The sequence below is a fragment of the Arenimonas terrae genome, assembly GCF_006265115.1.
Lineage (GTDB): Bacteria > Pseudomonadota > Gammaproteobacteria > Xanthomonadales > Xanthomonadaceae > Arenimonas > Arenimonas terrae.
This window is the reverse complement of record NZ_SMDR01000002.1, coordinates 340,883-453,449: the sequence shown is the minus strand read 5'-3', so window position 1 is coordinate 453,449 and position 112,567 is coordinate 340,883. Positions and strand designations below refer to the sequence as shown.

The 112,567-nt window shown below is 68.8% G+C and carries 100 protein-coding genes, 1 tRNA gene and 2 riboswitches (2 of these 103 cut by a window edge); of the genes, 53 read left to right on the top strand and 48 right to left on the bottom strand.

All coding sequences use genetic code 11. From position 1 onward, the window contains the following. Both E1B00_RS10860 and E1B00_RS10855 read left to right on the top strand, forming a co-directional pair. A protein-coding gene (locus E1B00_RS10860) for an amidase (protein WP_139448613.1) crosses the window boundary here: on the top strand, positions 1 to 34 show its end. The gene continues 1,313 nt to the left of window position 1, outside the view; the window shows 34 of its 1,347 coding nt (coding positions 1,314–1,347); its start codon lies off the left edge, out of view; its stop codon occupies positions 32 to 34. A 48-nt stretch (positions 35 to 82) separates the two neighbouring features. After that, positions 83 to 661, top strand: a complete 579-nt coding sequence (locus tag E1B00_RS10855) for an alpha-ketoglutarate-dependent dioxygenase AlkB family protein (RefSeq protein ID WP_139448611.1) — start codon at positions 83 to 85, stop codon at positions 659 to 661. A gap of 75 nt (positions 662 to 736) precedes the next feature. Here E1B00_RS10855 and E1B00_RS10850 read toward each other — a convergent pair whose 3' ends face one another. The 5 genes from E1B00_RS10850 to E1B00_RS10830 are packed head-to-tail and all read right to left on the bottom strand — an operon-like array spanning position 737 to position 5,101. Next, the gene (locus tag E1B00_RS10850; protein ID WP_139448609.1) at positions 737 to 1,375 is read right to left on the bottom strand and encodes an ABC-type transport auxiliary lipoprotein family protein; all 639 of its coding nucleotides are present in this window, start codon (positions 1,373 to 1,375) and stop codon (positions 737 to 739) included. Continuing rightward, positions 1,372 to 2,295 carry an MlaD family protein gene (locus E1B00_RS10845; RefSeq protein WP_139448607.1) on the bottom strand — a complete coding sequence of 308 codons (924 nt, stop codon included), beginning with the start codon at positions 2,293 to 2,295 and terminating at the stop codon, positions 1,372 to 1,374. Before E1B00_RS10845 ends, E1B00_RS10850 begins: the two co-directional genes overlap by 4 nt. A 2-nt stretch (positions 2,296 to 2,297) precedes the next feature. After that, positions 2,298 to 3,095, bottom strand: a complete 798-nt coding sequence (locus E1B00_RS10840) for an ABC transporter ATP-binding protein (RefSeq protein ID WP_246048674.1) — start codon at positions 3,093 to 3,095, stop codon at positions 2,298 to 2,300. Next, the gene (locus E1B00_RS10835) at positions 3,092 to 4,201 is read right to left on the bottom strand and encodes an MlaE family ABC transporter permease (protein WP_139448603.1); all 1,110 of its coding nucleotides are present in this window, start codon (positions 4,199 to 4,201) and stop codon (positions 3,092 to 3,094) included. Before E1B00_RS10835 ends, E1B00_RS10840 begins: the two co-directional genes overlap by 4 nt. A gap of 15 nt (positions 4,202 to 4,216) precedes the next feature. Continuing rightward, positions 4,217 to 5,101, bottom strand: a complete 885-nt coding sequence (locus tag E1B00_RS10830) for a DMT family transporter (RefSeq protein ID WP_139448601.1) — start codon at positions 5,099 to 5,101, stop codon at positions 4,217 to 4,219. 174 nt (positions 5,102 to 5,275) lie between these two features. Here E1B00_RS10830 and E1B00_RS10825 point away from each other — a divergent pair, with 174 nt between their 5' ends. Next, entirely contained in the window at positions 5,276 to 6,535 is a 1,260-nt protein-coding gene (locus E1B00_RS10825) for a threonine/serine exporter family protein (RefSeq protein WP_246048672.1), read from the top strand. A gap of 55 nt (positions 6,536 to 6,590) precedes the next feature. Here the strand turns inward: E1B00_RS10825 and E1B00_RS10820 are convergent, their stop codons facing one another. The 5 genes from E1B00_RS10820 to E1B00_RS10800 form a co-directional block, all read right to left on the bottom strand. Further along, positions 6,591 to 6,827, bottom strand: coding sequence for a galactosyldiacylglycerol synthase (locus tag E1B00_RS10820; RefSeq protein ID WP_139448597.1), 237 nt, complete (start codon positions 6,825 to 6,827; stop codon positions 6,591 to 6,593). A gap of 53 nt (positions 6,828 to 6,880) precedes the next feature. Further along, the gene (locus E1B00_RS10815) at positions 6,881 to 7,255 is read right to left on the bottom strand and encodes an H-NS histone family protein (protein WP_139448595.1); all 375 of its coding nucleotides are present in this window, start codon (positions 7,253 to 7,255) and stop codon (positions 6,881 to 6,883) included. Positions 7,256 to 7,388: 133 nt separating this feature from the next. Continuing rightward, positions 7,389 to 9,089 (bottom strand): proline--tRNA ligase, encoded by a 1,701-nt coding sequence (locus E1B00_RS10810; protein ID WP_139448593.1) that lies wholly within the window; start codon positions 9,087 to 9,089, stop codon positions 7,389 to 7,391. A 60-nt stretch (positions 9,090 to 9,149) separates the two neighbouring features. Beyond that, positions 9,150 to 9,461 carry a DUF4124 domain-containing protein gene (locus tag E1B00_RS10805; protein WP_139448591.1) on the bottom strand — a complete coding sequence of 104 codons (312 nt, stop codon included), beginning with the start codon at positions 9,459 to 9,461 and terminating at the stop codon, positions 9,150 to 9,152. A gap of 7 nt (positions 9,462 to 9,468) precedes the next feature. Beyond that, positions 9,469 to 9,864: a DUF4124 domain-containing protein gene (locus E1B00_RS10800; RefSeq protein WP_139448589.1), complete on the bottom strand. Its 396-nt coding sequence runs from the start codon at positions 9,862 to 9,864 to the stop codon at positions 9,469 to 9,471. A 100-nt stretch (positions 9,865 to 9,964) separates the two neighbouring features. On the opposite strand from E1B00_RS10800, the gene pssA reads away from it, so the two are divergent. The 3 genes from pssA to rimI are packed head-to-tail and all read left to right on the top strand — an operon-like array spanning position 9,965 to position 11,496. Further along, complete coding sequence (gene pssA, locus E1B00_RS10795; protein ID WP_139448586.1) at positions 9,965 to 10,726, top strand: CDP-diacylglycerol--serine O-phosphatidyltransferase; 762 nt, start codon at positions 9,965 to 9,967, stop codon at positions 10,724 to 10,726. Beyond that, a complete protein-coding gene (locus tag E1B00_RS10790; RefSeq protein ID WP_139448584.1) occupies positions 10,723 to 11,016 on the top strand; it encodes a hypothetical protein in 294 nt (97 codons plus the stop codon). The genes pssA and E1B00_RS10790 overlap by 4 nt, the downstream gene beginning before the upstream one ends. Before the next feature lie 3 nt (positions 11,017 to 11,019). Then, positions 11,020 to 11,496 carry a ribosomal protein S18-alanine N-acetyltransferase gene (rimI, locus tag E1B00_RS10785; protein ID WP_139448582.1) on the top strand — a complete coding sequence of 159 codons (477 nt, stop codon included), beginning with the start codon at positions 11,020 to 11,022 and terminating at the stop codon, positions 11,494 to 11,496. Between the two features lie 89 nt (positions 11,497 to 11,585). Here rimI and E1B00_RS10780 read toward each other — a convergent pair whose 3' ends face one another. Next, complete coding sequence (locus E1B00_RS10780) at positions 11,586 to 14,411, bottom strand: valine--tRNA ligase (RefSeq protein ID WP_139448581.1); 2,826 nt, start codon at positions 14,409 to 14,411, stop codon at positions 11,586 to 11,588. 593 nt (positions 14,412 to 15,004) lie between these two features. Then, positions 15,005 to 16,324, bottom strand: coding sequence for a Xaa-Pro dipeptidase (gene pepQ, locus E1B00_RS10775; protein ID WP_139448579.1), 1,320 nt, complete (start codon positions 16,322 to 16,324; stop codon positions 15,005 to 15,007). 66 nt (positions 16,325 to 16,390) lie between these two features. Here pepQ and E1B00_RS10770 point away from each other — a divergent pair, with 66 nt between their 5' ends. Next, the gene (locus E1B00_RS10770) at positions 16,391 to 19,084 is read left to right on the top strand and encodes a bifunctional diguanylate cyclase/phosphodiesterase (RefSeq protein ID WP_246048670.1); all 2,694 of its coding nucleotides are present in this window, start codon (positions 16,391 to 16,393) and stop codon (positions 19,082 to 19,084) included. Positions 19,085 to 19,148: 64 nt separating this feature from the next. Here E1B00_RS10770 and E1B00_RS10765 read toward each other — a convergent pair whose 3' ends face one another. The 8 genes from E1B00_RS10765 to rph form a co-directional block, all read right to left on the bottom strand. Next, positions 19,149 to 20,246, bottom strand: coding sequence for an FAD:protein FMN transferase (locus E1B00_RS10765; RefSeq protein WP_139448577.1), 1,098 nt, complete (start codon positions 20,244 to 20,246; stop codon positions 19,149 to 19,151). Next, the gene (locus E1B00_RS10760; protein WP_139448575.1) at positions 20,221 to 20,568 is read right to left on the bottom strand and encodes a PilZ domain-containing protein; all 348 of its coding nucleotides are present in this window, start codon (positions 20,566 to 20,568) and stop codon (positions 20,221 to 20,223) included. The genes E1B00_RS10765 and E1B00_RS10760 overlap by 26 nt, the downstream gene beginning before the upstream one ends. Beyond that, complete coding sequence (locus tag E1B00_RS10755) at positions 20,565 to 23,045, bottom strand: DUF1631 domain-containing protein (protein ID WP_176693206.1); 2,481 nt, start codon at positions 23,043 to 23,045, stop codon at positions 20,565 to 20,567. Before E1B00_RS10755 ends, E1B00_RS10760 begins: the two co-directional genes overlap by 4 nt. 103 nt (positions 23,046 to 23,148) lie before the next feature. Continuing rightward, positions 23,149 to 24,966, bottom strand: coding sequence for a TonB-dependent receptor domain-containing protein (locus E1B00_RS10750; protein ID WP_139448571.1), 1,818 nt, complete (start codon positions 24,964 to 24,966; stop codon positions 23,149 to 23,151). 150 nt (positions 24,967 to 25,116) lie between these two features. Then, a riboswitch (cobalamin riboswitch) is annotated at positions 25,117 to 25,298 on the bottom strand. 14 nt (positions 25,299 to 25,312) lie between these two features. After that, positions 25,313 to 25,498, bottom strand: a complete 186-nt coding sequence (locus tag E1B00_RS10745) for a CPXCG motif-containing cysteine-rich protein (RefSeq protein WP_139448569.1) — start codon at positions 25,496 to 25,498, stop codon at positions 25,313 to 25,315. Between the two features lie 48 nt (positions 25,499 to 25,546). Next, positions 25,547 to 26,704: a radical SAM family heme chaperone HemW gene (hemW, locus tag E1B00_RS10740; RefSeq protein WP_139448567.1), complete on the bottom strand. Its 1,158-nt coding sequence runs from the start codon at positions 26,702 to 26,704 to the stop codon at positions 25,547 to 25,549. Continuing rightward, positions 26,701 to 27,294, bottom strand: a complete 594-nt coding sequence (gene rdgB / locus E1B00_RS10735; RefSeq protein WP_139448565.1) for an RdgB/HAM1 family non-canonical purine NTP pyrophosphatase — start codon at positions 27,292 to 27,294, stop codon at positions 26,701 to 26,703. Before rdgB ends, hemW begins: the two co-directional genes overlap by 4 nt. Before the next feature lie 3 nt (positions 27,295 to 27,297). Next, positions 27,298 to 28,026: a ribonuclease PH gene (gene rph, locus E1B00_RS10730; protein WP_139448563.1), complete on the bottom strand. Its 729-nt coding sequence runs from the start codon at positions 28,024 to 28,026 to the stop codon at positions 27,298 to 27,300. 65 nt (positions 28,027 to 28,091) lie between these two features. Between rph and E1B00_RS10725 the strand changes: the two genes are divergently transcribed. The 5 genes from E1B00_RS10725 to E1B00_RS10705 all read left to right on the top strand — a co-directional run bounded on the left by E1B00_RS10725 (position 28,092) and on the right by E1B00_RS10705 (position 32,791). Beyond that, positions 28,092 to 28,955 carry a YicC/YloC family endoribonuclease gene (locus tag E1B00_RS10725; protein ID WP_139448561.1) on the top strand — a complete coding sequence of 288 codons (864 nt, stop codon included), beginning with the start codon at positions 28,092 to 28,094 and terminating at the stop codon, positions 28,953 to 28,955. 5 nt (positions 28,956 to 28,960) lie between these two features. Further along, complete coding sequence (gene gmk, locus E1B00_RS10720) at positions 28,961 to 29,572, top strand: guanylate kinase (RefSeq protein WP_139448986.1); 612 nt, start codon at positions 28,961 to 28,963, stop codon at positions 29,570 to 29,572. A 142-nt stretch (positions 29,573 to 29,714) separates the two neighbouring features. Next, complete coding sequence (gene rpoZ / locus E1B00_RS10715; protein ID WP_139448559.1) at positions 29,715 to 30,017, top strand: DNA-directed RNA polymerase subunit omega; 303 nt, start codon at positions 29,715 to 29,717, stop codon at positions 30,015 to 30,017. A 157-nt stretch (positions 30,018 to 30,174) separates the two neighbouring features. Next, the gene (locus tag E1B00_RS10710) at positions 30,175 to 32,340 is read left to right on the top strand and encodes a RelA/SpoT family protein (protein ID WP_139448557.1); all 2,166 of its coding nucleotides are present in this window, start codon (positions 30,175 to 30,177) and stop codon (positions 32,338 to 32,340) included. Between the two features lie 67 nt (positions 32,341 to 32,407). Continuing rightward, positions 32,408 to 32,791, top strand: a complete 384-nt coding sequence (locus tag E1B00_RS10705; RefSeq protein WP_139448555.1) for a RidA family protein — start codon at positions 32,408 to 32,410, stop codon at positions 32,789 to 32,791. Positions 32,792 to 32,797: 6 nt separating this feature from the next. Here the strand turns inward: E1B00_RS10705 and E1B00_RS10700 are convergent, their stop codons facing one another. Further along, entirely contained in the window at positions 32,798 to 33,841 is a 1,044-nt protein-coding gene (locus tag E1B00_RS10700; RefSeq protein ID WP_176693205.1) for an AraC family transcriptional regulator, read from the bottom strand. Positions 33,842 to 33,965: 124 nt separating this feature from the next. On the opposite strand from E1B00_RS10700, the gene E1B00_RS10695 reads away from it, so the two are divergent. The 7 genes from E1B00_RS10695 to E1B00_RS10665 all read left to right on the top strand — a co-directional run bounded on the left by E1B00_RS10695 (position 33,966) and on the right by E1B00_RS10665 (position 43,922). Beyond that, positions 33,966 to 35,210, top strand: a complete 1,245-nt coding sequence (locus E1B00_RS10695; protein ID WP_246048668.1) for a parallel beta-helix domain-containing protein — start codon at positions 33,966 to 33,968, stop codon at positions 35,208 to 35,210. Further along, on the top strand, positions 35,203 to 36,453 hold the full coding sequence (locus E1B00_RS10690) for an SO2930 family diheme c-type cytochrome (RefSeq protein ID WP_246048660.1): 1,251 nt from the start codon (positions 35,203 to 35,205) through the stop codon (positions 36,451 to 36,453). The genes E1B00_RS10695 and E1B00_RS10690 overlap by 8 nt, the downstream gene beginning before the upstream one ends. Further along, on the top strand, positions 36,450 to 38,873 hold the full coding sequence (locus E1B00_RS10685; protein ID WP_176693204.1) for a TonB-dependent receptor: 2,424 nt from the start codon (positions 36,450 to 36,452) through the stop codon (positions 38,871 to 38,873). Before E1B00_RS10690 ends, E1B00_RS10685 begins: the two co-directional genes overlap by 4 nt. A 124-nt stretch (positions 38,874 to 38,997) precedes the next feature. Then, on the top strand, positions 38,998 to 41,103 hold the full coding sequence (gene recG / locus E1B00_RS10680) for an ATP-dependent DNA helicase RecG (RefSeq protein WP_139448550.1): 2,106 nt from the start codon (positions 38,998 to 39,000) through the stop codon (positions 41,101 to 41,103). A 30-nt stretch (positions 41,104 to 41,133) separates the two neighbouring features. Then, positions 41,134 to 42,069: a nucleoside hydrolase gene (locus E1B00_RS10675; RefSeq protein ID WP_139448548.1), complete on the top strand. Its 936-nt coding sequence runs from the start codon at positions 41,134 to 41,136 to the stop codon at positions 42,067 to 42,069. Positions 42,070 to 42,152: 83 nt separating this feature from the next. Then, positions 42,153 to 42,395, top strand: coding sequence for a type B 50S ribosomal protein L31 (locus E1B00_RS10670; protein WP_139448546.1), 243 nt, complete (start codon positions 42,153 to 42,155; stop codon positions 42,393 to 42,395). A 237-nt stretch (positions 42,396 to 42,632) separates the two neighbouring features. Beyond that, complete coding sequence (locus E1B00_RS10665) at positions 42,633 to 43,922, top strand: citrate synthase (protein ID WP_139448544.1); 1,290 nt, start codon at positions 42,633 to 42,635, stop codon at positions 43,920 to 43,922. Between the two features lie 67 nt (positions 43,923 to 43,989). Here the strand turns inward: E1B00_RS10665 and E1B00_RS10660 are convergent, their stop codons facing one another. Continuing rightward, positions 43,990 to 44,610 (bottom strand): hypothetical protein, encoded by a 621-nt coding sequence (locus E1B00_RS10660; RefSeq protein WP_139448542.1) that lies wholly within the window; start codon positions 44,608 to 44,610, stop codon positions 43,990 to 43,992. Between the two features lie 19 nt (positions 44,611 to 44,629). Continuing rightward, the gene (locus E1B00_RS10655; protein WP_139448540.1) at positions 44,630 to 47,077 is read right to left on the bottom strand and encodes a penicillin-binding protein 1A; all 2,448 of its coding nucleotides are present in this window, start codon (positions 47,075 to 47,077) and stop codon (positions 44,630 to 44,632) included. A gap of 245 nt (positions 47,078 to 47,322) precedes the next feature. On the opposite strand from E1B00_RS10655, the gene E1B00_RS10650 reads away from it, so the two are divergent. From E1B00_RS10650 to tkt, 9 genes are all read left to right on the top strand, one after another. Continuing rightward, complete coding sequence (locus E1B00_RS10650) at positions 47,323 to 48,384, top strand: pilus assembly protein PilM (protein WP_139448538.1); 1,062 nt, start codon at positions 47,323 to 47,325, stop codon at positions 48,382 to 48,384. Next, positions 48,384 to 49,007 (top strand): PilN domain-containing protein, encoded by a 624-nt coding sequence (locus E1B00_RS10645; protein WP_139448536.1) that lies wholly within the window; start codon positions 48,384 to 48,386, stop codon positions 49,005 to 49,007. The genes E1B00_RS10650 and E1B00_RS10645 overlap by 1 nt, the downstream gene beginning before the upstream one ends. Then, positions 49,004 to 49,645: a type IV pilus inner membrane component PilO gene (locus E1B00_RS10640; protein ID WP_139448534.1), complete on the top strand. Its 642-nt coding sequence runs from the start codon at positions 49,004 to 49,006 to the stop codon at positions 49,643 to 49,645. Before E1B00_RS10645 ends, E1B00_RS10640 begins: the two co-directional genes overlap by 4 nt. Before the next feature lie 11 nt (positions 49,646 to 49,656). Further along, positions 49,657 to 50,169, top strand: a complete 513-nt coding sequence (locus E1B00_RS10635; RefSeq protein WP_139448532.1) for a pilus assembly protein PilP — start codon at positions 49,657 to 49,659, stop codon at positions 50,167 to 50,169. A gap of 15 nt (positions 50,170 to 50,184) precedes the next feature. Next, positions 50,185 to 52,347 carry a type IV pilus secretin PilQ gene (locus E1B00_RS10630; protein WP_246048658.1) on the top strand — a complete coding sequence of 721 codons (2,163 nt, stop codon included), beginning with the start codon at positions 50,185 to 50,187 and terminating at the stop codon, positions 52,345 to 52,347. A gap of 91 nt (positions 52,348 to 52,438) precedes the next feature. After that, positions 52,439 to 53,593 (top strand): EAL domain-containing protein, encoded by a 1,155-nt coding sequence (locus E1B00_RS10625; RefSeq protein ID WP_176693203.1) that lies wholly within the window; start codon positions 52,439 to 52,441, stop codon positions 53,591 to 53,593. Between the two features lie 52 nt (positions 53,594 to 53,645). Continuing rightward, a complete protein-coding gene (locus E1B00_RS10620) occupies positions 53,646 to 55,193 on the top strand; it encodes an alanine/glycine:cation symporter family protein (protein WP_220396273.1) in 1,548 nt (515 codons plus the stop codon). Then, the gene (locus E1B00_RS10615; RefSeq protein WP_139448528.1) at positions 55,190 to 56,503 is read left to right on the top strand and encodes a dicarboxylate/amino acid:cation symporter; all 1,314 of its coding nucleotides are present in this window, start codon (positions 55,190 to 55,192) and stop codon (positions 56,501 to 56,503) included. The genes E1B00_RS10620 and E1B00_RS10615 overlap by 4 nt, the downstream gene beginning before the upstream one ends. 108 nt (positions 56,504 to 56,611) lie before the next feature. Next, on the top strand, positions 56,612 to 58,615 hold the full coding sequence (gene tkt / locus E1B00_RS10610; protein WP_139448526.1) for a transketolase: 2,004 nt from the start codon (positions 56,612 to 56,614) through the stop codon (positions 58,613 to 58,615). Between the two features lies 1 nt (position 58,616). Here the strand turns inward: tkt and E1B00_RS10605 are convergent, their stop codons facing one another. From E1B00_RS10605 to E1B00_RS10595, 3 genes are read right to left on the bottom strand one after another with little or no spacing between them, the layout of a single operon-like run. Continuing rightward, positions 58,617 to 59,033, bottom strand: a complete 417-nt coding sequence (locus E1B00_RS10605; RefSeq protein WP_139448524.1) for a DUF6691 family protein — start codon at positions 59,031 to 59,033, stop codon at positions 58,617 to 58,619. Further along, positions 59,020 to 59,445 carry a YeeE/YedE family protein gene (locus tag E1B00_RS10600; protein ID WP_139448522.1) on the bottom strand — a complete coding sequence of 142 codons (426 nt, stop codon included), beginning with the start codon at positions 59,443 to 59,445 and terminating at the stop codon, positions 59,020 to 59,022. The genes E1B00_RS10605 and E1B00_RS10600 overlap by 14 nt, the downstream gene beginning before the upstream one ends. Then, entirely contained in the window at positions 59,445 to 60,308 is an 864-nt protein-coding gene (locus E1B00_RS10595) for an MBL fold metallo-hydrolase (RefSeq protein ID WP_139448520.1), read from the bottom strand. Before E1B00_RS10595 ends, E1B00_RS10600 begins: the two co-directional genes overlap by 1 nt. Positions 60,309 to 60,420: 112 nt before the next feature. On the opposite strand from E1B00_RS10595, the gene E1B00_RS10590 reads away from it, so the two are divergent. Further along, positions 60,421 to 60,702 (top strand): ArsR/SmtB family transcription factor, encoded by a 282-nt coding sequence (locus E1B00_RS10590; RefSeq protein ID WP_139448976.1) that lies wholly within the window; start codon positions 60,421 to 60,423, stop codon positions 60,700 to 60,702. Positions 60,703 to 60,706: 4 nt separating this feature from the next. After that, on the top strand, positions 60,707 to 61,165 hold the full coding sequence (locus tag E1B00_RS10585; protein ID WP_139448518.1) for a protein tyrosine phosphatase family protein: 459 nt from the start codon (positions 60,707 to 60,709) through the stop codon (positions 61,163 to 61,165). Here E1B00_RS10585 and E1B00_RS10580 read toward each other — a convergent pair. Next, the gene (locus E1B00_RS10580; protein ID WP_139448517.1) at positions 61,162 to 63,114 is read right to left on the bottom strand and encodes an acetyl-CoA hydrolase/transferase C-terminal domain-containing protein; all 1,953 of its coding nucleotides are present in this window, start codon (positions 63,112 to 63,114) and stop codon (positions 61,162 to 61,164) included. The two genes, E1B00_RS10585 and E1B00_RS10580, sit on opposite strands and share 4 nt — an antisense overlap. Before the next feature lie 106 nt (positions 63,115 to 63,220). Here E1B00_RS10580 and E1B00_RS10575 point away from each other — a divergent pair, with 106 nt between their 5' ends. Both E1B00_RS10575 and E1B00_RS10570 read left to right on the top strand, forming a co-directional pair. Further along, the gene (locus tag E1B00_RS10575; RefSeq protein WP_139448515.1) at positions 63,221 to 63,589 is read left to right on the top strand and encodes a BlaI/MecI/CopY family transcriptional regulator; all 369 of its coding nucleotides are present in this window, start codon (positions 63,221 to 63,223) and stop codon (positions 63,587 to 63,589) included. After that, the gene (locus E1B00_RS10570; protein WP_139448512.1) at positions 63,579 to 65,102 is read left to right on the top strand and encodes a TonB family protein; all 1,524 of its coding nucleotides are present in this window, start codon (positions 63,579 to 63,581) and stop codon (positions 65,100 to 65,102) included. Before E1B00_RS10575 ends, E1B00_RS10570 begins: the two co-directional genes overlap by 11 nt. 6 nt (positions 65,103 to 65,108) lie before the next feature. Here the strand turns inward: E1B00_RS10570 and E1B00_RS10565 are convergent, their stop codons facing one another. After that, the gene (locus E1B00_RS10565) at positions 65,109 to 65,948 is read right to left on the bottom strand and encodes a S1/P1 nuclease (RefSeq protein ID WP_139448510.1); all 840 of its coding nucleotides are present in this window, start codon (positions 65,946 to 65,948) and stop codon (positions 65,109 to 65,111) included. A gap of 46 nt (positions 65,949 to 65,994) precedes the next feature. Next, positions 65,995 to 66,615, bottom strand: coding sequence for an OmpW/AlkL family protein (locus E1B00_RS10560; protein WP_139448508.1), 621 nt, complete (start codon positions 66,613 to 66,615; stop codon positions 65,995 to 65,997). A 163-nt stretch (positions 66,616 to 66,778) separates the two neighbouring features. On the opposite strand from E1B00_RS10560, the gene gap reads away from it, so the two are divergent. Then, complete coding sequence (gene gap, locus E1B00_RS10555; protein ID WP_139448506.1) at positions 66,779 to 67,792, top strand: type I glyceraldehyde-3-phosphate dehydrogenase; 1,014 nt, start codon at positions 66,779 to 66,781, stop codon at positions 67,790 to 67,792. A 52-nt stretch (positions 67,793 to 67,844) separates the two neighbouring features. Here the strand turns inward: gap and E1B00_RS10550 are convergent, their stop codons facing one another. The 3 genes from E1B00_RS10550 to E1B00_RS10540 are packed head-to-tail and all read right to left on the bottom strand — an operon-like array spanning position 67,845 to position 70,014. Beyond that, positions 67,845 to 68,492, bottom strand: coding sequence for a hypothetical protein (locus tag E1B00_RS10550; protein WP_139448504.1), 648 nt, complete (start codon positions 68,490 to 68,492; stop codon positions 67,845 to 67,847). Further along, positions 68,489 to 69,457 carry an L-threonylcarbamoyladenylate synthase gene (locus E1B00_RS10545; protein ID WP_139448502.1) on the bottom strand — a complete coding sequence of 323 codons (969 nt, stop codon included), beginning with the start codon at positions 69,455 to 69,457 and terminating at the stop codon, positions 68,489 to 68,491. Before E1B00_RS10545 ends, E1B00_RS10550 begins: the two co-directional genes overlap by 4 nt. Beyond that, positions 69,454 to 70,014, bottom strand: coding sequence for a GNAT family N-acetyltransferase (locus E1B00_RS10540; RefSeq protein ID WP_176693202.1), 561 nt, complete (start codon positions 70,012 to 70,014; stop codon positions 69,454 to 69,456). Before E1B00_RS10540 ends, E1B00_RS10545 begins: the two co-directional genes overlap by 4 nt. A 95-nt stretch (positions 70,015 to 70,109) precedes the next feature. Here E1B00_RS10540 and E1B00_RS10535 point away from each other — a divergent pair, with 95 nt between their 5' ends. The 11 genes from E1B00_RS10535 to E1B00_RS10485 all read left to right on the top strand — a co-directional run bounded on the left by E1B00_RS10535 (position 70,110) and on the right by E1B00_RS10485 (position 87,351). Beyond that, on the top strand, positions 70,110 to 71,282 hold the full coding sequence (locus tag E1B00_RS10535; RefSeq protein WP_139448498.1) for a phosphoglycerate kinase: 1,173 nt from the start codon (positions 70,110 to 70,112) through the stop codon (positions 71,280 to 71,282). A 22-nt stretch (positions 71,283 to 71,304) separates the two neighbouring features. Further along, entirely contained in the window at positions 71,305 to 73,332 is a 2,028-nt protein-coding gene (locus tag E1B00_RS10530) for a DUF3857 domain-containing transglutaminase family protein (RefSeq protein WP_139448496.1), read from the top strand. Further along, the gene (locus E1B00_RS10525) at positions 73,319 to 75,577 is read left to right on the top strand and encodes a tetratricopeptide repeat protein (RefSeq protein ID WP_139448494.1); all 2,259 of its coding nucleotides are present in this window, start codon (positions 73,319 to 73,321) and stop codon (positions 75,575 to 75,577) included. Before E1B00_RS10530 ends, E1B00_RS10525 begins: the two co-directional genes overlap by 14 nt. A gap of 3 nt (positions 75,578 to 75,580) precedes the next feature. Next, positions 75,581 to 76,219, top strand: coding sequence for an HAD hydrolase-like protein (locus E1B00_RS10520; RefSeq protein WP_139448492.1), 639 nt, complete (start codon positions 75,581 to 75,583; stop codon positions 76,217 to 76,219). 96 nt (positions 76,220 to 76,315) lie between these two features. Then, positions 76,316 to 77,782 (top strand): pyruvate kinase, encoded by a 1,467-nt coding sequence (gene pyk, locus E1B00_RS10515; RefSeq protein WP_139448490.1) that lies wholly within the window; start codon positions 76,316 to 76,318, stop codon positions 77,780 to 77,782. 629 nt (positions 77,783 to 78,411) lie between these two features. Continuing rightward, positions 78,412 to 79,413 carry a class I fructose-bisphosphate aldolase gene (locus tag E1B00_RS10510; RefSeq protein ID WP_139448488.1) on the top strand — a complete coding sequence of 334 codons (1,002 nt, stop codon included), beginning with the start codon at positions 78,412 to 78,414 and terminating at the stop codon, positions 79,411 to 79,413. Positions 79,414 to 79,727: 314 nt separating this feature from the next. Beyond that, positions 79,728 to 80,792: an efflux RND transporter periplasmic adaptor subunit gene (locus E1B00_RS10505; RefSeq protein ID WP_139448486.1), complete on the top strand. Its 1,065-nt coding sequence runs from the start codon at positions 79,728 to 79,730 to the stop codon at positions 80,790 to 80,792. 21 nt (positions 80,793 to 80,813) lie between these two features. Then, positions 80,814 to 83,936, top strand: coding sequence for an efflux RND transporter permease subunit (locus tag E1B00_RS10500; RefSeq protein ID WP_139448484.1), 3,123 nt, complete (start codon positions 80,814 to 80,816; stop codon positions 83,934 to 83,936). A gap of 277 nt (positions 83,937 to 84,213) precedes the next feature. Continuing rightward, positions 84,214 to 85,149: a TrmH family RNA methyltransferase gene (locus tag E1B00_RS10495; protein WP_139448482.1), complete on the top strand. Its 936-nt coding sequence runs from the start codon at positions 84,214 to 84,216 to the stop codon at positions 85,147 to 85,149. Positions 85,150 to 85,198: 49 nt separating this feature from the next. Continuing rightward, the gene (locus tag E1B00_RS10490; protein WP_220396272.1) at positions 85,199 to 86,446 is read left to right on the top strand and encodes a M61 metallopeptidase family protein; all 1,248 of its coding nucleotides are present in this window, start codon (positions 85,199 to 85,201) and stop codon (positions 86,444 to 86,446) included. After that, complete coding sequence (locus tag E1B00_RS10485) at positions 86,446 to 87,351, top strand: class I SAM-dependent methyltransferase (RefSeq protein WP_139448480.1); 906 nt, start codon at positions 86,446 to 86,448, stop codon at positions 87,349 to 87,351. Before E1B00_RS10490 ends, E1B00_RS10485 begins: the two co-directional genes overlap by 1 nt. Positions 87,352 to 87,360: 9 nt before the next feature. Here E1B00_RS10485 and E1B00_RS10480 read toward each other — a convergent pair whose 3' ends face one another. From E1B00_RS10480 to E1B00_RS10465, 4 genes are all read right to left on the bottom strand, one after another. After that, complete coding sequence (locus E1B00_RS10480) at positions 87,361 to 88,782, bottom strand: M28 family peptidase (RefSeq protein WP_139448478.1); 1,422 nt, start codon at positions 88,780 to 88,782, stop codon at positions 87,361 to 87,363. Between the two features lie 59 nt (positions 88,783 to 88,841). Continuing rightward, on the bottom strand, positions 88,842 to 89,255 hold the full coding sequence (gene mscL / locus E1B00_RS10475) for a large-conductance mechanosensitive channel protein MscL (protein WP_139448476.1): 414 nt from the start codon (positions 89,253 to 89,255) through the stop codon (positions 88,842 to 88,844). 49 nt (positions 89,256 to 89,304) lie between these two features. Beyond that, on the bottom strand, positions 89,305 to 89,997 hold the full coding sequence (locus E1B00_RS10470; RefSeq protein ID WP_139448474.1) for a fumarylacetoacetate hydrolase family protein: 693 nt from the start codon (positions 89,995 to 89,997) through the stop codon (positions 89,305 to 89,307). 90 nt (positions 89,998 to 90,087) lie between these two features. Continuing rightward, complete coding sequence (locus tag E1B00_RS10465; protein WP_139448472.1) at positions 90,088 to 90,354, bottom strand: hypothetical protein; 267 nt, start codon at positions 90,352 to 90,354, stop codon at positions 90,088 to 90,090. 32 nt (positions 90,355 to 90,386) lie between these two features. On the opposite strand from E1B00_RS10465, the gene E1B00_RS10460 reads away from it, so the two are divergent. After that, positions 90,387 to 90,716, top strand: coding sequence for a Rieske (2Fe-2S) protein (locus tag E1B00_RS10460; RefSeq protein ID WP_139448470.1), 330 nt, complete (start codon positions 90,387 to 90,389; stop codon positions 90,714 to 90,716). Here E1B00_RS10460 and E1B00_RS10455 read toward each other — a convergent pair. The 4 genes from E1B00_RS10455 to thiS all read right to left on the bottom strand — a co-directional run bounded on the left by E1B00_RS10455 (position 90,713) and on the right by thiS (position 94,971). After that, positions 90,713 to 92,551, bottom strand: a complete 1,839-nt coding sequence (locus E1B00_RS10455; protein WP_139448468.1) for an SLC13 family permease — start codon at positions 92,549 to 92,551, stop codon at positions 90,713 to 90,715. The two genes, E1B00_RS10460 and E1B00_RS10455, sit on opposite strands and share 4 nt — an antisense overlap. Before the next feature lie 8 nt (positions 92,552 to 92,559). Then, on the bottom strand, positions 92,560 to 93,282 hold the full coding sequence (trmB, locus tag E1B00_RS10450; RefSeq protein WP_139448466.1) for a tRNA (guanosine(46)-N7)-methyltransferase TrmB: 723 nt from the start codon (positions 93,280 to 93,282) through the stop codon (positions 92,560 to 92,562). A 14-nt stretch (positions 93,283 to 93,296) separates the two neighbouring features. Further along, positions 93,297 to 94,100 carry a thiazole synthase gene (locus E1B00_RS10445; protein ID WP_139448464.1) on the bottom strand — a complete coding sequence of 268 codons (804 nt, stop codon included), beginning with the start codon at positions 94,098 to 94,100 and terminating at the stop codon, positions 93,297 to 93,299. Positions 94,101 to 94,770: 670 nt separating this feature from the next. Then, a complete protein-coding gene (gene thiS / locus E1B00_RS10440; RefSeq protein ID WP_139448463.1) occupies positions 94,771 to 94,971 on the bottom strand; it encodes a sulfur carrier protein ThiS in 201 nt (66 codons plus the stop codon). Positions 94,972 to 95,029: 58 nt separating this feature from the next. Between thiS and E1B00_RS10435 the strand changes: the two genes are divergently transcribed. From E1B00_RS10435 to E1B00_RS10410, 6 genes are all read left to right on the top strand, one after another. After that, a tRNA-Gly gene (locus E1B00_RS10435) sits at positions 95,030 to 95,103 on the top strand. Positions 95,104 to 95,168: 65 nt separating this feature from the next. After that, positions 95,169 to 95,618, top strand: coding sequence for an ATP-dependent zinc protease family protein (locus E1B00_RS10430; protein ID WP_139448461.1), 450 nt, complete (start codon positions 95,169 to 95,171; stop codon positions 95,616 to 95,618). After that, positions 95,615 to 96,547 carry a 30S ribosomal protein S6--L-glutamate ligase gene (gene rimK / locus E1B00_RS10425; RefSeq protein WP_139448459.1) on the top strand — a complete coding sequence of 311 codons (933 nt, stop codon included), beginning with the start codon at positions 95,615 to 95,617 and terminating at the stop codon, positions 96,545 to 96,547. The genes E1B00_RS10430 and rimK overlap by 4 nt, the downstream gene beginning before the upstream one ends. A 337-nt stretch (positions 96,548 to 96,884) precedes the next feature. Further along, positions 96,885 to 97,349 (top strand): hypothetical protein, encoded by a 465-nt coding sequence (locus E1B00_RS10420; RefSeq protein WP_139448457.1) that lies wholly within the window; start codon positions 96,885 to 96,887, stop codon positions 97,347 to 97,349. A 2-nt stretch (positions 97,350 to 97,351) separates the two neighbouring features. Further along, entirely contained in the window at positions 97,352 to 98,032 is a 681-nt protein-coding gene (locus tag E1B00_RS10415) for a response regulator transcription factor (protein WP_139448456.1), read from the top strand. Between the two features lie 4 nt (positions 98,033 to 98,036). Further along, a complete protein-coding gene (locus tag E1B00_RS10410) occupies positions 98,037 to 99,314 on the top strand; it encodes a sensor histidine kinase (protein WP_139448454.1) in 1,278 nt (425 codons plus the stop codon). Positions 99,315 to 99,317: 3 nt separating this feature from the next. Here E1B00_RS10410 and E1B00_RS10405 read toward each other — a convergent pair whose 3' ends face one another. The 3 genes from E1B00_RS10405 to metF form a co-directional block, all read right to left on the bottom strand. Continuing rightward, a complete protein-coding gene (locus tag E1B00_RS10405; protein ID WP_139448452.1) occupies positions 99,318 to 100,235 on the bottom strand; it encodes a branched-chain amino acid transaminase in 918 nt (305 codons plus the stop codon). A gap of 63 nt (positions 100,236 to 100,298) precedes the next feature. Next, on the bottom strand, positions 100,299 to 101,078 hold the full coding sequence (locus E1B00_RS10400; protein ID WP_139448450.1) for a DUF4124 domain-containing protein: 780 nt from the start codon (positions 101,076 to 101,078) through the stop codon (positions 100,299 to 100,301). Positions 101,079 to 101,101: 23 nt separating this feature from the next. Continuing rightward, entirely contained in the window at positions 101,102 to 101,926 is an 825-nt protein-coding gene (gene metF, locus E1B00_RS10395) for a methylenetetrahydrofolate reductase [NAD(P)H] (RefSeq protein ID WP_139448449.1), read from the bottom strand. Between the two features lie 375 nt (positions 101,927 to 102,301). On the opposite strand from metF, the gene E1B00_RS10390 reads away from it, so the two are divergent. Further along, complete coding sequence (locus tag E1B00_RS10390; RefSeq protein ID WP_139448447.1) at positions 102,302 to 103,393, top strand: GGDEF domain-containing protein; 1,092 nt, start codon at positions 102,302 to 102,304, stop codon at positions 103,391 to 103,393. A gap of 108 nt (positions 103,394 to 103,501) precedes the next feature. Continuing rightward, complete coding sequence (locus E1B00_RS10385; RefSeq protein WP_139448445.1) at positions 103,502 to 104,056, top strand: DUF3228 family protein; 555 nt, start codon at positions 103,502 to 103,504, stop codon at positions 104,054 to 104,056. Positions 104,057 to 104,217: 161 nt separating this feature from the next. Here the strand turns inward: E1B00_RS10385 and ahcY are convergent, their stop codons facing one another. The 5 genes from ahcY to E1B00_RS10360 form a co-directional block, all read right to left on the bottom strand. Next, a complete protein-coding gene (gene ahcY, locus E1B00_RS10380; RefSeq protein WP_139448443.1) occupies positions 104,218 to 105,642 on the bottom strand; it encodes an adenosylhomocysteinase in 1,425 nt (474 codons plus the stop codon). Between the two features lie 57 nt (positions 105,643 to 105,699). Next, a riboswitch (S-adenosyl-L-homocysteine riboswitch) is annotated at positions 105,700 to 105,791 on the bottom strand. A gap of 114 nt (positions 105,792 to 105,905) precedes the next feature. Then, positions 105,906 to 107,408: a hypothetical protein gene (locus E1B00_RS10375; protein WP_139448441.1), complete on the bottom strand. Its 1,503-nt coding sequence runs from the start codon at positions 107,406 to 107,408 to the stop codon at positions 105,906 to 105,908. Continuing rightward, positions 107,405 to 108,811, bottom strand: a complete 1,407-nt coding sequence (locus E1B00_RS10370) for a restriction endonuclease subunit S (RefSeq protein ID WP_139448439.1) — start codon at positions 108,809 to 108,811, stop codon at positions 107,405 to 107,407. The genes E1B00_RS10375 and E1B00_RS10370 overlap by 4 nt, the downstream gene beginning before the upstream one ends. Next, complete coding sequence (locus E1B00_RS10365) at positions 108,808 to 110,919, bottom strand: type I restriction-modification system subunit M (RefSeq protein ID WP_139448437.1); 2,112 nt, start codon at positions 110,917 to 110,919, stop codon at positions 108,808 to 108,810. The genes E1B00_RS10370 and E1B00_RS10365 overlap by 4 nt, the downstream gene beginning before the upstream one ends. Positions 110,920 to 111,954: 1,035 nt before the next feature. Beyond that, positions 111,955 to 112,567, bottom strand: partial view of a DUF4268 domain-containing protein gene (locus tag E1B00_RS10360; protein WP_281280700.1) — the 3' portion only. The gene runs 1,943 nt beyond the window's last position; 613 of the gene's 2,556 nt are visible here — the last part of the coding sequence; the start codon falls outside the window, past its right edge; the stop codon is at positions 111,955 to 111,957.

The following is a 112,567-nucleotide window of genomic DNA, read 5'->3' as shown; positions in this document are numbered from 1 at the left end:
GATCCTCGCGTCGGTCGCCGATACCGGCGAATGAGGCGCGGTCGAACGAGGAACTAGTTCCTTTTCACTAGTTCCCCACCGAATGCACCCCTACACCATCCCCGACGCCGACCTGCGCTTCGACCCGCAGTGGCTGCCGCGCGCGGAAGCCGATGCGCTGCTCGATCGGCTGATGGACGAGATCCGCTGGGAGACGCACCGCATCCGCATGTTCGGGCGCGAGGTGGATTCGCCGCGGCGCAGCTGCTGGATCGGCGATCCGGGCGCGAGCTACGTGTATTCGCGCACGCGTTTCGAGCCGCGGCCGTGGCCGCCGGGTCTGGCGGCGATCCGCGCGCGCATCGATGAAGCCGCCGGCGTGGCGATGAACAGCGTGCTCGCCAACCTCTACCGCGATGGCCGGGACGCGATGGGCTGGCACAGCGACGACGAGCCCGAGCTCGGGCCGCGGCCGGTGATCGCGTCGCTGAGCCTCGGCGGCACGCGGCGCTTCGCCTTCAAGCACCGGCACGACGCGACCCGGAAGTTCGCGCTCGACCTGCCGCACGGCAGCCTGCTGGTGATGGCCGGCGACACCCAGGCGAACTGGCGGCACGCCTTGCCGCGCACGGCGCGGGCGGTGGCGCCGCGGCTGAATCTCACCTTCCGGCGAATCGTCTGAGAGCAGGAAATAGGAAGTAGTGAATAGGAAGTAGAGAAAGCAGTGCGCGCACCCGCCCTTGCTTTCCTCTACTTCCTACTTCCTCCCCTCTACTTCCTCGCTCTTCGCTGCGCGCTCGCCTTCGACCAAGGTCCAACCCACCACCTCGGTGCCCAAGCCCGACATTGCCTGGCCGAAGGCCGAGACCATGCTGTCGAGGTCGGTGGCGGCGCCAGGCACGGCCTGGCGGAAACGTTTGGTCGCCACCACGCCGCGGCCGCCGCGCAGGCGGTATAGGCTGGCCTGGGCTTCGATCACCGCTGCGGGTTTGTCGCCGGTGTAGACCGTCTCGAAGGCGCGCACTTCCAGCAGCAGGCCGAAGTCGCCGCGGTTGCCGCCGCCGAAGCGGCCGACCGCAGGAATCTTGCCGGAGTCCTCGAAGCCCTCGATCAGCGCGGTCTGCAGCATGTCGGGCGCGTTGTCGGCCCACATCGCGCCCTTGTAGGCCTGGAAGCGGTCGGGCGTGGGGCGCACGGCGATGCGCGGCGAGTCGAGCATCTGGTTGGCGGCCTGCACACCGACGGCCAGCGACCAGTCCACCGCGGGCCAGGCCGGATCGGCGGTGATCGCCGTCGCCGGCGCATACACTTTCACTTCGGTCTTGGGGCCGCCGATCGCGGCGCAGCCGCCGATCAGCAGCATCGCGCCGGCCACCAGCAGGGACACTCGGCTCATGGTTCGAACTCCTCGGGTTGTTCGCGGCCCAGCAGCACGCCGGCGGGGTTGCCTTCCACGCGTTCGACCAGGCCGTTGAGGTCGCGGATCAGCGAGCGCAGCTGGCGCAGGGTCGGGCCTACCTGGGCCAGGCCATCCTGGCTGAAGTCGGCGAAGGCCTCGCGGTTGTCGGTCAGGATCGCGTCCGCGGAGCTGCTGGCGGTCTCGAGCTTGGACAGGGTGCGGTCGAGCTTGGCGACCAGCTCGGGCAGCTCCTGCACCAGGCCCTGGTCGAGGTTGTTGATGGTGCGGTCGGCGCTGGCCAGGGTCTGGTCGAGTTTTTCGCTGGCGGCGCGGGCGTTGCGGATCAGCGCGGCGATCTCCTCGCGCTCGCCCGAGATCGAGCCGGTGATCTGGTCGAGCTGGTCGAGCGTGCGGGTGACGCGCGCCACGTTGTCGTCGCTGAGCAGCTGGTTGACACGGTCGACGATCTCGCTGGCGGTGGCGGCGATGTTCTGCAGCGCCGAGGGCTCGCTCGGGATCAGGGCCACGCGTTGGCCCTCGCGCGGCTCCAGCGCCGGGCTGCCGGGGCTGCCGCCGGTGAGCTGGATGATCGCCACGCCGGTCAGGCCGGTGAGCGCGAGCTTGGCGCGGGTGTCGGTCTTCACCGGCGTGTCGGCCGACAGGCGGATGCGCGCGACGACCTTGCGCGGGTCATCCTTCATCAGCGACAGCTTGCGCACGGCGCCGACGCTGATGCCCGAATACAGCACCTGGCTGCCGACGCTCAGGCCGGTCACCGCCTCCTGGAAGACCACGTCGTATTCCTGAAAGCTCTTTTCGGTCGTGTACTTGGCCGCCCACAGGGCGAACAGCACGGCGCAGACGAAGATGGCCAGGGTGAAGGCGCCGATCAGCACATGGTTGGCACGGGTTTCCATGCTCAAGCCTCCTTTGGTTTTGCGGCCTGCGCGGCGCGTCCGCGCGGGCCGTGGAAATACTCCTGCACCCAGGGATGGTCGAAACGCTCGACCTCCGGCAGCGGCGCCGCGACCAGCACGCGGCGGTCGGCGAGCACGGCGACGCGGTCGCAGATGCTGTACAGGGTGTCGAGGTCGTGGGTGATCAGGAAGACGGTCAGGCCGAGCGCCCGCTGCAGCGTGCGGATCAGCTCGTCGAAGGCGGCGGCGCCGATCGGGTCGAGGCCGGCCGTGGGTTCGTCCAGGAACAGCAGGGCCGGGTCGAGCGCCAGCGCGCGGGCGATGCCGGCGCGCTTGCGCATGCCGCCCGAGAGCTGCGAGGGCAGTTTGCCGCCGGCGTCCTCGCCCAGGCCGGACATGCGGATCTTGAGCATGGCCAGGTCGTGCACCATGTCCGGCGGCAGCCCGGGGTAGTGTTCCTTCAGCGGCACCGAGACGTTTTCCGCGACGGTGAGTGAAGAAAACAGCGCGCCGCCCTGGAACAGCACGCCGGTGTTGCGCTGGATCAGGCCGGTGTCGCGCGCGGCGTCCGACAGCGCGTCCACGCCCAGCACCTCGATCTCGCCGCCCTGCGGCGTGCGCAGGCCCAGGATCGCCCGCATCAGCACCGACTTGCCGGTGCCCGAACCGCCGACCACGCCGATGATCTCGCCGCGGCGCACCTCCAGGTCCAGGTCCTGGTGCACGACCTGGTCGCCGAAGGCGTTGACCAGGCTGCGGACGCGGATCGCCGGCGCCTGCTCGTCGATGGCGGCGCTCACCAGTCCATCTCCAGGAAGAACAGCGCCGCGAAGGCGTCGATCAGGATCACCAGCGAGATCGTCTGCACCACCGCCGAGGTCGTGCGTTCGCCGACCGACTGCGCCGTGCCCTGGGTCTGGAAACCTTCCAGGCAGCCGATGAGGGCGATCACCGCCGCGAAGATCGGCGCCTTCGAGATGCCGACCCAGAAGTGCCGCACCGACAGGGTGTCGTGCAGGCGGGTGATGAACATCTCCGGCGTCATGTCCAGGCTGCCGATGCTCACCGCCATGCCGCCGACGATGCCCGAGACCATGGCCAGGAAGGTCAGCAGCGGCAGCATCACCAGCAGGGCGAACAGCCGCGGCAGCACCAGCAGCTCGATCGGGTCCAGGCCCAGGGTGCGGATGGCGTCGATTTCCTCGCCGCTCTGCATCGCGCCGATCTGGGCGGTGAAGGCGCTGGCGGTGCGGCCGGCCAGCAGGATGGCGGTGAGCAGCACGGCGAACTCGCGCAGGAAGGCGATGCCGACCAGTTCGACCACGAAGATCTCGGCGCCGAAGTCGCGCAGCACGGTCGCGCCAAGGAAGGCGATCACCGCGCCGACCATGAAGCTAAGCAGCATCACCAGCGGCACCGCGTCCAGGCCGACCTGCTCCATGTGGTGCACGGTGGGCGTCAGGCGCAGGCGCGAGGGCTGGGCGATCGCCTTCAACACGGTGGTCAGGGTCAGGCCCAGGAAGCCGACCAGGGCCAGCACCTCGCGGGTCACGTCCTCGGTGGCGTAACCCATGCGCGCCAGCATGTCGCGGAAGCCGAAGCCCTTGCGGCGCACGCGGCGGGGGTTCTCGCAGATCGCCTGCACGGTCCGGGTCAGCGGTTCGTACTGCGGCTGCACTTCGACCGTGGACAGGCCCAGGCCGACCTTCACCGCATAGCGAGACAGCATCATCGCGCCGGCCGAATCGAGCCGGGTGATGTCGCGGCCGTCGATGTCGACCGCCGAGTCCGGCGCGCGCTCGAGCAGGGCCAGCATCGCGTCAGCGTTCGCCAGGGTCCAGTCGCCGCTGGCGACCAGGATGCCCGGGTGGGTGCGGCTGTCTTCGATGCTGGGGCGTTCGCTCATCGTGCAGGTGAGGTCCTAGGGAAGCAGCATGACCACCACGCCCGTCAGGGTCAGGGCCACGCCGGCCAGGCCGCGCCGGGTCAGCGGTTCCTTCAGCCAGAACGCGGCCAGGACCAGGATGAAGACCGAGGCGGTTTCGTTGAGGATAGCCGCGACCGAGGCCTGGGTGTACTTGTAGCCGGCCAGCCACAGGATCATCGCCAGGAACTGGCCCACGAACGCCGCCAGGACCAGCCGCCGCCAGGGCATGGCTTCGGTGGGCGGGTGCAGCAGGGCCAGCTGCCGGGTCAGGGCTGCGACCAGGACCATGCCGGCCAGCGCGCCGACCATGCGCACGCCGGTCACCCACAGCAGCGGCTGGGCTTCGAGCACGCGCTTGACCATCACGATCGCGATGGCCATCAGGCCCACCGACAGCAGGCCCAGGGCCAGGCCACGGAACAGGTGCGCGGGCTTCGCGCCGGGTGCGGCCTTGGGCCAGGCCGCCACCAGCACACCGATGCTGACCAGCACGAAGCCGCCCAGCTGGGTCGCGCTCAGCCGCTCGTCCAGGACCAGGTAACCGAGCACGATCACGAAGGGGCTGTAGAAGTTTCCCAGCACGCCCATGCGGCCCGCGCCGAGCTCGTTGAGCGCGCGGAAATACAGGGTGTCGGCGATGCCGATGCCGATCGCGCCGCTGGCCAGGGCCAGGCCGATCTGCAGCGCGCTGAACGAGGGCAGGGTGGTGCCGTGCAGCAGCACGATGGCCGGCAGCAGCATCAGCAGCACCAGGCCGTTTTTCAGGAAGTTGAGCTGCAGCGGCGGCAGCCGCGCGCCGAGCTGGCGGTAGAGGATCACACCGACCGCCCAGGCCAGGGCGCTCAGCAGGGAGCACAGTTCGCCGAGGCCCAGGTGCATGGGAAGGAGGTCCGAGGGGCAGGATCGCCCGACATGATACCGGCACCGAGCCCCCGGCCTTCGCGGCACGGGCCTTGCCGCCGGCTGCGGGCAAGCCCGTCATCGCGCGCGCGATCAAGATCGGCGCGGCGGCGCGTTTTTGATTGCCTACCGCGTATGCCATCCTTCCCGCCCATGACCGCCCCCACGCCTGCGTCCCCGTCCACCTATGAAGCGCGCACCAACTTCGTGGTCGAGCTGTCGACCCGGCTGCACGCCTACGGCACGACGGCGCAGCGCCTGGAGGGCGCGATCAAGGGCGTCGCGCACCGCATGGGCCTGGACTGCGAGGTCTGGTCCAACCCGACCGGCCTGATCCTGAGCTTTGCCGATCCTGTGCGCGGCGCGCACAACGGCATCACCCGCGTGCTGCGGCTCGAGCCCGGCGAGCAGAACCTGGGCCGGCTCGCCGCCACCGACGCCATCGCCGAGGACGTGCTGGCGGGGAGGCTGGATCCGGCCGACGGCCTGATCGCGCTCAAGGCGCTCGACCGTCCGGCCAGCCGCCGCAATCAGGCGCTGGCGGCGCTGAGTTTTGGCCTCTCGGCCGGTTCGGTGGCGGCACTGCTGGGCGCGGGCTGGGCCGATGTCGCAACCGCCGCGGTGATCGGCCTGGTCACCGGCGTGCTGTACGTGCTGGCCGCGGGCCGTCCGCGCCTCGCCGAGGCGCTGGAGGCGATCGCGGCCCTGGTGGCGACCCTGCTCGCCGCCGCGGTCGCCACCTTCATCGAGCCACTGTCGCTCAAGACGGTGATCGTCGCCTCGCTGATCGTGCTGATGCCGGGCCTGATGCTGACCAATGCGGTCAGCGAACTGTCGAGCCAGCAGCTGGTGTCGGGCACCACGCGTTTCGCCGGTGCGCTGATGATCCTGATGAAGCTCACCTTCGGCACCGTCGCGGCGATGCAGCTGGTGACCATCCTGGGCTGGCAGCCGCAGGAGGCGGTGCCGCAGCCCCTGGCGCCGCTGGCCGAACTGGCCGCGCTGGCGGTGGCGGCGTTCGCGTTCGCGGTGCTGTTCCAGGCGGCGCGGCGCGACTACCCGTTGGTGATGGCTTCGGTGCTGCTCGGTTACGCGCTCACGCGCCTGGGCGGGGAATGGCTGGGGCTGGGCTCGGGCAATTTCGCCGGCGGCGCCTTCTTCGCCGGCGTGGGCGTGGCGGCGATCAGCAATGCCTACGGCCGCTGGGCCAACCGCCCCGGCGCGCTGATCCGGGTGCCGGGCATCATCCTGCTGGTGCCCGGCAGCGTCGGTTTCCGCAGCCTGAACTTCGTGATGGAGCGCGACGTCTTCCTGGGCCTGGACACGGCCTTCGCCCTGCTGTCGGCCCTGATCGCCCTGGTGGCGGGCCTGCTGTTCGGCAACCTGCTGGTGCCCTCCCGCCGCAACCTTTGAAATCCGGGGTCAGAGTGCATTTATCCAGATAAATGCACTCTGACCCCGGATTTTTTCAGGGGCGGGACCAGACGATGTCGATGCCGTCGGTGCCGGCGATGGCCTTGCGAAGCAGCGCGCAGAGGTCGGGCGAGGCGCCGGCCTCCTCGATGATCTGCACCGTCTGTTCGTCGATGAAGTAGTCGCGGTCGGTCGAGGACTCTTCCTCGAACTGGTCCAGCAGCACCTGCAGGTCGGCCTCGCTGATGCTGCCGAGGGTGGCGCCGCTGTCCTTGAGTCGAAGCGTGATCATGCGTGGCTCCTGCGGGCGGGGGGGAACGGCGCGCGGGGCGCCGCCGGGGCGGACTACTTGATCAGGAAGTCTTCGAGCTTCTTGCCCTTGGCCAGTTCGGCCGAAAGCCACTTGGGCGCCATGCCGCGGCCGGCCCAGGTCTTGGAGGCGTCGCCCGGATGGCGGTATTTCGGCGCGACCTTGACGCCCTTCTGCGTGGATTTCTTGGCCGGGGCCTTCTTCGCCGCGACGCCGGCCTTCTCGCGCACCAGACGCGCGGTGCCGAACAGCTCGTCCACGGTGTAACCCTCGGCGCGCGCCATCGACACCAGCTTCTGCCGCACGGCGGCCACCGGCTTGCGCTTGGCGAGCGTCTTCTTGCGCTGGCTGGCCTTGGCGATCAGGGCCTGGAGTTCCTTGGCCGAGAGGCCGTCGAGATTGATCGTCATGGGAAGGACCTCGGTTCGGTGGGCAGCGCCGGCGCGCCGGTTGCGGCCGATGTTAGCCGCATCGGCGGGCGCCGACAAAACGAAGCCCGGCAGGGGCCGGGCTTCGGGGGTCGGAACCTGGCGGGATGGCGGGTCAGCCGATGCCCAGGCGCTTCCAGAGTGCGGCCTTGTCCAGGTTCTCGCTGTCGGCGGCACGGCGGGCGCGGTACTCGAAGGTGCCCGACTCCAGGCCGCGGCCCGACACCACCACGCGGTGCGGGATGCCGACCAGCTCGATGTCGCCGAACATCACCCCCGGGCGCAGGCCGCGGTCGTCGATGACCACGTCCAGGCCGGCCTGCTGCAGCTCGCCGTAGAGGGCGTCGGCGGCTTCGACCACGGCCGGGTCGTTCTTGGGATTGATGATGCAGACGGCGACCTGCCAAGGCGCCATCGGCGCCGGCCAGCAGATGCCGTTGGCGTCGAAGTTCTGCTCGATCGCGGCGGCGACGATGCGCGAGACGCCGATGCCGTAGCAGCCCATGTGCATCACCTGGGCCTTGCCCTCGGCGTCGAGCACGGTGGCCTTGAGCGCCTCGGCGTACTTCTGGCCGAGCTGGAACACGTGGCCCACCTCGATGCCGCGGGCGATGCGCAGCGTGCCGCGGCCGTCGGGCGACGGATCGCCCTCGACCGCATTGCGGATGTCGGCCACCACGGCCGGCTCGGGCAGGTCGCGGCCCCAGTTCACGCCCGTGAGGTGGTAACCCTTGCGGTTGGCGCCGACCACGAAGTCGGCCATCGCGGCCACGCTGCGGTCGGCGATCACGGTGATGGGCCTGGCCGGCAGCACCGGGCCCAGGAAACCGGGCTCGCTGCCCAGGTAGGCCTGGATCTCGGCCTCGGTGGCCAGGCGGTAGTCGGCCAGGCCGGCGAGCTTGGCCAGCTTGATCTCGTTGACCACGTGGTCGCCGCGCACCAGGGCCAGCACGAAGCCGGCCTCGGCCATGATCGCCACCGACTTCACGGTGCGCTGCAGCGGGATGTCGAGCAGCTTGGCCACCTCCTCGCAGGTGCGCTGCCAGGGCGTCTCGACTTCGCGCATGGCCTCGCTGCCGGCCAGGCGCGGGCCAGGCGACACGGCCTCGGCCATCTCGACGTTGGCGGCGTAGTCGCTGCCGTCGGAGAACGCGATCGCGTCCTCGCCCGAATCGGCCAGCACGTGGAATTCGTGCGAGGCGCTGCCGCCGATGGCGCCGGTGTCGGCGTTGACCGCGCGGAACTTCAGGCCCAGGCGGGTGAAGATGCGCGCATAGGCGTCGTACATCGCCTGGTAGGTCTGGCGCAGGCTCTCGGCGCCGAGGTGGAAGGAGTAGGCGTCCTTCATCAGGAATTCGCGCGCGCGCATCACTCCGAAGCGCGGGCGGATCTCGTCGCGGAACTTGGTCTGGATCTGGTAGAAGTTCACCGGCAGCTGCTTGTAGCTGCGCAGCTCGTTGCGCGCGAAGTCGGTGACCACTTCCTCGTGGGTGGGGCCGTAGCAGAACTCGCCGTCCTTGCGGTCCTTGATCTTGAGCAGCTGGCCGCCGAACTTCTGCCAGCGGCCGGTCTCTTCCCACAGCTCGCGCGGCTGGATCGACGGCATCAGCATCTCGATGGCGCCGGCGCGGTTCATCTCCTCGCGCACCACGCCCTCGACCTTGCGCAGCACGCGCAGGCCCAGCGGGCTCCAGGTGTAGAGACCGGCGGCCAGCTTGCGGATCATGCCGGCGCGCAGCATCAGCTGGTGGCTGACCACCTCGGCGTCGGCGGGGGTTTCCTTGCTGGTGTTGAGGTGGAACTGGGAAAGGCGCATCGAGGGGACCGGCCGCGGAAAGGGTCGGCCATTGTAGCGGCTGCGTTCCCGAGCGGCGGCTCAGTCGGCCGGCGCGGCCTCGGGCTCCGGCTCGGGGGCCGGGCCGCTCATCGAAACCACGTTCTGGTCGTCGCGCAGCGTGACCACCTCATAGGGCCGGCCCGCGGGCGGGCGGTCGGTGATGTGCAGGGTGCCGGCGTCGTCGCGCCAGCGGTACAGCGTGGGCGCGGGTGCTGCCGGGTCGGCTGCGGCGGGCGGGGTGCGGGTGCCCGTCGCGCCGGGCGGCCCGGCGGCCCGGTCGCGCCACATGGACCAGCCGCCTATCGCGGCCCCGACGGCCAGGCCGGCGACGATGGCCCAGGCCAGGCGCATCGTGGGATCAGCCCTCCGGGGCGGGGGCGCAGAACGCGGTCATCTGGCGCTGGGCCAGATCCTTCTCGCTGGCGATTTCCTCGGGGGTGAGGTCCTCGGGCTTGCCGTCGCCGTCCTTGTCGCGCTGCAGGCGCTTGCCCGAGTTGAGCACGCCGAGGTGGGCGGTGGCGTTCGCGCAGGCGGTTTCGGTGTCGGATTTGGGTTTTTCCTCGGCCGTCGCGGCGACCGGGGCATCGGGGCTCCGGCCGTCCACCTGCTGGGTTTCGGAGCCGGTGGTTTCGACCTGGGAATAGACGGTGTTGCCGTTGGCGTCCGTGGTCTTGTAGACCGTGGTCTTGTCGGCGGACGCGAGGCCCGGCAGCAGGACGGCAGCCAGGGCGATCAACAGGGTCGGGCGGTTCATGGCGGGCTCCGGGAAAGCGGTGGGCCCGTGATACCACCACCGTCCCCGACCCGCAAGGCGCAGGCTATGGGCAGCTACGGCGAGCCGCTACACTGCGCCCATGGAACCCCACGACGACACGCCCACCGCCCGCAGCCGCGGCATTTACCTGCTGCCTAACCTGCTGACGACGGGCGGCCTGTTCGCGGGCTTCTACGCGATCCTGGCCGCCGCGAGCGGCAACTTCGAGAACGCCTGCATCGCGGTGTTCGTCGCCGGCCTGTTCGACGGCGTCGACGGCCGGGTCGCGCGCATGACCGGCACCACCAGCGACTTCGGCGTGCAATACGACTCGCTGGCCGACCTGGTCAGCTTCGGCATGGCGCCGTCCCTGGTGATGTACCACTGGGCCCTGGTCGGCTTCCGCGCCGACGGCCCGGTGCTGGCCAAGGTCGGTTGGGCCGCCGCCTTCCTGTACGCCGCCTGCGCGGCGCTGCGGCTGGCTCGCTTCAACACCCAGGTGGGCTCGGTGGACAAACGCTGGTTCATCGGCCTGGCGAGCCCGGCGGCGGCTGCCCTGGTGGTGTCCTTCGTCTGGGCGATGACCACCTTCGGTTACAGCGGCCAGGGCCTGCGCTGGCTGGCCCTGGTGGTCACCGTCACCGCCGGCCTGCTGATGGTGAGCCGGATCAAGTACTACAGCTTCAAGGGCTTCCCCAAGGGCGAGCGCGTGCCGTTCTTCGTGCTGGCGCTGATCGTGCTGGTCATCGCCGGGCTGTTCATCGCACAGGCCAAGGGGCTGTTCGCGATCGCGCTGCTCTATGCGCTGTCGGGGCCGGTGTACTGGGTATGGACGCGGGTGCACCGCAAGCCGGCCGCATGAGCTGGAGTCCGCAGCAGCAGGCGATGCTGTCGGCGATGGGCTATACGCTCTATCGCGAAGCCGGCGCGCTGCCGGTGGCGTCCGCCGCGCTGCCTGCGAACGTTCCCCAGGGGCCGCTTCCTGCGCCCGGCAACGCCGGCGCGGGGGAGCGCCTGATGCAGGCATTGCGCCGCGCCGCCGGCGGCCGCGACCTGTCCGGTCTGGCGTTGCCGCCGCTGGAAACCCTGCGTTCGGACGCCACGGCCAAGCGCCGCCTCTGGCCGGTGCTGCGGGCGCTGCGCCGCCGCTGAGGCATGAACGCCCGGCCTTCCGACGCCACGCAGCTGCGGCCGATGCGCCAGGCCGACATCGAGCTCGTGTCGGAGATCGAAAAGCGCGCCTATCCCTTCCCGTGGACACCCGGCATCTTCCGCGACTGCCTGCGCGCCGGGCATCAGTGCTGGGTGCTGGAGGCGGGCAGCAAAGTGCTGGGTTACGGCGTACTCAGCGCCGCCGCGGGTGAAGCGCACATCCTCAACATCTGCATCGCGCCCGAATACCAGGGCCGCGGGCACGGCCGCCGGCTGCTGCGGCGCATGCTCGACCTGGCGCGCTGGCACCAGGCGCTGCAGGTGTTCCTGGAGGTGCGGCCGTCGAACCCCAAGGCCATCCAGCTCTATCGCGACGAAGGTTTCAACGAGATCGGCCACCGGCCGAACTACTATCCCGCCGAGAAGGGGCGGGAGGATGCGATCGTGATGGCGATCGAGCTGTTGCCGCCGGAAAGATAGGAAGTAGAGAGGAGGAAGTAGGAAGTAGAGGAAGCAGGGCGCGGTGGCTCCACGCTCTCTCTACTTCCTATTCACTACTTTCTCCACTCCTAGCCGAGCTTGCCGCGCTGCGCCTGCAGCGCCGCCTGCTGCGCGGTCCAGTCCGCCAGGCGCGCACGCTCCTGCTCCACCACGGCGGCCGGCGCGTTCTGCACGAAGGTTTCGCTGGAGAGCTTGCCCTGGCATTTGCCGATTTCGCCGGCGATGCGCTTGAGCTCCTTGTCCAGGCGCGACTTCTCGGCGGCGAGGTCGATCAGGCCCTCGAGCGGGATCAGCAGCTTCAGGCTGCCGAGCACGGCGGCGGCGGAGGCCGGGGCGTCGCCGGCGATCCACTCGATCGAATCCAGGCGCGCCAGGAACTTCAGCGCCGCGTCGTAACGCTGCGCGCGCTCCCGGTCGCTGGCGTCGCCGTCCTGCAGGCGCAGCGGCACGGCCTTGGCGGGCGAGATGCTCATCTGGCTGCGGATCGAGCGCAGGGCGGTGACGGCCGACTTCAGCCACTCGATGTCGTCGGCCGCCTGGGCCGATTCGAACGAGGCGTCTGCTTCCGGCCAGGGCTGGGTGCTGATGCTGTCGCCGGCGATGCCGAGCTGCGGCGCCACCGCATGCCAGATCTCTTCGGTGACGAAAGGGATCAGCGGATGCAGGGCGCGCAGCAGGTTTTCCAGCACGTAGAGCAGCGTGTGGCGGGTGCTGTCGGCGGTGGCCTTGTCGTCGCCGGTCAAGGCCGGCTTCGCGAGTTCGAGGAACCAGTCGCAGAACTCGTTCCAGGCGAATTCATACAGCGCCTGCGAGGCCAGGTCGAAACGGTAGTCGGCGTAACCGGCCTCGACCTCGCGCAGCGTGTGCTGCAGGCGGTCGAGGATCCAGCGCTCGGCGTCCGTCTTGGGCTGCGGCTTGCCGGAGGCGGTGAAGCCCTCGCAGTTCATCAGCGCGAAACGCGCGGCGTTCCACAGCTTGTTGCAGAAGTTCTTGTAGCCCTCGCAGCGCTGCAGGTCGAACTTGATGTCGCGGCCGTGGGTGGCGAGCGAGGCGAAGGTGAAACGCAGCGCGTCGGCGCCGAAGGCCGGGATGCCGTCGGGGAACTCCTTGCGCGTGGCCTTCTCGATCTTGGGCGCGTCGGTCGGCTTCATCAGGCCGGCGGTGCGCTTGGCGACCAGCGCGTCGGCGCTGATGCCATCAATAAGATCGATGGGGTCGAGTACGTTGCCCTTGGACTTGGACATCTTCTGCCCGTCCTTGTCGCGCACCAGGCCGGTGATGTAGACGTCCTTGAACGGCACCTCGCCCGTGAAATGGTCGGTCATCATGATCATCCGGGCGACCCAGAAGAAGATGATGTCGAAGCCGGTCACCAGCACCGAGGTCGGCAGGCGCTTGGCGAAGTCGTACTTCGCCATGTCGCCGGCGTCGGGCCAGCCGAGGGTACTGTGGGACCAAAGCGCCGACGAGAACCAGGTTTCGAGGACGTCACTGTCGCGCGTCAGGGACGTCCCGGCATCAAGGCTGTTCGCCTTGCGAACTTCTTCCTCGCTGCGCCCCACATAGATCTTGCCACCGGCGTCGTACCACGCCGGAATGCGATGCCCCCACCACAGCTGCCGGCTGATGCACCAGTCCTGGATGTTGCCCATCCAGTGCCGGTAGGTGTTGATCCAGTTCTCCGGCACGAAGCGCACGGAACCGTTCTCGACCAGTTCGAGACCGCGTGCCGCGAGTTTTTCCATGCGCACGAACCACTGGTCGGTGAGGTAGGGCTCGATCACCTGGCCGGTGCGGTCGCCGCGCGGCACCTGCAGCTTGTGCTTCTTCTCTTCGACCAGCAGGCCGGCGGCCTCCAGGTCGGCGAGCACCACCTTGCGGGCGGCGTAACGGTCGAGGCCGCGGTACTTCTCCGGCGCGTTGCCGTTGATTGCCGCCTCGGGCGTCAGGATGTTGATCATCGGCAGGCCGTGGCGCTGGCCGACCGCGTAGTCGTTGAAGTCGTGCGCGGGCGTGACCTTCACCACGCCGGTACCGAAGGCGCGGTCGACGTAGTCGTCGGCGATGATCGGGATCTCGCGCTCGCTCAGCGGCAGCCGCACCGACTTGCCGATCAGCGCGGCGTAACGGGCGTCTTCCGGATGCACCATCGCCGCGGTGTCGCCCAGCATGGTTTCCGGGCGGGTGGTGGCGACCACGAGGTAGTCGCGGGTCTCGCGCAGGGTCTCGTTGCCGTCCGCGTCGTGTTCGACGTGTTCATAGCTCGCGCCGCCCGCCAGCGGGTAGCGGATCGACCACAGCTTGCCGTCCTCTTCCTCGCTGACCACTTCCAGGTCGGAAATCGCGGTCTTGAGCACCGGGTCCCAGTTGACCAGGCGCTGGCCGCGGTAGATCAGGCCTTCCTCGTGCAGGCGCACGAAGGTTTCGACCACGGCCTGGCTCAGGCCCTCGTCCATGGTGAAGCGCTCGCGGCTCCAGTCACCCGATGCGCCCATGCGGCGCATCTGGCGGGTGATGGTGTCGCCCGATTCCTGCTTCCACGCCCAGACCTTTTCGATGAACTTGTCGCGGCCCAGCGAATCTCGGGTCTCGCCCTGGCCGGCGATGGCGAGGTTGCGCGAGACGACCATTTCGGTCGCGATGCCGGCGTGGTCGGTGCCGACCTGCCAGAGGGTGTCGTAGCCCTTCATGCGGTGGTAGCGCACCAGCGCATCCATCAGGGTGTGCTGGAACGCGTGGCCCATGTGCAGGGTGCCGGTGACGTTCGGCGGGGGCAGCATGATGGTGTAGGGCTGGCCCTTGCCGCTGGGCTTGAAGCAGCCGCTGTTCTCCCAGTGGGCATACCACTTGGTTTCGAAGGTCTGGGGTTCGAAGCTCTTTTCCATGGGGCTCAATGGGTTGCGCCCGACGTCGGGTCGGGCTGGCGGAGGCGCGGGAGGCCGAAATCCTACCAAATCAGGGCTTTGCGTGCCTGCTACGGTGTGGTGCCGGGCCCGTCCTTGGCGATAGGCCGCCGTACGTGAGGTCTCTCCGGGGACGCCGTGAATCCATCCATGGAGGCTCTTCGAAAACGTCCATGTTTTCGAAGCCCCGGAGAGACCTCACGCACGACGGCCTGCGGACCACCCGGGCCGGGGTATCGAATCTGAGAGGCCGCTTCGGCGACCCATCCGGCATTTCTGCCTTGACCTGCGGCTCGCCCGCGTCTGCCCCTGAAGCCATATCCGTCCAGGCAGCGAGCGTCCGTGCCTTCTGGGGGCACGCGCTCATCCCATCGGCTTGCCTCGACGATTCGTGGCGACGACGTAGACAAGAGGGGGTGCCTGAAGTGGAGGGCAGGATGCCCGCAACGGCCGCGAGTGAGTTGGTCAGGATGACGCTTACGCCCGAGCGGGCAGGCACCCCCTCTTGTCTGCGGCGGCGCACGCCAGATCACCCGAACACGAGCAAGGGACCTACTTGGCCCCGAAGGGCCAAGCGCATTCGGTCAGGGTAGGGAAGCGAAGGCGTCGCGGGTGAGGTTTTCGGGGGCGGCGTCGGTGCAGTGGACTTCGTCTTCGATGCGCACGCCGCCGTAGGGCAGCAGGGCGTCGACCTTGTCCCAGTTCACGGCCTTGGCCTGCGGCGTGGCCTTGAGTTTCGAGAGCAGGGTCGGGATGAAGTAGAGGCCGGGTTCGATCGTCACCACCATGCCGGGGGCGAGCGTGCGGGTCATGCGCAGGTAGGGGTGGCCGTCCGGGCGCGGGATCAGCTGGCCGTTTTCGTCGCTGAAGCCGGCGACGTCGTGCACCTGCAGGCCGATCGGGTGGCCCAGGCCGTGCGGGAAGAAGGTCGAGGTCACGCCCTGCGCGAGCATGTCGCCCGGATCCATGTCGACGATGCCCAGGTTGCGCAGCACGCCGCCCAGGCGCAGGTGGCATTCCAGGTGCAGGTCGCGGTAGTCGGTGCCGGCGCGGACCCTGGCGCACAGCGCCTGCTGTTCGTCGTCCACCGCGGCCACCAGCTCGGCAAAGCCGCTGTCGCCGTTACTCCAGGTGCGCGTGATGTCCGAGGCGTAGCCGTCCACTTCGGCGCCGGCGTCGATCAGCAGGGTGCGATGCCGGTCCGGCGCGGCGGCGTCCTTGTACTGGTAGTGCAGCACGGCGGCGTGCGCGTTGAGGCAGACGATGTTGGTGTAGGGCAGGTCCAGGTCGGTATGGCCGGTGGCGGCGAGATAGGCCGCGTGCACCTGCATCTCCGAGGCGCCGGCCTGGAAGGCGGCGTGCGCAGCCAGATGGCCCGGGACAGCGCGGCGCTGCGCGGCGCGCATGCGGTCGAGCTCGTAGCCGGTCTTGAAGGCACGGTGGAAGTGCAGGAAGTCGATCACCGCCTTCGGGTTGTTGGGTTCGAAACCGGGCAGCGCAGCGTCGGTTTCGCCGAGGATCGCCGCCTTGCCGGAGGCGGGTAGGTGCTTCACCGCTTCGGCCGGGTCGCTGATCACGCGGATGTCGAACTCGTCCACCCAGACGCCTTCCGGCGCGCTCGGCGGCACGTGCCAGTAGTCGTCGGGCTGGAAGTACACCAGCACCGGCCGGCGGCCGGGCGTGTAGGCGATCCAGCAGTGCGGGTGGCGGGTCAGGGGCAGCCAGGCCTTGAACTGGGCGTTGGGCTTGAAGGGGTACGGGCGATCGTCGAGGAACTCGTATTTTTCGACGCCGGAGGCGACCAGAAGGTGATCGAAACCGCCCTTTTCGAGAGCCAGGTCCACGCGCGCCTTGATTGTGGACAGGTGCGCGCGATATAGAGTCGGGAGGTCGGAAACGGTCATTGGCGGCATTCCGGAGGGCAGACCCGGATTTTGCCGCAATCGGGGCCATTACGCAGGGAGCGGCAGGTGGACACGGCGCGGAAGGACGGCGGTTTCCTGGGGCAGCCGACCTGGCTCTGGAGCCTGGGGGCGCTGGTCTTGGGCCTGCTGCTCAGCGCGGCGGCCGCCTTCCTGCACCACCAGTCGCTGCAGCGCGCCGAGCACACCCGCCTGGAACGTCTGGCCGAACGCAGCTTCGACGCGGTCGAGAACCAGCTCGAGACCTGCGGCCTGCTGGTGCGTTCGGTGCAGGCCTTGTTCCTGTCGTCCGATGTCGTCACGGCGGTCGAATTCGAGGCCATGTACGCCAACCTGCGCCCGGGCGAGCTGTTCCCCAGCCTGCAGGCGATCGGTTTCGCCGAACGCACCGACCGGCCCGCGATCGGCGCCGAACCCGACGGCCGCGAGCACTACCTCACCGTGCTGGTCGCGCCGCGTTCGGGCAATTCGCGCCTGGTCGGCCTCGACATCGCCACCCAGCCGGAGAACTTGGCGGCGGCGAGGTTCTCCCGCGACGCCGACCGGCCGGTGATGTCGGCCGCCTTCCAGCTGGTGCAGCGCGCCGGAATGCCCGGCCCGAACGACGGCATCACCATCCGGCTGCCGGTGTTCAGCGGCGGCCCGCAGCCGCGCGACCTGGCCGAGCGCCGTGCGCGCGAGCGCGGTTCGCTGGCGGCCTCGTTCCGGGTCAGCCGGCTCATCGAGGACGCGCTGCCGGTGGAGGCCCTGGACCGTTTCGACGTGCGCGTGCTCGACGTCACGGATGGCGGCGACAAGCAGCTGTATTCCGAGAACCCGACGCCGACCGCCGTGCCCGCCGACGCCACCGGGCAGCTGTTCGCGCGCGAACTGTCCTACGGCGGCCGGACCTGGCGCATGGAGGCCAGCGCGGACCGGGACGATTCCGCGGCGGCGTGGCTGCTGCCGGTGCTCACTTTCGGCATCGGTGCGCTGGCCAGCGCGCTGATGGCGACGCTGGCCTGGTCCGTCGCCGGCACGCGCGCCCGTGCCCTTGCCCTGGCCAAGGATCTGTCGGCGCAGTATCGCGAGAGCGAAGAACGTTTCCGCGCGCTCAACGAGCTGCTGCCCGCGCTGGTGATGCTGGCGCGTGCCGAGGACGGCCAGCTCGCCTACGCCAACCAGGCCTGCCGCGATCGCTTCTCGATCGGCGAGGACACGCGCCTGGTGCGCCTGGCCGACCTGGTCGAGGACATGGCCCTGCGCGAGCGCATCGTCGCGATGGCCGACGAGCCGGGCGCGATCTTCAATGAGCCGGTGCGCCTGCGGGCGCCGGGGCAGGCGGCGTTCTGGGCCACGCTGTCGGTGTCGCGCATCGAGCTCGGCGGCCATCCGCACCTGCTGGCCGTCGCCAACGACATCACCGAGCTGCGCGTGCTCAGCGAGGAGCTGAGCTACCAGGCGACCCACGATTCGCTGACCGGCCTGTACAACCGGCGCGAGTTCGAGCGCCGGCTCAACGCCGCCATCGCCGCGCTCGACGCCGGCGGCCCGAGGGGCGCGCTGCTGTACATGGACCTGGACCAGTTCAAACTGATCAACGACACCTCGGGCCACTTTGCCGGCGACCAGCTGCTGGCGCAGCTGGCGGCGCTGTTCGCCGGGATCCTGCCCGCCGATGCCGTGGTGGCGCGGCTGGGCGGCGACGAGTTCGCGATCCTGGTCGAGAACACCGACGAAGCCCGGGCGATGGCGCTGGCCGAGCGCGTGCGGCTGGAGATCGACGGTTACGTGTTCGGCTGGGAGCAGCGCAACTACACCGTCAGCGCCAGCATGGGCGTGGTGATGCTCGACGGCCCCGGCCTGAGCCAGCGCGCGCTGCTGGCGCACGCCGACACCGCCTGCTACATGGCCAAGGAGCGCGGCCGCAACCGCGTGCACCTGTTCTCGGAAGACGATTCGGAGACCACCCAGCGCCGCTCCGAAATGGAGTGGGCCGGGCGCATCCGCGAGGCGATCAACGAGGGCCGCTTCCTGCTGCACTACCAGGAACTGGTGCCGCTCTGGCACGGCGAGCAGGCCGAGGGCGTGCACATGGAGCTGCTGATCCGTTTGCGCGACGAAAACGGCGGCATGGTGTCTCCGGGCGCCTTCATCCCGGCCGCGGAGCGCTTCGGCCTGATGCCGCAGCTCGACCGCTGGGTGGTGGACACGGCCCTGGCCAACTTCAGCCGGCTGCACCCCTCCGGAAAGCCGGTGAAGCTCTGCGCGATCAACCTGTCCGGCCCGACCTTCGAGGACGACAGCTTCGCCGACTTCGTACTGCAGCGGCTCGAGGACTACGGGGTGTCGCCGCAGCGCATCTGCTTCGAAATCACCGAGACCGCGGCGGTGAGCAACATGGCGCGCGCGGTGGAGTTCATGCAGCGGCTGCGCAGCGCCGGCTGCAAGTTCTCGCTCGACGACTTCGGCTCGGGCATGGCCTCGTTCGGCTACCTGAAGAACCTGCCGGTGGACTTCATCAAGATCGACGGCAGTTTCATCCGCAACATCGAGACCGACCCGGTGAGCTATTCGATCGTGCGCGCGGTGACCGACATCGGCCACCAGCTGGGACTGCAGGTCGTGGCCGAATGGGTGGCCGACGACCGCGCCCGCGACCTGCTGCGCGGACTGAGCGTGGACTATGCGCAGGGGTTTGCGATCCACAAGCCTGAGGCGGCGTTGTGCTTCCGGAACCAGGAAACAGTAAACAGGAACTAGAAACTAGTGGGACCGGGTGAGGCGAGCGAAAGCCCACCGCGTCTTACTGGTTTCAAGTTCCTATTCACTGGTTCCTTGCCCCACAGTCCGCGCCCAGGTCCAGTGCGTCGCCCAGCGGCACCGGATCGCGCAGCAGCTGAAGCCGCGCCTTCATCGCGGCGGTCACCAGCATCTCGTTCTCTTCGGTGACCATCAGCGCACAGCCCAGGCCCATGCGCCGGGCGATGCGTTCGAAACCGGCCGGGCCGGCGACGAAGAGCGCGGTGGCGCTGGCATCGGCGACCACCGGGTCGGGATGCAGGACCACCACGGCGGCGGCGCCGCGCGCCGGATAGCCGGTGCGCGGATCCAGGATGTGGCCCCAGCGCGCGCCCGACGGCGACGCGCGGAACTTGTTGTAGTTTCCGGTGCTGAACAGGGCCTCGCCGTCGCCCAGCTCGACGCCGCCCAGCACGCCGCCGAAGGGATCGCGGATCGCGACGGTCCAGGGCCGGCCGTCGCCGTCGCCAAGCGCGACCACGTCGCCGCCGAGGCTGACCAGGGCATGTTCGATGCCGTGCCGGCGCAATGTGTCGAGGATGAGCTCGCCCGCCACGCCCTCGGCCACCGCGCCGAAATCCAGCTGAACGCGCGGGTTGCGGCTGCTCAGGCGGTCGCCGGCGATGCTGACGTCGCCGATGCGCGGTCGCTCCTGTCGCCAGCGGGCCAACGCATCGGCGCGCGGCTGCGGCGTCTGCACCGGGTACTGCGACGTGTGGAAGCCCCAGTCTCGGATCAGGCCGCCGATGGCCGGGTCGAACAGCCCCTCGCTGGCGTCGGACAGGGGTTTGGAGCGCCGCACCAGGTCGATCACCGACGCCGGCGCGTGCGCCGATTCGCCGGCGGCGAAGGCGGCGTTGATGCGGGTCAGTTCCGATGGCTCCCAGGCGTGCCATTCGCTGTGCCGCTGGTTGAGCTGGGCGGAAATCTCGGCGATTGCGGCCTGGGCACGCTCGGGTTCGGCGCCGCGCAGCTCGACCTCGGTGGCCGTGCCGAAGACGTGCAAGGTCTCCAGCCGCGGCTCGGGCCCGCGCGAGCAGGCTGCGGCCAGCAGCAGCACCAGCAGGGCCGGGCGTCGCAACCGGTTGCGCAGCGGCTCAGACGTACTGGCTGCCGGGGGCATCCACCCACTCGCGGATGTAGGCCACGTCCTCGGGCGCGACGTCGATGAAGCGGAAGCCGGTCCAGACCTGGCCCGGTGCGGCGGCTTCGTCCGACCACAGTTCGTGCGCCCCGACCTCGACGCTGCGGCTGCTGCCGCCTTCGTTGGGCAATGCGAACCGCAGCTGGTAAAGCCCGTCGCTGACCAGGGCCTGGCTCAGGATCAGCAGCATGCCGGTTTCGGAAAGGTTGCTGAGCTTGCCGATGGACTGGCCGGTCATCGTGTCGACCACATCGATGGCATTGCCGACCTTGCGGCGCTTGGCGCGACGGTACTCGCTCATCGGCTCGGCGCCTCGGCTGGGGCCTGGCCGGCGAAGGAGCGCAGGGCGCTCATCACCGTGTTCCAGGCGCGGTCGATCAGGGTGCCCTTTTCTTCCTCGACCACCTTCACCTGCCCCTGGACCATGGCCTTGGCCAGGCCCTCGAGCGTGTGCTCGCCGACCTTCTGGCCGCGGTGGTTCACGAACAGCACGTGGCCGGTGACGGTGGAGAACCAGGACAGGCGGCGGCGCACCTTCTCGCCCTGCTGGTTGAGCGAGAACTCGAACCAGGTGCCGAAGGGCAGGTGGCGGATCTGCTCGAGGCGCATCTGTTCCTCCGGCGAGAGCACCGCCTTCTTGGCCTTCTTGCTCTGCTGCAGGTCCTCGCCGAGGCGGGCGCGCGCCTTCAGGCGCATGGTCAGCTCGGTGCGGCTGGCGGCCGAATCGTCGTCGGCGCTGGCCTGCGGCTCGACCAGGCGCTGGGCGATGGCCGCCGCTTCCTCGGCGTGGTAGCCGACCTGGGTGAGCGAGGACTGGATCTCCTGGCGCAGGCCCAGCGCGTCCTCGCTGGAGATGGGCGGGCCGCTGGGCGGCGTCTTGGCGACGGCGATCAGCCGCTCGGCGGTTTCCAGGTGCTGGTTCCAGGCGTCGGAATCCTCGCCGTGCCGCAGCGAGGTCAGCGCCATCACATCGGTCCAGGCCTGGCTGAGCAGGGTGTGGGTGAAACGCGGCAGGTTCTGCTTCTTCAGCATGCCCTCGACCACGGAGGCGGCGCGCTCGCGCGCCAGCGCCAGCTTCTCCTTGCCGCGGGCGGCCTCGACGTGGCGCTTCTCGGCCACTTCGGCCTTGCGCGACACGGTCTGCAGGTGGCCGCTGAGATCTTCCAGCAGGTTGTTGAACAGGCCCAGGTCGCCGTCGAAATCGCGCACGGTGCGGTCGACCACGGCCTGCATCTTGCCGACCAGCTGCTGGTCGGCGTCGTCCTCGCTCAGCCAGTAGGCGCCGGTTTCGGCGATGGTGTTGAGCATCTGCCGGGCCGGGTGCTGCTGGCGGGTGAAGAAGGCCTTGTCCTGCAGCGCCACGCGCAGCAGCGGCACCTGCAGCTTGGCCAGCAGGGTGGACGCCGGGCTGTTGGGCCGCACGTCCTTCATGATGTGGTCGAACAGCATGCCGACCAGGTCGATGGCGTCGCCGTCCTCTTCGGCCAGCGCCGGCGCCTTGTTGTCGGGCGTGGCCTGGCGCAGCTGCGCCAGCAGGTCCTGCTTGAGGTGGGTGATGGTGCGCGGCGTGGGCTTGCCGTTGACCATGACGGTCGGGGTGGTCTTGTGCTGCAGGGCACCGAGCACGCTCTGGACCTGGTCGGTGGTGACCGGATGGCCCGATTCGTTTCCGACGGACTTGCCGCCAACCAGCTTGCCCAACAGCTGACGCCGGCCCGCCAGCAGGTGGCGCATCTGCAGGAAGGCGTCTTCGGCGGCGTTTTCCTGACGCGCCGTCATGCCGGCCATGCCCTGCGGGCTGCCGGAGGCGCCGCCGAAGCTGCCGCCACTGCCCGCCGCTCCGCCGCCACCGCCGCGGGCACCGGTGCCGCGTTGGCCCGAGCCACTGCCGGCTTCGGACGCTGCCGTCGCGCCGCCAGTTCCGCCGGAGCCCGTCCCGCCGCCGGCACCGCCGGAATAGCCACTGCCCGAGCCTGCGCCCAGCCCCATCGATTCGCCCGCTTCTCCGGCGCCACCGGCCGGGTTCGGCCGGGGCTTGCGCTCCGGGGCCGGCGCGGTCGAGGTCGGGCGGGCGCGTACCGGCACGTAGTGCAGGTTCGGCAGCACGCCATTGCGCGACAGGTAGGTGTTCACCGATTCGACGAAGCTGCCGTAGAGCGGCATCAGATGCCGCTCGAAGGTGCGGAACAGCAGCTGCCGGTGTTCGCCGCTCAGTTCCAGGCAGTCCGAGGACTGGCGGATCATCCGGCACAGGGCCTGCGGGCCGATCGGCAGGTTTTCAGAGTCGAAGGCGGGTTTGCCCGCGAGCACGCCGAAGCGCTGCCCGAGCAGGTACAGCGGCAGGCTGTTGCGGACTTCGGCGCGGCCGGCGATCTCCGACAGCACCGTGGTCTCGTCCAGGTCCAGGTTCTCGACCAGGGACAGTTCGCCGCGGTTGATGCGCGGGCCGCCGATGATCGACTTCGGGCCCGGCGGGTCCTTGATGCAGGCCAGTTCGGCCTCGAGCGCGATCAGAAAACGCGGCACGAGGTCCGGCCGCGTGCGCTTGACCAGGCGCTGCGCCTCCAGCCACCGGGTCTGGACCAGGTTGCTGCGCGCCTGTTCGGCGTACTTGAACAGCTGCTGCTCGAATTCGTTGAGCATCGAGACGAGCGTGCGCTCGATCTCGTCGGAGGCGTATTCGAGGATGCCCCCGAGCAGCCCACGCACACGATCAGGCAAAGGCCGCGACGCCAGCGTCGGCGCCGACGCGTGCGGAGGTGTGGCCGATGCGGACATGCGGCGCTCCGTGTGATTCCCCAGCCCGATTTTAGGCACAGGCGCGCCCATCCGCCTAGGGCCGGAGGGCCAGGCCGGGGGTTTCCCGGCCTGGCCGCGGACGTCAGTCTTTGCCGTTCCAGACCAGGCTCAGCAGGCCGCTGCGTCCCGGCGTGTTGTAGCCGTAGACCATCGTGTACTCCCGGTCGGTCAGGTTTTCGATCCGGGCCTCGATCCGCCAGGACGGGTCGAACTGCCAGGCCAGCCGCAGGTGGGCCAGGGCATAGGCCTCAAGGTCCGCGCCGAAGTCGGCCCGGTCCGAGACGTAGTCGCCGTCCAGGCCCAGCTCCAGGCCGTTGCCGAAACGGTAGCCGACGTCGGCATGGGCCTTGCGCTTGGCACGACGCAGCAGCGGGGCGTCGGTGCGTGCATCCACCGCGTCCTGCCAGGCGAGGTTGCCGCCTGCGGTCCAGCCGCCGCGGTCGAAGCGATACTCCAGCTCGACGCCCTCGAGTTCGGCGCGGTTGATGTTGATGGCGTTGTTGGTCCCCGGCGCGGCAAACGCGATCAGGTCGCGGACCCGCGAGCGGTAGGCCGACAGGCCGATGCGATGGCCGTCCGCGGGGCGGAACTCCAGGCCGGTTTCCCAGGTCTGCGAGGATTCGGGGCGCAGGTCGGGATTGCCGGCGAAACCGAAGCCGCCGTCCGGGTAATACAGCTCGTTGAAGTTCGGCGCGCGGAAGCCCTCGCCCCACGACAGCCGGACCTGCAGCGCTTCGCTCAGGTCCCAGCCCCAGGCGGCGTTGCCGGTGGTCGCGCCGCCGTACTGGCTGCTGTCGTCACGGCGCAGCGAGAAGTCCAGCACGTGGTCGCCGAAGCGGCCGCCGTAGCCCGCGAACAGGGCCTTGCTGATGCGCTGCTCGTCGAAGATGCGGCCGTCGAAGATGTTGCTCGAGGCGCCGTCTTCCTGCTGCCAGTTCACGCCCAGGTTCAGGCGGGCATCGGCGCCGACCTGCAGCGTATTGATCCAGTCCAGGCTCGTGCGCCGGCTCTGGAAGGCGTTGCTGAAGCCGCTGACGGTGTCCAGGTCCTCGCGGGCGTGGCCCAGGGTCAGCTGGTGGCTCCAGCGGTCGCCGAGCGCGCCGGCCAGGGTGATGCCGCCGGAGCTGTTTCGGGCCTCGGTGGTGCCCTGGTCGAACTCGACGTCGGCATTCGTGCCGATCGCCTGGAAGGCCAGCACCTGGTTGCCCAGGGTGGTGCGGCCGCGCAGGCTGAGGTTGCGGTTGCGGTAGCCGTCGTCGTCCGGGTCGTAGGAGAACACCGAGTCCGGATTGGTGGCCGAGAAGCCGCGCAGACGCTGGTAGCCGGCGGTGAAGCCGAAGCCCTGGCGTTCATCGCCGAAGCCGGCACCGGCGCTGGCGCCGGCCCGGCCGTAGCTGCCGGCCGTGGCGCGGACCGAGGCGCGGGACGGGTCGCGGGTGAAGATGTGCACCACGCCGCCGATGGCGTCCGAGCCCCACAGCGCCGCGCGCGGACCGCGCACGATCTCGATGCGCTCGATCTGCTCGACCGGCAGGTGCGCGAAGTCGAACACGCCCTGGCCGGTGGAGCCCACGCGGATGCCGTCGATCAGGATCAGGGCGTGGTTGGAATTGCCGCCGCGCAGGAACAGCGCACTGCCGCCGCCGGGGCCGCCGGTGCGGGCGATGTCGATGCCGACCTGGCGGCCGAGCAGGTCGAGCAGGTCCGGGGCCTGGCTGGCCTCGATGTCGGCGCGCTCGAGCACGGTGACCGACGCCAGCGCTTCATCCAGCGGGCGTTCGATGCGGGTGGCGGTGACCTGGACGGTGTCCAGGGTGGTGGCGTCCTCGGCGCGGACGGCCGTGACGAGGGAAAGCGAGATCGCCGCGCACAGCGCGGTGGTGCGAAAAACGGGGTACATGGAACTTCCTCCTGGAACGCTCACCCGCGGGTCGATGGAGCGCGCGGCGGGGAACGCAGGGGAACAACGTCATGGGCGCAACGCGGGAACGTCGGCCGTAACGCCGCCCCGTCGCCCTCCGCAACGTGCCGTGGGGCCGCACGGAAAACCGTGCGGCCTGTGCGCCAGGCCGGTCTCCGGACTTGCCAGCGGTGCGAGGGACTCGCGCCGGCCTTCCGCCTTCCCATGCCCGGGGGCACAGTGGCTTGCTGGAAGGGTTTGCTGGCCTACCGTTGCGGGGGCAGCGCCGGATTTTGACCGGCTTCCCGAACACCTGGGGCGGGGCGGATTCTAGCCCAGGCGGGGCTCAGTCGTCTCGGTCGGCGTCCAGGCCCAGGGTCTCGCCGTCGAATCCGGCCTGCAGGCGCAGCCGGATCGGCCGGCAGCAGACCGGGCAGTCCTCGACGTACTCGGCGTCGCCGCCCGAGCCGTCGGCCAGGGCCTCGAAGCGTTCGCCGCAGTGCGGGCAGGTGAGCTGGATGGCGTCGAGCATGGGGGGAGAATGCCCGGGGGCTGGTTCGAGGCGCGTGAGGAATCTGACCTACTTCAGGAACAACCCGATCACATCATTCGTAAACCGCCGCCCCAGCTCCGTCGGCACGATCCGTCCACCTGCCGCCTCCAGCCAGCCGCGGCGCGCCGCCTCGGCCAGCTCGCCGGCGATCACCGCGCGGTCGAGGCCGGTGCGAGCCTCGAAGTCGGCCAGGGAAAAGCCCTCCACCAGGCGCAGCGCGTTGAGCATGTAGTCGAAAGGGCGGTTTTCCGGCGCGATCGGGTCGTCGCCGCCGATGCCGGCCGCGGTGCCGGCGGTGGCCAGGTAGTCGCGCGGGTTCTTGGGTTTCCAGCGGCGGCGGATCTCGCCGGTGGCGCCGGTGCTGATCTTGCCGTGGGCGCCGGCGCCGATGCCCAGGTAGTCGCCGAAGCGCCAATAGTTGAGATTGTGCGCGCACTGCCGGCCGGGGCGGGCGTAGGCGCTCACCTCGTATTGCGCGTAGCCGGCGGCGGCCATGGCCTCGATGCAGTGTTCCTGGATGTCCCAGGCCGTGTCCTCGTCCGGCAGTCCCTGCGGCGGCCGGGCGAAAAACTGGGTGTTCGGCTCCATCGTCAGCTGGTAGTGCGACAGGTGCGTGGGCTGCAGCGCGATCGCGCGCTCGACGTCGTGCAGGGCCATCGCCAGGTCCTGGCCGGGCAGGGCGTACATCAGGTCGAGGTTGAGGTTGTCCAGGCCGGCGTCCTGGGCCAGCTTCACCGCGCGCTCGGCTTCGGCGCTGTCGTGGATGCGGCCCAGGCGCTGCAGGCAGACGTCGTCGAAGCTCTGGATGCCGAAGCTGACGCGGTTCACGCCGGCGGCGCGGTAGCCCTCGAAGCGCCCGTGTTCGGCGGTGCCGGGATTGCACTCCATCGTGATCTCGGCGCCGGGATGGAAGGTCAGCCGCGCGCTGCAGGCGTCGAGGATGGCGCCGATGGCTTCGGGCGGAAACAGGCTGGGCGTGCCACCGCCGAAGAACACGCTGTGCACCGGCCGGCCCCAGACCTGCGGCAGGTCCTGCTCCAGGTCGCGCACCAGGGCCGCGACGTAGTCGTCGACCGGCAGGGCGCCGCTCTGCCCGTGCGAGTTGAAGTCGCAGTACGGGCACTTCTTCACGCACCAGGGGATGTGGATGTAAAGCGACAGCGGCGGCGGGACCAGCGCGCTCACAGTTCGGTCAGGCGCTGGCGCAGGCGGGCGAGGGCGATGCCGCGGTGGCTGATGCGGTTCTTCACCGCGGGCTCGATCTGCGCGGCGCTGAGGCCGCGCTCGGGGTCCAGGAACACGGGGTCGTAGCCGAAGCCGCCGTCGCCGCGCGGCGCCTCCAGCACTTGGCCGTGCCAGGCGCCTTCGACGATCAGCGGCTGCGGGTCGTCGGCATGGCGCAGTGCGACCAGCACGCAGTAGAAGTGCGCGCGGCGCCGCTCGCCGCCGAAGCCGCGCATCTCCTGCAGCAGCTTGGCGATGTTGGCGGCGGCGTTGCCGTGCTCGCCGGCGTAGCGCGCGCTGTAGAGGCCGGGTGCGCCGTCCAGCGCGTCCACCACCAGGCCCGAATCGTCGCCCAGCGCCGGCAGGCCGGTGGCGCGGCAGGCGTGGCGGGCCTTGATCAGGGCGTTCTCGACGAAGGTCAGGCCGTCCTCGACGGCGTCCTGAACCCCCAGCTCGCCCTGGGTGACCAGTTCGAAGCCGGCGTCGCCGAGCAGCGGCTGCAGTTCGGCCAGCTTGCCGCGGTTGGAGGTGGCGAGGACGAGCCGGCGCATCGCCTACTTCGCCAGCGCCTCGCGCTGGGCCGCGATCAGCTCGTTGACGCCCTTGGACGCCAGCGCCAGCAGGGCGTCGAGTTCGTCGCGGCGGAAGGCGTGCCCTTCGGCCGTGCCCTGCAGCTCGATGAAGCCGCCGCCGTCGTTCATCACCACGTTCATGTCGGTGTCGCAGCTGCTGTCCTCGGCATAGTCGAGGTCGAGCACCGGCACGCCCTGGTAGATCCCGGCCGACACCGCGGCCACGGCGCCCAGGATCGGGTCGCGGCTGATGTCGCCACGCGCGCGCAGCCAGGCGACGGCGTCGCACAGGGCCACGTAGGCGCCGGTGATGGCGGCGGTGCGGGTGCCGCCGTCGGCCTGCAGCACGTCGCAGTCGAGCGTGATGGTGCGTTCGCCGAGGGCCTTGCGGTCGACGCAGGCGCGCAGGCTGCGGCCGATCAGGCGCTGGATCTCGAGAGTGCGGCCGCCCTGCTTGCCGCGCGAGGCCTCGCGGTCGTTGCGGGTGTTGGTGGCGCGCGGCAGCATGCCGTATTCCGCCGTGACCCAGCCTTCGCCCTTGCCGCGCAGGAAGCCCGGCGCCTTGTTGTCGACGCTGGCGGTGCACAGCACCTGGGTGTCGCCGAAGCAGATGAGCACCGAGCCCTCGGCGTGTTTGGTGTAGCGGCGCTCGATGCGGACGGCGCGCAGCTGGTCGGGGGCGCGGCCGCTGGGGCGGTGGGAGCTGGTCATGGGCACATCCGGCAATCTCTGGCCGGCTAGATTACCATTCGCCCTCCCAGACCCCGGCCCCGCCCATGATCCGCAGCATGACCGCCTTCGCCGCCTGCGAGCGCGCCGCCACCGGCGGCAGCCTGGCCTGCGAGCTGCGCGCCGTGAACCACCGCTTCCACGAGCTGAGCGTGCGGGCCCCGGAGGAGCTGCGGGCGATCGAACCGGCCCTGCGCGAACGCGTGGCCCAGAAGGTCTCGCGCGGCAAGGTCGACCTGGTGCTGCGCTTCCGCCCGAACGCCGGCGGCCGCGCCGAGCTGAAGGTCAACCACCCGCTGCTGGCCCAGCTGTCGAGCCTGGCGCAGTACGCCGACGGCAGCTTCCCGGGCCTGCGCACCGACTTCATCGAACTGCTGCGTTTCCCCGGCGTGGTCGAGGAAGACGCGCTGGACCAGGCTGGCCTTCAGTCCGAGGCCCTGGCCCTGCTCGACACCACCCTGGCCGAGTTCGTCGCCTCGCGCGAGCGCGAGGGCGCCAAGCTGGCCGCGGTGATGCGCGAACGCATCGACGGCATCGAGCGCATCACCACCCAGGTGCGGGAATGGCTGCCCGAGATCCGCGCCGCCCTGCGCGCCAAGCTCGAGGCGAAGCTCGCCGACCTCAAGCTGCCGCTCGATCCCGGCCGCCTGGAGCAGGAAGTGGTGCTGAACCTGCAGAAGATCGACGTGGACGAGGAGCTCGACCGCCTCGCCAGCCACGTGTCCGAAGCGCGGCGCGTGCTGGGGCTGCCGGAGGCGGTGGGCCGCCGGCTCGATTTCCTGATGCAGGAATTCAACCGCGAAGCGAACACTCTGGGCTCGAAGTCCGTCGACAGCCGCACCACCCAGGCTGCGGTCGAGCTCAAGGTCCTGATCGAACAGCTGCGCGAACAGGTGCAGAACCTCGAATGAACACGATCCGCGGCACCCTCTACATCGTCGCCGCGCCGTCGGGCGCCGGCAAATCCAGCCTGGTCAATGCGACCCTGGCCAAGGAGCCGGGCATCGCCCTGTCCATCTCCTTCACCTCGCGCGCGCCGCGGCCGGGCGAGCGCCACGCCCAGCACTACCACTTCGTGTCCAAGGAAGAGTTCGAGCGCATGATCGCCGCCGGCGATTTCTTCGAACACGCCCTGGTGCACGGCGACTACAAAGGCACGGCCCGGCAGTCGGTGGAGCCGCAGCTGGCGGCGGGCAAGGACGTGCTGCTGGAGATCGACTGGCAGGGCGCCCGCCAGGTGCGCGAGAAGATGCCCGACTGCATCAGCGTCTTCATCCTGCCGCCGTCCAAGGATGCGCTCGAGACCCGGATGCGCAACCGCGGCCAGGACAGCGAGGCGGTGATCGCCCAGCGGCTGGCGGCAGCCCGGGAGGAGATGTCGCATTACAACGAGTTCGACTACGTCATCGTCAACGAGCATTTCGATGCCGCCGCCGCCGAACTGCGCGCGATCTTCGTGGCCCAGCGGCTTCGGCGCGCGGCCCAGGCCGAGCGGCATTCGGCCCTGATCCGGCACCTGCTGGCCTGATCCCGGCGGGCCCGGCCCGCCCCCGCCTCCGGGGCTGCGCCATTTGCGCCGGCCCCCGCCCCGGGCGTAGAATGCGCGGTTCGCGTAACCCCTTGATTTTCCGTGAGTGCCCCGGCCGGGTGCCCACGATGAGGAGATCCGTATGGCCCGCATCACCGTGGAAGACTGCCTGTCCGTCGTCGACAACCGCTTCGAGCTGGTCCTGATGGCGTCCAAGCGCGCCCGCCAGCTGGCCAAGGGCGTGGACCCGACCCTGGACAACAGCGAGCACCAGGACAAGCCGACCGTGCTGGCCCTGCGCGAAATCGCCGCCCGCAAGATCGACCAGAAGCTGATCGACGAGGTCGAGAAGGCCGAGCGCGAGCGCGCCGAGCGCGAGGCCCTGGAGTGGGCCGCCGCCGAAGTGGTCGACGACGACCTGTCCAAGGGCGGCGACGACCTGTAATTTCCGGGCGGGCCGCACGCCGGCCCCGCACGGCGGCCCGCATCGCGCGGGTCCCCACGGCCGCCTCCGGGCGGCCGTGCTGTTTCCGATGAACCGTGCCGGCACCACGCAAACCCTTGGCATTGATGCCATTTGCCCGGCCGCGTAGGCTGCGGCCATGTCTTCCTTCACCAAGCCCCAGCTGGCCGATGTCGGCCCGGACCCCTGTCCGGAAGCCGTTTCCGCGCTCGAGCGGCGGCTGGCGGACTACCTTCCGCCGGACCAGGTGAAACAGGTCCGCCGGGCCTACGAAATGGGTGCCCGCGCCCACGAGGGCCAGACCCGCCGCAGCGGCGAGGCCTACATCACCCATCCGGTCGCGGTGGCCGGAATCCTGGCCGAGCTGCGCCTGGACGCCGAGACCCTGTGCGCGGCGATCCTGCACGACGCGCTCGAGGACACACCGCTGCCGCGCGCCGACATCGAGAAGCAGTTCAGCCCGGCGGTGGCCGAGCTGGTCGACGGCGTCACCAAGCTCGACAAGCTGCAGTTCCGCGACCGCCAGGAAGCGGCGGCGGAAAGTTTCCGCAAGATGATGCTGGCGATGGCGCGCGACCTGCGCGTGATCCTGATCAAGCTCGCCGACCGCCTGCACAACATGCGCACGCTCGACGCCATGGCCGCCGAATCGCGCCGGCGCATCGCCCGCGAGACGCTGGAGATCTACGCGCCGATCGCCCAGCGCCTGGGCATGAACAAGATCAAGGCCGAGCTGCAGGACCTGGGTTTCCGCGCCCTGCATCCGATCCGCCACCAGGTGATCTCCCGGCGCATCGCCAGCCAGCCGGTGATGCGGCGGGAGGCGCTGACCACCATCGAGGCCCAGCTGGCGCAGCGCCTGGCCCAGGAAGGCCTGCGCCACACCCTGGTGAGCCGCGTTAAGTCGCCGTGGAGCATCTACACGAAGATGCGCCAGGAGAACAAATCGCTGGAACAGGTGCTGGACGTGTTCGGCTTCCGCATCGTCGTGCCGACGGTGATGCAGTGCTACCACGCGCTCGGCGCCGTGCATTCGATCTACAAGCCGCTGGACGCGCGCTTCCGCGATTTCATCGCGATCCCCAAGGCCAATGGCTACCAGAGCCTGCACACGGTGCTGTTCGGTCCCTACGGCGCGCCGGTGGAGGTGCAGATCCGCACCGAGGACATGGACCTGGTGGCCGAACGCGGCATCGCCGCGCACTGGGTCTACAAGAGCGCCGGCACCGGCGGCAGCGCCGCCCAGGCGCGGGCCCAGGACTGGGTGCGCAACCTGATGGACAGCCAGCAGGCCGCCGGCTCGTCGCTGGAGTTCCTCGACAACGTCAAGGTCGACCTGTTTCCGGACGAGGTCTACCTGTTCACGCCCAAGGGCGACATCCTGGCCCTGCCGCGCAACGCCACCGCGCTCGACTTCGCCTACGCGGTGCATACCGACGTCGGCAACCACGCGGTCGCGGCGCGGGTGGACAAGAAGCTGGTGCCGCTGCGCACCAAGCTGGCCAGCGGCCAGAGCGTCGAGATCATCACCGCGCCTTCGGCGACGCCGGGGCCCCAGTGGCTGGAGTTCGTGGTCTCGAGCAAGGCCCGCACCGCGATCCGGCATTTCCTCAAGCGCCTGGAACACGAGGACGCCGTGGACCTGGGCCACCGCATGCTCGACCGCGCGCTCGAGGGCATGGAGAGCTCGCTCGACCGCATCCCTGCCGACACCGTCGAGCAGCTGCTGGCCGACCTGCGCTACCGCCGCCTGGAGGAGTTGCTGGCCGACATCGCCCTGGGCAACCGCATGCCGGCCCAGGTCGCGCGGCTGATGCTGCACGGGCAGGAAGAGCTGCCGCTGGCGCCGCTGTCGGCCTCGCCGACCGAACGCATCATGATCACCGGCAGCGAGCGCGGCGTGCTCAGCTTCGCGCAGTGCTGCCATCCGATCCCGGGCGACGAGATCATGGGTTACCTCAGCGCCGGCAAGGGCGTGGTGGTGCACCGGCTCGACTGCCCGAACGTGGCCGAATACCGCAAGTTCCCCGAACGCTGCGTCCCGATGGCCTGGGACCGCAACGTCGAGGGCGACTACCGGGTGGCCCTGCGCATCGAGGTCGAGAACAAGCCCGGCGTGCTGGCCCAGGTGGCCGCCGCGGTCGCCGAGAGCAACTCCAACATCGACGCGGTCGAGTACCGCGAGCGCGACGTCGCGGTGTCGGTGATGGAGTTCGCGATCGAAGTGCGCAACCGCAAGCACCTGGCCGACGTCATCCGGCGCATCCGCCGCCTGGGCGTGGTGCACGGGGTGCAGCGGCTCTGAGCGGCGCTGGCCGCTGCGCCGCGCGGCTCCTACAATCGCCGTTCCGTCCCCACGCCGAGGCCAGGCCATGTCCCGCCAACCGATCAGCACCGAACGCGCGCCTGCCGCCATCGGCCCGTATTCCCAGGCCGTACGCGCCGGCGGCACCGTCTACTTGTCCGGCCAGATCCCGCTCGATCCCGCCACCGGCCAGCTGGTGCAGGCCGACATCGCCACCGAAACGCGACGCGTGTTCGACAACCTGCGCGCGGTCTGCGAAGCCGCCGGCGGTTCGCTCGACCACGTGGTGCGGGTCGGCATCTACGTGATGGACCTCGCCGACTTCGCCCAGGTGAACGCGGTGATGGCGGAGTATTTCCAGGCGCCGTACCCGGCGCGTTCCACCATCCAGGTGGCCGGCCTGCCGCGCGGCGCCCGGGTCGAGGTCGATGCGGTGATGCACCTGGGCTGAGGCGGCTCAGGGCCGGCTGCGGATCTCGCTGGGCGAGCGGCCGGTCCAGCGCCGGAAGGCGCGGCGGAACTCGCGCGCGTCCTGGAAGCCGGTGGCGGCGCCGACCTCGGCGATGCGGATGCCGGGCCGGCGCAGCATCTGTTCGGCGACGTCGCGGCGGACCCGGTCGTGCAGTTCCTGCCAGCTGGTGCCGGCGCCGTGCAGCTGCCGGCGCAGGGTGCGTTCGGCCAAGTGCAGTTCGGTGGCGATGTCGACCAGGCGCGGCGAGTCGGCCAGCTGCAGGCGCAGCAGGTTGCCGACGGTTTCGACGATGTTGTTGCCGGAGGCGCCTCGCGGCATCTGTTCCCGGCAGAGCGTCAGCATGTGCCGGGCGCTGACCGGGTTGTGCGCACCCATCGGCGTGGCGAGCCAGTGCCGTTCGATCAGCACGCGGTTGGCCGGCGCACCGAAGCGCACTTCGCAGCCGAGCACGCGCGCGTAGTCGTCGGCGTGGGCCGGCGGCGCATAGGCCAGCTCGGCGCGGCGCGGACTGAAGCCCGGGCCCAGCAGGCCGCGGCACAGCTTCAGGCAGCTGGCGAACAGCTCCTCGCACAGGAAAGGCTCGATGCGCGGCGTGCGGTTGCGCATCCAGGCCGACACCGCGACGTCGCCGCTGGCCGGGTCCTCCGCCAGCTGCATCTCGAGCATCGCGCCGGTGATCGCCGCGAACTCGATGCCCAGGCGCAGTGCCTCGCCGAAATCGCGCGCGGTCATCATCGCCAGGCCTAGCAGGCCGAAGTTGCCGACGTCCTGGCGGGCGCCGATCTCCAGGCCATGGCCTTCGCCGGGCAGGCTGTCGAGGGCGCGCTGGATGATGTCGCAGGCCTGGCGGTAGGAGACGTAGGCGGGCGCGTCGGCCTGGAAGTTGCGGCGATCCAGGCGGGTGCCCTCGAACCAGGGGCCGCTGTCCACGCCCAGTTCGTCGGCGCGGGCGAGCAGGCCGATGACGATGCCGTTCTTGATGTTCAGCGGCGTCGCGGACGTCAGGTCGGGCAGGGCGGGCGATGGCATCGAGCGGGTCCCCGGGGTGGCCGTTTTGCCCCCCATACTATGCCGTCCCGGCCCTCGTGAAGGGAATGTGTTCACGCCGAGACTATCCCCATACCCGGCCGTCCGCCGGGCGGAGGAATTCGGGATGGCGAAGCGGGGACGCGGCGCAGGGGTGCGCCTGACGGGTCTGTTGGGCATGGTGGCGGTGCTGGCGGGCTGCGGGGGCGAGCCGGCCGAGCCGGCGGCCGGCGGCGAGTCGCCCGAAGCGGCCCAGCTGCGGCAGCGTCTGCTCGACGCCAAGGACGGCGATGTCATCGAGATCCCGGCCGGACGCCACGCCTTCGAGCGCGGCCTGAGCCTGCGCGTGGACGGCGTCACCCTGCGCGGTGCCGGCCAGGACAAGACCGTGCTGAGCTTCGCCGGCCAGCAGGCCGGTGCCGAGGGCCTGCTGGTGAACGCCAGCCGCTTCACCATCGAGCACCTGGCCATCGAGGACGCCAAGGGCGACGGCCTGAAGGTGGTGGACGGCGAGTTCATCACCATCCGCGGCGTGCGGGTGGAGTGGACCGGCGGCCCGGACACCGGCAACGGCGGCTACGGCATCTACCCGGTCAAGACCCGCAACGTGCTGCTCGAGGATTCGATCGCGATCGGCGCGTCCGACGCCGGCATCTACGTCGGCCAGTCGCGCGACGTGATCGTGCGCAACAACCGCGCCGAGTTCAATGTCGCCGGCATCGAGGTCGAGAACACGGTCAACGCCGACGTCTACGGCAACCTAGCCACCAACAACACCGGCGGCGTGCTGGTGTTCAACATGCCGGCGCTGGAGCAGCCCGGCGGCAACGTGCGCGTGTTCAAGAACCGCATCGTCGGCAACAACACCGCCAACTTCGGCGCCAAGGGCACGCCCGTGGCCAGCGTACCGGCGGGCAGCGGCGTGGTGGTCAACTCCAACGACGACGTCGAGATCTTCGACAACGACATCGCCGACAACCAGACCGCCAACATCATCATCTCCAGCGTCTATTCCACCGGCTACAGCGACGACAGCCGCTCGGCCTCGTTCGACCCGTATCCCGAACGCATCTCGGTGCACGGCAACCGCCTGTCCGGCGGCGGCGACGCGCCCGACGGCTTCGACCTCAAGGCGCTGAAGGTGGCGCTGTTCGGGCTGGGCGGCCGCCTGCCCGACGTGCTCTGGGACGGTTACGCCAATGCGAAGCTGGCCGGCGGGCCGCAGATCTGCCTGAGCGGCGTGTCCGGGGTGGTCAACGCCGACGGCCCCAGCGGCTACAAGAACGCCCGCGAGGACGCCAGCGGCCACGACTGCACGCTGGCGCCGCTGCCGGCGGTGGACCTGGGCCGCACGGACCCGGACCGTGGCTGAGCCATCGATCCACCCGCCGCTGCTCCGGTGGGCCGCGGCGATGGCGGTGCTGGCGCTGGCATCGCTTGCCGGCTGCATGCGCGCGCCGCCGCCGGTCGCCTTCCACGCCGAGGGCCTGCCCGAGACGCTGTCGGCCTGGCACCTGTTCAAGCTGCGCGGTGGCGAACTGGCACCCAATGACGGCGTGTTGCCCTACGAGCTCAACACGCCGCTGTTCACCGACTACGCGCACAAGCTGCGCACGGTGTGGATGCCGGCCGGCACCGCCGCCGGCTACCGCGCCGACGAGACGTTCGAGTTCCCGGTCGGCACCATCCTCAGCAAGACCTTCTACTACCCGCGGCTGGCCGGCGAACCGGCGGACGGCGCGCGTGTGCAGCGCAGCGATGACCGCACCGGCACGCGCCCGGGCGGGCGCCTGGCGCTGGCCGAGGTGCGCCTGGTCGAAACCCGGCTGCTGGTGCGGCGCGAAGCCGGCTGGGTCGCCTTGCCCTATGTCTGGAATGCGGCGCAGACCGAGGCGCGGCTGATGCGCGGCGGCTCCCTGGTCCGCCTGGAGCTGGTGGATGCGACCGGCGCGAGCGAGCCGGCCGCCTACGCCGTTCCCGACCAGAACCAGTGCGCCGGCTGCCATGCCAGCGACCTGCGCAGCCGCGTGCTGCACCCGATCGGCCCGAATGCGCGCAACCTCAACCGCGACCTCGCCTATCGCGGCGACGATGGCGGGGAAATCATCCGCAACCAGCTCGCGCACTGGCAGCAGGCCGGCCTGCTGACGGGGGCGCCGGAACCGGCGTCGGCGCCGCGTTTGGCGGACTGGCGCGACAGCGCCGGCGCTTCGCTCGACGCGCGCGCCCGCGCCTACCTCGACAGCAACTGCGCGCACTGCCACAGCCCGCGCGGCCCCGGCAACACCTCGGGCCTGTGGCTGGGCAGCGACGTCGTCGAGCCGCTGCGGCTGGGCCGCTGCAAGCTGCCGATCGCGGCCGGCCAGGGCACCGGCGACCGGCGCTTCGGTTACGTGCCCGGCGATCCGGACGCGTCGATCCTCAGCTTCCGGATCGAGAGCGTGGACCCGGGCGTGATGATGCCCGAGCTCGGCCGCAGCGTCGTGCACCGGGAGGGCGCGGCGCTGATCCGGGAATGGATCGCGGCGCAGACGGGGGAATGCGGGACCGGCGACGAGCCGTCCGGGACGGACGTGGCCGAAAACAACAACGATCAGCAGGGGAGGGGACCATGACACTTCGCAGGAATCGCCTGAGCGTGCGCGTGCGCCAGGCACTGGTGGGCGGGCTGGCGTTTGGCGCCGCGGGCCTGGCGTTCGCACAGGACGCCACGCCGCCGGCCGAGCCGACCGTGCTCGACACGATCACCGTCACCGCGCAGAGCCGCGAGCAGGACGTGCAGGACGTGCCGATCGCGATGCAGGTGGTCAACGAACAGCTGATCGAGGACCTCGCGGCCGAAGGCCTCGGCGACGTCGATTCCTACGTGCCCGGCCTGGACATCGACAGCCGCCAGCCGACCCAGCCGCGCATCGAGCTGCGCGGCATCAGTACCTCCGACTTCGGCATCGGCACCGATCCGGCCGTCGGCGTCTATGTCGACGGCGTCTACGCCGGACGCGGCGGCGGCGTGCTGCTGCCCTTCACCGACGTCGAACGCATCGAGGTGCTGAAGGGGCCGCAGGGCACGCTGTTCGGCCGCAACACTGCGGCCGGCGCGCTGTCCATCGTCACCCACCGGCCGGACCTCGAGTTCGACGCGCGCGCGACCGCGCGTTTCGGCGAGGACGGCAAGCAGTATGTCCACGGCATGCTCAACCTGCCGGTCGGCCAGGACTCGGCCTTCCGCTTCGTCGGCCTGTCCAACCAGGCCGACGGCTGGATCCAGGACGGCAACACCGGCCAGGACCTCGCGCCGGAAGACACCTGGGCCGCGCGCGCCGCCTTCAGCACCCGCTTCGGCGAGAACACGCGCGCCTGGATCTCCTGGGACCACGAAGAGCTCGACCAGCTCGGCCAGGCCACCATCGGCGTCGTCGCGCTGCCGCCGGCGCCGGGACGCATCCCGCTGCCGGTGGACGAGTCGTCCTACCTCGACCCGTTCAACACGCGGGCGACGGTGGACGCCGAGGGCAACGAGGAATCGCGCCGCTTCGACGGCGTCACCCTGATCGTCGACCACGCCTTCACCTGGGGCGAGCTGACTTCGACCACGGCCTGGCACGACTACGACTCGCTCAACCGGGTCGAGGAGGACGGCACCGACCGGCTCTACCTCTACGTCGACTCGACCAATACCGAGTCCAACTCGAACGTCTACCAGGAGTTCAAGTTCAGCGGCGGCAGCGATCGCTTCGACTGGGTGTTCGGCGCCAGCTACTTCAAGGAGTCGGCCGACCAGACCAGCGAGATCAACGCCTTCACCGACTCGGTGGACAGCATCCTGGCCAACCTCGGCATGGCGCCGACGCCCGACGGCACGCTGTTCGGCTACGTCACCCAGGTGATGCAGGCCAACGGCATCCCGCTGTCGCTGCTGGGCCACCGCTGGAACGAGAAGTTCATCAACGGCATGGACACCACCGCGTACGCCGCGTTCGGCGACGTGATCTGGCACGCCACCGACCGCCTGAACCTGACCTTCGGCCTGCGCTACACCTACGACGAGAAGGACTTCACCTGGCTCAACGGCCAGCGCACCGCGCCGACCCTGGACGCGACCCTGGACCAGATGGAGGCCCTGGGCCTGTTCGGTGTGCTCGGCCTGCCGCGCGAGGCCTTCGTGTTCGACATCGCCTTCATCGATCCGCCGGCGATGGCGAACAAGGGCGTCCGCAACGGCGCCAGCCAGTCCTGGGACGATTTCAGCCCGCGCCTGGTCGCCGACTACCACTTCACCGACCGCCTGATGGGTTTCGCCTCGCTGGCCAAGGGCTACAAGGCCGGCGGCTTCAACTCGCTGCAGATCGGCAGCGAGTTCGGCAACGAGGACGTCTGGAACTTCGAGATCGGCATCAAGCACTCGCTGCCGGAGCAGCGGCTGCGCTACAACCTTTCCGCCTACCACTACACCTACGACGACCGCCAGGCGATCCGCCTCGACACCACCACGGCCATCCCGCACTACGTCGTCGACACCTCCGACCTCGAGGCCTGGGGCCTGGACTTCGACGCACGCTGGCAGGTGACCGACGGGCTGACGCTGGACCTGGTCGCGGCCTACATCGATTCGACCTACAAGGACTACGTCACGCCGGAAGGCGACGACCTGTCCGGCCAGCCCACCGGCACGCCGGAATGGTCGGTCGCGGGCGGCTTCAGCTACCAGTGGATGCTGGGCGACGCCGGCGACCTGCGGCTGTCGCTGCGCCATGCCTACCGTGGCAAGACCCGCTGCACCGCCGAGTCGGAAGCCCAGGGTACCTGCGGCGTCAGCGGCGTGCTGCGCCTGGGCGAATCGCAGGAGCGCACCGACGTGCGCCTGGGCTGGGATTCGGCCAGCGGCCGGTTCGGCCTGGCGGTCTATGGCAACAACGTGTTCGACAACCAGTACGTCAGTTCACTTGGCACCTACGGCAAGACGGTGCTCGGCACCGTCGGCGCGCGGCTGACCGAGCCGCGCACCTGGGGCGTGGAGATGAGCGTGGATTTCTGACCCCGCGGACGCGGCCCGCCGGAATCCCCAGCGGGGGGTCGCACCATCACGCACGGGTTTTCCCCACCCCGGCGCCCCGTGCGCCGGGGTTTTTGTTTGCGGGCGTTGCCGGCATCCTTGCCGGATGCCCAAACGCCCGCCCGCCCCCTCGGTGGATCCCCTGTCGCAATCGGTCACGACGCTGCCCGGCGTCGGGCCGGCGGTCGCCGCCAAGCTGGCGGCGCGCGGCCTGCACCAGGTGCAGGACCTGTGGTTCCTGCTGCCGCTGCGCTACGAGGACCGCACGCGCGTAACCCCGATCGGAATGCTGGCCGCCGGCTCGCCGGCCCAGGTGGTGGGGCAGGTGCTGGCCGTCGAGCGCGGCTTCCGCTACCGGCCGGTGCTGAAGGTGGCGGTGTCGGATCCCTCGCAGGCGACCGTGGTGCTGCGCTTTTTCCACTTCAACCGGGCGCAGGCGGCGCTGTTCGTGCCGGGTCGGCGCCTGGTCGCCTACGGCGAGCCGCGTCCCGGGCAGCACGGGCTGGAGATGGTGCACCCGAGCTACCGGATGCTGGCCGACGATGCGGAAGCCGGCGTGCGCGACCGGCTCGACCCGGTCTACCCGGCGGTGGAGGGCCTGGGGCCGCAGTCGCTGTTGCGGCTGATCGGCGAAGCACTCAAGCGCCTGCCGCCGGCGGAGCAGTTGGAACTGCTGCCGGCCGGCCTGCGCGAACGCCTCCAGCTGCCGACCCTGCGCGAGGCCCTGCTCACCGCGCACCGTCCGCCGCCGGACGCCGACCTGCCGCAGTTCGCGCTCGGCGTGCATCCGGCCCAGCGGCGCCTGGCCCTGGAAGAATTGCTGGCGCACCACCTGAGCCTGCGCCGCCAGCGCATCGCCCTGCGCGCACACGGCGCGATGCCGGTCCGGCCGCCGGGAAAACTCGCGGCCTCGCTGGGCCGCCGGCTCAAGTTCAAGCTCACCGGCGCGCAGCAGCGCGTATTGGACGAAGTGGCGCGCGACATGGCGCGCCCGGAGCCGATGCTGCGCCTGGTGCAGGGCGACGTCGGCAGCGGCAAGACCGTGGTGGCGGCGCTGGCGGCCGCCAATGCGGTCGAGGCCGGCCGCCAGGTCGCGCTGATGGCGCCGACCGAGCTGCTGGCCGAACAGCACCTCGCCAACTTCCGCGCCTGGCTCGAGCCGCTGGGCGTGCAGGTGGCCTGGCTGGCGGGAAAGGTCACCGGCAAGGCGCGCACGGCGGCGCTGACGGAGATCGCGTCCGGGCGGGCCCAGGTCGTGGTCGGCACGCATGCGCTGATGCAGGACAAGGTCGCCTTCGCCAGCCTGGCCCTGGTGGTGGTGGACGAGCAGCACCGCTTCGGCGTGCACCAGCGCCTGGCCCTGCGCGACAAGGGTCTGGACGGCAGCCAGGCGCCGCACCAGCTGGTGATGACGGCGACGCCGATTCCACGCACGCTGGCGATGTCGGCCTACGCCGACCTGGACGTGTCCGTGATCGACGAGATGCCGCCCGGGCGCACGCCGGTGACGACGGTCGCGGTCAGCGGCGACCGCCGTGGCGAAGTGGTCGAGCGCATCCGCGCCGCCTGCGCCGAAGGGCGCCAGGCCTACTGGGTCTGCACCCTGATCGAGGACAGCGAGGAGGTCGAGGCGCAGGCCGCCCAGTCCACCTACGAACAGCTGACGGCGGCCCTGCCGGACCTGCGCCTGGGCCTGCTGCACGGCCGCATGAAGCCGGCGGAGAAGCAGGCGGTGATGGCGCGCTTCAAGGCCGGCGAGCTGCAACTGCTGGTTGCCACGACCGTGATCGAGGTCGGCGTGGACGTGCCCAACGCCAGCCTGATGATCATCGAAAATGCCGAACGCCTGGGCCTGGCCCAGTTGCATCAGCTGCGCGGGCGCGTGGGTCGCGGCGCGGCGGCGTCGAGCTGCGTGCTGATGTACAAACCGCCGCTGTCGCAGATGGCGCGCGAACGGCTGGAGGTGATGCGCGCCAGCACCGACGGTTTCCTGATCGCCGAGAAGGACCTGGAGCTGCGTGGCCCCGGCGAGCTGCTGGGCACGCGCCAGACCGGCCTGGCCAGCTTCCGGGTCGCCGACCTGGTGCGCGACGCGGACCTGCTGCCGGAAGTGCACCGCGCCGCCGAGACCCTGCTGGCCGAATCGCCCGGGCTCGCCGACCGCGTGGTGGAGCGCTGGGTCGGCGGCGCGGCGCGGTTCGCCGGCGCCTGAGCCGGCGGGTCCGGCCCCTATAATCGGGCCATGACGAACGAACGCATCCCGCTGCTGATCGACACCGACCCGGGCGTGGACGACGCGCTCGCCCTGCTGATGGCCTTCCACGACCCGCGCCACGCGCTGCTGGGCCTGACCATCACCGCCGGCAACGTCGGCCTGGCCCATACGGTCGCCAATGCGCTCAAGCTCTGCGAGGTCGCCGGGGTGGACGTGTCGGTGTACGCCGGCTGCCCGGTACCGCTGGTGCACGCCGCCGAGGACGCCGCCTACGTGCACGGTAACGACGGTTTCGGCGACACCGGCTACACGCCCGCCGCGCGTGCGCCCGAGGCCGAACACGCGGCCCTGGCGATCATCCGCCTGGCCAAGGCCCACGAGGGCCGGCTGCTGCTGGTGATGCTCGGCCCGCTGACCAACCTGGCCCTGGCCGTGCGCCTGGACCCGGACCTGCCCCGACGCATCGGTCGCCTGGTGGTGATGGGCGGGGCGGTGACCGGGCAGGGCAATACCTCGATCCCGGCCGAGTTCAACATCGCCTTCGATCCCGAGGCGGCCGAGGTGGTGTTCCGGGCCTTTCCGCGCTTCGAACTGGCGGACTGGGAGGCGGTGCTGCGGCACGGCTTTCCGCACCGCGATTTCGAGGCCTGGCTGGCCGCGGGCGACGGCCGGGCCCGCTTCTACGACGGCATTTCCCGCTTCACCCGGGCCTGGTCGGCCGGGCGCCGGGGCGAGCACTGGCATAGCGCGGATGCCCTGGCCATGGCCGCGGCGCTGCAGCCGGACGGGGTGCGGCGAGCCGAGGACCGGTACCTGGCCGTCGAGCTGGAGGGCCGCCTGAGCCGGGGCGCCACCGTGGTGGACTGGCAGCAGCGCAGCGGCCGGCCGGCCAATGCCCGGATCGTGATGGACTACGACCAGGCCCGGTTCGAGGCCCAGATCCGGGCCGCCCTGGGGGCCTGACGCGGGGGTCGGGCTTGCGGCGGGCTTCCGGCCCGGCCTATAATCCCGGTCTTTCCCAACGCAACCCCGGCGGAGCTTTTGCCATGAAGGCCGACATCCATCCGAACTACAAAGAAGTCGTCTTCCAGGACCTGTCCTCCGACTTCGCGTTCCTGACCCGCTCGACCCTCTCCAGCAAGGAGAAGGTCAAGTGGACCGACGGCAACGAATATCCCCTTATCAAGGTCGACATCACCTCGGCTTCGCACCCGTTCTACACGGGCAAGCAGAAGGTCATGGACACCGGCGGCCGCATCGACCGCTTCCGCCAGCGCTACGCCAAGTAAGCGCCGCCCGGGCGACCGGGACGCGGACCACGAAGGGCCACCCGAACGGGTGGCCTTTCGCGTTTCTGTGACCCCCTACCAAGGTTCATGCCCTCGTAACTGACTTGGCCGCGGGCCCTGTGAGATACTTCGGCGCATGGTGACCGCCCCCGGGCGGCGCCTTCATTTCATGTTGCGAACGCCGCGCCTGAGCCTTCGTGGATGCGGATCGCGCCATCCCCTGCAAGGAGTCAGCCCGTGTCCGACAACAAGAGCGTCGTGCTCAACGCCGCCGGCAAGAACGTCGAGCTTCCCGTCCATACCGGCACCCTCGGCGCGCCCTGCGTCGACATCACGAAGCTGCCGAAAGAGACCGGCCTCTTCACCTACGACCCGGGCTTCGTCGCCACCGCCAGCTGCCGCAGCGCGGTGACCTACATCGACGGCGACGAAGGCGTGCTGCTCTACCGCGGCTACCCGATCGAACAGCTGGCCAAGCACTCGAACTTCCTCGAAGTCAGCTACCTGCTGATGAACGGCGAACTGCCCAACAAGGACCAGTTCAACCACTTCGAGCACGAAGTCACCCACCACACGATGATGCACGAGGCCTTCAAGGGCTTCCTGGGCGGTTTCCGCCACGACGCGCATCCGATGGCGATGCTCTGCGGCATGATCGGCTCGCTGGCCGCCTTCTACCACCACGACCTCGACCTCGAGGACCCCGAGCAGCGCCGCATGGCCGCCATCCGCCTGCTGGCGAAGGTGCCGACGATCGCCGCGGCCTGCTACCGCTATTCGATCGGCTGGCCGGTGCGCTACCCGCGCAACAACCTCGAGTACGTCGAGCGCTTCCTGCACATGATGTTCGAGGTGCCCAGCGAGCCGCTGATGCTCAAGCCGGTCGCCGCCAAGGCCCTGGACCTGCTGTTCATCCTGCACGCCGACCACGAGCAGAACGCCTCCACCTCGACCGTGCGCCTGGTCGGTTCCACCGGCGCCAATCCCTACGCCTGCGTCGCCGCCGGCGTGGCCGCGCTGTGGGGCCCGGCGCACGGCGGCGCCAACGAGGCGGTGCTGAAGATGCTGGCCGAGATCGGCCGTCCGGAGGATGTCGCCAAGGCCGTCGATCGCGCCAAGGACAAGAACTCCGGTTTCCGCCTGATGGGCTTCGGCCACCGCGTGTACAAGAACTTCGACCCGCGCGCGACCATCATCCGCGAGATGTGCCACAAGGTGCTGGCCGACCTGGGCGTCAACGACCCGATGCTGGAAGTGGCGATGCGCCTGGAAGAAGCGGCGCTCAAGGACGAGTACTTCATCCAGCGCAAGCTCTATCCGAACGTCGACTTCTACTCGGGCATCATCTACAAGGCGCTGGGCATCCCGACCGAGATGTTCACCGTGATGTTCGCCATCGCGCGCACCGCTGGCTGGGTCAGCCACTGGCTCGAGCAGCAGACCGATCCGGAAGCCAAGATCGGCCGGCCGCGCCAGATCTACACCGGCGCCGCCAACCGCGATTACGTCCCTTTCGACAAGCGCTGATCGCCCGAAGCTGACGACCGAACGCCCCGCACTGCGGGGCGTTCTGTTTTGCGGGACCGGGCCAGCTTCAGTCTGCGGAATCGTCCAGCAGGCGGCGCAGCGCCGCCGCCGAGGCCCGGGCCATCGGCCGCTCCTCCAGGGGGTCCAGCGGCGGCTGCCGCAGCGCCTGGACCGGAAGCAGCACCAGTTCGAAGCCGACGCCGTCGGCGGCGAACTCCCAGCTGGGCAACTCGGCGGCACGGCCGCGTTCGAGCCGCAGCCGCCGGTGTCGCGGCTGCGCCGGAATTCCCCGTTCCTGCAGCAGCAGCGCCAGCGCATCGGGGTCGTCGGCGTGCAGGTGCAGGCTGACCACCGAACCGGGGCTGGCGTCGCCGTCGAGCACCGGGCCGACCAGGCGCGGTTCGAACGCCGCGAAGAAGCCCATCGCCTCCAGGGCTGCCTCGCGCAGCCGCCGCAGCTCGGACGGGCGACCGGGCGCGAACAGGCGCTGGCGGCCGCGCAGGGCCTCACGGATTTCTTCGCCGGTGGGCAGCAGCGCCTCCCCGCGGACGCCCAGCCGGGCCGCCGCCTTGCGCCGGGCGGCCTCGAGGTCGCCCTGGCCGCCCTCGATGATCAGCCGGGCGGCTTCCTCGGCCACCCGCAGGCGCTGGTGGCGGTGCCTGGGGTCCTCGCGATGGCGTGGGCTCATGGCGGCGCTTTCCCCCGCATCAGAAGATGTCGAAAGCCTCTTCGTTGCTCAGCTCGGGGTCGAGGTCGAAACCGCTGGTGGTGATGCGCTCGTAGTCCTCGCGCTTGAAGTACTCGGTCAGCGCGCCCGGCGTGCCCTCCGGCAGCAGCCGGCCGGTGGACGGGCTGATGGCGGCCGTGACGATGCCCGGCGGCGGCACGGCTTCGACCACCGGCACGTCCTTGAGGGCGACGCGCATGTAGTTGATCCAGATCGGCAGCGCGGCCTTGCCGCCGTATTCGCGCCGGCCGAGGCTGGAGAAGTCGTCCTTGCCGACCCAGACCGTGGTCACCAGGTCGCCGCCGAAGCCGGAGAACCAGGCGTCGCGGTGGTCGTTGGTCGAGCCGGTCTTGCCGCCGATGTCGTCGCGTTCCAGCACCTTGGCGGCCGTCGCGGTGCCGCGCTTGACCACGTCCTTCATCAGCGAACTGACCAGGAAGGCGGTGCGCTCGTCGATCGCGCGCGGAGCCAGGTTCAGCGGACCCTCTTCGGCGGGCTCGACCGGCGCGGCGGCGGTTTCCGCCGGCGGCGGTGCCGCGCCCTCGGGGCTGAAATCGAAGCCGTCCACGACCGAGGTCGCGCGCTGTTCGCCGGCGGCGCGGCCGGGGCAGGCGCGGCAGGCGCGCACCGGATTGGCCTCGGAAAGCACCACGCCGTTGCGGTCGAGCACCTTGTCGATGAACCAGGGGTCGATGCGGTAGCCGCCGTTGGCGAACACGGCGTAACCGCGGGCGATCGACAGCGGCGTCAGGGACGAAGTGCCGAGCGACATCGACAGGTTCGGCGGCAGGCTTTCCTGGCTGAAGCCGAACTGGGTGATGTAGCGGCTGGCGAAATCCACGCCGATGGCGTCGAGCAGGCGCACCGACACCAGGTTGCGCGACTGCACCATCGCCTCGCGCAGCCGCATCGGGCCGGCGAAGTTGCCGGCGTCGTTCTGCGGCCGCCAGACGTTGCCGGCGCGGTCGCGGAACACCACCGGGGCATCGAGCACGATGCTGGCCGGCGAGAAGCCGCGCTCGAAGGCCGCCGCGTACACGAAGGGCTTGAAGCTCGAACCCGGCAGGCGCTGGGCCTGGGTCGCGCGGTTGAACTTGTTCAGGCCGAAGCTGAAGCCGCCGACCAGGGCGCGGATGGCGCCGTCCTCGGGCTGCAGCGAAACCAGGGTGGCCTGGGCGAGCGGGATCTGGGCCAGGCGCAGCTTGCCGGTGGCCGGGTCCAGGCCGATCCGGACCACATCGCCGCGCTTGAGCACCTGCTGCGGGGCCTTGCCGGTCCACTGGGTGGCCTCGGCGTCGAGCTGCAGGGCCGTTCCGGCCGCGGTGAGCAGGTCGGCCTTGCCCGTGGCCGTGCCGGTCACCAGCACCGCCGACAGGCCGCCCAGGGTGGGGTAGGCCCGAAGGCGCTTGCGCATGGCTTCGGCGGTTTCGGCATCGTCCAGGGCCAGTTCGGCCTCGGGACCGCGCCAGCCGTGGCGGCGGTCGTACTCGAGCAGGCCGGCCTGGACGGCCTGGGCAGCCGCGGCCTGGTGGGTGCTGTCGAGCGTCGTGTAGACCTTCAGGCCGCTGGTGGTGGCCTCTGCGCCGTAGCGCTGCTCCATCTCGGCCCGGACCATTTCGGCGATGTAGGGCGCGTCCGATTCGACCTTGGGTTCATGCGGGCTCGCGTTCACCGGCTCGGCCAGCGCCACCTGCTCCTGTGCGGGCGTGATCAGCCCTTCCTCGCGCATGCGCTGCAGCACGTAGTTGCGGCGCACGAGGGCGCGCTCCGGGTTGATGATCGGGTTGCCGCTGGAGGGAAACTTCGGAATCGAAGCGAGCATCGCCGCTTCGGCCAGGGTGAGCTGGTCCAGGCTTTTCCCGTAGTAGAACTCCGCGGCGGCCGCGACGCCGTAGGCGCGGTTTCCGAAAAAACTCTTGTTCAGATACAGCTCGAAGATTTCGTCCTTGCTCAGCTCGCGCTCCATCTTCAGCGCAAGGAAAATCTCGGTGATCTTGCGGGTGTACGAGTACTCCGAGCTCAGGAAGAACTGCTTGGCGACCTGCTGGGTGATGGTGCTGCCGCCGGGCACGCGGCGGTCGTCGGTGGTAGCCAGCAGCCACACCGCGCGGCTGATGCCGCGCCAGTCGACGCCGGGGTGCTCGTAGAAACGGGCGTCCTCGATGGCGATGAAGGCGTCCTTGACGTGCCCGGGCACCTGCTCGATCTGGATCGGGAACCGGCGCGTCTCGCCGATCAGGGCCACCAGCTTGCCGTCGCGGGTGTAGATGCTCAGGGGCACCTGCAGCTCGACATTGCGCAGTTCCTGGACGTCCGGCAGGCGGGGGGCGATGAGCCAGTACAGGACGCCCAGGGCGATCAGGCCCAACAGGGCCAGTCCGGCGAACAGGATCAGTGCCCGGCGGAGCAGGCGTGCGAATCGGGCCATCCAGGGCCTCTCCCGAGGTTTACATCGACGTGGGGCAGGGAGTATAGAACGTGCCATGACCCGGAGTTGCCGTGGGGGCGGCCGGATTCCGGGGTCGAATGCGTCTATTAGGGGAGCGCGAAGGGGGAGGCCGACCGGTGGAAATGGACCCCGATAGGGGGGGGCATTGCCATTTGGGAATTTTTCGTTATTTAATGTAACGGCGCACCAATCGCTTGTAAGCGCCCGTCGGAAGGGGAGAAACCGTGGGTCTTTTCGGAAATGCCAAGACACCGCTGGTCGGCCTGGACATCAGTTCCACTGCCGTCAAGCTTCTGCAGCTCACCGAGACATCCGGTGGGAAGTACCGCGTTGAGCACTACGCGGTCGAACCGCTCCCGCCCAATGCCGTGGTCGAGAAGAACATCGTCGAGGTCGAGGCCGTCGGCGAGGCGATCAAGCGGGCCGTGGCCCGCTCCGGCACCAAGGCCCGCCATGCGGCGGCTGCGGTCTCGGGCTCGTCGGTGATCACCAAGATCATCCCGATCCAGGGCGACCTGGACGAGGACGCGCTTGAGGACCAGGTCCAGCTCGAGGCCTCGAACTACATCCCGTACCCGATCGACGAAGTCAGCATCGACTTCGAGGTGCTCGGCGCGGTGCCCAACAACCCGGAGATGATCCAGGTCCTGTTGGCCGCCTCCCGCACCGAGAACGTCGAGCTGCGGCAGTCGGCGCTGGAGCTGGGCAACCTCACCGCCAAGGTCATCGACGTCGAGGCCTTCGCGATGGAGAACGCCTTCAAGCTGGTTTCGGACCAGCTGTCGGTGCCCAAGGACGCGATCGTGGCCCTCGTGGACATCGGCGCGACAATGACCACGCTCAACGTGCTCCGCGGCCAGCGCAGCATCTACACCCGCGAGCAGGTTTTCGGCGGCAAGCAGCTGACCGACGAGGTCATGCGCCGCTACGGCCTGAGCTACGACGAGGCCGGCCTGGCCAAGCGCCAGGGCGGGCTGCCGGAAAGCTACGAAATCGAGGTGCTCGAGCCGTTCAAGGAAGCGCTGGTACAGCAGGTCAGCCGACTGCTGCAGTTCTTCTACGCCGGCAGCGACTTCAACCGGGTCGACCAGGTGGTGCTCGCGGGCGGTTGCGCCTCGATCGCCGGCATCGGCAGCCTGGTGGAAGAGCAGCTCGGTGTTCCCACCGTCATCGCTAACCCGCTCGCCAACATGGCGCTCGGGCCCCGCGTCCAGGCCCATGCCCTGGCGCAGGATGCCCCGGCGCTGATGATCGCGTGCGGCCTGGCCCTGAGGAGCTTCGACTGATGGCCAGAATCAATCTACTTCCCTGGCGCTCCGAGCGGCGGAAGCTGCGTCAGAAGGAATTCATGACCATGCTCGGCCTGGCGGCGGGCGTCGCGCTCGTCCTCAGCTTCCTGATCGTCATGTACTACAACGGCCAGATCGAGGGCCAGATGGCCCGGAACCAGTATCTCCGTGACCAGATCGTGCTGGTGGACCAGCAGATCAAGGAAATCGAAGAGCTGGACAAGAAGAAGGCCAACCTGCTCGCCCGCAAACAGGTGATCGAACAGCTGCAGGCCAGCCGTTCGCAGATGGTGCACCTGTTCGACGAGCTGGTGCGGACCATCCCCGAGGGGGTCCGGCTGAGCTCGATCAAGCAGAGCGGCCAGGTCCTGACGCTCGACGGCATGGCCCAGTCGAACGCGCGTGTCAGCTCCTACATGCGCAATCTGGAGGAATCGGGGTGGATGACCAACCCAGACCTCTCGATCATCGAAGCCAAGGGCTCCGACAAGGGTCTGCCGAACGTCTTCTCGCTCAAGGTGACGCTGAAGAGCCCGAGCAGCGAAGAAGAAGCCGTTGAACCGGCTGCGCCGGCGCCCGCCGCCGCCGCTCCCGCCGTGGCCGCAGGAGGTGCGCCGTGAGCAGCAAGAAAGTCGACCTGCGCAACCTCGATTTCAACAACTCGGGTGCATGGCCGTTCCAGGTGAAGGTGGGCGCGTGCGTCCTGCTTGGCCTGCTGATCGTCGGCCTGACCTGGTACTTCTTCGTCAGCGACCAGCGCATCACGCTCCAGGCCGAAGAAGCCACCGAAACGACGCTGCGCGAGGAGTTCCAGGGCAAGCAGGGCCGTGCCGCCAACCTCGAACCGCTCAAGCAGCAGCTCGCCCAGATGGAAGTGATGCTGCAGCAGATGCTGCGCCAGCTGCCGAGCAAGAACGAGATGCCGGACCTGATCGTGGACGTCTCGCAGACGGCCCTGGCCAGCGGCATCAACAACGAGCTGTTCCAGCCGGGTGCGGAGACGATGCTCGAGTTCTACGCCGAGAAGCCGATCGCGCTGCGCATGGTCGGCACCTACCACCAGTTCGGCGCCTTCGTCAGCGGTGTTGCCTCGCTGCCGCGCGTGGTCATCATGACCATGCACGACATCTCGCTGAAGCCCCGCGGCGCCGGCGACACCACGCTGGTGCTCGAAGGCACGGTGAAGACCTACCGTTACCTTGATGAAGACGAAGTCGCGGCTTCCGGGCCGGCGGCGACCACCGGGGGTGTCCAGTGATGGCGTCGTCCATGAGCAGGAAGGCGGTTTCCGGCATCCTGATCGCCGCCGCCGTGGTCCTTCTGCCGGCGTGCACGCGCGGCAGCGGCGACCTTGAGGCCTGGGTCGCGGAAGTCCGGGCGCGCCCGGCGCCGCCGCTGGATCCGCTGCCGGTGATGAAGCAGTTCGAGACCTTCGAATACGCCGCCCAGAACCTGCGCGATCCGTTCAGCCAGCCGGCCCCGGACAGCAACTCCAGCAACGCGCTGCGGCCTGATCCGAACCGGCGCAAGGAGGTCCTCGAGGCCTTCCCGCTGGACAGCCTCGACATGGTCGGCACGATCGGCGCCGGTGAAGGCGTCGTCGGTCTGGTGATGGGGCCGGACAAGGTGACCTACCGGGTTCGTCCGGGGAACTACATGGGGCTCAGCGACGGTCGCATCACCGCGGTCTTCGAGGACCGTATCGAAATGGTCGAACTCGTACCTGATGGGGCCGGTGGTTGGCTTGAGCGTCAAGCCAAGATCGCCCTTGAAGACAATTGATTGGGGGAATGCACGATGACCGCTAATAAGACGATCGGCGAGGGGATGGGCACCAAGCGCGCTTGGTTGCTGGCCATGGGAGCGCTCGCCGTCGGCCTGACGACGTCGCTGTCTGCCATGGCCGCGAATGTCCTGCAGGACGTGCGTTACGCCTCGGCCCCTGGGGGCAAGGTCGACATCACCCTGCAGTTCGCGGAGCCGGTGGGCGACGTCCAGGCCTTCACCACGGACACGCCGCCGCGCATCGCGGTGGATATTCCCGACACCAGCAACGGCCTGAGCCAGCGCCGCGTGGTGATCGGCAGCGGCGCGACGTCCGCGGTCTCCGCGGTCGAGGCCGGTGGCCGGACCCGGGTCGTGGTGGACCTGTTCAGGCCCGCCAGCTATACCACCCGCAGCGCCGGCAACCTACTCGTGCTGACGGTGGACGCTGGCGCGGTGCAGAGCAACGCCGCCAATGCGATGGCCAGCTCCTCGGATCCGACCAAGAAGGTCGCCTCCGACATCCAGGTCGCCAACATCGACTTCCGTCGCGGCGAAAACGGCGCCGGCCGGGTCATCCTGCGCTTCAGCGGTGATGGCGCGGCAGCCGACATGCGCAACGAAGGTTCGAAGGTCGTCGTGGACGTGGCCAACGCCTCGATCCCCGAGAACCTGCGCCGCCGCCTGGACGTCACCGACTTCGCCACTCCGGTCCAGAGCCTGGAGCCGAACGCGAACGCTGGCAGCACCCGGCTTGTGATCAACACCAATGGCGCCTTCGATTCGATGGCCTACCAGACCGGCAACGAGTACGTGATCGAGATCGCGCCCAAGCGCGGTGCGGTGATCGCGGCGGCGCCGGCGGCCCGGGCCGCGGGTGCGGTTGCCGAAGGTTCGCAGACCCAGGCCTATACCGGCCGCGCGGTGACCTTCAACTTCCAGGACGTGCCGGTGCGCACGGTGCTGCAGCTGATCGCCGAGGAATCCAACCTCAACGTGGTGGCTTCCGATACCGTCCAGGGCAACGTGACCCTGCGCCTGATCAACGTGCCCTGGGACCAGGCCATGGAGATCGTGCTGCGCGCCAAGCAGCTCGACAAGCGCCGCGACGGCAATGTCATCTGGGTCGCGCCGCAGAAGGAGATCGCCGACTTCGAGAAGGCGCGTGCCGATGCGCGCATCGCCCTCGAGGAGCGCGAGGAGCTGGTCACCGAGTACATCCCGGTCAACTACGGCAACGCCGAGGAGATTGCGAAGCTGCTGACCGAGGACAGCAAGAACAGCGGCGGCGGTGCCGGTGGTGCGGGCGCCGGTGCGTCCAAGGGCTTCCTGTCTCCGCGCGGCAGCGTCAGCTTCGACAATCGCACCAATACTCTGCTGCTGATCGACATCCCGAAGAAGATCGCCGAAGTACGCGCCCTGCTGGCCACGCTCGACCGGCCGGTGGACCAGGTGCTGATCGAGGCCCGCATTGTCGTCGCGACCGAGCTGTTCGCCCGCGAGCTGGGCGTGATCTTCGGCGTCCAGGACCGCGTGGGCACCCTGCCTGCGGCCGCTGCCGCCGGCGAGAGCACCAGCGATTCCGGCTTCCTCGTCGGCCTCCCGGTCGATGCCGCCGCCGGCGTGCTGAACCTCAGCATCCTGCGCAGCGACATCTCCCTGGACCTCGAACTTTCGGCCCTGGAAGAAGAGGGTCGTGGCGAAGTGGTGTCCAACCCGCGCGTGATCACCGCCAACCAGCGCGAGGCGATCATCCGCCAGGGCGACGAGGTCGGTTACCTGACGATCCAGCCGGCCACCACCCCGGGTGCCGTCGCCACCGCGACGGTCGAGTTCAAGGAAGTGCTGCTTGAGCTCAAGGTCACCCCGACCATCACCCAGGACGGCCGCGTCTACCTGAACCTGATGGTGAAGAAGGACGAGGTCAGCGACCTGGTGACCAACCCGGCCGGTGGTTTCGTGCCGCAGATCGCCCGCCGCGAGGTGAGCACCGCGGTGCTGATCGACAACGGCCAGACGGTCGTCGTCGGCGGCGTGTACGAGTTCAAGAACCGCGAAGACCTGCGCAAGGTTCCGTTCCTGGGCGACGTGCCGGTGCTCGGCAACCTGTTCCGGAACAAGGGCCGCTCCACCGAGAAGGCCGAGCTGCTCATCTTCGTGACGCCGCGCATCCTGCAGGTTGCCGGCAAGCCCTGATCCAGCAAGCCATCGTTTCACCGCCACAGGGCCGCGAAAGCGGCCCTGTGCCGTTTATGGACTCATGAACCACGGGGCGCGAGGAGAAGGGATGAGTCCGTTGAGGGTGCAGCTGGAAGCCGGCGATCTCCTGTTCCGGGAGGGCGACGAGCCCGGCGCCGCGTTCCTGATCGAATCGGGCACCATCGAGGTCAAGACCCACCAGCGCGGCGACGAAGTGGTCCTCAGCCTGCTCGGTCCGGGGGATCTGGTCGGCGAGATGGCGGTCATCGACGACGCCCCGCGCACCGCCACGGCGACTGCCGTCAGTGCCGCCGTGCTGTTCCCGCTCGACCGCCAGCAGATCGCCGACCGGCTGGCGGCCACCGACCCGATCGTGCGCTCGCTGCTGGAAGGCCAGCTGAAGCGCTATCGCGGTGCCCTGGCCGCGCTGCAGGGCAAGCAGCCCATGCCCGATACGCCGACGCCTTCGGAACGCCTGGGCACGGGCCGGATCCGCCTCGAGGCGCAGCTGCGCGAGGCCTTGGCCAACCGCCACCTCGAGCTCAGCTACCAGCCGTTGCTGTCGGTGGCCGAAGACCGGGTCGCCGGCTTCGAGGCGCTGGTGCGCTGGAACCATCCCGAGCGCGGCTGGATCTCCCCTGGCGAATTCGTCGCGCTCGCCGAGGAAACGTCGCTGATCGTGCCGGTGGGCGAGTACGTGATCGACACCGCCTGCGACGCCGTCGGCCGCCTGATCGCGGCCGGCACCTGCCGCGCTCCTTTCGTCGCCGTGAACGTATCGGCGCGCCAGCTGGCGCATCCCGGCCTGATCGAGCGCATCGTCGCGCGGGTGGACGCCGCCCGCCTGCCGCGCGGCAGCCTCAAGATCGAGATCACCGAAAGCCAAGTGCTGGACTACACCCTGGTCGCCGGCATCATCGACGTCTGCCATGGCCACGGCATCAAGGTCGCCCTGGACGACTTCGGCACCGGCTACTCGCACCTTTGCCACCTGCACAGGCTGCCCTTCGACACCATCAAAGTGGACCAGTCCTTCTCGCGGAGCATGCTCGACGATGTCCGTTCGATGGCCATCGTCGAGACCATCGTGCGCCTGGGCCACGCCCTGTCGGCCGACATCGTGGTCGAGGGCATCGAGACGCCGGAACAGCTCGAGGCCCTGCGTCGCCTGGGCTGCCAGTACGCGCAGGGCTATCTGATCGGCCGGCCGCAGCGCCTGGACGTGCTGCTCGCCTCGGGCTGACAGGCCGGCCGCGGCTGGTAAGCTGCCCGGGTTTCCATTCCTGGACCGCCTGGTGACCCAGACCCTGTCGCGCCTGACCGGCGCCGCCCTTGCCCTCGCCGTCGGCCCTGCCCAGGCCGCCACGGGCATCGATGCCCGCATCCAGGCGATCTTCGGGCCGATCGCCGACTGGCTTTCGGCCGCCGTATTCGTCGAACTGCCGCTGCCTGGCGGTCTGAGCGCTTCGGCCATCGTGGTCTGGCTGGCGGTCGCGGCCTGCGTCTTCACCGTCTACTTCCGCTTCGTGAACCTGCGCGGCTTCGCGCACGGCTTCCGGGTGATCCGCGGCGACTACGCCGATCCGACCGGTCCGGGCGAGGTCAGCCATTTCCAGGCGCTGACCGCCGCGGTTTCGGGCACGGTCGGGCTGGGCAATATCGCCGGTGTCGCCGTGGCAATCACGGTCGGCGGCCCCGGCGCCACCTTCTGGATGATCGTGGCCGGCCTGCTGGGCATGTCCTCGAAGTTCGTGGAATGCACCCTGGGCGTGATGTATCGGCGCCAGAACGCTGACGGCAGTGTCTCCGGCGGGCCGATGTACTACCTGCAGCAGGGCATCGCCGCCAACCACCCGAAGCTGGCCGGTCTGGGCAAGGGTCTTGCCGTGTTCTACGCCGCCTGCATCGTCGGCGGCGCGGCGGGGTCGGGCGCGCTGTTCCAGGCCAACCAGACCTTCGCCCAGGTATTCGCCGTGACCGGTGGCGCCGAAGGGCCACTGGCCGGGCGCGGCTGGCTGTTCGGCATCGGGCTGGCGGTGCTCACCGGCATCGTGGTGGTGGGCGGCATTTCGCGCATCGGCAAGGTCACGGCACGGCTGGTGCCGGCGATGGCGGCGGTCTACCTGCTGGCGGGCGCGGTCGTGCTGGCGGTGAATGCCGACAGGATCCCGACGGCCGTCGCGGCGATCCTGCACGGCGCGTTCAGCGGCGAGGCGGCTTACGGCGGCGTACTCGGCGCCCTGATCGTCGGTTTCCGGCGAGCGGCCTTCTCGAACGAGGCGGGCCTGGGCTCGGCGGCGATCGCCCATTCGGCGGTGCGCACGCGCGAGCCGCTCACCGAAGGCTTCGTCGCGCTCTGGGAGCCGTTCATCGATACCGTAGTGATCTGCACCATGACGGCGCTGATCATCATCGTCTCCGGGCAGTACCTGCAGCAGGGGCACGACGGCGTGGCGCTGACCTCGCAGGCCTTCGCCACCGTGTTGCCGTGGTTTCCGTACGTGCTGACGGTGGCGGTGTTCCTGTTCGCCTACTCGACCATGATCACCTGGGGCTACTACGGCACCAAGGCGGTGGGTTTCCTCACCGGCGAATCGGTGCTGGCGATGAACCTGTTCAAGGCGGTCTTCCTTGCGATGACCGTGGTCGGCTGCTCGATGCAGCTCGGCAGCATCGTCGGCATCGCCGACGCGATGCTGCTGCTGATGTCCATCCCCAACCTGATCGGCGTCTACCTGCTGATGCCGGTCGTCAGGCGCGAACTCGACAGCTATCTGGCCCGGCTCAAGTCCGGTGAGATCCGTTCGAACCGCGTCCGTCCCGCCACGGAGTCCCCGCGATGAGCACCCGCAAGCCCCTGCCGCTGCACTGGAAGATCGCCATCGGTTTTCTCGCTGGCCTCGTGATCGGCCTGAGCGTCCACTATTCGGCCGGTAGCGACGCCGCCTGGGTGAAGTCGGTGATCGGCTACGTCACGCAGCCGTTCTCGACCCTGTTCCTCAGCCTGATCTTCATGCTGATCGTGCCGCTGCTGTTCTCGGCCCTGGTGGTCGGCGTGTCCGAGATGGGCGACGTGCGTTCGCTCGGCCGCATCGGCTGGCGCACGCTGGCCTACACGGTGCTGATGTCGGGCACCGCCGTGCTGATCGGCCTGGTGCTGGTCGGACTGGTGCGGCCCGGCGCCGGCGTCGACCCGGTGCTGGCGCAACAGCTGCTTTCCGAAAGCGCCGAGCGCGCGCAGGCGATCGTGCGCGACAGCCAGTCGCAGGCCAGCGGCATCGACATGCTGCTGTCGATCGTGCCGCAGAATGCGGTGCGCGCGGCTTCCGACAACGGCACCATCCTGGCGCTGATGTTCTTCTCGCTGATGTTCGGCATCGGCATTGTCCTGAGCCCGGCGACGCCGGCGCTGGCGGCGCTCAAGCGCGGCATCGAGGGGCTGTTCGAGGTCTCGATGACCCTGATCGGTCTGGTGATCCGGCTGGCGCCCTATGCCGTCTTCTGCTTCATGTTCAACCTGGCGGTGCTGTTCGGCTGGGACCTGCTGATCCGCCTGGGCACCTACGTGCTCGTCGTGGTCGGGGCGCTGGCGATCCATCTGTTCCTGGTCTACCCGGCGGCGCTGAAGTTCCTGGGCGGCTATTCGCCCGCGAAGTTCTTCCGCGGCGTGCAGGAGGCCATGCTGATGGCCTTCAGCACCGCGTCGAGCAATGCCACCCTGCCGACCGCGCTGCGCGTGGCCGACGAGAAGCTCGGCCTGCCGCGCCACGTCTCGCGCTTCGTGCTGACCATCGGCGCCACCGCCAACCAGAACGGCACGGCGCTGTTCGAGGGCGTGACGGTGATCTTCCTGGCCCAGTTCTTCGGCGTCGACCTGAGCCTGGGCCAGCAGTTCCTGGTGATGCTGGTCTGCATCCTGGGCGGCATCGGCACCGCCGGCGTGCCCTCGGGCTCGCTGCCGGTGGTGGCACTGATCTGCGCGATGGTGGGCGTGCCGGCCGAAGGCATCGGCCTGGTGCTCGGCGTGAACCACTTCCTGGACATGTGCCGCACCACGGTGAACGTCACCGGCGACCTGGCCATCGCCACCCTGGTATCCCAGGGCGAGTCGCACCGGCCGGCCGAACCCGCGGGGGCCGTGGAGCAGGCCTGACCGCGGCGACCTAGCAGCGCCCGGCCCGGGCCGCAACCGCGACACCGTGGCGGGAGGATGGGAGAATACGGCGCCCGCACCCCGCGGGAGCCGCCTCCGAAGCCTTCCATGACCACGCCGACCCGCCGCGACCTCGCCAACGCCATCCGTTTCCTGGCCATGGATGCCGTCGAGGCGGCCAAGTCCGGTCATCCGGGCATGCCCATGGGCATGGCCGACATCGCCGAAGTGCTCTGGAACGACTTCCTGCGCCACAGCCCGCAGAATCCGAAGTGGTTCAACCGCGACCGCTTCGTGCTGTCCAACGGCCACGGCTCGATGCTGGTCTACGCGCTGCTGCATCTGAGCGGCTACGACCTGCCGATCGAACAGCTCAGGAAGTTCCGCCAGCTGCACAGCAAGACCGCCGGCCATCCCGAATTCGGCCACACCCCGGGCGTCGAGACCACCACCGGCCCGCTCGGCCAGGGCCTGGCCAACGCCGTCGGCATGGCGCTCGCCGAGAAGCTGCTGGCCCAGCGCTTCAACCGCCCCGAGTTCGACGTCGTCGACCATTACACCTGGGTCTTCATGGGCGACGGCTGCCTGATGGAAGGCATCTCGCACGAAGCCGCGTCGCTTGCCGGCACCTGGGGCCTGGGCAAGCTGATCGCCTTCTGGGACGACAACAAGATCTCGATCGACGGCAATACCGACGGCTGGTTCACCGACGACACCGCCGCGCGTTTCGAGGCCTACGGCTGGCAGGTGATCCGCAAGGTCGACGGCCACGATCCGCAGGAAATCACCCAGGCGATCCGGACCGCGCAGGCCGAAACCGGCAAGCCGACCCTGATCTGCTGCCGTACCACGATCGGCTTCGGCTCGCCCGGCAAGGCCGGCAAGGAATCCAGCCACGGCGCGCCGCTGGGCAAGGACGAGATCGCCGCCACCCGCACGGCGCTGAACTGGCCGCATGCGCCCTTCGAGATCCCACAGGCGATCGCCGACGGCTGGCGCGCCGGCAATGCCGGTCTGGTGCGCGAGGAGCAGTGGAACCGCCTGTTCGACGCCTACGCCAAGGCCCATCCGGAACTGGCCGCCGAGCTGGTGCGCCGTTCGCACGCCGAACTGCCGGACGGTTTCGCCGAGGCCGCCAAGGCCTATGCCGCCAAGCTGCAGCAGGACGGCCCGATGGTCGCCTCGCGCAAGGCGTCGCAGATGGCGCTGGACGCCTTCGGCCCGCTGCTGCCAGAGCTGATCGGCGGCTCGGCCGACCTGGCGCATTCCAACCTCACGCTGTGGAAGGGCAGCAAGTCGGTAACCACGAACGACGCCAGCGCCAACTACGTGCACTACGGCGTGCGCGAGTTCGGCATGAGCGCGATCAGCAACGGCATCGCGCTGCACGGCGGCTTCATCCCCTACGACGCCACCTTCCTGGTGTTCTCCGACTATTCGCGCAACGCACTGCGCATGTCGGCCCTGATCCCGACCCGCGCCATCCACGTGTTCACCCACGACTCGATCGGCCTGGGCGAAGACGGCCCGACCCACCAGCCGGTCGAACACCTGGCGGCCCTGCGCTACATCCCGAACAACGACGTCTGGCGCCCCTGCGACGCGGTCGAGTCGGCCGTGAGCTGGCAGGCTGCGATCGAACGCAAGGACGGTCCGAGTTGCCTCGTCTTCAGCCGCCAGAACCTGGCCCACCAGGCGCGCGATGCGCAGCAGGTCGCCGACATCGCCCGCGGCGGCTACGTGCTGTCCGATCCGGGCGAGGCGAAATTCGACCTGATCCTGATCGGCACCGGCTCGGAAACCGAACTGGCGATGGAGGCCATGCGCCGTCTCGCGGCCGAGGGCATCAAGGCCCGCGTGGTGTCCATGCCCAGCACCGACGTGTTCGACCGTCAGCCGCTCGAATGGCGTGAGGCCGTGCTGCCGGCCTGGTGCCGCAAGCGCGTCGCGGTGGAAGCCGGCGTCACCGACTACTGGCGCAAGTACGTGGGGCTGGACGGCGCCGTGGTCGGCATCGACAGCTTCGGCGCGTCTGCGCCGGCCGAACACCTGTACTCGCACTTCGGCATCACCGTCGAAGCCGTGGTGGCGGCGGCGAAGTCGCTGCGCTGAGTCAACGTTTCAGGCGGTCCGCGATCCAGAAGCCGGCGAACATCGCCGGCACGACCCACAGCGATTCCGGCGCCAGTCGCCCCAGCCCGGCCAGGGCCGGGCCCGGGCAATAGCCCGCCAGTCCCCAGCCGATTCCGAAGATCGCCGCGCCCAGAAGCAGGTCGCGGTCCACGCGCGTGTGGGTGGGCAGCTGCAGCGGGCCGCAGACGGCGGCGCCGCGGCGGCGCACCCAGGCGAAGCCGGGCAGGGCCACCATCAGCGCCCCGGCCATCACCAGGGCCAGGCTGGGGTCCCAGTCGCCGAGCGGGTCGAGGAAGTTCAGCACCTTGTCCGGGTCGGCCATGCCCGACACGGCCAGGCCGAGGCCAAAGAGCAGGCCAGAAAGCGCGGCGAAAAGCGCGGGCCTAGGCGAAGACATGGCGCACCCCCGTCGTCGTCGCGATCGCCACCGCCATGAACACGACCACCGCCGCCAGCGAACGCGGCGACAGGCGCGCCAGCCCGCAGATGCCGTGACCGCTGGTGCAGCCGCTGCCCAGGCGCGTGCCGACACCGACGAGCAGCGCGCCGGCCAGAAGCAGCGGTAGCGCGAAGCCCTCGCGCGGTGCGGCAATGCCCGGCGCGAACGCGAACCAGAGGCCCGCGCCGGCGATGAGGCCGGCAAGGAACATCAGGCGCCAGCGGCGCTCTCCGCCCGTTTCGCGCAGCGCGCTCCAGGCGATGCCGCTGATGCCGGCAATCCGGCCGTTGAGCCAGAGCAGGGCGGTGGCCGAGAGGCCGATGAGCGCGCCGCCGGCCAGGGAAGCAAGGGGGGTAGATTCGGTCACCATCAGAGTTTGTCCAGCGGGATCTTCAGGAAGCGGGTGCCGTTGTCCTCGGCCGGCGGAAGCTGGCCGGCGCGGATGTTCACCTGCACCGACGGCAGCATCAGCACCGGCATGGCCAGCGTGGCGTCACGTGCGCGGCGGGTCTTCACGTAATCGATCTCGTGCACGCCGCTGCGCACGTGGATGTTGCTGCGCTTCTGTTCGCCGATCGTGGTCTCGCAGGCGACCGGGCGGCCGCCGGGCGCGTAGTCGTGGCAGACGAAAACCCGCGTGTCGTCGGGCAGCAGGTATAGGCGCTGGATCGACTGGAAAAGCTTGCCCGCGTCGCCCCCCGGGAAATCGCAGCGCGCCGTGCCGCCATCGGGCATGAACAGACTGTCGCCGGTGAACAGCGCATCGCCGACCAGGTAGCTCACGCTGTCGTTGGTGTGGCCCGGAGTGGCGATCACGCGCGCGGTGATGGCGCCCAGCGCAAACGCTTCGCCGTCGGCGAAAAGATGATCGAACTGCGAACCGTCGGTGGCGAACTCCTGCTCGAGGTTGAAGATCGGCTTGAACGTCGCCTGCACCTCGCGGATGCCGGCGCCGATGGCGATGCGGCCGCCCACCTGCCGCTGCAGCCAGGGCGCGGCGCTCAGGTGGTCGGCGTGCGCGTGGGTTTCCAGGATCCATTCCACGCGCAAGCCTTGGCCGCGCACATGGGCGACGAGCTGCGCTGCGGCCGTGGTGCCGGTGCGGCCGGACTTGGGGTCGTAATCGAGCACCGGGTCGATGATCGCGGCCGCGTCGCCGGCCGGGTCGCTGACCACATAGCTCCAGGTGCCGGTTTCGGCGTGGTGGAAGGCTTGGACGTTCGGGCGGCTCATGTCGGGTCTCCTCGGCTGGCTGCAAATTAGCACTTGCTAAATTAGAAAGCAACAATATAATCGCCGCATGCCCAGGCCAGCCACCATCAAAAATCCCCGCGATCTGCGCGCCATGCCGGCCGCCGCCGCCGAAGCGGCCGCGCTCCTGCGCCGGCTGGGCAACGACCAGCGCCTGCTCATCCTCTGCCATCTGGCCGAAGGCGAGCTAAGCGTCGGCGCCCTGCTGCAGCGCCTCGAGCTGAGCCAGTCGGCGCTATCGCAGCATCTAGCCAAACTGCGCGAGGGGAACCTGGTCGAGACCCGCCGCGAAGGCCAGGTCATCCACTACTCGCTGTCGGACGGGCCGGTCCGGAGCCTGATGGCGACACTGCACGCGCTCTACTGTCCGGACTAATGCCGTGAATCCCGATGTTTCCCCGCTCGTGATCCCCGGTTGGCGCCAGGTTGCGGACGGCGTGTATTCGGCCGGCCAGCCGGAGCCGCAGCATTGGTCGGCGCTGGGCGAGGCGGGGCTGCGCAGCGTGCTCAACCTGCGGCCCGCGGCCGAACTGCCTGCACGCAACGAGTCGCATGAAGTCGCCGCTGCGGGCCTGATCTACGCCGCGGTGCCGATCGCCGATGCAAGCGCGCTGGGGCGGAAGTCGGCGGCAGCGCTGGACCGAGCACTGCGGGAGTTGCCTGCACCGCTGCTGGTGCACTGCGCCAGCGGCAATCGCGTAGGTGCCCTGGTCGCATTGCGCGAGGCCTGGTTCAACGGTGCCGATGCACGGACCGCCCTTTCAAGGGGACGCAGCGCGGGCCTCAACAGCCTGGAGCCGCAGGTGCGGCGACTGCTCGGCTTGCCCGAGGCGGACTAGGTCGACGTACGCCGCAAGGCGTACGCGAGCAGGCGGGCATCCAGCCGCGCCCGCCAACCCTTCGGCGTCGACAGGTCCATGCGCTGCATCGCCTCGGCATCGTCAGCGGCAGCGGACGGCAGAGCCGCCGCCAGCACACGCAGGCGTCCCGGGGCTGTCTGGGTCTGCGCCTTCAGCCATCCCAGCGCGCGCGCCAGCCGCTGCTCCACCGCCGTGAAGTCGCTGCCCATGGGGTAGTCGGGCAGCACGCCGCGCTGGCGCAGCGGCCGCAGGCGCTCCGCAAGCTGGTCGCGACGATGGCCCGCCAGGCGCGGCGGCAGCGAAAAATCCGCCGGCAGCTTGCCCGCGGCGATCGCGTCGCGGGCCAGCGCGGCCTGGTGGGCGGCATCGGTCACCGCCAGCATTGCCGCCGCGCAGTCGCCGTCGCTGCGGCCGCGCAGGTCGGCGATTCCGTATTCGGTGATGACCAGGTCGCGCAGGTGGCGCGGGATGGTGGTGTGGCCGTAGTTCCAGAGAATGTTCGACGCCGCCGTGCCGTCCGCCGCACGCGTGGCGCGCAGCATCAGCACGGAGCGGGCGTCGTGCAGCGCATGCGCCATCGCCACGAAGTTGTACTGGCCGCCGACGCCGGACACCACGCGGCCGTCGGCCAGCGCATCCGACACGGCCGCGCCCAGCGCAGTCATCATCATGCAGGTGTTGAAGAAGCGGGCGTCGCGGCGCTGTTCGCGTTCCAGCGCCTCGTTGTTGCCGTACAGCTCGTTGATGTGGGAAACGCGGGTCATGCCGATGCCGCGCGCCTGTTCCGGCGGCAGCTCGCGCAGCCAGCGGTAGAGGTCGCTGGAGCCGAGGTAGAAGGCGCCGTCGAGCCAGCGGCCCTCGCGCTCGAGCAGGGCGCGGTCGGCGCTGGTCGCCTGGCCGCGGTTGATGCGCGCCATGGCCGCGGCGTCGTCCACCACGCGCCGCGTCAGCACGCCGGCCTCGGCCAGGCGGCGGAAGCCGTCGTTGACCATTTCGCTGGCGCCGTACAGGCCCTGCCGGAACGGCGCGGTGCCGCCGGTGGCCCGCACCAGCGGCGAGTCGGCCAGTCCGGGCGACAGCGCCTCGAGCGCCGCCAGGTAATCGTCGTTGCGCGTATGCCGCAGCACCAGCGCATGGCAGAGCGCATCGGACAGCGAACCGATGCCGATCTGCAGCGTGCCGCCGTCGCGCACCAGGGTGCTGGCATACAGGCCGATGGCGTAGTCCACCTCGTTCACCGGCTCGCGTGGCAGGGCGAACAGCCGCGGCGCCGGGCCGGGCAGGTCGAGAACGACGTCGAAAAAGTCCGCGGCCACCGCGCAGGGGCCGTCCAGCCACGGAAGATGCGGATCCACTTCGGCGATCAGCAGCGGCCGCGGCTTGCCGAGCCGCACCATCTCGTCGAGCAGGTCGAACGTCAGATCCGGATTGCAGCTCAGGCTCAGGCGCGTGCCGCCGGGTTCGCGCGCCACTTTCTGCACCAGCGCATTGGCGCCGCGCTCGGCGACCGCGCGGGCGACGTGGGTGTAGTTGAGGCTGACGTAGTCGCGCTGGGCGCGGTCGGCGCGCAGCATCGCGCCCGACTGCATGTAGAACTCCTCGACCCGGATGTTCGCCGGCAGCGTGCCGGCGCGCATCGCCAGCGCGTAGTCGAGCACCGGGAAATCGGCGCCGAACTGCCGTTCCAGGAAGGGCCCGAGGAAGCGCTTCTGCAGGCCCGCGCCGGCGGCGGGTGGCGTCAACGACAGCGCGGTGAGCAGGTGCAGCGAACGCGTCGGCTCGGCGGCGATGCGGCGGGTGATGGCGTTGAGCAGGCGATGCGGCTTGCCCAGGCCCAGCGGCGCGGCCAGCACCACGGTGGTGCCGGCGTGCTGCAGCAGCCGGTCCACGGCGGCGTCGAGCGAGTCGAGGGTCTGCGGTCGGTCCATGGCCTGGGTCGTCTGGGGACGGGGCCAGTATGGCATCGGTGCCGGGAGGGCTTGACAGCTTCGATTACAAGTGTAGATTTATCGTCAAATTACAGGCGTAATCATCATGCCCATCAGCGAAGCCGAATCCGTCGTCATGCAAGTGCTCTGGAAGGACGGCCCCCTGGGGGCCGCTGAGGTGTTCGCTGCCTTGGGCGACCGCCAGGATTGGCAGGAGGCAACCGTGAAGACCCTGCTCAATCGGCTGCTGAACAAGGGCGCCGTCAGCGTCGAACGCGAGGGCCGCCGTTATCTCTACGCCCCGGTGCTGCGCCGCGAGGACTGGCTGCAGCAGGAGAGCAAAGGACTGCTCGATCGCCTGTTCGGCGGCCGACTGGCGCCGATGGTCGCGCATTTCTCCGAGCACCGGAAACTTTCGAAGAAGGACATCGCCGAGCTGAAGAAGCTGATCCAGGAGCTCGACGATGGTCGGTGAACTCAGCGCCTGGCTGGCCGAAGCCACGCTCGCCGTTGCGGCGGCGATCCTGCTGGTACTGCTGCTGCGCCGTCCGTTGCGCGCCGCTTTTGGCGCGGGTGCGGCCTATGCCGCCTGGGGGCTGGTTCCGGCGGTGCTGCTGGCCAGCATGCTGCCCGCGGCCGTCGTGCCGACGGCACCGCGAATGGTCGCCGTGGTGGCCGCGGGAGTCGCCGGCATGCCGGCCATGGTCACGACGCCGCAAGTCGACTATCGGGCCTGGGCATTGTCGCTCTGGGGCCTCGGCCTGCTGATCACCTGGTGGCTGCTGGTGCGGCAGCAGCGCAGTTTCCTGCGCGGACTGGGCGCGTTGCATCGTCGCGCCGACGGACTGCTGGAGAGCGAATCGGTCGCCGGGCTGCCGGCAGTGATCGGCTGGCGCTCGCAGATCGTGTTGCCCCGGGATTTCGAGCAGCGCTACGACAGCCTCGAACGTCAGCTCGTGCTTTGCCACGAAGGCGTGCACCGGAGCCGCGGCGACCTTTATGCCGGCGCGCTGGTCGCTGCGCTGCGCTGTCTGTTCTGGTTCAACCCATTGCTGCACTACGGCGCGGCCCGGTTCCGTCACGACCAGGAACTGGCCTGCGACGCGGCCGTGCTGCGCCGTCACCCGCAGTCGCGTCGCGCTTACGGCGATGCCCTGCTCAAGACCCAACTCGCCGACCGGCCGCTGCCCCTTGGCTGCCACTGGTTCGGCTCCCATCCCCTGAAGGAGCGCATTGCCATGCTCAAACACCACTCGCCCCATCGGCTCCGCGGTTTCACCGGCCTGGTCCTCGCGGCCCTGCTGTCGCTGGCGGCGGGCTGGACCGTCTGGGCGGCGCAGCCCGCCGCGCCTTCGGCCGAGGAGTTGCAGCTGCAGATGACGCTGACCCTGAACGGCGGCGGTGAACGCGTCGAGACGGCAACGATGCGGCCGGGCCAGCCGAAAGCCTTCACCTACAGCCAGGACGGCCAGCGCTGGGACATGACGCTGACGCTGAAGCCGATGGACGAAGGCCAGGTCCACATCGCCGCCGAGATCCTTCGAGATGGCGCCAGCCAGGGTTCGCCGCGCCTGATCACCAAGTTGGGCACGCCGGCGGCCATCGGTATCGGCGAACAGTTCCCGGATCGTTTCGAGGGGATCCGGATCGAGATGCTGGTGACGGGCGGCGGGCAGGTCGGCCAGCCCGTCGAGCTGACGGAGGGTCTCAGCGGCCCGGTGCCTGCCTATCCCGCGGCACAGGTGGCGGCGGGCGAGGGCGGCACGGTGATGCTGCGGGTGCTGGTGGGCAAGGATGGGCGCGCGGTGCGCAGCGAGTTCGAGCCGCAGGGCAGCACCGTGCCGTCCGATTCGCCGCTGGTGGCGTCGGCGCGCGAGACCAGTTTGAAGTGGACCTTCACCGCCCAGACCAAGGACGGCAAGCCGGTCGAAGCCTGGGTGGCGGTGCCGGTGAAGTTCGAACCGGGCAAACCAGCCGCCGGCACCTGATGCCGATCAGCGCGCGGGGGCCAGGCTGGCGTTGAGCAGCGCGGCCAGTCGCGCGCCGGCCAGCCGCAGGCGTGTCTCGGCCACCGGGCGGAAGCGGTCGAGATAGTCGTCGCCGATCCGGCGCCGCGGTGGATAGACACCCTCGGCCTGCATCAGCCGGCAGGACTCCAGGGCCCAGGCCACGGGCGGGTTGTCGCTGGCCGGCCCGGGTTCGGCCGGCACCGGCGATTGCCGCAGGCGCTGCACGTAGGCGGGGTTGTCCAGCCCGGCGCTCTGCAGCAGCCAGTAGTCCCAGACGCCGTGCAGCTGGGTGCCCTCGCCCTTGGGCGCGCCCTTGCCGCGGTAGTTGAGCTGGTGGTTGTTGCCGCCGCGGTCGTCGGCATACCCGGCGTGCATCGGCTGGTGCACGTCGCCGACGAAGTGCACGAGGAACTTCAGCGCGTCGCGGCGTTCGGCCAGCGGCCGCGTGCGGTCGGCCAGGATGGCGCGCTGGGCGTTGATGGCACCGATGACGCAGTTGCCGCCGGGGCAGTCGCGGGCCGGCACGTATTCGCAGCCGGCGCCGCGCTGGAAGTTGACGTAGTGCCAACGGCTGCTGCGCTTGCCCAGGGCGTGTTCGCCGACGCGGCTTTCGGCGCGGATGTCGTCGGCCCAGGTGGCGATGCCCGCCAGGGTGGGGTCGGGCTCGCCGGCCAGCAGGACCGCGACCTCGCGCCGTGCCTGCGGCGTCAGGTCCTGCGCCGCCAGCTCCGCGACGATCTGGTGGCCCTGGCGGCTCCAGCCGGAGGCCGGGGCCGGCAGCAGGGTGGTGGCGGCGAACAGCAGGCAGTAAAGGAACGTCTTCATGGCCGCGGACTTTACGCCAGCGGCCATGAACGTCGCCATCGCGGGCTCAGAACGACCAGACGAAGGCCGCGCCGTAGACCCAGGGGTCGATCTGCACCGTGCCGACGTCGGCGCCGTTCACGCTCACGTCGGTGTCGATGTCGATCCAGCGGGCATCCAGGCGCAGCCACTTGTGGTCGCCGACGGCGATATCCACGCCGCCGTGCGCGGCCAGGCCCCAGGACGCGTCCAGCTCGAGGTCGGCGCCGGCCAGCGGGCCGCGGACCTGCTCGTCGAAGAAGGCCGTGTAGTTCACGCCCAGGCCCAGGAACGGCGTCACGCGCTCGCCCTGGAAGTGGTACTGCAGGCTCACGGTCGGCGGCAGGTGCTTGGTCGAACCGGCGCCCACGCCGTTGACCCGGATGTCGTGCTCGAAGGGCAGGGCGGCCAGCACTTCCAGGCCCCAGTTCGGGCTGAAGAAGTATTCGGCGGTGACGGTCGGGCGCCAGTCGTTGCCGACGTCGGCCGCCAGGGCGCCTCCCGCCAGGCGGCCGTTGCCGGACTTCGGGGCAACCGTGTGGGCGCCCACCGAGAAGGTCCAGTCCCCGGCCTCCTGGGCCTGGGCGGGGGCGGTCAGGGCCAGCGCACAGGCGCAGGCGAGGGGGGCGATCAGCTTGGAAAGGTGCATGGGGACGAGCTCCGGTGGGTGAATGGCGCCAGTGTCCGCCCGGTCTCGGGGTGCCGCCTTGAGGATGGTCAAATCCGCCGATGCTGGGACCGGGGCCCCGGGGTTGCTAAAATGCCGGGCTTTCCACCCCCACCCGCCCGTCTGGCGGTTCCCAGGAGACGTCATGTCCATCAAGGTCGCCATCAACGGCTACGGCCGCATCGGTCGCAACATCCTCCGCGCGCTTTACGAATCCAAGCGCACCCACGAGATCCAGATCGTGGCCATCAACGACCTGGGCGACGCCGAGACCAATGCGCACCTGACCCGTTTCGACACCGCGCACGGCCGCTTCAACGCCGACGTGTCGGTGGACGGCAACCACATGGTCGTCAACGGCGACCGCATCCGCGTCTGCGCCGAGCGCGATCCGGCCAAGCTGCCCTGGGCCGAGCTGGGCGTGGATGTCGTGTTCGAGTGCACCGGCCTGTTCACCTCGAAGGCCAAGGCCGGCGCGCATCTCGCCGCCGGCGCCAAGAAGGTGGTCATCTCGGCCCCGGGCGGCAACGACGTCGACAACACCGTCGTGTTCGGCGTCAACCACGGCACGCTGAAGGCGTCCGACACCGTCATCTCGAACGCATCCTGCACCACCAACTGCCTGGCGCCGCTGGCCAAGGTGCTGAACGAGAAGATCGGCATCGTGCACGGCCTGATGACCACCATCCACGCCTACACCAACGACCAGGTGCTGACCGACGTCTACCACAGCGACCTGCGCCGCGCCCGCAGCGCGACCATGTCGCAGATCCCGACCAAGACCGGCGCCGCCGCCGCGGTCGGCCTGGTGCTGCCGGAGCTCAACGGCAAGCTGACCGGCTTCTCGATGCGCGTGCCGACCATCAACGTATCCTTCGTCGACCTGTCCTTCGTCGCCAAGCGCGACACCACCAAGGAAGAGATCGACGCTGCCGTGAAGGCCGCCAGCGAGGGCGAGCTCAAGGGCGTGCTGGGCTTCAACACGCAGCCGCTGGTCTCGGTCGACTTCAACCACGATCCGCGCAGTTCGGTCTACGACAGCACGCTGACCCAGGTCATGGGCGGCACGCTGGTGAAGGTCGGCGCCTGGTACGACAACGAGTGGGGTTTCTCCAACCGCATGCTCGACACGACGCTGGCGCTGATGGCCGCGAAGTAACTCCGGCGGCATCGCTTCATGGAAGCCCCGGCCTGGCCGGGGCTTCCTGTTTTCAGGACGCCGTCGGTGCCGCCGCGGCCCGTGCCGTGCGCTTTGCCTGCCAGCGTGCCGCCAGCACCTTGGCCGCGCACAGCAGGCCGAAGTACAGCACGCCCATCGCCACCACGGACTGCGGCTGTTCTACCCAGGCGCCGCTCATGCTGTCGCCGAAGCCGAAACGCGGTTGCAGTTCCTCGCGCATGCCCAGTCGCGGCAGCGGCACGATCGAGGTCACGGCCACGGCGAACAGGTAGGCGGCCACGGAGCCGGCCCAGGCCGCCATCTTCCACATCGTCGCGTCGTCTCCGGCTTCGTCGCCGCGCGCCCACAGCACCTTGCCGACCACCAGCCAGGCGAACGCCAGCAACGGCCACCATTCGCCGAAGGCCCAGGCGAAGGCGCCGATCATCAACACGTAGAACAGGCTCAGGCCGGCCAGGCTACCGATCCGCAGCCGCGCCGGTACGCGCGAATTGCCGTCCAGCGCCGTGAAAAATCCGGTGGCGTGGATCAGGAAGAACTCCACCAGCATCGTCAGCATAGCCGTCTTCACCGACAGCGCGCCGAACGCGAAGGGAAAGCACCACACCACCGCGAACATCAGCGCCGTGATGCCGTCGGGAACGGCGGCCCAGGCACTGAAGCGCGGCGCGGCCTTCATGGGGCGTCGTCGCCCGCGCCGGCGCCGGCCGCGGAGCGGCGCAGGCGGTCGTGCACGGCCAGCCAGGCGCCGTCTTCGGGCGGGCGTTCGGCCAGCAGCAGGTTGACGCCGCGCGCGTCGAGCGTGCGCAGCGCGGCGTACAGGCCATGCGCATAGGCATCCGCGGCCGCGGGCAGGGCCAGGCCATCGAGTCCGTCCGGAAGGGTGTCGAGCGCCAGCACGGCGATGCGCTTTCCGAACGCCGACTGCTGGCGGGCTTCGTCCAGCAGCGCGGGGCGCGGCAGCAGCAGCAGCGGCGTGCGCGGCGCGTAGTGCGCCTCGAGCGTGCCGGAGGCGCGCGGGCTGTCGCCGGCGACACCGTCCGCGACCGGTCCGATCACCGCTTCGATCTGCGCGCGGCTGATCATGCCGGGCCGCAGGATGCGCGGCGTGTCCGAGGACAGGTCCAGGATCGTGCTTTCGATGCCGATCGTGCACTCGCCGCCATTGAGCACCACCGGCACCGCGTCGCCGAATTCCTCGCGCACGTGCGCGGCGGTGGTCGGGCTGATGCGGCCGAAGCGGTTGGCCGAAGGTGCGGCCAGGCCGCCGCCGAAGGCGCGCAGCACGTCCAGCGCGATCGGGTGGGCGGGGCAGCGCAGGCCGACGGTGGCTTGGCCGCCGGTGACTTCGTCCGGAACGTGCGCCTGCTTGCGCAGGATCAGGGTCAGCGGGCCGGGCCAGAAGGCGGAGGCCAGCGTGCGCGCCGCGGCGGGAATGTCGGTGGCCCAGGCGTCCAGTCGCGAAGCGCCGGCGATGTGCACGATCAGCGGATGGTCCGCCGGCCGGCCCTTGAGTTCGAAGATCCGGCGCACCGCCTCGGGCCGCGAGGCATCGGCGGCCAGCCCGTACACCGTCTCGGTGGGCAGGCCGATGGCCTCGCCCCGACGCAGGGCGGCGACGGCGTCGGCGATGCCGAAGCTCATGCGGCCCTCCGGTAGTCGGGCCGAAGCAGGCCGTAGATCCACGAATCGGCGAACTCGCCGCCCACCCGCCAGCGGTTGCGCAGCAGGCCTTCGCGCTGGAAGCCGAAATGCTCGAGCAGGCGCCAGGAGGGTTCGTTGCGCGGATCCACGTCGGCCTCGACCCGCTCCAGGCCCAGCGGCCCGAAGGCGTGGTCCAGCGCCAGGCGCACCGCCTCGCGCGCGAGGCCGCGGCCCTGGCGCGCCGGCAGCAGGGAATAGCCGAGTTCGGCGCGCTGGTTCGGGCCGCTCAGCGAAAACAGCGCGGTGGTGCCGATGAAGCGGTCCTCGCCGGGCTCGGTCAGGGCCCAGCCGTAGACGGACGGAGGCCGCATCGGCATGCGTTCGGCCAGCCAGGCCTGGGCCTGGGCCAGCTCGGTCCAGGGCGCGAAGCTCCAGTAGCGGCAGACCTCGGGGTCGCTGTAGAGCGCGAACACATCGGCCGCGTCGGCCGTGCGCAGCGGGCGCAGGCGCACGCGGTCGCTTTCGAGCACGGGCGGGTCGATCGGTTCGATGGCCATGGCGCATTCTCCCATGCGGCCCCGCGGTTTGCCCCGGCCCGCCTCCGCGGGGGAAAATGCGGTTCTTCCCCGCACACCCCTCCCCGGAGCCCCTCATGACCATCCTCCGCATGGCCGACCTCGACCTGGCCGGCAAGCGCGTGCTGATCCGCGAAGACCTGAACGTGCCGGTCAAGGACGGGCGCATCACGTCCGAACAGCGCATCACGGCCGCCCTGCCGACGATCCGGTTGGCGCTGGAGAAGGGGGCTGCGGTGATGGTGACCTCGCACCTGGGCCGGCCGAAGGAGGGCGTCTGGACCCAGGAGGATTCGCTCGCCCCGGTTGCCGCGCGCCTGTCCGAGCTGCTCGGCCGCGAGGTGCCGCTGCGGAAGGACTGGACCGACGGCGTCGACGTCAAGCCGGGCCAGCTGGTGCTGCTCGAGAACTGCCGCATGAACGTCGGCGAGGGCAAGGACGACGAGACGCTGTCGAAGAAGTACGCCGCACTCTGCGACGTCTACGTCATGGACGCCTTCGGCACCGCGCACCGCGCCCAGGCCTCGACGCACGGCGCGATCCGCTTCGCCAAGGTCGCCTGCGGCGGCCCGCTGCTGATGGCGGAGCTCGACGCGCTGGCCAAGGCGCTCGAAGCGCCGGCACGCCCGCTGATCGCCATCGTCGCCGGCAGCAAGGTCAGCACCAAGCTCGAGCTGCTGTCGAACCTGGTGTCCAAGGTCGACCAGCTGATCGTCGGCGGCGGCATCGCCAATACCTTCATCGCCGCCGTCGGCCACCCGGTCGGCAAGTCGCTGTGCGAGAACGATCTGCTCGACACCGCGCGCCAGATCATCGCCGACGCCAGGGCGCGCGGCGCCGACATCCCGATTCCGACCGACGTGGTCGTGGCCCCGGCCTTCGCGGCCGACGCGCCGGCGACGGTGAAGAAGGTCAACGAAGTCGGTGCCGACGACATGATCCTGGACATCGGTCCGGAAACCGCCGCGCGCTATGCGGAAATGATCAAGAAGGCCGGCACCGTGGTCTGGAACGGCCCGGTCGGCGTGTTCGAGTTCGACGCCTTCGGCAAGGGCACCCAGGTGCTGGCCCAGGCCATCGCCGATTCCCCGGCCTTTTCGATCGCCGGTGGCGGCGACACCCTGGCCGCGGTGGACAAGTACGGCGTCGAGGCCGGCATCGGCTACATCAGCACCGGCGGCGGCGCCTTCCTGGAGTTCTGCGAGGGCAAGGAACTGCCGGCCGTGACTGCGCTAAAGTCACGGCACTGAACTTCCGGTCCGAGAGAACGGTATGCGTCGACTGTGGTGGTTGGTCCTGGCGATGGCCGTCCTGCCGGCCTGGGCCGGGGAAGTGGTGCACGAACGCGGCGAATACCGTTTCACCGTTGCCCCGGAGCCTGGCTTCGTGGTGCCGGTGGCGGTTCCCGACACCTGGAAGGATGAGGGCGTCGAGGCGCCGTGGCGCTACTGGCTGCTTGATCGCCAGGTCGACCGCCGCGGCGGGCGGCACCTCGACCATGAGGTCTTCGCCTACGAGGCCCGCTCCACCGCCACGCTCGGAAGCGCGGCACGCTTCAGTGTCAACTTCAGCCCGCAGTTCCAGACCCTGACCATCCACCGGGTCGAACTGCGCCGCGACGGCCGCTGGCTGGACCGCCTGGTGCCGGAGCAGATCTCGCTGGCCCGTCGCGAGGCGGGTTTCGAGGAAGACCTCTCCGACGGCAGCGTCACCGCATTGATCGTGCTCGAGGACGTGCGTGTCGGCGACGTGATCCGGATCGCCTACACCATCGACGGAAGCAACCCCATCCTCGAGGGCAACACGGCGGATGGATTCCTGCTGGCCTGGTCCGCGCCGATCGCGCTGCGCACGGGCCGCATCCTGTTCGATCCCGGTACCCGGGTCGAAGTGCTGCGTCAGGGCACGGCGCCGGCACCCGAGCGGGCCCAGCGCCCGGACGCGCTGGAACTTTCGTTCCGGTTGCTCGATATCGAGGCCATCCGCGATCTCGGGGGCTACCCGAACTGGTTCAATCCCTATCCGCGCCTCCAGATTTCGGAGCAGCGGCGCTGGTCCGACATCGTCGACTGGGCCCTGAGGCTCTACCCCGCCGACGCGGCGATTCCGGCCGAACTCCAGCTCCGTGTCGCGCAGTGGCGGAAGCTCGGCAGCGCTCACGAGCGCGCCGCTGCCGCGCTGAAGCTGGTGCAGGAAGAGGTCCGCTACTTCGGCGTCGAGATGGGCGACAACACCCACAAGCCGCATGCCCCGGCGGTGACCTGGCAGCGGCGCTACGGTGATTGCAAGGACAAGACCCAGCTGCTGGTGGCGCTGCTGCGCGAACTCGACATCGAGGCGGTCCCGGCCCTGGTGTCGACCAGCCGCGGCCTGGCGGACGAACTGCCCGCCGCCTCTGCGTTCAACCACGTCATTGCGCGCGCCCGTATCGATGGCCAGGACTTCTGGCTCGACGCGACCCGCACCGGGCAGCGCGGCGACCTGCGGCAGATGGACCTGGGTACGACCGGATTGGCCCTGCCGGTCGCCCGCGGTTCGGACCGGCTGGTGGAAATGTCGGCGCCGGAAAAGGTCGACAACGGCGTCGAGGTGGTCGAACACTTCGTTCTCGACGCCGACAAGGGCACGGCCGAACTGCGGGTCCGCACCCAGTACCGCGGCGCGCGCGCCGAGCGGGCCCGGCTCCGTCTGCAGAGCCAGACGCTCGAGCGCATGTCCGAGGACTTCAGCAACTACTACCGGAAGCGGTATGGCGACCTGACCGTGGCCAGCCCGACGCAGGTCAGCCAGGACGAGGACGCCAACCGCCTGGTGGTGGAAGAGCATTACCGGCTGGCCGCACCGGTGCAGCGCGACGGCGACCGGCGTTACCTCGAATCCTTCGCGGAAACGCTGTCCGCCGATGCCGAGCTGCCGGGTGCGATGGACCGGACGGCGCCGCTGGAGCTGGATCGTCCCGCCAGGCTGCGGCACGAGGTCCGGGTGGACCTGCCGCCGGGCTGGGTCCTGTCGACGCTGCCGGGCGAGACCCGGGCCACGGCCGGCCCGGCGTCCTACCGCCGAAAGATCGGTCAGGACGGCGGCACCGTTTCGGTGGTGCACGAACTGAAATGGTCACGAGACCATGTCACCGAAGGCGAGATCGCCGACTACATCGGCGCCATCCGCGACATCCGCGACCACATGGGCATCAACCTGAGTTTCGGCATGCCCACCCCGATCGAAAGCCGCGACCGCGACCGCCGCCTGAAGGCGTTGCTGCGCGGCGCCATGCAGGAGGCAGACAATGACGAAGAGTAAGCGCGGCGGCGGATGGTCCTGGCTCCTGGTTCCGGCGTTCCTCCTGGCCACGGCGCCGGTGTTCGCCAAGGATCCCGATGTCTCGCCCGCTGCCGTCGATGCGGCGTGGAAGAAGTTTCTCGCCGAGGCGGACGCCGAAGCCGTCTACGACGCCTATTCGGAGGCATTCAAGGCCGAGGACGACGACCAGAAACCGTCGGCCCAGGGCTGCCGCGAGCACGCCGATGCGCTGGAGCGGGCCGTGGCCACGGTGCCGGTCGGCCTGTCCATCCACTACCTGGCCTACCGCTGCGCCGATCTGCTGGGGGACGAGTCCGGGGCGGAGCGGCATCTGGCCTGGTTCGGCGCGCTGGCCCGGCACGCGCTGGCGTCGGCGCCGGCAGACTGGAGTTCGCCGCCGATCCGGGTGGTCGTCGGACGCGACATCTACGCCCTGCTCGAGGCATCCGGCCTGGAGTTCCGCTACCAGTCGCTGGAAACGCAGCCGCAGGAGCGCTACCTGATCATCCAGGTCGCGGCCTGGGATCCCGAGGACAAGCGCGAACGGCACCTGCTTTTCGACTTCACCGACACGTACGTACAGCTGTCGCGCGACGATGCGAATGCGGTTTACCCGGCGTTCCGCAAGGCCTATCAGGACAACGTGGTCCGGCATTTCGTGGACCAGAAGCAGATCATGGGCCTGGACCTCGACGCGGCCCGACGCGCCAGCGCGAGCGAGGACCCGGCCGAAAAGGTGACGCTGCTGCGCCCGATCGCCGAGATCGGCGGCGTCCACGCCGCCCATGTCTGGTTGCTCACCTGCCACCGCGAGCCGTTCGCCGGCTGTGGCGAGGGCCTGGTGGATGCGCTGCTGCCCTTCGTCGAGAAGGGCCACGGCACGCCGACGGTCCTGCTGTCGTTGGCCTATGCCCATGGCATCGGCGTCGACAAGGACGAGCGCGCCAGCCTCGCCCTGCTCGATGCCGCCGACCGGGCCATGGGCCCGGGACGCGCCAGCCTCGATTTCGCCCGCTACCAGCTGGGCATGAAGCAGCCGTTCAGCGCCGCGCTGCTCGAACGTCTGGACAAGGCGGCGCGGCGCGACCTGCCGGCGGCGACGGTGCTTCTGGCGTTGGCGCGCGAAGACGCCAAGACCTCGGACTGGACCGATGCCGACCGCGAGGCCGTCCAGGTCGCGGCCCGGGGCGGCTCGGTCGCCGCGACGATCGCCCTGGCGCAGCAGCTGCACGACCGTGCCGACGATGCGCAGGCGCTGGAGTGGCTGGTCAAGGCCGCGCATCTGGGCGATCCCTACTCGCAGGACGTGTATTCGACCCGTCTCGCGGATGGCGACGGCGTCAAGGCGGATCCGGACGCCGCGGCCCATTGGCGCCGCCAGGCGGCCGCCGGCGGCGACGTGGACGCGATGACGCGCCTGGGCTGGGATGCCTGGGCGGCCCGCAAGGGTCCGGAAGCGGAGCGCTGGCTGATCAGCGCGGTGATGTACGGCAGCCAGCAGGCGATGTTCGAACTGGTCGAGCTGTATTCCGAAGGGCTCGAGGGCATGCGGTTCGGCGCCGCCCGGGCGATCGAGATACTCAAAAGCCTCGAGGACACCGAGAACGGGGCCAAGGCGCGCCGCTACCTGGCCGACTTCCACCTCCGCGGCGTCGGCGTCGACAAGGATCCGGAAAAAGCGCGGACGTATTACCTCAAGGACGCACAGGACGGCGACCGGGAGTCGCAGACACTGCTGGGCCTGGGCATGATGCGCGGCGATTTCGGCGACCCCGAGCCCGAGGCGGGCGAGGCCTGGGTCCAGAAGGCGATCGACGCCGGTTACGTCGACGCGATCGACGGCCTGGCGTTCTACTACTTCTACGAGGTCGGCGAGAACGCAGGCCGTGCCCGCGCGGTCCAGATGTGGCGGAGTGCCTTGGACGCCAAGGACAACGCGCTCGTGCTCAACAATCTGGCCTGGGTGCTGTGCACGACGCCGCACGCGGACGTCGCCGATCGCGAGGAAGGCGGGCGCGTGGCGCGCCGGCTCGGGGAAGAGGACTTCCTTCCGTCCGGCCAGGTCGACACGCTGGCGGCCTGCCATGCTGCCAACGGCCGGTTCGCCGAGGCGGTCGCGAAACAGGAGGAAGCCATCGCCGACCTCGTCCGGTTCGCTCCGGACGATGACAGCCTGGAAGGGATGCGCGCCCGGCTGGCGCTCTACCGCAGCGGCAAGCCCTATGTTGAAACCGGGGATCCCTGAGGCGTGGCGACGCTCTTCTTCGACCTCGACGGCACCCTGATCGATTCGGCCGTCGGCATCACCCGCTGCGTCGCCCACGCCCTGGAACGGCTGGGCGAACCGGTGCCGCCGGAGGCCGAGCTGCGGCGCTGGATCGGGCCGGCACTGCGCGACAGCTTCGGACCGCTGCTGCAGGACGCGGAGCGCACCGAACAGGCGGTGCTGCACTACCGCGAGCGTTTCGAGACGCATGGCTGGCGCGAGCACGAAGTCTACGAAGGCATCGGCGACACCGTCGCTGCGCTGGCGCAGGCCGGCCACCGCCTGGCCATCGTCACCGCCAAGAACGAACCGCACGCCCGCCGCATCATCGACCACCTGCCGTTCGGCCATCATTTCCAGGACGTGATCGGCGCCACCCTGGACGGCCGGCTGAGCCACAAGCCCGAACTGATCGGCGAAGCCTTGCGCCGCTTCGATCTGCCCGCCGACGGCATCAGCATGATCGGCGACCGGCGCATGGACATCGAGGGCGCCCGCCACCACGGCATGCAGGGCGTCGGCGTGCTGTGGGGCTTCGGCGGCGAAGCGGAGCTGCGCGCCGCCGGCGCCCATCGCCTGGTGCGCGACCCGCGCGAGCTGCGGGAACTGTTCGCGGCCTGAGCCGCGCCGCGCTGTCCCCGGGGACAGCGGAATCGCGCTGTTTGCCGGCAAAAAACCTGTGTTAGCTTTGACAGCATCACCCCGCGAAGCGACCCCATGAGCCACGCCCTGCGCCGCACCAAGATCCTCGCCACCCTCGGACCGGCCACCGACGCGCCCGGGGTGCTCGACGACCTGGTGCGCGCCGGCGTGAACGTGGTGCGCATGAACTTCTCGCACGGCACGCCCGACCAGCACGCGGCGCGTGTCGCCGCCGTGCGCGAGGCCGCGCAGCGCCAGGGCCGCGAGGTCGGCATCCTGGCCGACCTGCAGGGCCCGAAGATCCGCATCGAGAAGTTCGCCGCCGGCAAGGTCGAGCTCAAGTCCGGCCAGGCCTTCACCCTGGTCTGCCGCGCCGACGCGCCCCCGGGCGACACCACCCAGGTCGGCGTCAGCTACCTGGGCCTGGTGGACGACGTGCACGCCGGCGACACCCTGCTGCTCGACGACGGCCTGATGGCGGTCAAGGTGCTGGCGGTCGAAGGCGCGAACATCCGCACCGAGGTCCTCACCGACGGCTTCCTGTCCAACCGCAAGGGCCTCAACCGGCTCGGCGGCGGCCTGTCGCTGGGCGCCCTGACCGATCAGGACAAGGAGCACATCCGCATCGCCGCCGGCCTGGGCGTGGATTTCCTGGCGGTGTCGTTCTGCCGATCCGCCGCCGACATGGACGAAGCCCGCGCGCTGGCCCGCGCCGCCGGTTCCGACGCTTTCCTGGTCGCCAAGATCGAGCGCGCCGAGGCGATCGAGAACCTGGTCGAGATCACCATCGCCTCCGACGTGGTGATGGTGGCGCGCGGCGACCTGGGCGTGGAGATCGGCGATGCCGAGCTGCCCGGCCTGCAGAAGAAGATCATCCGCACGGCGCTCGAGCACAACCGCGTGGTGATCACCGCCACGCAGATGCTGCAGTCCATGGTCGACAACCCGATCCCGACCCGCGCCGAGGTGCTGGACGTCGCCAACTCGGTCATCGACGGCACCGACGCGGTGATGCTGTCGGCCGAAACCGCTTCGGGCAACTACCCGGTGAAGTCGGTCGAGGCGATGGTGCGCATCTGCCTGGGCGCCGAGCGCCAGTTCGACCACGACACCGATTTCGAGAAGGCGCCGCGCAACCTGCAGGCCGCCGACCAGGCCATCGCCATGGCCAGCATGTTCCTGGCCGAACATATCCAGGTGCGCGCCATCATCGCGCTGACCGAATCCGGCGGCACGGCCCGCTATCTGTCGCGCTTCCGTTCGGCGGTGCCGATCTACGGCCTGTCGCGGCACGACAGCGCGCGCCGGCGCATGGCCATGATCCGCGACGTGTTCCCGATCAATTTCAACAGCCAGGGCATGCCCACGCGCGAAGCGGCCCGCTGCGCGATCCGCCATCTGTTCGAGCTCGAGCTGCTGGCCGAGGGCGACAGCGTCATCATCACCAGCGGCGACCACATGGAGCTGCACGGCGCCACCAACACGCTGCGCCTGCTCAAGGTCGGCCCGGGCGGCCGCGCCGAGGGCCTCGGCGAGCTGTAGCGCTTGCTGCGCAAGCAGGTCGCGTGCTCGCCGTTTTTTTGGTTCGGTGCCGGGATCGTCCTTGGCGGTAGTCCGCCGTACGTGAGGGCTCTTTCCGCGGACGCCGTGAATCCATCCCTGGAGGCTCTTCGAAAACGTCCATGTTTTCGAAGCCGCGGAAAGAGCCCTCACGCACGACGGCCTGCGGACCATCCGGGCCGGGCTTTCGAATCTGTGAAGCTCGCTTCGGCGAAGCCTTTGGCATTTCTGCCTTTGAGCTGCAGTTCGTCCAGATCCGCCCTTGGAGCCGGTTCCGTCCACCCTGCGAGCTTCCGTGCCTTCTGAGGGCACGCGCTAGTCCCTTCGGCTCGCGACACGGCTTCGTGGCGACGCCGTAGACCAGAGGGGGTATCTGAAGTGGAGGGCAGGATGCCCGCAACGGCCGCGAGTGAGTTGGGCAGGATGCCGCTCACGCCCGAGCGGGCAGGTACCCCCTCTGGTCTGCGGCGGCGCACGCCGGATCCGCCGCCCACGAGCAGGGGACCTGCCTGCGCCATACGGCGCAGGACGGGGGCAGGGGGCGGGACAGGCCCGGGACAGAGGCTTGGGCTATAATCCCGGGCTTTCCAGCAACCACCGGGACACCCGACATGAGCATCGACCAGCTCGCCGACATCGCCCAGGCCATGGTGGCCCCGGGCAAGGGCATCATCGCCATCGATGAGTCCACCGCCACCATCAAGAAGCGCTTCGACAGCGTCGGCATCGAGTGCACCGAAGAGAACCGCCGCGCCTACCGCGAGATGCTGCTGACCACCCCGAAACTGGGCGACTACATCTCCGGCGCCATCCTGTACGACGAGACCCTGCGCCAGAGCACCAAGGCCGGCGTGCCCTTCACCAAGGTCATGATGGACAACGGCATCCTGCCGGGCATCAAGGTCGACAAGGGCGCCATGCCCCTGGCCGGCTTCCCGGGCGAACTGGTCACCGAGGGCCTCGACGGCCTGCGCGACCGCCTGAAGGAATACGCCAAGCTGGGCGCCAAGTTCGCCAAGTGGCGCGCCGTGATCACCATCGGCGAAGACATGCCGTCGGGCACCTGCATCGAGGCCAACTGCCACGCCCTGGCCCGCTATGCCGCCCTGTGCCAGGAAGCCGGCATCGTGCCCATGGTCGAGCCCGAAGTCCTGATGGACGGCGAACACGACATCGACACCTGCTACGAGATCACCGAAGTCACCCTGCGCTCGCTGTTCGGCGCCCTGTACGAGCACAACGTGATGCTCGAAGGCACCATCCTGAAGGCGTCCATGGTCGTGTCGGGCAAGGACTGCCCGGACCAGGCCAGCGTCGAGGAAGTGGCCGAGATGACCCTGCGCTGCCTCAAGGCCTCGGTGCCGGCGACCCTGCCGGGCATCGTGTTCCTGTCCGGCGGACAGAGCGACGAAGCCGCCACCGCGCACCTCAACGCCATGAACCAGATGGGCGCCAAGCCCTGGCCGCTGAGCTTCAGCTACGGCCGCGCGATGCAGTCGGCTGCGCTCAAGCTCTGGTCCAAGGACCTGGTGGGCAACCTCGCCGCCGCGCAGCAGACCGTGTACGCCCGCGCCAAGGACAACGGCCTGGCCGCCCTGGGCAAGTGGAAATAAGCGCCGGCCACCGCCGCGCCATGTGACAAGGAACGCCGGCCCCGTGCCGGCGTTCTGCTTTCCGGAGCCGCGAAAACCGGCGTGCGGGCACGTCAACGCCCGGCCCGCCGCTGCGTTCCAGCCCGGATGGCCGCGATCCGCCCTGCACGCCGACGTGACGGGCGGGCCGTACAATCGGCCCCGGGGACAGCGAACTTTCCCCGGGCCCGTGGGTCAGTACCCGGAGCAATCCCTCCGGCGGTGTGGCCGCAAGCGCACCGCCGTGCGGCCGTCCCTCGACGGCCGCCTTTCCAGGATCAAGGAACCCGCCTGACATGACGTCGACCCTGCACAAGCTTCCGCCGCTGCTGGCCCTGCTGCTGGCCCTGTCCGCCTGCAGCGACGCCGAACCGGACCGCCCCCAGGCGCCTGCCGCGACGGTCACCACCGCGGCCGTGGCCAGCAAACCCTGGAGCGACGCCATCGAGGCCCTGGGCACCGCCCGCGCCAACGAATCGGTGCTGGTCACCGCCAAGGTCACCGAGACCGTGGTGCGGGTGAACTTCGAGGACGGCGACCTGGTCGAGGCCGGCGACGTGCTGGTGGACCTGTCGGGCCGCGCCGAAGTGGCCGGGCTCGAGGAAGCCGCGGCGGCCTACCGCGAGGCGCAGAAGCAGTACCAGCGGCTGCAGCAGCTGACCGCGCAGAAGCTCATCCCGACCAGCCAGCTCGACGCCCAGCGCGGCACGCTCGAAGCCACCCGCGCGCGCCTGGACGCGACCCGGGCCCGGCTGTCGGACCGCGTCATCACCGCGCCGTTCGCCGGCGTGCTCGGCTTCCGCCAGGTCAGCCCCGGCACCCTGGTCACGCCCGGCACCACCATCGCCAGCCTCGACGACATTTCGGTGATCAAGCTCGACTTCGCCGTGCCCGAATCCTTTCTCGCCGCGCTCGCCGTCGGCCAGACCGTGTCCGCGCGCAGCGCTGCCTGGCCCGGACGCGAATTCACCGGCACCGTTCGCACCATCGACTCGCGCGTCGACCCGGTGACGCGCGCGGTGACCCTGCGCGCCGAGATTCCCAACCCCGAGCGCGAACTGCGCCCCGGCATGCTGCTGACCCTGCGGGTGTTCCAGCCCGAGCGCCAGGCCCTGGTCATTCCCGAGATCTCGGTGATCCAGGTCGCGCAGGACGCGCACGTGTTCCGGGTCAAGGCCGACGACACCGTCGAGCAGGTGGACGTCAAGCTCGGCCAGCGCCGTGGCGGCGAAGTCGAGGTGGTGGAGGGCCTGGCCGCCGGCGACCGCATCGTCGTCGACGGCACGGTGAAGCTGCGCAACGGCGCGCGTGTGGTCGAAGCGGCCGCCGCGGAACCCGCCGCCGAACAGAAGGGCGCCTGAGGGCGCGCCGGGGGAACCGCCATGGTCCTGTCCGATCTTTCGATCAAGCGCCCGGTCTTCGCGACCGTGATGAGCCTGCTGCTGGTGGTGCTGGGCGTGATCGCCTTCACCCGGCTGACGCTGCGCGAACTGCCCAACATCGATCCGCCGATCGTCTCGGTGTCGGTGGCCTACCCGGGGGCCTCGGCGGCCGTGGTGGAGACGCGGATCACCCAGATCCTCGAAGACGCCGTCGCCGGCATCGAAGGCATCGAAACCGTGGAATCGCGCAGCCGCAACGGCGAGGCGGCGGTCACCATCGAGTTCTCGCTCACCCGCGACATCGAGGCCGCGGCCAACGACGTGCGCGACGCCATCAGCCGGATCATGGACCGCATGCCGGAAGAAGCCGACCCGCCGGAGATCGAAAAGGTCGAATCCGACGCCGAGGTCATCCTCTGGCTGAACATGAACTCCTCACGCCTGGATACCCTGGGCCTGAGCGACTACGCCGAACGCTACGTGGTCGACCGCCTGTCGAGCATCGACGGCGTCGCCCAGGTGCGGGTCGGCGGCCAGCAGCGTTATTCCATGCGCATCTGGCTCGACCGCGAGGCGCTGGCCGCGCGCGGGCTCACCGTCAACGACGTCGAGAACGCACTGCGCCGTGAAAACGTCGAGCTGCCCGCCGGCAGCCTGGAATCGCAGGACCGCGACTTCACCCTGCGGGTGATGCGCGGCTACCAGAAAGCCGAGGATTTCGCCCAGCTCACCCTGGTCAAGGGCGAGGACGGTTATCTGGTGCGCCTGGGCGATGTCGCCACCGTCGAGCGCGCCTCGGCCGAACGCCGCGCCTATTTCCGCGGCAACGGCCAGCCCAACGTCGGCCTGGGCATCGTCAAGACATCGACCGCCAACAGTCTGGATGTGGCGCGCGAGGTCAAGGCGGCGCTGCCGGCGATCCAGGCGACGCTGCCCGAAGGCACCGACATCTTCGTCGCCTTCGACAGCACAACCTTCATCGACGCCGCGGTGAACCGCGTCTACATGACCCTGATCGAAGCGGTGCTGCTGGTGCTGGTGGTGATCTACCTGTTCCTGGGCAGCGCGCGCGCCGCGCTGATCCCGGCGGTGACGGTGCCGGTCTGCCTGGTCACCGTGTTCATCGCGCTTTGGGCCTTCGGCTACACCATCAACCTGCTCACCCTGCTGGCCCTGGTGCTGTGCATCGGCCTGGTGGTGGACGATGCGATCGTGGTGCTGGAGAACGTGCAGCGCCGTGCCGACCTGGGCGAACCGCCGCTGGTGGCGGCGCGCCGCGGCACGCAGCAGGTGGCCTTCGCGGTGATCGCGACCACGGCGGTGCTGGCGGCGGTGTTCCTGCCGATCGGATTCATGGAAGGAAACACCGGCCGCCTGTTCCGCGAGCTGTCGGTGGCGATGGCGGCGGCGGTGATCATTTCGGCCTTCGTGGCGCTGACGCTGACGCCGATGATGTGTTCGAAACTGATCCGCGCGCACGAGGCGCCCAAGGGCCTCAACGCCTGGATCCAGAGCCACCTGAACTCGCTCGGCAGCGGCTATCGCCGCGCCGTCCAGCGCACGGTCGACAAGCCGCTGCTGTTCGGCGTGCTGCTGGTGGCCAGCCTGGGCGTGTCCTACTTCCTCGTGCTGGCCACGCCCGCCGAGCTGGCGCCGCCGGAAGACCGCGGCGCCTTCTTCGTCACGGTGTCCGGCCCCGAGGGCGCGGGCTACGAATACACCGTCGGGCAGATGCACCAGGTGGAGCAGAAGCTGTTCAAGTACCTCGGCGAGGGCCAGGCGATCGACCGCGCCAACACCCGCGTGCCGGGCGGTTTCGGCCCCAGCGGCGAGATGCACACCGGCCAGGCGATCGTGCTGCTCAAGCCCTGGAACGAGCGCGAAGAGAGCACCGGCGAGCTGGTGGAAAAGGTGCGCGCCGACCTGTCGGCCCTGCCCGGCGTGGTGGCGCGGCCGCAGATCCGCACCGGCCTGGTGCGCAGCGGCGGCCAGCCGCTGCAGGTGGTGCTGGGCGGCCCGGACTACGCCGAGCTGGCGCAGTGGCGCGACCGCATGCTGGCGCGCATGGAGCAGAACCCGAAGCTGTTCTCGGCCGATTCGGACTACAAGGAAACCCGGCCGCAGCTGCGCGTCGAGATCGACCGGGCGCGCGCCGCCGACCTGGGCGTCTCGGTGCAGGAGATCGGCCGCACGCTCGAATCCATGATGGGTTCGCGCCGCGTCACCACCTACGTGGAGAACGGCGAGGAATACGACGTGATCCTGCAGGCCCAGCGCGAGAACCGCGCCGCGCCCTCGGACCTCAACAACCTGTACGTGCGCTCGTCGACCACGGGTGAACTGGTGCCGCTGTCGAGCCTGGTGACCCTGTCGGAGCTGGCCGAGCCCGGCCAGTACAACCGCTTCAACCGCCTGCGCGCGATCACGCTGTCGGCGGGCCTGGCGCCCGGCTACACCCTTGGCGAGGCGCTGGAGTGGGTGCGCCAGGTGGCCGAAGAGGAGCTGCCCGAACGCGCGCAGATCGACTACAAGGGCGAATCGCGCGAGTACCAGCGCGCCGGTGGCGCAGTGCTGTTCACCTTCGCGATGGCGCTGCTGATCATCTACCTGGTGCTGGCCGCGCAGTTCGAGAGTTTCCTGCACCCGCTGGTGATCCTGCTGACGGTGCCGTCGGCGCTGCTGGGCGCGCTGCTGGGCCTGTGGCTGTTCGGCAGCTCGCTCAACCTCTTCAGCCAGATCGGCATCGTGATGCTGGTCGGCCTGGCGGCGAAAAACGGCATCCTGATCGTCGAGTTCGCCAACCAGCTGCGCGACGAGGGCATGGCCATCCGCGACGCCATCGTCGAGTCGGCAGCGGTGCGCATGCGGCCGATCCTGATGACCTCGATCGCGACCATCATGGGCGCCGTGCCGCTGGTGGTGGCCGGCGGCCCCGGCTCGGCCAGCCGGGCCACCATCGGCATCGTCGTCATCGCCGGCGTGGCGTTCTCGACCGCGCTGTCGCTGTTCGTGGTGCCCGCCTTCTACACCCTGCTGGCGCCGTACACGCGTTCGCCGGAAGCGGTGGCCCGCAAGCTGGAAGAGCTCGAGCGCGATACCCCCGCCGTCGGCGGTCACGCGTGATTTCAGTGCATTCGCCCTGAAATCCCCACGATCCGCTCTGCGGATCGCGGGCCCCGACTCATCGTTTCCGATCCCCGCGCCTTCGGCGCGCCCCCTTACCAAGGGGGAGTAGTTCCAGGGCATTCGCCCTGGAACCCCCACGATCCGCTGCGCGGATCGCGGGCCCCGACTCATCGTTTCCGATCCCCGCGCCTTCGGCGCGCCCCCTTACCAAGGGGGCTGTCCTCCATCGGGGTCAGGGGGGGGCGTAGAATCTGGGCATTCTTGGAGGGGTGGGATGAGCGATTCGCCGTATCGAGGGCCGCAGGGCAAGCCGCGGGACAAGCGCGAGCGGGAGCGCGACCGCCAGGCGCGGCCGACGCCGGCGGCCGATGCGCGGCGGCCGCCGGGCCGTGGCCCCGGTCGCGAGCATGCGCGCGACCATGCGCGGGACGAAGCCGATGCGGCGCTGCTGCGCGGCGAGGCGGCGACGCCCAAGACGCCGCGCGAGCTGCGGCTGTACGGCCTCAACGCCTGCCTGGCGATGTTCGCGCACCGTCCGCAGGACCTGCGCAAGGTCTGGCTGCTCGAATCGCGCATCCCCAAGCTCAAGGCCGTGCTCGCGCACTGCGTGCAGCACCGCCTCGGCTACACCGTGGTCGGCGACGAGGACCTGCAGAAGCTGTCGGGCAGCGCGCACCACGAAGGCGTGGTGTTCGGGGTGGTGCCAGCGGTCGAACTGAATCTGTCGGACTGGCTGCGCGAACTGCCGGCGGGGCCCGCCGCGGCGCTTTGGCTGGACGGCGTGGGCAATCCGCACAACCTCGGCGCGATCCTGCGTTCGGCCGCGCATTTCGGCGTCGCCGGCCTGCTGCTGCCCAAGGACTCGCCCCTGGCCCTGTCGGGCGCCGCGGCCCGCGTCGCCGAAGGCGGCGCCGAACGGGTGCCGATGGTGCGCATGGGCCGGGCCGACAACAGCCTGGCGCAGCTGCGTTCGGCGGGCTTCGTCGCGGCCGCCACGGTGGTGCGCGGCGGTCAGTCGCTCTACCGCACCGCCTTGCCCGAGCGCCTGCTGCTGATGATGGGCGCCGAGCAGACCGGCGTGGATCCGCTGCTGGCCGAAGCCTCGGCGCTGCGCCTGGGCATCCCGGGCAGCGGCGCGGTGGAAAGCCTGAACGTCGCCTCGGCCACGGCCGTCTTCCTGGGCGAGTGGTGGCGCCAGCGCCAGGGCTGAGCCTCGCCCCTGAATCGGAAGTTCAGACCCGGACCGGCATAATCGCGCCATGAATCCGATCCCCGCCCCGACCCGATCCCGTTTCCACGCCCTGCTCGCCGCGGGCCTGCTGCTGTTCGCCGCGGGCGCAGCGGCGCGCACCGAATACGGCGTGGACTACACCGTGCAGTTCCTGCCCAAGGCCGGCCAGGCCCAGGTCAGCATCGCCATCACGCCCGGCGAGGGCAGCGCCCGCGAGCTGAGGCTGGCCATGCCGGCCGACCGCTACACCCAGGTCACCGGCGACGGCCAGGTCGAGCGCCGGGGCGACACCGTCACCTGGACGCCCCTGCGCGACAAGACCTCGCGCCTGCGCTACCGCTACCGCATCGACCACCAGCGCCGCGACGGCGGTTACGACGCCCGCATCACCGACGACTGGGCCATCGTGCGCGGCGACGACCTGGTGCCCAGCGCCCGCGTGCGCGCCAGCAAGGGCGCCGATTCGAAGGTGCGCCTGCGCTTCGTGCTGCCCAAGGGCTGGACCAATGTCGACACGCCCTTCCTGCGCGCGCGCGACGGCAAGTCCTTCGTCGTGGTCAACGCCGACCGCAGCTTCGACCGCCCCGTGGGCTGGATCATCGCCGGCGCCGTCGGCACCCGGCGCGAGATCCTGGGCGACACCGAGATCAGCGTCGCCGGCCCCAAGGGCGACGTGATCCGCCGCAACGACATGCTGGCCTTCTTCAACAACCTGGTGCCGGAGTTCAAGCGCGCCTTCGGCGACCTGCCGCCCAAGCTGCTGATCGTCAGCGCCGGCGACCCGATGTGGCGCGGCGGCCTGTCCGGGCCGCGGTCGCTGTTCCTGCACGCCGACCGGCCGCTGATCAGCGAGAACGGCACCAGCACGCTCACCCACGAGCTGACCCACGTCATCACCCGCATCCGCGGTGCCGACGGCGACGACTGGATCGCCGAAGGCCTGGCCGAGTTCTACTCGATCGAGCTGCTGCGGCGCGCCGACCTGCTCAGCGACGCGCGCGCCGACAAGGCCCAGGAATGGATGGCCCGGCACGGCCGCGGCATCAAGACCCTGTCCGGCGACCGCTCGCACGGCCCGCGCACCGCCCGCGCCGTGCAGCTCTTCCGCGAACTCGACGCCGAGGTCCGCGCCCGCAGCAAGGGCCGGCGCAGTCTCGACGACGTCGTGCGCGCGCTGATCCCGCTGCGCGAAGTGTCGCGCGAGGACCTGCGCGAGCAGGTGCAGAAGCTCACCGGCGCGCCGTCGGCCGTGCTCGCGACGCCGCTGCTCGACTGATGCGCCTCCTGTCCCGCCTGCGGCGCTGGGTTCCCGGCATCCCCTCGAACGAGCCGCCGCTGTCGCTGGCGCACGACAACTGGCGCGCGTGGTCGGCGTGGCGGGCGCGTCACCAGGGGCGCCTGGACGCGCAGTACCGGCTCCAGTGCGAAGTGGGCCAGGCCGCGGGCGGCGACGGCTGGCCCGGGTGGTGCGGCCTCTGCAGCCGCGCGGTGCACTTCGAGCTGCCTTCGGCCGCGCGCGGCGCCGACGCCAACCTGCGCGAAGAACTGGTGTGTCCCGGTTGCCGGCTGACGTCGCGCAACCGCGGCGCGCTCGCCCTGCTGACCCAGGACCTCGACCGCGCGCAGTCGCGCGTCTACCTCACCGAGCAGGCTTCGGCGGCGTTCGTCTGGCTGCAGTCCGCCTTCAGCCAGGTCGAAGGCAGCGAATACGGGCTGGACGCGTCGTCGCGCCCGCGCCTGCAGGGCTGGTTCGAACACCTGGGCGGCCGCGGAACCCTGGTCGAACGGGACGTCACCCGGCTGGATTTCACCGACGCCTCGCTCGACGCCATCGGCAGTTTCGACGTGCTCGAGCATGTGCCGGACTATCCGGCGGCGCTGGGCGAGTTCGCGCGCTGCCTGAAGCCCGGCGGCCGCCTGGTGTTGACCATCCCCTTCCTGGACGGGGAAGAGCGCACGCTCGTGCGGGCGCGCCTCACCGCCGACGGCGGCATCGAGCACCTGTGCGAGCCGGAGATCCACGGCGACCCGGTATCGGGCGGCGTGCTGTGCTTCTACCACTTCGGCTGGGACCTGCTCGACGCCTGCCGCGCCGCCGGTTTCCACCGCGCGGCGTGGGTGCGCACCTGGTCGCCGCGCGAGGCGATGTTCGGGCTCTGGACCCTGGTCGCGACGCGCTGAGTCCCGGCCTCAGGGCGCCGCGGGTTTCACCGGCAGCTGGCCGAAGTCCACCGTGGTTTCCGCCGCCAGGTAGGCCAGCACCGCGTACGCCGCCACCTGCTGGTCGAGCGCCTTGGCGTCGACCTTGTCGAGCGTGTCGTTGGCGGTGTGGTGGTAGTCGAAATAATCGCTGCCGTCCTGGGCCAGCTGCGCCCAGGGCGCGCCCAGCGCCACGATCGGGCCCACGTCCGGCCCGGCGCTGCCCACGCCCGGCTCGGTGGCGATGCCCAGCGGCGCCAGCACCTCGCCGATCTGCGCGATCACCGGCCATGCGGCCGGGTCCACGCCGGCGCGCAGCGCATAGATCTTGCCGGCGCCGAAGTCGCTTTCCGCGCCGATCTGGTGCGCGCCGACTTCGCCGGCCGCCAGCCGCGCGGCCGCATAGGCCTTGCCGCCGAACAGGCCCTGTTCCTCGTTCGCGTACGCGATCACGCGCACGGTGCGGCGCGGCGCGCGCTTCAGCTCGCCGATCAGCGCACCGGCCGCCATCGTGATGCCGACACCGGAGGCATCGTCGATCGCACCCGTGCCCAGGTCCCAGGAATCGAGGTGGCCGCCGATGGTCACCACTTCGTCGGGCAGCTCGCGGCCGCGGATCTCGCCGATGACGTTGTGCGAGACGTATTCGCCCTGGGTGCCCGCCTCGATGTCCAGGCGCACGGTGAGCGGCTGGTCGCGGCGCAGCAGGCGCTCGACCTGGTCGGCGTCGGGGTTGGACAGCGCGGCGGCGGGGATCGGCGCCACGTCGGCGGCGTAGCGCATCACGCCGGTGTGCGGCAAACGGTCGCTGTCGGTGCCGACCGAGCGGATCAGCAGGCCGGCGGCGCCCTTGCGCGCAGCTTCCGAAGCGCCCGAGGCGCGGATGGTCGAACCCGGGCTGTAGCCGTGGCCGTCGCGATGGCGCTCGATCCGGTAGCCGACGTAGGCGATCTTGCCGGCCAGGCTGCCTTCGGGCGCGGCCTTGAGCGCGGCGAGGTCGGCGAAGGCGACCACCTCCGCCTCCAGCGGCCTGCCGCCGGTGCCGATGCTGCCGCCGAGCGCGGTGATCGCCAGCGGCTGCGCGAACGGGCCCACGACCTCGGCGCGCTCGTGGCCACGGCGCCAGACCGGGAAGCTCACCGGCTCCAGGTAGACCTTGTCGAAGCCCATGGCCTCGAACTTGGCCTTGGCCCAGGCGACGGCGCGGGCATCGGCCTCGGTGCCGGCCAGGCGAGGGCCCACTTCGGTAGTCAGCGACTCGACCACGGCCCAGGCCGCGCTGCCGCGCAGCGCCTGCTCGCGCAGGGCGGCGGCGGTGTCCAGGTCGTCGGCGTCCAGGCCGGTCTGCGCGACCGCCAGGGACGGCAGGAAGGCGGCGAGGGCGGCGGCGAGCAGGGAAATCGGAAGACGCATTCGGGGCTCCGTAATGAAAACGCCGGCCTTGCGGGCCGGCGTCGGTTGGAAGGCGCGACTCAGCGCTTGAGCGCGTCGCGGATCTCGGTGAGCAGCTTCACTTCCTCGCTGGGCTCGGCCGGTGCGGCGGGCGCCGCGTCCTGCTTGCGCTTGAGCGAGTTGATCACCTTCACCGCGACGAAGATCGCGAAGGCGATGATCAGGAAATCGACGATGGTCTGGATGAAGGCGCCGTACTTGACCAGCACGGCCGGCACCTCGGCGCCGGCGGCGTCCACGGTGGCGGCCTTGAGCTCGATCGCCAGGTCGCTGAAGTTGACGCCGCCGACCAGATAGCCGATCGACGGCATGATGATGTCGTTGACCAGCGAAGCGACGATCTTGCCGAAGGCGGCGCCGATCACTACGCCGACGGCGAGATCGACGACATTGCCGCGCATCGCGAATTCCTTGAACTCGGAAACCATGCCCATGTGCGTTCTCCGGTGGTGACGCGGAACCAGAATCTACACCGCGCGCGGCCTAGACGATACGGCCCGACAGTTCTACCAGACCGTCGATGCCGGCGTGGTAATGATCTTCCGGCGCGAGCGCCGCCACGCCGGACGGGGTGCCCATGAACACCAGGTCGCCGGCCTTGAGCGCGAAGAGCTTGGACAGTTCGTGCAGCACTTCGGCCACGCTGAACACCATGTCCCCGAGCTGGCCCTGCTGGCGCAGTTCGCCGTTCACCGTAAGCCAGATCCGCCGCGAGAACACATCGCCGGCCGACGCCGCCGGCACCAGCTCGCTGGCCGGCGCGGAGTGGTCGAAGCCCTTGCCGGTATCCCAGGGCAGGCCCTTGGCCTTGGCGGCCGCCTGCAGGTCGCGGCGCGTGAGGTCCAGGCCGACGCCGTAGCCAAACACCAGGTCCAGCGCGCGTTCGACCGCGACCACGCCCTCGCTGCCGCGGTCCAGCGCCACCACCAGCTCCACTTCGTGGTGCAGGTCGCGGGTGCCGGGCGGGTAGGGCACGCTGCCGCCGCCGGGCACGACCGCATCGGCGGGTTTCATGAAGAACACCGGGTTGCCGCGGTCGACGCTGGCGCCCATTTCCTTCGCATGCTCGGCGAAGTTGCGGCCGACGCAGTAGATGCGGCGCACCGGGAACAGGGCGTCACTGCCGCGCACCGGCAGGCAGGGGGTGGCGGGAACGGGGATGACGGTTCGGGTCATGGCGCGGCTCCGGGGCGAAGCGCCAAGTCTAGCCGCGTCGGCGGCCGGGTCGTGCCGGGTGGTGAAACGGAGTGGTGCGGACCGATGCGCTCAGCGCAGGCCGAGGCGGGCGTCGGTCTTGTCCACGAGGGTGTATTCGCCCTCGATCACGCCTTCCTGCGCACGCGGCGCCGGACGGCCCGGACGCAGCAGGCGGCGCGCCGCCGCGAACAGCAGCATGCCCAGGCCGATCACCAGGCCGAACACCACCAGCAGCACCAGCAGGCACAGGCCGAGCAGGCCGACCAGCACGCGCAGCAGCGGGCTGCGGGGCTTGCTGGGGCAGTAGCTGAACAGGCGCTGGAAACGGAAGGGCATGGGCGGCGTGGCAGAATGCAGGGAGACGGAGTATGGCGAGGCCCGATGTGGAAAGTGTAAGCGGTTCGTTAATCCACCTGGCCGAGTGGCCGCCGGAGGGGCTGTCGGAAATCGAGGTGAAGATCGACGGCGAGCCGCAGTCCCTGATCCTGCGCCGCCATGGCGAACGCCTGCAGGCCTGGCTGAACATCTGTCCGCATGCGGGCCGCCGGCTGGACTGGGCGCCGGGACGTTTCCTGGTCGACCAGGGCCGCCTGGTCTGCGCTGCGCACGGCGCCAGCTTCGAGATGGAGCACGGCGAATGTGTCGCCGGGCCCTGCCGCGGCGCGTCGTTGGTGGCGGTCGCGGTGCGCGCCGGCTAGAACATCAGGTTGACGATCACCAGCACCGCGACCAGGTAGAGCAGGGTCAGGGGCGCACCGGTCCGCCACAGGTCGCGCGAGCGGTAGCCCGCCGGGCCGGTCACCATCGCCAGCACCGGGTTGGACACGCTGAGGAAATTGTTCGAGGCCGACAGCGCGACGATCAGCGCGAAGGCGAGCGGACTGCCGCCCGCGGCCAGGGCCACGTTGATCGCCATCGGCACCATCACCACGGTGGCGCCGACGTTGCCGATGACCAGGGCGAAGGCGGTGGCGAGCAGGCCGATGGCGGCCTCGATCACCCAGATCGGCACATCGGGCCCGATGCGTTCGAGCACCTGCTGGGCCAGCCAGCCGGCGGCGCCGGTCGAATCCATGGCCCAGCCCAGCGGGATCAGGCAGGCCATCAGGAACACGGTCTTCCAGCTCACCGCGGCGTAGGCCTCGTCCATGTTCAGCACGCCGGCCAGCATCATCGCCGCGGCGCCGGCCATCAGCGCGATCGGCACCGGCACCAGGGTGGTCAGGGCCAGCGACATCGCGGCCACGAACACGCCGATCGCCCACCACAGCTTGTGCGGCCGCTGCTCGCCCTTGGGGTAGTCGGTGACCACGACGAAGTCGCGGCTCTCGCTGGCCTGCGCCAGGTCGGTCCAGATGCTGTGGAAGACCAGCATGTCGCCGGCCTTGAGCGGCATGCGGCGGACGTCCTCGCGCCAGACCTGGTTGTCGCGGTTGATCGCCAGCAGGCTGATGCCGAAGCGCTTGCGCAGCTGCAGCTGCGCCTGCGACTTGCCGATGAAGGTCGAGGTCGGCGGCAGCACCGCCTCGGAAATGCCCGAACGGCTCGGGTTGAACAGGTCGGCGAAGTTGCGCAGGCGCGCCGACATGCGCAGCAGGTTCTTCTGCGCGTAATCCTGGATCGCCTCGCGCGGGCCCATCACGCCCAGCACGCTGCCGACCCAGATCATCTGGTCGGCCGGCGGCGCCAGCCGCGCCTCGTTGCCGCTGAGCAGGGCCAGGAACAGGGGCGCATCGCGCTGCGCCTCGGCCTCGCCGACCGACATGCCGACGAGCGGGCTCTCGGCGGTGACGCTGAGCTCGAACACGTCGCCGTCGATGCCGTAGGCGTTGGCGAAATAACTCTGGGTGCGGCTGGGCGCCACGCCCTTCTCTTCGCCCTGGCCCAGCAGCTTCGGCCCCAGCCAGCGGAAATACACCAGGCCGATCGCCAGCAGGGCCAGGCCGATCGGCAGCGGCGCGAACATCGGCAGCGGCTTGAGCGTGGCCACGCCCGAGGGCAGGTTGCCGTTCGCCGCCACCAGCAGGTCGTTGAGCAGCATCAGCGGCGAGTTGCCGATCATGGTCAGGCCTCCGCCCATCACGATGGCCGCGGCCACCGGCAGCAGCAGCCGCGACAGGCCGATGCCCGACCGGCCCGACACACGCGCGGCCACCGGCAGGAACAGCGCCATCACCGACGGGTTCTGCATGAAGCCCGAGATCAGGCCGGCCATGGTCGAGGTGAGCAGGATCAGCCGCTCCTCCATGCCCTTGGACACGCGCAGCAGCCACACCGCCAGCCGGTTGAGCGCACCGGTGCGGTCCAGGCCCGCGCCCAGGATCATCGTGGCGATGACGGCGATGACCGCGTTGCCCGAGAAACCGTTGAACAGCTGGTTGGCCGGCACCAGCCCGGTCAGCCCCAGCGCCACCAGCACCACCAGGGCGGTGGCGTCGGCGCGGATGCGCTCGATCATGAACATCACGATGGTGAAGCCGACCAGCCCCAGCACGAGCATCATGTCGCGGGTGAGGGTCAGGCCGGTCTCCATCGTCTGCGCTAGGCCCCCGGCAAACGGTCGTACAGCAGGTCCCAGACGCCGTGGCCGAGTTTCAGGCCGCGGGTTTCGAAGTGGGTCTGGCGGCGCCATTCGGGCCGCGGCACGAACCCGCGCGGACCGGCGCGGTTGCGCAGGCGCGGTTCGGCGTCGAGCACGTCCCACAGGTGTTCGGCGTAGTTTTCCCAGTCGGTGGCCAGGTGCAGCAGGCCGCCGGGTTTGAGGCGGTCGCACAGCAGCGACACGAACTCCGGCTGCACGAGGCGGCGCTTGTGGTGGCGCTTCTTGTGCCAGGGATCGGGGAAGTAGATGCGCACCTCGTCCAGGGACGCCGGCGCCACGTCGTCGCGCAGCACCTCGACGGCGTCATGCTGGTAGACACGCAGGTTGCGCAGCCCGGCGGCCGCCGCGGCGTTGAGCAGGCGACCGACCCCGGGGCCGTGGACTTCGACGCCGATGAAATCTCGCTCGGTCTCGCGCTCGGCGGCATACAGCAATTGCTCGCCGTTGCCGAAGCCAACTTCCATGACAAGCGGGCCCGACCGCCCGAACATGTTTCCGAAGGCCTGCTGCTCACCGCGGTAATCCACCCCCAACGAAGGCCAGTGCAGTTCGAATGCCCGCTTCTGCGCTTCGGTCTGCCGACCCTGGCGCAGCACGAAGCTGCGGATCGGGCGATGCCGTGCGGTCTGATCCGGTGTGGTGTCGTCGTTCGTTCCGGACATGCCCGCCGCCGCCCTCAGAGGAAGTGGCCGTCGAGCGGCGAGGAGGCGTTGGCGTTGCGTTTTTTCGGGATGCGGCCGGCCAGGAAGGCCTCGCGCCCGGCCTCGACCGCCTTGCGCATGGCGCTGGCCATCAGGATCGGATCGCGCGCTCCCGCAATCGCGGTGTTCATCAGCACGCCGTCGCAGCCCAGCTCCATCGCGATGGCGGCGTCGGACGCGGTGCCGACGCCGGCATCCACCAGCACCGGCACCTTGGCGTTCTCGACGATCTCGAGGATGGACCAGCGGTTCTGCACGCCCAGGCCCGAGCCGATCGGCGCGGCCAGCGGCATCACGGCCACGCAGCCGATCTCTTCCAGGCGCTTGGCGACGATCGGGTCGTCGCTGGTGTACACCATCACTTCGAAGCCGTCGGCGACCAGGATCTCGGCGGCCTTGAGGGTCTGCACGACGTCGGGATACAGGGTGCGGGCATCGCCCAGCACTTCGAGTTTGACCAGCCGGTGGCCGTCGAGCAGTTCGCGCGCCAGGCGGCAGGTGCGCACGGCATCGTCGGCGCTGTAGCAGCCGGCGGTGTTGGGCAGCAGGGTGTAGCGGTCGGGCGGCAGCACGTCGAGCAGGTTCGGTTCGCCCGGGTTCTGGCCGATGTTGCTGCGGCGGATGGCCACGGTGACGATCTCGGCGCCGGCGGCTTCGGTGGCCAGGCGGGTCTGTTCGTGGTCGCTGAACTTGCCGGTGCCGGTCAGCAGGCGGGAACGATAGGTCTTGCCGGCGATCACCAGGGGATCGGCGGGCATGGGGGCTTCTGCGCGATTCATGCCCGGATTATGGCCCGATCCGCCGCACGAGTTAACCCTTTCTTAAGCCCCCCATTCACTCCTCGTTCCCGGCTTGCGCCCCGTTCCGGGCGCAGGGGAGCTCTTCTTGCTCGAGGGCGGTTGATCCGGCGTGCGCCGCCGCAGACCAGAGGGGGTACCTGCCCGCTCGGGCGGCCGCTCTCGGGCATCCTGCCCTTCGCGGCACTTGGACTCCTGTCCGGCGTGAGCGGCATCCTGCCCAACTCACGAGCGGCCGTTGCGGGCATCCTGCCCTCCACTTCAGGGACCCCCTCTTGTCTACGTCGTCGCCACGGAGCGGTGTCGCGAGCCGATGGGATAAGCGCGTGCCCCCAGAAGGCACGGAAGCTCGTCGATTGGTCGGGATCGGCTGCAAGGGCAGAGCAGGGCGAGCGGCGAGTTGACGTCGGAGATGCCGAGGGCCTAGTCAAAGCGAGCCTTTCAAGTTCGATAGCCCGGCCCGGAGGGTTCGCAGGCCGTCGTGCGTGAGGGCTCTTTCCGGGGCTTCGAAAACATGGACGTTTTCGAAGAGCCTCCATGGATGGATTCACGGCGTCCCCGGAAAGAGCCCTCACGTACGGCGGCCTGTCGCCTGGAACGAGCCCGGCGCCAAGGCCCAAAACCGCCCTGCTTGCGCAGCAAGTCGAGGGGCTCAGCCGCCGCCGATGGCGTGGATGATCTCGACCCGGTCGCCGTCGGCCAGCGCGTGCTGGTCGTGCTGGCTGCGCGGCACGACCGCGAGGTTCACCTCGACCGCGACCTTGCGGCCGCCGTAACCGGCCAGCGCGAGCAGGGCCGAGACCGTGGTGCCGGGGGCGATGTCCCGGGATTCGCCGTTGAGCGTGATCTGCATGCCGGGATTTTATCGCGTTGCGGCCTGCCGCGGCCGGCCGGCATAATCAGCGCCGAACGCGGGTGTAGTTCAATGGTAGAACTGCAGCTTCCCAAGCTGCTAACGTGGGTTCGATTCCCATCACCCGCTCCATCCTTCCCCAACGGCGGCCATGTGCCGCCGTCTTCGATGGGGCCCCGCCCAACCCGGAGGACGCCATGCCGCACCCCGTCCCCCTGGGCTGGCGCGAATGGCTGGCCCTGCCCGAACTGGGCATCGTTGCGATCCGCGCCAAGGTCGACACCGGCGCGCGCTCCTCGGCCCTGCACGTGCTCGACCAGGAGTGTTTCGTGCGCGACGGCGTCGAGATGGTCCGCTTCCTGCTCGACACCGGCGTGCCCGGCGCGGCCCCGCAGCCGGCCGAAGCGGCGGTGCTCGACCGCCGCCACGTCACCGACTCCGGCGGCCACCGCACCGAACGCATCTTCATCCGCACCCGCCTGCGCCTGGCCGGCATCGAATGGGCCGCCGAAGTGAACCTGACACAGCGGCGGAACATGCTCTTCCCCATGCTGCTCGGCCGCACCGCATTGGCCGGGCGATTCCTGGTCGATCCGGCCAGCTCCTTCCTTCAGGGCGACCCGCCCGAGAGTCCCCCGACGCCGTGAAGATCGCCATCCTCTCCCGCAACGCCAAGCTCTATTCGACCCAGCGCCTGGTCGAGGCCGCGCGCGTGCGCGGCCACACCGTGCGCGTGCTCGACCCGCTGCGCTGCTACATGCAGATCGCGCCCGGGCAGTTCCTGCTGCGCTACAAGGGCAAGCCGCTGAGCGGCATCGACGCGGTGATCCCGCGCATCGGCGCCTCGGTCACCTTCTACGGCACGGCGGTGCTGCGCCAGTTCGAGCTGATGGGCGCCTACACGCCCAACGGTTCCGACGCGGTGCTGCGCGCGCGCGACAAGCTGCGCTGCCATCAGATCCTGGCCGGCGAGGGCCTGGGCCTGCCGGTCACGGTGTTCGGCGACAACCCCGACGACACCGGCGACCTGCTGGGCATGCTCGGCAAGCCCCCGCACGTCATCAAGCTCAACGAGGGCACCCAGGGCACGGGCGTGATCCTGGCCGAAAACGCCGGCGCCTCGCGCAGCGTCATCGAAGCCTTCCGCGGCCTGTACGCCAATTTCCTGGTCCAGGAGTTCATCGCCGAGGCCAAGGGCGCCGACCTGCGCTGCTTCGTGGTCGGCGACCAGGTGGTGGCGGCGATGCGCCGCCAGGCCGGCGAGGGCGAGTTCCGCTCGAACCTGCACCGGGGCGGCAAGGCGACCCCGGTCAAGCTCAGCGCCGCCGAAATCGACACCGCCCTGCGCGCCGCCCGGGCCATGGGGCTGGGTGTTGCAGGCGTGGACCTTCTGCGCTCGAAACGGGGGCCATTGGTGCTAGAGGTGAACTCAAGTCCCGGTCTGGAGGGCATCGAAGGCGCCTCCGGGGTGGATGTGGCGGGCGCGATAATCGATTTCGTTACCTCTGCGGTCCGACCCCGGGGCCGGAGCCGGGCCAAAACCGCCGCCCGCAAGCGCCCGTTAACCAAAGGCTGAAGCTGATTTAACGGGCCTTTAATACCCGGCAGCCTAGGCTTGCCGGGCCGGTAAGCCTGCCAGGTCACCTCCTCGTCAGAGCAGCACCAAAGCGGATTACGGCAATCGGGGCAGTAGCAACCTTTCGGCCCGGGCCAGGCGCACTCGTGGCGTCCCCCGGGCCATTTTCTTTGCCGGACCCGGTTTGCCGCGCGCTGCTTAACATCTGGCAGAATCGAATCGCCTCACCGCTCGTCAGCCTTTGTTTTCTTCGGCGGGAACCGGTTGTTGGTCGCCGGGCATCTGGCAGAATCGAATCGCACCACTCCGTATCTCTCTTCTTTCACGAGGATTCGACATGTCCAAGACGTTGCTGATGATCCTGCTGTTGGGTTTTTCGAGCGCCGCTTCCGCCACCGCCGAGCCGGCGGTTTCCGTTACCGAGGGCAGCTTCGCCGCCCAGGCCCGCGCCATCGAGAAGTCGCTGGCCGACGGCAAGACCTATGCCGAGATGAGCCGCGCCGAGCGCGACGAAGTCCGCACCCTTCTGGGCCGCATGGCCAACCGCCTCGAAGGCGTCCAGAACGTCGAGGAGCTTCCCGAGGACGACCGCCTCGAACTGTTCAACGACCAGGAGCGCGTGAACGCGATGCTGGTGAAGGGTTACGCCGACAGCCGCCTGGTCTGCGACAAGCGCGGCCGCACCGGCACGCACTTCCGCGAGACCAAGTGCCAGACCGTGGCCGAGCGCCGCCGCCGCGCCGAGGCCGACCAGAACAGCATGCGCGCCCTGCAGCGTTCGCCCGTTCCGCAGAGCAACTGAGCATGCGGATCCTGGTCGTCGAGGACAATCGTGACATCGCCGCCAACCTCGGGGACTACCTCGAGGACCGCGGCCACACCGTGGACTACGCCGCCGACGGCGTGACCGGCCTGCACCTGGCGGTGGTGAACGACTTCGACGCCATCGTGCTCGACCTCAACCTGCCGGGCATGGACGGCCTGGAGGTCTGCCGCAAGCTGCGCCAGGAAGGCCGCAAGCAGACCCCGGTGCTGATGCTGACCGCGCGCGACTCGCTGGACCACAAGCTCGAGGGCTTCGAGTCCGGCGCCGACGACTACCTGGTCAAGCCCTTCGCCCTGCAGGAAGTGGAAGCCCGCCTGGCCGTGCTGGCCAGGCGCGGCAAGGCCGCCCAGCCGCGCGTGCTGGGCGTCGCCGACCTGGAATACAACCTCGACACGCTCGAGGTGCGCCGCGGCGGCAAGCTGCTGCAGCTCAACCCGACCGCGCTCAAGATCCTGCAGTCGCTGATGGAGTCCTCGCCCTCGGTGGTCACCCGCCAGGAGCTCGAGACCCGGGTCTGGGGCGAGGAGCTGCCCGATTCGGACAGCCTGCGCGTGCACATCCACGGCCTGCGCGCCGCGGTGGACAAGCCCTTCGACAAGGCGCTGATCCAGACCCGCCACGGTATCGGTTACCGGATCGCCGACCCCGACGCGAGCTGATTCCATGCGCTACCGGCATCGGCTGCGCACGCGCATCATCCTGTCGTTCCTGCTGCTCGGCTTCGGGCTGACGGCGCTGTTCGCGGGCGCGACCATCTACCTGCGGGCCCGGCTCGAGAACCAGCTGGTCGAATCCTGGCTGCTGCGCGAGGCCGACAACTTCGTGCAGTTCAAGCGCGAGAACCCGGACCCGACCGCGCCGTTTTCGTTCTCGCGCCAGATCGAGGCCTTCGTCTACCGGCCCGACAGCGCCAACATCGCCTTCGCCTGGCGCGACCTGCCCACCGGCATCCACGACCTGCAGGAAAACGACCGGCGCGGGCGCCTGAAGCAGTACAAGCTGGCCGTGCACCGCACGCCGGACATGGTCGGCTTCCTGCGTTACGACTACACCCAGGAGGCGCTGAGCCAGCAGCAGATGCTGATCACGCTGGCGGTGGCGGTGGTGTTGCTGACCCTGCTGGCCTGGCTGGTCGGCGTCTGGTCCTCGTCGCGGGTGATCAGCCCGGTGACCGAGCTGGCGCGCCGCGTCGAAGGCATGTCGGGCAAGGACCGGCCCGAGAAGCTGGCCCCGCATTTCCCCGACGACGAAGTGGGCGAGCTGGCCGCGGCGCTCGACGACTACGCCGAGCGCATGACCGAGCTGGTGAAGCGCGACCGCGAGTTCAACTCCGACGTCAGCCACGAGCTGCGCACGCCGCTGGCGGTGATCCGCGGCGCCACCGAGCTGGTGCTGGCCAACCCCGACCTGCCCGAGAAGATGCGCCAGCGCCTGCTGCGCATCGACCGCGCCGCCCAGCAGTGCACCGACCTCACCACCGCCCTGCTGATGCTCTCGCGCGAGGAGCGCGGCACCGGCCGCACCAACCTGCGCCGGCTCGCGCTGCAGCTGGCCGAGGCCAGCAAGCCGCAGCTGGGCCAGAAGCCGGTGGTGCTGCGCGTGGTCGGTGGCCAGGACGTATTCGTGGACGCGCCCGAGGCCGTGCTGGCCGTGGCCCTGGGCAACCTGATCGGCAACGCCTGCAAGTACACCGCCGAGGGCGAGGTGGTGATCATCGTCGAGGCCGGCGAGGTGCGGGTGGAAGACACCGGCCCGGGCCTGAGCGTCGAGGACGCCGCGCGCCTGTTCGAACGCGGCTACCGCGGCTCCAGCGCCGGCGGCACCAGCGGCGGCGGCATCGGCCTGTCGATCGTGCGCCGGTTGTGCGAACTCTACGGCTGGCAGGTCAGCATCGCGCCGGGCGAGGAGCGCGGCGCGGTGGCGGTGCTGCGGTTCGGCTGAACCTCAGACGTTTTCGAGCCAGCCGTACTTGTCCGGCGTGCGGCCGTCGAACAGCCCGAAGAACAGGTCCTGGATGCGGCGCGTCAGCGGGCCCGGCTTGCCGGCGCCGACCTGGCGGCCGTCCACCGAGCGGATCGGCGTGATCTCGGCGGCGGTGCCGCACATGAAGAGTTCGTCGCACAGGTAGAGGTATTCGCGCGGGATGTCGCGCTCGACCACTTCGATGCCGTTGGCCTTGGCCAGGGTGATGATCGAATTGCGGGTGATGCCGTTGAGCAGGGCCGCGCTGATCGGCGTGGTGTGCAGGGCGCCGTCGAACACCAGGAACAGGTTCTCGCCCGCGCCTTCGCTGAGCAGGCCGGTGCTGGCCAGGGCGATGCCCTCGCCGAAGCCCAGGCGCCGCGCCTCGCGCGCCACCAGCTGGCCGCTGAGGTAGTTGCCGCCGGCCTTGGCGCCGGCCGGGATAGTGTTGGGCGCGAAACGCTGCCAGCTCGACACGCAGGCGTCGATGCCGGCTTCCAGCACGTCGGGGCCGAGGTAGGGGCCCATGTGCCAGGCGGCGATCGCCAGGTCGGTCGGCGTGTCGGCCGAGAGGCCGAAGCCGCCCAGGCCGCGGTAGGCGATCGGGCGCAGGTAGGCCTTCTCGAGCTTGTTGGCGGTGATCACGTCGCGGCAGCCCTTGGCCAGCACGTCGATGTCGTAGGGCATGGCCATGTCGTAGATCTTGGCCGAGGCGTACAGGCGCTTGAGGTGGTCGGTGAGCCGGAAGATCGCCTGGCCCTTGGGCGTGGCGTAGCTGCGGATGCCCTCGAACACGGAGGAACCGTAGTGCAGGCCGTGCGCCATCACGTGCACCGTGGCCTCGGCCCAGGGCTTGATGACGCCGTTGTGCCAGATGTGTTCGGGGTACTGCATCGCCATGGCCGACTCCTGCGGGAAGGCGCGCAGTTTATCGCGCCGGCCCGGGGTCCCGCCTGTGCCCCGTCACAGCTCGATCCACCAGCAGCCGGCGTTCTGGCGCAGTGCGAAGCGCACGCTCACGGCCTCGATGTCGGCGGGGCCCCGCATCTGCTGGACCAGCAGCGACACCGGGTCGGGACCCGGTTCGGCGGTGACGGTGGCGGGGCCGGTGGGTTCGTTGCCGGGCGGCGCCGCGGCGTCCGGGCCGGCGTGGTCCGACGTCAGCGCCGGCGTGGCCTGCTGCGCCTGCGACGGCGAGGGCAGCGGGCTGCCGTAGCGGTAGCCGCGGGGTGGGGCGGGGGATCGTGTCCGGTCGCCGCTCGTCCCGTCGGGGGAGGCGGCTTCCGGGGTTTCGGCCGCGGCGCCGTAGTCGGGCGGAAAGGGAGCCAGCGTCTCCGGGTAGATCAGCTCGGCCGAGACCAGCGGCCGGTTGGCGATGGCCTCGAGTTCGTCCATCAGCGAGCGGGCGGCGCCGCTGCCGGTGCCGGTCCAGTGGTACCAGTTGGCCAGGCGGTTCACGTCGCGGGCCTCGAGCGCGCCGCGCACGCCGTTGAGCAGGGTCTCGGGCCGGCGCGCGCAGCCGCGCACCGCGAAGCCGGCGGCGATGCGGGCGCCGGCGGACGGGTCCGGCGGGGCTTCGCGCGGTGCGGCCTGCATGGCCTCGCAGGGGCGGTCGGTGTAGACGGCAACACCCTGGGCATCGACGCAGCGCCGCACCTGGGCCGCCGCCGGCGCCGCGGCCCAGGCCGCGGCGATCAGGGCGATCGCCAGCACGGACTTCAGCGGGAGCAGGGCGCGCGACATGGGCGCCCAGCCTAGCGCGAACCTCAGCCCAGGCGGGCGAGCACGGACTCGGTCGGCCGGGCCAGGTTCAGCGTGTAGAAATGCAGTTCGGGCACGCCGCCGTCGAGCAGGCGCCGGCACATGCCGGCGACGATGTCGGCGGCGAATTCGCGCACGCTGTCGGCGTCGTCGCCGAAGGCCAGCATGCGCTTGCCGATCCAGCGCGGGATCTCGGCGCCGCAGGCCTCGGAAAAGCGCCGCAGCTGGCTGAAGTTCGAGATCGGCATGATGCCCGGGATGATCGGCAGGGTGATGCCGGCCTTGCGCACGTCCTCGACGAAGCGGAAATACGCGTCGGCGTTGAAGAAGTACTGGGTGATGGCGGAGTCGGCGCCGGCGTCCACCTTCGCCTTGAAGTGGCGGATGCAGGCCAGGGCGTCTTCCGACTGCGGGTGGGTTTCCGGGTAGCAGCCGACTTCGATGTGGAAGTGGTCGCCGTGTTCTTCGCGGATGAAGCGCACCAGGTCGGAGGCGTAGTGCAGGTCGCCGGCGCGGGCCATGCCCGAGGGCAGGTCGCCGCGCAGGGCGACGATGCGGTCGCAGCCCAGGGCGCGGTAGTCGGCCAGCAGCTGGCGGATCTCGTCGCGGGTGCCGCCGACGCAGCTCAGGTGGGGTACGCCGTTGAGGCCGTGGGCTTCGCGCAGGCCGCGCACGGTTTCGGCGGTGTACGACAAGGTCGAGCCGCCGGCACCGAAGGTCACCGACACGAATTCCGGCGAATGCGCCTTGAGTTTGCGCACGGTGCGGTCGAGCTGGGCGCGCTGTTCGTCGGTCTTGGGCGGGTAGAACTCGAAGCTGATCCGGGGCATGGGGGTGGGCTGTGTTTGTGGCTTGCGGGGAATATATCTCTTGTTCGCGATAAAAGGATATATGGCTTCGGTCTCCGGGGTGGGTTTGTCTCGAGAGGCCGGCACCCGTGGGGGCCATCCCCGGACACGCCGTGAATACGTCCATGTAGGCTCTTCGGCGACGTCCATGTCGCCGAAGGTCCGGGAATGGCCCCCACGGGTACCGGCCGTGACGGTCCAAGGCCGGAGACCAAAGCAGGGCGGTCGGCATGCGGCTGGGCGAGCGGGACGGCTCGCACGGCCGTGGGTGCCGGGGCCGCTGGGCAGGCGCCTTGGGCCATGCCATTCTCGCGGCCAATGGCGACAGGGGACATTTCGGGTGCGGGGACGGACTCGGTGCTGCAGCAGCGCGCCGAGGACCTGCACGAGCGCGCGCTGATCGGCGGGGTGTTCTATCTGTTGTCCTGGCTGCTGGTGGCCGGGTACGGCGGGGGCTGGGAGCGGCATCCGCGGCTGTCGGCGGTGCTGGTGCTGGTTTTCGTGGTGCTGGGGGTGTCGCGGGTGCTGCTGCGGGGTTGGGCGCGCCGGCATCCGGAGCAGGCGGGGCTGGGCATGCGGCGGCAATGGGCCATGTTGCTGGCCACCGCCACGCTGTGGGGCGGGATCTCGGGCTGGGTGCTGCTGGACCCGGCCTTCGCCGGTGCGCACCTGCTGACCATGCTGGCCACGTCGGCGCTGGCGATGGCGTTCGCGCAGATCTTCGCGGTGAACCGGCGCATCGCGCTGGTCGGCACGGGCGTGCTGTTCCTGCCGATGCTGTCGATCGTGGTCTTCACCTTCGGCCAGCCGGGCGTGGCCCTGGTGCTGCTGCTCAACCTGGCCTACCTGGTGGCGGTGATCGGCCGCAGCCACCGCGAGTACGAGGGCAAGCTGGTGCTGGAGCAGCAGCTGCGCGAGCAGCGCGACCGCTTCGCCACGCTCAGCCGCACCGACGCGCTGACCGGCCTGGCCAACCGCGGCCATTTCCAGCAGGGCCTGGACGAACGCGTGGCCGCCGCGCGCGCCGACGGCAGCGCGCTGTCGGTGGCCTTCCTTATCGCCGACCTCGACCACTTCAAGTCGATCAACGACCGCTACGGCCACGCCGCCGGCGACCGCTGCCTGCGTGAAGTGGCGGCTCTGCTGCGCGCCTGCTTCGAGGAATGTGATGCGCTGGTGGCCCGCCTGGGCGGCGAAGAGTTCGGCGTGCTGCTGGCCGGCGGCGACGCCGCCCGCATCGCCGCCATGGCCGAGACCTTCCGCGCCCGCCTCGAACACGCGCCGATCCGGCTGGCCGACGGCAGCCATTTCGAGGTGACCGTCAGCGTCGGCCTGGCGCAGTTCTCGCCGGGCACGCACCGCGACAGCGACGCGCTGTACGCCGCCGCCGACGAGGCCCTGTACCGGGCCAAGACCAGCGGCCGCAACCGCATCGAGATGGCCGCCTGAACTCCGGGAAATCCGGGGTCAGAGTGCATTTATCTTCTCGCGGCTGATGGCTCAACCCCGGGGCTCGCAGAAGATAAATGCACTCTGACCCCGGATTACAATCACCGCATGAGCATCGCACTGACCGACTTCGCCCGCGTCCGCCTGTTTCCGGCCGACCGCCGCCGCACCGCCATCCAGGACATCACGCCCGAGCAGTTCGTCGAGCGGCTGAACGCCGAAACACCCCAGCGCGTGATCCCCGGCTATGCACCCTTCTGCCAACTGCACGTGCACCGCAACTGGACGTCCACGAAGTGTTCGGTGATCGCCATCACCGACGAAAACCGACACCGGCTGCACAGCGCCTACGAAGCCCGCACCAAGGACGAACTGCCGGTGCTGGTGCGCTGGTTCGAGGGCCTGGAACCCCCGGTGGCCAACTACCTGGTGCCCATCCTCTACAGCCGCGAGCAGATGGCGAAGGAGGGCACGCCGGTGGACGCCGACTGGGGCATCGTCGGCTGCCTGTACACGATGGAACCCGACGAGATCCCGATGGTGCCGATCACGATGATGCGCAATGCGCTGGGTGTCGAAGAAGGCGGCAGCGGCGTGCCGCTGGATCGCGAAGCCTACAGACGCAGCGTCGAGTTCTGGTCCCGCCACGCCAACTGGCGCTAGATCCGGAATAAATCCGGGGTCAGAGTGCATTTATCTTCTCGAGGCGACTGGCCTTTCCCCGGGGCCCGCAGAAGATAAATGCACTCTGACCCCGGATTTCCCCGAGCCAAAAGAAACGGGCGCCCTAAGGCGCCCGTTCCGTGTTCCGCTGAAGCGTCGAATCAGTAGCGGTAGTGATCCGGCTTGTACGGACCGTCCTTCGACACGCCAAGGTACGCGGCCTGCTCGTCGGTCAGTGTGGTCAGCTTCACGCCGATCTTTTCCAGGTGCAGGCGGGCCACTTCCTCGTCCAGCTTCTTGGGCAGGATGTAGACCTTGGGCTCGTACACGTCCTTGTTCGCCCACAGGTCGATCTGCGCGAGCGTCTGGTTCGAGAACGAGTTCGACATCACGAAGCTCGGGTGGCCCGTGGCGCAGCCCAGGTTCACCAGGCGGCCCTCAGCCAGCAGGAAGATCGCATTGCCGTTCTTGAACGTGTACTTGTCCACCTGCGGCTTGATGTTCAGGCGCACGGCGTCCGAGGCGTTCAGGCGGTCCACCTGGATCTCGTTGTCGAAGTGGCCGATGTTGCAGACGATGGCCTGGTCCTTCATCTTCGACATGTGCTCGAGCGTCAGCACGTCCTTGTTGCCGGTAGTGGTGACGTAGATGTCGCCGCGGCCCAGGGTGTTCTCGACGGTGTTGACCTCGAAGCCTTCCATCGCGGCCTGCAGGGCGTTGATCGGGTCGATCTCGGTCACGACCACGCGGCAGCCGTAGGCGCGCAGCGAGTGCGCCGAACCCTTGCCCACGTCGCCATAACCGCAGACCACGGCCACCTTGCCGGCCAGCATCACGTCCATCGCGCGCTTCAGGCCGTCGGCCAGCGACTCGCGGCAGCCGTACAGGTTGTCGAACTTGGACTTGGTGACCGAGTCGTTGACGTTGATGGCCGGGACCAGCAGCTTGCCGGCTTCCAGCATCTGGTAGAGGCGGTGCACGCCGGTGGTGGTCTCTTCCGAGACGCCCTTCCAGTCCTTGACCACGTTGGTCCAGAAGCCCGGGCGCTCCTTGGCGACGCGCTTGAGCAGGTTCTTGATCACCTGCTCTTCATGCGAACCCGAGGCCGAGTTGACCCAGGCGGTGTCGCCCTTCTCGAGCTCGTAGCCCTTGTGGATCAGCAGGGTGACGTCGCCGCCGTCGTCCACCACCAGCTCCGGGCCCTTGCCGCCCGGGAAGCTCAGCGCGTCCAGCGTGCAGTCCCAGTACTCCTCCAGGGTCTCGCCCTTCCAGGCGAACACCGGGGTGCCGGCCTTGGCGATGGCCGCGGCGGCGTGGTCCTGGGTGCTGAAGATGTTGCAGGACGCCCAGCGCACGTCGGCGCCCAGGTCCTTCAGGGTCTCGATCAGCACGCCGGTCTGGATGGTCATGTGCAGCGAGCCGGTGACCCGCACGCCCTTCAGGGGCTGGGCGGCGGCGTACTTCTTGCGGATCGACATCAGGCCCGGCATTTCCTGCTCGGCGATGTCCAGCTCCTTGCGGCCCCAGTCGGCCAGGGACAGGTCGGCGACCTTGTAGTCGTGCTTGAGGTTAACGACAGCGTTCATAAGGTATAGCTCCGTTGGTTGGCGACGCCGGCCGGGCCAGGGGCCTCGGGGGTCGCGCGTTAACGGGCGCGGTTGGTTCTGGAACCTCCACCCAGCCTGGTCCCGGGCCCCGCATTGCGCGGGACGGGGTTGCAGCGCCCCTGGGTGGGGTGGCCGGAGGGCCGGGCCGGATTATAGCGAAATGTGGATTGGATGGCTCGGCACACCTTCATGATTGAAGGAACCTTCTAGGGAGACAAAAGGGCAGAAAGTCGGCCGCCGCTTCAATCCCTTAGCCGGAAGAACTTCTCAAGATTGGCCTTCAGTGCCGGAACAAACTCGCCTTGCTGCTCAGTGAATCGCAGTTGCTTGATGCCTCGCAAGTTGAACCCAACGAACTTGTCATTCTGGTCGGCAACGGATTCATCAAGGAACAGAAGCATGTTGGCCACATCCTTCCCTTCTGCCTTTGCCTTGCCCATCACGAAGCCGATCTCGTGATAAACGTTGGGATTGCAATGCGTCAAATTGCCAATTAGCAAGCCACAATCGCTCATCATTTCAATGATCTTGTCGTTGATCTCATAGCTCGCGCCATCATTGAACCAATCTACGCGCTGAACTTTGAGCGCCGGTTTGAGACCATGTTCTTCGCTAATGTCTTTAGCAACACGCTCAATAATCCTGTAGTGATCTTCCGGCTTGGTCTTGCCGAAAGGCATAGAAACAAAAATTGTGCGTCTTCTACTGGCAAGAACCTGGTCGAAGATTGCAATCAGATCGCTGGGGTTGGAGTTTCTGATCTGGTGAAGGTGATTGTTCAGCACCCAGCCGACAAAGGAGGTGATCGGCGCGGTCTTGCTTAGTTCGTAGTAAACGAGCGCTGCCAGTAAGCCGCGATTTGTCGATTCCTTAAGCGCAGGCCAAGTTTCAAACAGGCCGTTCGCCTTGCCGATCGCTTCCTTGAAGCGCCTGACAGCGTTCTCGTTGTCACCGAGCACCTTGCGTTCTATGAGGAACTCAAACTGGTGCAATAGGAAAGTCCGTGGCTCATCTTTAAGGAAGCGGGCAAGGTTTGGCAGCAACTCCACATCGACATTTCCGTGCAGTTTCCGGGCGTGATAGTAGGGCCAGCCGAAACTCGGGTCTGTCTGGAGAAACTCGTCTTGGAACAGCTCTGCGTCATCGAGGATGAGCTTGAGGTTGTGCTCCATCGTAAGCGGAACTTGCTTGTAGTTTATGTTGTGGAACAAGGATCGGCTGAAACGCCGGAACTCAACCTGGTTCTGGCACAGAATCAAGCAGAACGGCGTAACTCGCTCGCGAACGGCCTTCTCCTTGCTGGCAGAAAGGCGGTGGTTGCCATCGAGGCGCGAGAACAGGACGGTTAGCTCATCGCGAATCGAAAGTGTCGCCGTCTGAAAGAACTTCACAGCTCGAATGTCGTCCGAGCCTCTGGTTGCGCTCACTGTCGAACTGATCGTAAGGCCGCTTGCGAACTGGCCCCGTTTGAACGGAACGCCAGATTTCACACTCTCGAAGAACTTAGCTACGAGATCGGAAGTTGAGTCCTCGTCGTTGAGGCAAGCACAGAGTACGACCTCTGGAAAGAAGACCAGCTCGCCTTTCCGAAGATAATCACCGACCTCTCTGAGTCGTGCGTTGTTTGGCACTCGCTGGATATCCTGTGGTGCCTCAGAGATGTCCTGCAATACGCCCATGGGGGCGAAGCCACGTAGGCAAAGGAAGTTGCCAAGGGAGAAGTCGAGAATGCCCTTGAGCTTCATGCGGACACGCCCTTTCCAATGATCAGTGCTTCAATGTCGCGCTTGGCTTGTCGGAGTTCGGTGTTGGCCCTGTCCCGGAGCGCAAAAGCCTTAGCGCGAATGCGGTCAATCTGTTCGCAGATCCGTTTCTGAACGACAACCGGCGGGATAGGAATTGGCAGTTGTTCAATGTCACTCGTTTGCAAGCGTGGCAATGTGTTGCCAGTCATCAGGAGCGTTGTAATGCCAACAATGACTTTGGAGCGAAGAAATGCTGTCAGGTACTTGGCATCGGCACGTTGCGCAGTGAAAGTATGGAACTCGGTCGACGCAACCCCGGAAAACGCTGCAAGGTGAGTCTTATTCAGGTATGGGCGCAGTTTCGGAAACAGGATCTGACCCGACTTGAATCGTATGGCTGTGCCAACACTCTCTTTCTCAGTAGTTGCGACATACTCTCCGGTTTCGCCGTTGATATTCTCAAGTCCGACGTACGTATCACCTTCGTCAATCCGATCTACGAGAACCTTAGAGAAGCTAACAACCTGCCTCAGCGGCGCCACTGGATAGTGGGCTGATCTGATTGATCCTTCTAGAGTCCGGCGCTTCTCTTGCGCGGCGATTGGATCGAATCGCCCGCCGGAAAGTTCGGTCAAGTTGCGAAAGAAGATTCGGTTCTCGATCGTGTGTTGTCGTTCGGGCTCACGTCTAATAGTGAGATCGTCTAACAGTAGATCGTCTATCGTTTCGAGTAACCTAGATGCCTCAGCAAGTTTCAGCTTGTAGCTATCTACAGCTCTTCTCATTAGTTCCGGGATTCGCACGTCCAGAACTACTGGGATTGAGAGCAGCGCCGGATAGTCCAGTGCTGGACGGGTTCCGCCCGTGGAGCGGCGCGACGCCAGTCGCTCGGCTATATCTAGATTGAGGTACGACGCCAGTGCCTCGCTGCTGGCAGTGTTTTCCGTGCGGATCGCGACCATGTGCTGATTAATGTTCCCGTCGAAGTCATCCGGGACAACGGATGCCACAGCCATTCGGCCAACGCCAGTAATCTTTACCAGCAGCTCACCGCCCTTCAGTCGACTCCGTCTCAATAGACCTTCGTGAGTGCTGCGAGTAATGAACTTGCAGTCTTCGAGATTCAGTCGTCCGGTTGTTGAGAGGTTCTGCACGCGAATAAAAGGAATGCCATCGTGCCTTCCGGTGTAGTGAGTCTCTGCTTCTTTTGTTGATGGAGTGGCGCCTCCGACCATGCTTCGTACGAAGTCTCGTAGCTGGTGCTTGGCGACGGATCGAACCTTCTTCTCTAAAGCAACGAGGTCAGGGCGAAAGTAAAGAGGGTCAAAGCGACCAATCACATTGGCCTTTCGCTCAATAAAGACGCTTGACGGATTAATATCCTTTGAGAGCGAAAAACTCATGCGCCCTCCTCTTCAATGGACGCGATAAATCGAGCTAGCTCGCTGGCAATCGGCTCAAGTTCGTTGGTCTTAGTTGCTCGTCCAGTGGCGTCGTATCCAATGTCATCGGCGATCGCCATGAATATGGGGTAGTCCGGCAACTCTCTGCAGCGCCGTTCTTCGAAGGCTTCAGTCAGGCGGTAGCGCAGCTCATCAATCTGCGCCGAGAACTTGTCAGATATCTCTTGTGCGGCGGTTGCATAAGCGTCGTTCAGCTTGCGTTCTTCCGTTGATAGCTTGGCGAACGAAGGGTGTTCGTTGAGTCTCTTAGTTTCTGATTTCTTCGCCCGTTCGATTGAATCAAGTTTTTCTTCCAGATTCTCCGCGTTGCGAATGTTGTCCTTCAGCTCTTGCTTTTTGTCGCGCATTCGCTTGGTCTCCGCGCTAGTGTGTTTCTTCAGAAACAGCGCTGAGCTTTTTACTCCCGCTCCAGTTGCGGCAAAAGCAGTCTGCGGAAGCGAAACGACGGCAACTATACGGAATCGATCTTCAATTTCATCGCGAACGTATTGAAGACTGGAGTTAGTTAGAATTCCGTCGGGTATGACAATAGCCAAATAGCCGCCTTCAACTAGGAACTGCCAGCACTGTTCGATGAATAGGATTTCAGTGTCCTGCCCTGGTCGCGCGGACGCCTTGCTCTTTGGGTTAAGCCAATCTACTTGTCGCGTAGCGAGGCGGTAGTTGTGTAAGTAGGCTTTCTCCGTCTGCTTGACGGTGGAGCCAAAAGGCGGATTCGTAATGATGAAATCGAATCGCGCCGACTTAAAACCTTGGTTCTTAGTCTTCGCGCGAATGTCTTCTGGAGGCAGCAAGCCGTCAGCAGCCACCACATTGGTGTGGCCGTCATCATGGATGATCATGTTCATCTTTGCCGTGCGCGCGATCTGCTCGTTGATCTCGATGCCGTAGAGATTGTGCTGAGCAAAGTCGTGCCAGTGGCGATGATGCTTGGCAGTTCCAGGGTCGAAGTACTCGTCAGCCTGCTTGCGCACCTTGTCTAGCGCGTGCAGGAGGAATCCGCCGCTGCCGCAAGATGTGTCGAGCACTAACGATTCTGACGTGATTGGCAACACATCCACAATAAACTTTACGATGACGCGGGGCGTAAAGTACTGGCCAAAATCACCACGGAAGAACGAGCCCAGAAATGTCTCGAAAGCGCGGCCTTTGCTGTCGAGGTCGGTATCGGAAAGATTTATGCCTTCGAGATAGCTGACGACTGTGCGCGCCTTGGCAGGGCTAAGGCGAATGTCGTCCTTGAAGACTTCCGGATCCTTCTTGCGGCCCTCTTCATAGAGAGTCCGTAGGCGCTGAAGTAGTTCGCGCTCAGTCTTTTCGCGCGTGTCTTCGGTAAAGATCTGGAAGTCGTAAGGCTCGCCGGACTTGCGTGCTTTGCGTTCGTCCCAAAGTTTGCAGAAGATCAGCTTGTCGAGTTCGTCGAAAGCTTCCGACGGGTTCAACTCTCCACCGCCCCAAAGGGCTTGATGTGCCTGTTCGAATCGTCGAGTTAGTTCGTCTTCCGCGACAGTTTCGAGCGGGAAGAGTTTTTGCCCAGTCTTTGTTATGCCGCCGTTCTTGGCAAACTTAAAGCGAGCCAGTTCAGTGACGCCGAACTGCGGCACATCGGGAATGGTGATGCGATCTTTCGGCTTTTTAGCCGGAATCTCAAAGTATTCGTTCTTCAGCTTGCTGGTGATCCAGACATAACGTGCGCCTTCCGCCACGGCGTAACTTACGGCCTGGTCTGCGGCGCGGGCGAATTCCAGTTCACTGACGGTTTCCTTCTTGCACTCGACGACGATGAGCGGAGCTTTCATCTCGTCGTCTGAATAGATTATGAGATCGGCCTCCTTCGTTTCAGATCCCATCTGAACTGGCACGAATTGGCGTATGCGGTTGATCGGATATTTGTAAGTCAGGACGAGTCTAAGGAACGTTTCTGCCTGAACAAGTTCCTCAGGGTTTGCATAATTTCTCCGCTTGTCTTGGTGGGAGTAGACGATGTATTTTTCGCCGTCCTCGAAGCGGATGAGTTTTTGTTTAACGCCTTCGGCGATAAAGTCCACGAATGACTCCGGAAAAATGTTTCCTAACAGATTCTACTGATGTGGGTGACGATATAAGGTGCTAGAGTTGTTGGCGCTTGCATTGCGTAAGTTGCGACCAGCTACTTAGCCGTTCCCCGCAGGAACATAGAGTATTTCAGAGGAAGACGGGCACGTTCGCGGTTTGCAAGCTCGCCAAAGTGATCAGCTAGGTGCAGGCCTTCTGGGCGCCTCTGCAGAAACTGAAACCGCACCCGGATGAGCTCCCCCGGTAGGGGTTCGGTGATCCTGCTCATGGATTTCCCCTTGTCGTCGCAACTGTACGGCCTCTCGCTCTTTTGCTCAACAAACGATGGGCAGGCGGGTCCGGACAGTACCCGGACGAATAGGCCGAGTCGTCTCGACCCCTCCTTCTGCCTATATTGAACGTCGAGTGGGGTGTTTTGAAAGCACTCAACAGAATGGAAGTGCCATCCCTTGCGTCATGGGTGGCGAAGAAAAGTCTTACACGGCGATTAGCTCGATACTCATAGCCCCGGTCCATGTATGCAGGGAGAATCATGACGCCCCGGAAGCACTCTGAACCTGTCCGCCGGGCCGATAGCGCGGACTAAGCTATGCCGGGGCACTCCATCAATCAGTTCAATCTGGAGGCCTTATGAGACTCAGACATGTCTCAACGTTGTGTCTTCTGTTTTGTTTCGTAGCAACCATAAGTGCGGCCGAATCAACATCAACTAGTACTTCCGTGCCAGTGCTCCGAGGGTTCTCGACTATTCTGGACCCTGAATTAGCTAAGCCGAGTTCAAACCAGTGCGCCCTAGCTGTGGCTGCCGCGCGTCGCCGTTGCGCCTCGATGTGCGGCTCAGCTGGCTACACCTTCAGCGCCGGCATCTGCGGCACAGGATCGTCCTGCATCTGCGGAGGTGGAACAGGCCCCGGGGAGCCAGGGCCATATCCAGAAGAGCCGTAACCATAATCGCTCCAGAAATGGCTTCTGATGGCCTCAAGGCCTCATCTCGTGTGACTTATTCTCCGGGGCAGCCCAATCCGTGGCTAGGGAAGGCTTCTGATCCGGTCACGCAGAACGGATGCCATTGCATTAGCTCTTTCCACCAGCCAAGTAATGTAAGTGGGCCATTGAGACTCGTCCTCGATGGGAGATTCTCGGCGAACAGTCCGCAAGCGACTCCGCGCAGAGCCCGGCAGCTCCTCCCACTCCAGCTCAAATCCCAAGGCGGCTTCGATTTCCGGCGCTTGATCTCGTAAAGGAGCAAAGCGGGTTTTGGCTAGATCCCTGTCGATTACAAGTTCTACGGCCAGCCGGTCTTCTCGCGGGCTGGCGAAGAGCGACAGCCAAAAGCCGGTTCGCCCTATGGCGAGCGCTGTCCAGTTTTGAGGGGCCGGCTTGTGGGGCTTCAAAGGACCGGCGGCACTGGTCAAGCCTTCTGAAAACTGAGTCCAGAAGCGAACGTATCGATTGCCCGTGTCGTCGTCCGTAACAACATCCTGGCCTAGCGAGCGAAGATATTCGTTTCGTAGGTCGTTTAACGAACGCCTTGACCCGGGTTCGAGGCGCCAAAAATACCAACCATTGGTCCGTTGCTTGCGGACGGCAATGCCAGCGAGCGATGCGCTGTTGTAGGTGACGCCGGCTACTTCCAGGCAC

Bases quoted from the DNA above. Each gene is read 5' to 3' on its own strand.
- E1B00_RS10855 (WP_139448611.1), top strand. From the start codon at position 83: ATGCACCCCTACACCATCCCCGACGCCGACCTGCGCTTCGACCCGCAG.
- E1B00_RS10850 (WP_139448609.1), bottom strand. From the start codon at position 1,375: ATGAGCCGAGTGTCCCTGCTGGTGGCCGGCGCGATGCTGCTGATCGGC.
- E1B00_RS10845 (WP_139448607.1), bottom strand. From the start codon at position 2,295: ATGGAAACCCGTGCCAACCATGTGCTGATCGGCGCCTTCACCCTGGCC.
- E1B00_RS10835 (WP_139448603.1), bottom strand. From the start codon at position 4,201: ATGAGCGAACGCCCCAGCATCGAAGACAGCCGCACCCACCCGGGCATC.
- E1B00_RS10830 (WP_139448601.1), bottom strand. From the start codon at position 5,101: ATGCACCTGGGCCTCGGCGAACTGTGCTCCCTGCTGAGCGCCCTGGCC.
- E1B00_RS10825 (WP_246048672.1), top strand. From the start codon at position 5,276: ATGACCGCCCCCACGCCTGCGTCCCCGTCCACCTATGAAGCGCGCACC.
- E1B00_RS10820 (WP_139448597.1), bottom strand. From the start codon at position 6,827: ATGATCACGCTTCGACTCAAGGACAGCGGCGCCACCCTCGGCAGCATC.
- E1B00_RS10815 (WP_139448595.1), bottom strand. From the start codon at position 7,255: ATGACGATCAATCTCGACGGCCTCTCGGCCAAGGAACTCCAGGCCCTG.
- E1B00_RS10810 (WP_139448593.1), bottom strand. From the start codon at position 9,089: ATGCGCCTTTCCCAGTTCCACCTCAACACCAGCAAGGAAACCCCCGCC.
- E1B00_RS10805 (WP_139448591.1), bottom strand. From the start codon at position 9,461: ATGCGCCTGGCCTGGGCCATCGTCGCCGGCCTGGCCGTCGGGGCCGCG.
- E1B00_RS10800 (WP_139448589.1), bottom strand. From the start codon at position 9,864: ATGAACCGCCCGACCCTGTTGATCGCCCTGGCTGCCGTCCTGCTGCCG.
- pssA (WP_139448586.1), top strand. From the start codon at position 9,965: ATGGAACCCCACGACGACACGCCCACCGCCCGCAGCCGCGGCATTTAC.
- E1B00_RS10790 (WP_139448584.1), top strand. From the start codon at position 10,723: ATGAGCTGGAGTCCGCAGCAGCAGGCGATGCTGTCGGCGATGGGCTAT.
- rimI (WP_139448582.1), top strand. From the start codon at position 11,020: ATGAACGCCCGGCCTTCCGACGCCACGCAGCTGCGGCCGATGCGCCAG.
- pepQ (WP_139448579.1), bottom strand. From the start codon at position 16,324: ATGACCGTTTCCGACCTCCCGACTCTATATCGCGCGCACCTGTCCACA.
- E1B00_RS10765 (WP_139448577.1), bottom strand. From the start codon at position 20,246: ATGCCCCCGGCAGCCAGTACGTCTGAGCCGCTGCGCAACCGGTTGCGA.
- E1B00_RS10760 (WP_139448575.1), bottom strand. From the start codon at position 20,568: ATGAGCGAGTACCGTCGCGCCAAGCGCCGCAAGGTCGGCAATGCCATC.
- E1B00_RS10755 (WP_176693206.1), bottom strand. From the start codon at position 23,045: ATGTCCGCATCGGCCACACCTCCGCACGCGTCGGCGCCGACGCTGGCG.
- E1B00_RS10750 (WP_139448571.1), bottom strand. From the start codon at position 24,966: ATGTACCCCGTTTTTCGCACCACCGCGCTGTGCGCGGCGATCTCGCTT.
- E1B00_RS10745 (WP_139448569.1), bottom strand. From the start codon at position 25,498: ATGCTCGACGCCATCCAGCTCACCTGCCCGCACTGCGGCGAACGCTTC.
- rdgB (WP_139448565.1), bottom strand. From the start codon at position 27,294: ATGCGCCGGCTCGTCCTCGCCACCTCCAACCGCGGCAAGCTGGCCGAA.
- rph (WP_139448563.1), bottom strand. From the start codon at position 28,026: ATGACCAGCTCCCACCGCCCCAGCGGCCGCGCCCCCGACCAGCTGCGC.
- E1B00_RS10725 (WP_139448561.1), top strand. From the start codon at position 28,092: ATGATCCGCAGCATGACCGCCTTCGCCGCCTGCGAGCGCGCCGCCACC.
- rpoZ (WP_139448559.1), top strand. From the start codon at position 29,715: ATGGCCCGCATCACCGTGGAAGACTGCCTGTCCGTCGTCGACAACCGC.
- E1B00_RS10710 (WP_139448557.1), top strand. From the start codon at position 30,175: ATGTCTTCCTTCACCAAGCCCCAGCTGGCCGATGTCGGCCCGGACCCC.
- E1B00_RS10705 (WP_139448555.1), top strand. From the start codon at position 32,408: ATGTCCCGCCAACCGATCAGCACCGAACGCGCGCCTGCCGCCATCGGC.
- E1B00_RS10700 (WP_176693205.1), bottom strand. From the start codon at position 33,841: ATGCCATCGCCCGCCCTGCCCGACCTGACGTCCGCGACGCCGCTGAAC.
- E1B00_RS10695 (WP_246048668.1), top strand. From the start codon at position 33,966: ATGGCGAAGCGGGGACGCGGCGCAGGGGTGCGCCTGACGGGTCTGTTG.
- E1B00_RS10685 (WP_176693204.1), top strand. From the start codon at position 36,450: ATGACACTTCGCAGGAATCGCCTGAGCGTGCGCGTGCGCCAGGCACTG.
- recG (WP_139448550.1), top strand. From the start codon at position 38,998: ATGCCCAAACGCCCGCCCGCCCCCTCGGTGGATCCCCTGTCGCAATCG.
- E1B00_RS10675 (WP_139448548.1), top strand. From the start codon at position 41,134: ATGACGAACGAACGCATCCCGCTGCTGATCGACACCGACCCGGGCGTG.
- E1B00_RS10670 (WP_139448546.1), top strand. From the start codon at position 42,153: ATGAAGGCCGACATCCATCCGAACTACAAAGAAGTCGTCTTCCAGGAC.
- E1B00_RS10660 (WP_139448542.1), bottom strand. From the start codon at position 44,610: ATGAGCCCACGCCATCGCGAGGACCCCAGGCACCGCCACCAGCGCCTG.
- E1B00_RS10655 (WP_139448540.1), bottom strand. From the start codon at position 47,077: ATGGCCCGATTCGCACGCCTGCTCCGCCGGGCACTGATCCTGTTCGCC.
- E1B00_RS10645 (WP_139448536.1), top strand. From the start codon at position 48,384: ATGGCCAGAATCAATCTACTTCCCTGGCGCTCCGAGCGGCGGAAGCTG.
- E1B00_RS10635 (WP_139448532.1), top strand. From the start codon at position 49,657: ATGAGCAGGAAGGCGGTTTCCGGCATCCTGATCGCCGCCGCCGTGGTC.
- E1B00_RS10630 (WP_246048658.1), top strand. From the start codon at position 50,185: ATGACCGCTAATAAGACGATCGGCGAGGGGATGGGCACCAAGCGCGCT.
- E1B00_RS10625 (WP_176693203.1), top strand. From the start codon at position 52,439: ATGAGTCCGTTGAGGGTGCAGCTGGAAGCCGGCGATCTCCTGTTCCGG.
- E1B00_RS10615 (WP_139448528.1), top strand. From the start codon at position 55,190: ATGAGCACCCGCAAGCCCCTGCCGCTGCACTGGAAGATCGCCATCGGT.
- tkt (WP_139448526.1), top strand. From the start codon at position 56,612: ATGACCACGCCGACCCGCCGCGACCTCGCCAACGCCATCCGTTTCCTG.
- E1B00_RS10605 (WP_139448524.1), bottom strand. From the start codon at position 59,033: ATGTCTTCGCCTAGGCCCGCGCTTTTCGCCGCGCTTTCTGGCCTGCTC.
- E1B00_RS10600 (WP_139448522.1), bottom strand. From the start codon at position 59,445: ATGGTGACCGAATCTACCCCCCTTGCTTCCCTGGCCGGCGGCGCGCTC.
- E1B00_RS10595 (WP_139448520.1), bottom strand. From the start codon at position 60,308: ATGAGCCGCCCGAACGTCCAAGCCTTCCACCACGCCGAAACCGGCACC.
- E1B00_RS10590 (WP_139448976.1), top strand. From the start codon at position 60,421: ATGCCGGCCGCCGCCGCCGAAGCGGCCGCGCTCCTGCGCCGGCTGGGC.
- E1B00_RS10580 (WP_139448517.1), bottom strand. From the start codon at position 63,114: ATGGACCGACCGCAGACCCTCGACTCGCTCGACGCCGCCGTGGACCGG.
- E1B00_RS10575 (WP_139448515.1), top strand. From the start codon at position 63,221: ATGCCCATCAGCGAAGCCGAATCCGTCGTCATGCAAGTGCTCTGGAAG.
- E1B00_RS10570 (WP_139448512.1), top strand. From the start codon at position 63,579: ATGGTCGGTGAACTCAGCGCCTGGCTGGCCGAAGCCACGCTCGCCGTT.
- E1B00_RS10565 (WP_139448510.1), bottom strand. From the start codon at position 65,948: ATGAAGACGTTCCTTTACTGCCTGCTGTTCGCCGCCACCACCCTGCTG.
- E1B00_RS10560 (WP_139448508.1), bottom strand. From the start codon at position 66,615: ATGCACCTTTCCAAGCTGATCGCCCCCCTCGCCTGCGCCTGTGCGCTG.
- gap (WP_139448506.1), top strand. From the start codon at position 66,779: ATGTCCATCAAGGTCGCCATCAACGGCTACGGCCGCATCGGTCGCAAC.
- E1B00_RS10550 (WP_139448504.1), bottom strand. From the start codon at position 68,492: ATGAAGGCCGCGCCGCGCTTCAGTGCCTGGGCCGCCGTTCCCGACGGC.
- E1B00_RS10545 (WP_139448502.1), bottom strand. From the start codon at position 69,457: ATGAGCTTCGGCATCGCCGACGCCGTCGCCGCCCTGCGTCGGGGCGAG.
- E1B00_RS10540 (WP_176693202.1), bottom strand. From the start codon at position 70,014: ATGGCCATCGAACCGATCGACCCGCCCGTGCTCGAAAGCGACCGCGTG.
- E1B00_RS10535 (WP_139448498.1), top strand. From the start codon at position 70,110: ATGACCATCCTCCGCATGGCCGACCTCGACCTGGCCGGCAAGCGCGTG.
- E1B00_RS10530 (WP_139448496.1), top strand. From the start codon at position 71,305: ATGCGTCGACTGTGGTGGTTGGTCCTGGCGATGGCCGTCCTGCCGGCC.
- E1B00_RS10525 (WP_139448494.1), top strand. From the start codon at position 73,319: ATGACGAAGAGTAAGCGCGGCGGCGGATGGTCCTGGCTCCTGGTTCCG.
- pyk (WP_139448490.1), top strand. From the start codon at position 76,316: ATGAGCCACGCCCTGCGCCGCACCAAGATCCTCGCCACCCTCGGACCG.
- E1B00_RS10510 (WP_139448488.1), top strand. From the start codon at position 78,412: ATGAGCATCGACCAGCTCGCCGACATCGCCCAGGCCATGGTGGCCCCG.
- E1B00_RS10505 (WP_139448486.1), top strand. From the start codon at position 79,728: ATGACGTCGACCCTGCACAAGCTTCCGCCGCTGCTGGCCCTGCTGCTG.
- E1B00_RS10500 (WP_139448484.1), top strand. From the start codon at position 80,814: ATGGTCCTGTCCGATCTTTCGATCAAGCGCCCGGTCTTCGCGACCGTG.
- E1B00_RS10495 (WP_139448482.1), top strand. From the start codon at position 84,214: ATGAGCGATTCGCCGTATCGAGGGCCGCAGGGCAAGCCGCGGGACAAG.
- E1B00_RS10490 (WP_220396272.1), top strand. From the start codon at position 85,199: ATGAATCCGATCCCCGCCCCGACCCGATCCCGTTTCCACGCCCTGCTC.
- E1B00_RS10485 (WP_139448480.1), top strand. From the start codon at position 86,446: ATGCGCCTCCTGTCCCGCCTGCGGCGCTGGGTTCCCGGCATCCCCTCG.
- E1B00_RS10480 (WP_139448478.1), bottom strand. From the start codon at position 88,782: ATGCGTCTTCCGATTTCCCTGCTCGCCGCCGCCCTCGCCGCCTTCCTG.
- mscL (WP_139448476.1), bottom strand. From the start codon at position 89,255: ATGGGCATGGTTTCCGAGTTCAAGGAATTCGCGATGCGCGGCAATGTC.
- E1B00_RS10470 (WP_139448474.1), bottom strand. From the start codon at position 89,997: ATGACCCGAACCGTCATCCCCGTTCCCGCCACCCCCTGCCTGCCGGTG.
- E1B00_RS10465 (WP_139448472.1), bottom strand. From the start codon at position 90,354: ATGCCCTTCCGTTTCCAGCGCCTGTTCAGCTACTGCCCCAGCAAGCCC.
- E1B00_RS10460 (WP_139448470.1), top strand. From the start codon at position 90,387: ATGGCGAGGCCCGATGTGGAAAGTGTAAGCGGTTCGTTAATCCACCTG.
- E1B00_RS10455 (WP_139448468.1), bottom strand. From the start codon at position 92,551: ATGGAGACCGGCCTGACCCTCACCCGCGACATGATGCTCGTGCTGGGG.
- trmB (WP_139448466.1), bottom strand. From the start codon at position 93,282: ATGTCCGGAACGAACGACGACACCACACCGGATCAGACCGCACGGCAT.
- E1B00_RS10445 (WP_139448464.1), bottom strand. From the start codon at position 94,100: ATGAATCGCGCAGAAGCCCCCATGCCCGCCGATCCCCTGGTGATCGCC.
- thiS (WP_139448463.1), bottom strand. From the start codon at position 94,971: ATGCAGATCACGCTCAACGGCGAATCCCGGGACATCGCCCCCGGCACC.
- E1B00_RS10430 (WP_139448461.1), top strand. From the start codon at position 95,169: ATGCCGCACCCCGTCCCCCTGGGCTGGCGCGAATGGCTGGCCCTGCCC.
- E1B00_RS10420 (WP_139448457.1), top strand. From the start codon at position 96,885: ATGTCCAAGACGTTGCTGATGATCCTGCTGTTGGGTTTTTCGAGCGCC.
- E1B00_RS10415 (WP_139448456.1), top strand. From the start codon at position 97,352: ATGCGGATCCTGGTCGTCGAGGACAATCGTGACATCGCCGCCAACCTC.
- E1B00_RS10410 (WP_139448454.1), top strand. From the start codon at position 98,037: ATGCGCTACCGGCATCGGCTGCGCACGCGCATCATCCTGTCGTTCCTG.
- E1B00_RS10405 (WP_139448452.1), bottom strand. From the start codon at position 100,235: ATGGCGATGCAGTACCCCGAACACATCTGGCACAACGGCGTCATCAAG.
- E1B00_RS10400 (WP_139448450.1), bottom strand. From the start codon at position 101,078: ATGTCGCGCGCCCTGCTCCCGCTGAAGTCCGTGCTGGCGATCGCCCTG.
- metF (WP_139448449.1), bottom strand. From the start codon at position 101,926: ATGCCCCGGATCAGCTTCGAGTTCTACCCGCCCAAGACCGACGAACAG.
- E1B00_RS10385 (WP_139448445.1), top strand. From the start codon at position 103,502: ATGAGCATCGCACTGACCGACTTCGCCCGCGTCCGCCTGTTTCCGGCC.
- ahcY (WP_139448443.1), bottom strand. From the start codon at position 105,642: ATGAACGCTGTCGTTAACCTCAAGCACGACTACAAGGTCGCCGACCTG.
- E1B00_RS10375 (WP_139448441.1), bottom strand. From the start codon at position 107,408: ATGAAGCTCAAGGGCATTCTCGACTTCTCCCTTGGCAACTTCCTTTGC.
- E1B00_RS10370 (WP_139448439.1), bottom strand. From the start codon at position 108,811: ATGAGTTTTTCGCTCTCAAAGGATATTAATCCGTCAAGCGTCTTTATT.